The organism is Campylobacter sp. IFREMER_LSEM_CL2151, from assembly GCF_025771725.1.
Lineage (GTDB): Bacteria > Campylobacterota > Campylobacteria > Campylobacterales > Campylobacteraceae > Campylobacter_D > Campylobacter_D lari_C.
Genome location: NZ_JAKMQT010000007.1, coordinates 1 through 113,993 on the forward strand (window position 1 = coordinate 1; position 113,993 = coordinate 113,993).

The following is a 113,993-nucleotide window of genomic DNA, read 5'->3' on the forward strand; positions in this document are numbered from 1 at the left end:
GTTAGCTTCATAGGTGTTCATGAAAGACCTTTTTCGATGTTTTGAATTTGTAATTTTATATGAGGTATGATAAAATCAATCCAGTTTATATGAATTTCTATATATTCTTTTCTTTTTGCATATTCCTCTTCTATATTTGTGGGATTTTTTATGTAATTTTGTGCAATTTTGTATTCAAAATGAAAAAATATTGAACGAATAAGATCTAAGAAATAATTTTTAAATTCTTCATCCTCAAACTTAGCTTTCATTTGATAAATTCTTTGACTTAGAGGGTTAAAGTCTTGATTTTCAAAATTTAAATTTTCTAAGCATCGAGCAAGATCTGATTTTAAAATTTCACATTCATTGATGTAACTTCTTCCTAAAATAACAACCCCCCTCAAACATTCATCAATTTTATCTTTTTTATCTTGAATTTCTTTTTCGCTTAAAGTTTGTAGTTTTTCAAACAAAGGCTTATTTTCTCTCAATAAATTTTCACATAATTCTTTAAAAGGTTTTTCTATACTTCCTTCTATCCTAGCTCCACCTTCTGTGGCATTGTAAGTTGTAACGCTATTAGTGTCTATAGAATACTCTAAGCTTTCTTTAAATAAAATCCACCATTGATTCGTCTCAACCTTACCATTACCACCATAAGCAGTAATAAACAATCCTTCTTTTCTATCATTTTCACTTTCTTGGGTATGTAGGTATTCTTTAGGATGAGAATTACCATTCTCATCATAAGCTAAATCTTGACCTATTAAGATAATATTCTTATGTCCTAGCTTTATGGCTAAATCATAAGCCATATTTGCTACACTTAAACCACTTCCTAAATAACCATAATCATCCATATGTAATGCTTTAGAAAAAGGTAGTGGTCTATGTACTAATATGTATGGTTTCTTTGTTTTTTCTAAAGTATCTATAACACTTTTATGTGCCACACTAGCTATAATAAATAATATATCTTTATCAAATTCTTGATTGTCTTGTTCAAAACATTGATAAACAAGATCATGTCTTTCTAAAGCTAATACATAATCAGGCTTTATATTATGTTTTGCTAATATAGGATAAGCACTATCAGCACATATAATACTAGCTTTATTAGCATATTCTTTTAATAAAGGTAATTGTTTCATCAAAGATGGACCAGTAGAAACTATAATAGCATTTTCTATTTTACCTTTTCTTTGTTTTAGTAAGTCTTTTAAGCTAGGATTAGCTAATTGATAAGGTAGATTGTGTAAAAGTTGGGTGATGCCTTCGAAGGAGTCTTCTGATGAGTTTCCTTGTCTAATGACCAAAGATTTTATACTCTCTATACATAAAGAGTTGGTTGTGGTTATAGCATTTTCATAGTTTTCATAGAAATTTGATATCAAGAGTAAATCATAGGTTTTAACAAAAAAGTGAATTTTTTCTTGTTCAAAAAAACGATAAAAAGTTAAAAAATTAATATCTTCATATAAATAAATACAAAGTCTTTTATCTTGTAAATCTTGACTAAAATCATTTAAATGCAAAGCAATATATAAAAGTTCTATTTCAGGCTCTATAACGCAAATATAATCTTTGAGTGGATTTTTCAATAATTCAAAAATTAACATACCGTTGCCAATTCCAAAAAAGATCAAAAAAGGATGTCTTTTGTAATTTTGTTCATAAAAAGATAAATTATCTAAAGCATTTTGTATGCAAAATTGCTTTGTTTTATGATCATAAATATCATAGTTTTTTTCAAAAAGTTCAAATCTTTCGTTGGATTTTACTTGCAAGATTTTATCGGCTAAGCTTGCATTGATTTCTTTTAAAACTTGTAAATTTTTAGAAAAATTAAGTTCAAGTAGCATTATGGTTCCTTATTTATATTTCTTTAAGCAAAAGCATAAATCATTCCAAAAAATCTTCTTCTTTTAATGCTTGTCCAAATTCTATATCACAACTTGCTTTTTTGCCAAGTATGATAGGTAAAAATTTAGGATGTAAGCCTAGGCTTGGTCTTACACTTTTTACATTTTCTTGTGTAAAAACCTCACCTTTTTTGATGTCTTTACTAGCGTATAAGCTTCTTGCAAAATGGCGATTTTTTAAAGTTTTTTCATCTATTGTTAAGCTAGATTTGCCTAGCGCTTGCTCGCTTAAACGCACCATAGAACACATTTGCTTAAACTCGTCAAAATCAAGACTAAATTTAGCATCAGCACTATTTAAAGTTTTATCTAATATAAAATGCTTTTCTATCACTCTTGCGCCAAGAGCTACTGCTAAAGTAGGTGCTAAAAAGCCTTCACTATGATCGCTTAAGCCTACTATGGTTTTAAATTTTTCTTGTAAAGTTTTAATAGCATTTAGATTTAAATCACAAATTTGTGAAGGATAAGCCGAAGTGCATTTAAGCAAAATCAAATTCGAATTGTTTTCTTCTTGGAAAATTTTAACAACCATTTCAAGTTCTTCTTCATAAGCTATGCCCGTAGAAACCAAAGTAGGTTTATTTTCTTTTGCCATATAACGCACAAAATCATAATCATTTACTTCAAAAGAAGCGATTTTATAAGCTGGGGGATTAAATTGTCTTAAAAAATTTACATCTTCTTTAGAGAAAGGACTAGAAAAGCAAATTAAGCCTTCGTTTTTGGCACATTCAAAAAGTTTCTCATGCCACTCATAAGGCGTTTTAGCTTCTTCGTATAGTTCATATAATTTGCGTCCATGCCACAAACCACCTTCGATGATAAAGTCTTTTTTGTTTGAATTTAATGTTAAGCTATCTGGGGTGTAGGTTTGAATTTTTATGGCATCAGCCCCTGCTTTTTTAGCTGCTTGTATGGTTTTTAAAGCCACTTCAAGGCTGTTTGCGTGATTTGCTGAAAGCTCGGCAATGATGAAAACTTTTTCATTTAAATTGAAATTTTCTATAAACATTAAAAACCTTTTTTTAATTTAAATAAAAATTTACTATATTTTATATTTTAATTATTAATTATGATTAAAGGTTTATTTAGTAAAATAAATTTAATTAAGTTATCTAAGGAAAAAGCTATGACTAAAACACTTGAATATTCGATTTATCATTTTTGTGAACACATTTTAAAACTTAAAATTGCACCAACAAGTGTGATCAGAGGTGAGCTTTATGGAGCTTCTATACCTTTATATTTTAAAGATGAGGAATATAGTTTTTATTTATTTTTTCAAAAAAAAGCTTTAAATGAAATTGCGTTGTTTTTATTGCATGAAGAATTAAAAGAAGATGGTTTGGCAGATCTAGTTAAAGAAGTGGCTAATCAAATCATAGGTTATGCTAAAAAATTACTTAATGATACTAATGGAAAAGATGAATACCGTTTAGGGGTTCCTGAGTATTTAGGGCGCATTGATGGATTTTCAAAAATCAAGCTCAAAGAAAAATTTACCTATGAGATGAAAAATGCTCGTTTTAGAATAGGTTATAAAAAATTATGATAGAAGATCATTTAGGATTATTGCAATCTTATGAAGATATTTTAGATATTAGTGTTGATTTTGTTAGTGAGCTTGGCACAACTAATATGAGCGTGAGAGATCTTTTAAAATTAGAAGTTGGTTCTGTGATAGATCTTGAAAAGCCAGCAGGTGAGAGTGTGGAGCTTTACTTAAATAAAAGAATTTTTGGCAAAGGCGAGGTAATGGTGTATGAAAAAAACCTTGCCATAAGAATTAATGAGATTTTAGATTCAAAATCAGTATTGCAGTATTTTAAAAAAGAATTGCAATGAAATTTATTTGGATTTTACTACTTGCTTTGCCTCTTTTTGGGGCAAAAATTCTTGATTATAATATCTATCCAAGAGAAGATAGAGTGGATATTACTTTTTCATTTGATGTTCCTTATAAAGAAGGTATTAGTCAAAAGAGAAAAGATAATATTATCATTTTTACTTTAAATGCTCAAAGTGTTAAAGAAGAAGATAGGATAATAAATTCTAATATTGTTAAAAAAATAAAAATCTTTTCAGAAGGTAAAAAAACTTTTATAGCTTTAAGTACTGGCGATAAGATACAAATTAATGCAGATACAATTGGTGAGTATGGTTTAAGACTACGTGCGCAAAAAGAGGGTGTAAATTTAACTACAAAAAAAAGCTTAAATGAAAAAAATGAGGAGATAAAAATGCAAGAGTATGATTTTACAAATTATATTTTAGTTGTAAGTGTTTTGATACTTTTGCTTATTGGACTTTGGTTTTTAAAAATGTATTTAAGGCAAAAACATCCTTTAGATAGAAATTTTACTTTGATTTTTCAAAGACCGCTTGATAGACATAATCAACTTGTAGTTTTTGAATATGGTTTAAAACGTTATACTATGATTATAGGAAATTCTAATGTGGTATTAGAAACGAGTGAAGCTTTGACAAAAAACGAAGAGCAAAATAAAACACCCCAAAAACCAAAAGAAAAAGACTTTGATTCTTATTTTGAAGAAAATAAACAAAGATTGCAAAATTTACTTTTAAAACAAAATAATTAATTTTTTTGATTAAAAGCTAAAATGATAAGTTTTGGCTTTGAAATCTTTTTAATCTCTTCTTTTGAAAAATAAATTTGCTTTTTATCTGAGTAAATATATAAAGTGTGGTTTTTTAGCATAAAATCAAGATTTATATCAGTATCTTTTGCTAATTTTTTTGCTAATGCTAGAATGAAATTAAGCCAAGTTAATATATGATTGTTTGGCAATAGTTCTTTGATATGTTCAATGGCAAATGGATTGATTTTTTTACCATTGGCCTTTAAAAGGGTAGAGATAAGTAAAATTTCTTTGTGTGAAAAGCCAAAATGTAAACCATTTAAAGCCATATAAGCACTATGCTCATTAGCAAAATAAAAATTAATCCTTTCGCCTATGTGAGCTAATTTGGCAGCATTTAAAAGATCTTTTTTAAAGTTAATATCAACTTTATGAATAGGCAAAAGTGTATCAAATAATTTATTTGCAAAATACGCACTTTTATCACTATAGTCTATATTAAAACGATCTTGTAAAGATTTTAAACTTGGATTAAAATTAGGTGGAAATTTAGCGTTAAATTTTGAAAAATCAGTGGTGTCATTTTTTATCTTGGTGTATTTTTGAAAAAGATTGGATAAAAACACACCCTCTCTTACGCCCACTGCTGAGGTGATGATGTTTTTAGCTTTTAGATTTTTTGCTAAGGCTAAAAAGATTACACAACCTTCTTTTATGGTATCAAAACGATCTTTTTTGATATTAAAATCAACTAAATTTTTAGCATTTTGAATTTTTTCTATGTGGTTTTTTTCTTTCTCAAAACTATAGCTAAAATTGTGAATCATTTTTAATGGGTAAGAGTTTTTTTTCATTATAGAATTTGATAACGCTCTTAAACTCCCGCCTATGGCAATAATATTGTCATTTTGAAAGCGTTTTGGAACTTGCATTAGCGCTTCTTGTATAAACTGATCTAGAGCATTTAATCTTTTGGTATCATAAAAAATTTCTTTTAATCTTACGGTTCCTAGATCAAGTGAAATACAATCTATAATTTTACCTTCTTTAATCAAGCAAAGCTCAGTTGATCCTCCACCTATGTCTATGGTGGTGGCATTTTGAATATTTGATAACAAATTTAGCGCAGCAAGACCGCCTAAAAATGATTCGGTTTTTCCATTAATACATTTTATATTTAAACCTACATTTTTTGCTATTCTGGCAATAAAGTCTTTTGCATTTGGCGCATCTCTTAATGCAGAAGTTCCAACAGCAATAATTTTTCTACATTTTTCTTTTAAAGCTTTTTCTTTAAAGTAAGCCAAAGCTTTCTCAGCCTTAAGCATAGCTTCTTCTTGGAGGATTTTGTTATTGTTGTAGGCATTTTCTCCAAGTCTTACTTTCTTTTTGTGTTCGCTACAAATAAAAAAACCATATCTTGAGGTTCTTTCAAAAACCACCATGCGAACGGAATTAGAACCAAGGTCAATTACTGCTGTTTTTTTAGCCATTAAATATCTTTATTTTTATGTTTCAAGCGAAGCTCATCAATGCTTTCTACATTGTCAGGATCAGGTATGATACAATCTACCGGACAGGCTACTATACAGGCTGGCTCTGAAAATTCATTCACGCATTCAGTGCATAGATCAGGATCTATAACATAGATTGGATCATTATCATAAATAGCCTCATCTGGACATTCTTCCCTGCATGCATCACAGGATATACATTCTCTAGTGATTAAAAGTGACATACTTTTCCTTTTATGAGTAATAAAGCAAACTTATACTATATAAAAACTTATAGCTAATTTAAATGAAAGAAAAATTAAATTTAATTTTTAGAATGATTGAATCATTCTAAAAATTTTTTAGTTAGTTTTTTTAGGAAAACAAAAGCGATATCCTCTGCGACGTACAGTTTCTATAGTAGAGATATTAAGTGGTTTATCCATTTTTTGTCTTATTTGATTGATTGCAACTTCTATAACATTTGGAGTTACAAGTTCAGGTTCTTCCCAAATAGCATCTAAAAGTTGTTCTTTTGATACGATTTGATCAGAATGTCTAGCAAGGTGAGTTAAAACTTCAAAAGGCTTTCCTTTTAACTCTATATCTTTTCCTTGATAAGTGATTTTTTCTTCATCAGGATCAATCACTAAATCATCAATTTTAATCACATTAGTTCCACCAAATCTAAGTCTAGCTTCAATTCTTGCCATTAAAATTTCAAAATCCAAAGGTTTTTTTATATAATCATCTGCTCCAGCTTTTAAAGCTTTAATTTCATTTTCTTTGTCTGCTTTTGAGCATATTGTAACTATAGCAGTTCTTGGAGATTTTTGTTTGATAGCATTGATCAAATCGCTTGCATCGTTATTGCCTATAGTCCAATTTGATAATACTAAATCATAGTGTCTAATACCTATAAAATACTCAGCGTCTTTAAAATTTTCTGAAGTATCACTTTGGTAACCAAATTCGTTTAAGGTGTTTGATAAGGTTTTGTTAAGTGATGCTTCATCTTCTACAACTAAAATACGCATTTTATTCCTTTGAAGATAGTTTTAGTGCAAAAGTATAACACAAATTAAGCAAATATTCAAAATTCTTTAAAAAATTTTTAATATTTTTTGCTTAAACTAGCTCCAACACGTGCATTTTTAATAACATCAGGTTTATAACAAGTAATATGTAAAAATTGAAGTTTTTTATGGTGCTTTTTGATATCTTTGCATATATATTTTAAAGATTTTTCTATGGTTTTAAATTTTTTCTTTTTATAGATTTTTTCTATTCTGGTGCATAATTTTGCATAATCTAAAAATTTTTTACTTTTAGCTTCTAGTTCTATTAAGACTTTTTGCTCTTGAATTCTTTCAAAATCCAAAAGTCCTATAATGCATTTAAATTCTAAGCTAACTTTTATATGACTTTGCATTCTTGTTTTCCGATTAATCTTAAAATATTTGGTATATGCTTATAAATAACTATAAAAGCGATAATAAATATCGGTGCATGGGTATTAATCACAGGCATATCATAATGAAATATAAAAGAAGTTATGATTAAAACAGCCAAGGCTCCAAGTGAAGCTAAACTTGAAATTTTAAATACCTTACCTATGATAAACCAAGCCAAAACCGCAGATATAATTTCAAAAGGTAAAAATACTGCTAAAACTCCAGCTCCAGTAGCTACTCCTTTGCCACCTTCAAATTTTAAATAAGGAGAAAAACAATGGCCAAATACCGCTAAAACTGCCATAGTCCATAAGATATTTTCATCATAGCCTAAAATTTTTGCAACTAATATAGGTATAATCCCTTTAAGCGCATCTAAAACAATAGTCGCAACAGCAAGTGTTTTGGCAAGTTTAGGATCGCTTTCTTTTACTACTCTTAAAACATTAGTAGCACCTATGCTTTTACTACCTGCATTTTTGATATTTGTTTTGGCAAAAATTTGAGCTAGTAAAAGTCCAAATGGTATAGCACCTATAAGATAAGCTAAAAGATAGATTATTAAATTTTCCATTTACTTTTTATCCTGATTTTATAAAACTTTACAATAATGATAGCAAAAAACCCTGAAATAAATATTTAAGAGATAATTTATCTTATAATAATTTTTATTGTTAAATAGAATTTTTTTATTTTGTTTAAAGAAAATTATAGATATATTTTCAATAAGTTTATTTTAAATAGGCTTTATTTTATCTTATTTAGGAGTGGATAATGAAAAAAATTTCATTATTAGTTGCATCATCATTATTAGTTGCATCAACTGCTTTTGCTAATGATAGAGCTTTGCTAGATGAAGCAAAAGCTGCAGGTTTAGCACCTTTACCAAAGGATCAAGCAGGTGTTGAAAAACTATTAAAAGAAATGGGAGTTAAGGCTAGCAAATTCTCTAAAGAAAAAGCTAATCTTGGTAAAAAATTGTATTTTGAGCCAAGACTTTCTAAAAGTGGTTTGATTTCTTGTAATACCTGTCACAACTTAGGTATGGGTGGTGCTGATGGTATAGCAGCTGCTGTAGGACACAAATGGACAGCTAATCCTCATCATTTAAATTCGCCAACAGTTTATAACTCTGTTTTAAATTCAACTCAATTTTGGGATGGTAGGGCAGGTACTTTAGCAGATCAAGCAAAAGGGCCAATCGAAGCAGAACCTGAAATGGCAACTCCTGCTAAACTAGCAGTAGAAAAAATTTCTTCTATGCCAGAATATGTAAAAGAGTTTAAAAAAGTTTATGGAAGTAGCGGAGTGACTTTTGACAATATCGCAGATGCTATTGCTACATTCGAAAGAACACTTTTAACTCCATCTAAATTTGACAAATTCTTAGAAGGTGATACAAAAGCATTAAGTAAAAAAGAAAAAGAAGGCTTGAAAACTTTCATCGATAAAGGCTGTACAGCTTGTCATACAGGAGTAAATTTAGGTGGTAGTATGCAGGCTTTCCAAGTAGCAGCTAAATATAAATTTGCAAATGTAGGAGATTTTAAAGGCGATGCAAATGGCTTGGTTAAAACTCCAACCTTAAGAAATATTGCTGAAACAGCTCCATATTTCCATAATGGTGCTATTTGGTCTTTACAAGAAGCAATCAAAGAAATGGGTAGTGTGCAACTTGGTATAGAAATTTCTGATAAAGAAGCAGCTTCTATAGAAACTTTCTTACATGCTCTAACAGGTAAAAAACCAAGTATTACTTATCCTCAACTACCAAAAGCAACTGAAAAAACTCCAAAGCCAGAGCTTTAATTTAAATCTTAAGACGCTTTTTGCGTCTTAAGCTTACTTTATATAAAATCAAGATATAATTACCGCTTTTAACCACTAAAGCTTTTTAAATTTATGTTTTATGCATAATGCTTTATGGTACTACCAAAATATTTTAAGAAAGGATAGCTGTATGTATGCTATTATAAAACACAGCGGAAAACAATACAGAGTAAGCCAAGGTGATGAGCTTAAACTAGATCGTTTTGAAGCTGAAGCAAAATCAAGCGTAGAAGTAAGTGAAGTTCTTGCTGTATGCGATAAAGAATTAAAGGTAGGTGCACCGTTTGTTGCGGGTGCAAAAGTTGTTTTAGAAGTGATTGCTCATGGAAAAGACAAAAAAGTTGTGATTTATAAAAAAAGACGTAGAAAAGACTCAAAATTAAAACGCGGTTTTAGAAGACAATTTACTCGCGTTAGAGTAGTAGATATTAAAGCTTAAGGAGTAAAGAATGGCACACAAGAAAGGTCAAGGTTCAACTCAGAATAATCGTGATTCTATAGGTCGTCGTCTAGGTGTTAAAAAATTTGGTGGAGAATTTGTTCGCGCTGGTAACATCATCATTCGCCAAAGAGGAACAGCAACTCATGCAGGTAATAACGTAGGCATGGGAAAAGATCATACAATTTTTGCTTTAATTGATGGTTTTGTAAAATTTGAAAGAAAAGATAAAAATAGAAAAAAAGTTTCTGTTTATCCTGCATAATTTCAAGGCTACTTTGTAGCCTTTTTCTTCTTTTTAATCTTAATATATTAAAAAAAATATAATATCATTTTAAAAATTTATACTTTGGTGATTGTATGTTTATAGATAATGTAAAATTAGTTTTAAGTTCGGGTAATGGTGGTAAAGGTGCTGTAAGTTTTCGCCGTGAAAAACATGTTCCACTTGGTGGACCCGATGGTGGTGATGGCGGAAATGGTGGTGATGTGTATTTTATATGTGATAATAACACCCATACCTTAGCACACTTTAAAGGTAAAAAAGAGCTTAAAGCACAAAATGGCCAACCAGGCCTAGGTCGTAACAAAAATGGTAAAAGAGGGGAGAGTTTAGAGTTGATTGTCCCTCAAGGTACTCAAGTAATTGACGCACAAAGTGGGGAAGTTTTGCTTGATATGTTAGTGGAAGGCCAAAAAGAACTTTTTTTAAAAGGTGGTAAAGGTGGCCTTGGTAATACTCACTTTAAAAACTCTACTAATCAGCGCCCAGATTATGCTCAACCAGGTGTAGCAGGAAAAACCTTAAGTGTGCGCTTAGAATTAAAACTCATAGCAGATGTTGGACTTGTGGGCTTTCCAAATGTAGGAAAATCCACTCTTATAAGCGTAGTGTCTAATGCAAGACCTGAAATAGCTAATTATGAATTTACTACTTTAACTCCAAAACTTGGTATGGTTGAAGTAGATGATTATAATTCTTTTGTAATGGCAGATATCCCAGGTATTATAGAAGGCGCAAGTGATGGTAGGGGTTTGGGGCTTGAGTTTTTAAGACATATAGAAAGAACTTCTTTTTTGCTTTTTGTGCTTGATCCATTAAGAGATATGAGTTTAAAAGAGCAATTTTGTATTTTAAGAAAAGAATTAGAAAAATTTTCAAGCAAACTTTATGCAAGAAATTTTGGCTTAATGCTTTCAAAAAGTGATAGTGTAAATTTAGGTGAGGAATTTGCACAAAAAATAGAAGATGATTATAATGAGTTAAAAGCTTATTTACAAAGTCAAAATAATCCACAAAGTTTTTTTATTAAAGTATCAAGTCTTGAAAAAACAGGTTTAAAAGAGCTTAAATTTATGCTTTTAGAAGAAGTTAAAAAAATTAGAAATCAAAATAATCTTTGATGAGTGAAAATTTAACTATAGATTTTATCCAAGAATATATCAAATCTAATTTTAAAGGCTTGGTGTATAAATTTACCTATAAAGAGCATAGCTTTTTTTATAATCCCGATAAGGTTTTAAAAAACGGAGTTTATTTTTGTACTATTAAAGAAAATGATGGCATAAATGATAAAGCTTCGAATTTAAATAGAGAAGGTGTGTTTCGTCTAAGTTGCTCTCTTTGTGATCAAGATTACCAAAATCTTTTTGGTCAAAAACCTAAAAAAGCTTTAAAGGGTGAGATTGTTGGTTTAAATTATGATTTTTCTATGCTTGATCTTATCATGCCTCATCCAATTTATGCTTATATGGGATATATTTGTATTAACAATCCTTCAAGAAAAAATTTTGAAATTTTTAAAGATTATCTTGAGCTTTCATATCAAAAAGCTATAAAAACTTATCAAAAAAGGATAGTGGCATTATGAAAAATATCATTTTTATGGGAACTCCCTCTTATGCAACATGTATTTTAAAAGAGCTTGTCGATAAAGGGTTTAATATCCAAGCTTTATTTACCCAGCCTGATAAACCTGTGGGAAGAAAGCAAATTTTAACTCCAAGTGATACTAAAAAATTTGTTTTAGAAAATAATTTAAATATAGAAATTTTCACTCCAAAAAGCTTAAAAGATGAAAATATAATCAATGAGATAAAAAGTTTAAAACCTGATTTTATAGTTGTTGCTGCTTATGGGAAGATTTTACCAAAAGAAATTTTAGATATTGCTCCTTGCGTCAATTTGCACGCTTCCTTGCTTCCTAAATATCGTGGTGCTTCGCCTATACAAAGCGCTATTTTAAATGGGGATAAAATAAGCGGGGTTTGCACTATGCTTATGGAAGAAGGGCTTGATAGTGGTGCAATCTTAGAAAGTATAGAATGTGATATAGAAGGTAAAAATTCAGCTGAAGTTTTTATTATGCTTTCAAATTTAGCAGCTAAACTTACTATTTCTACGCTTTTGAATTTTGAAAAAATTATCCCAAAAAAGCAAGATGAAAATTTAGTTACACATTGTAAAAAAATCAAAAAAGAAGATGGTTTGATTGCTTTAGATAATGCAAGTGAAATTTATCAAAAATTTCTAGCTTTTACACCTTGGCCTGGAATTTTTTTAGAAAATGGTATGAAATTTTTAGACATAGAGCTAATTGATAGTGAAAAAACTCAAAAACCAGGTGTGATTTTACAAATAGAGAAGGAAAGCTTTTTGCTTTCATGTAAAAAAGGTGTTTTGAGGATTAAAACTTTACAAGAAAGTGGAAAAAAAGTTTTAGATGCTAAGACTTATTTAAATGGAAAAAGGTTAAAACTTGGAGATAGTTTATTTTGATGAACTTGAATCAACTCAAGTTTATTTAAGTGATAAAATTCGCAGTGGAGAAATTATAGAAAATACAGCCATTTGTGCTTTTATCCAAAGTGCTGGTATAGGTAGTAGAGATAATACTTGGCAAAGCAAGCAAGGAAATTTACATGTATCTTTTTGTATAAAAACTCAAGAATTAGCGCAAGATCTTCCTTTGGCTTCTGCTAGTATATATTTTGCATTTTTAATGAAAGAAGTATTGCAAAGACAAAATTCAAAAGTATGGATTAAATGGCCTAATGATTTTTATATAGAAGATAAAAAAATAGGCGGATTGATGAGTTCTAAAATCAATGATTTTTTGGTTGTAGGAATGGGGATTAATCTTAAATATGCTCCATTTAATGCTGAAATTTTAGACATAGAAGTAGATATAGCAAAACTTTTAAATGAGTATTTTTCTTATGTAGATGAGAAAATTTTATGGAAGAATATTTTTAGCAAGTATATGCTAGAATTTGAAAAATCAAGAAATTTTTTTATACATAATGAAGGTAAGATTTTATCTTTAAAAGATGCTTTGTTGTATAAAGATGGTTCTATATTGTTAGATAATAAAAGGATATATAGTTTAAGATGAGTGAGATAATAACTATTGCAAATCAAAAAGGCGGAGTGGGTAAAACTACTACCGCTATTAATCTAGCGGCTTCTTTGGCGGTAGCTGAAAAAAAGGTTCTTTTGATAGATATTGATCCACAAGCTAATGCTACAACAGGACTTGGTTTTAATAGAAGTAATTATGAATATAATATTTATCATGTTTTTATAGGCAGGAAAAAACTTTCTGAAATCATTTTAAAAACTGAACTTCCGCAATTATATTTAGCTCCATCAAATATTTCTTTGGTTGGAATTGAGCAAGAAGTAGTAAAAGAAAGCGGAGAATATAGAACAATTTTAAGAGAAAAAATCAAAGAAATTGCCAAAGATTATGATTTTATTATCATTGACTCACCTCCTGCGCTTGGAAGTATTACAGTGAATGCTTTTGCAGCAAGTGATAGTGTTATTATCCCTATACAATGTGAGTTTTATGCGCTTGAGGGTGTTGCGATGGTTTTAAACACTATTAAATTTGTGAAAAAAACTATCAACCCAAAGTTAAAAATAAAAGGTTTTTTACCGACTATGTATAGCTCACAAAATAATCTTTCAAAAGATACTGTGGAAGATTTAAAGCAAAATTTCAAACAAAAGCTATTTAGAACAGGTGATAATGAAGATGATTTCATCATCATACCAAGAAATGTAAAACTTGCTGAAAGTCCAAGTTATGGAAAACCTATTATACTTTATGATATAAAATCCCCAGGTTCGGTGGCATATCAAAATTTAGCACATTCTATATTAGGATAAAAAATGGCAAAAAAAAGTGCATTAGGAAGAGGTTTAAGTAGTATTTTGGCTGATATTGATGAGGTTTATGAAAAAGAATTAGGTTCTAATGAAGGTAGAATAGAAGAAATTGATATAGATTTAATTAGTCCAAACCCTTATCAGCCAAGAAAAAATTTTGACACCCAAGCCTTAGAAGAACTTGCAGGTTCTATTAAAGAATATGGTTTGATTCAACCTGTTGTGGTCTTTAAAAAAGATGAATTTGATTATATTTTAATAGCAGGCGAGAGAAGATTTAGAGCATGTAAGCTTTTAGAAAAAGAACAGATTAAAGCTGTAGTTTTAAATGTAGATGATATAAAATTACGCGAGCTTGCTTTGATAGAAAATATTCAAAGAGAAAATTTAAACCCTATAGAGCTAGCACATTCTTACAAAGAGTTATTAGAAATTCATGATATCACCCAAGAAAAATTAGCAGATCTTATCCATAAATCAAGACCTCAAATTGCTAATACCTTAAGACTTTTAAATTTAAACGAGCAAACGCAAAATTTCATTGTAGAGGGTAAAATTTCGCAAGGTCATGCAAAGGTTTTAGTGGGACTTGAAAAAGAAGAAGAAAAAATGATAGTTGATACTATCATAGGACAAAAACTTAATGTAAGAGATACTGAAAAATTAATTAAAAATTTTAAAAATACAAATCAATTAGAAAAAAACACAATTTCAAATAAACAATATCAATCTATAATAAATTTAAAAGAAAAAATTGAATCTTTAGGTTTAAAAGTAAATGCAAAGGATTTAAAAATTACTATAAATTTTGAAAATGAAGATGAGGTTAGGGAATTTCTAAAGACATTAAATTAAATATGTTTTTAGGTATGTTTTGCTATAATTTCGCGTTTTATTTAGATTTATTTAGGAGTATTAATGTTTAATGATGTACACTTTTCCATCATGATAGCCACTGGTGTCATTTTTTTGCTTATGATAGCGATTTTAAATTCTATGCTCTATAAACCTTTGATTAAATTTATGGATTCTAGGGATTTAACTATAAAAAATGATGAAGAAAAAATGAAAAAAAATTCTGATGATGTTTCAAATGTAGAAAGTGAATTAGAAAAAATTCATATTCAAACAAGAGATGAAATTAATCAAATTAAGTCAAAAGCAATAGAAGAAGCTAAATTAAAACAAGAAAAAGAATTATCAACAAGAAAAAGAGAATTAGAAGATCAAATGCTTGTTTTTCTTAAAAGCCTAAGAGAAAAAGAAAAAGAGTTAAAAGAAGAAATGCGTTTAAAAATGCCAGAATTTAAACAAAGCTTTAAAGATAGCTTGAGTAAAATTTAAGGAAGATAAATGTTGAAAAAAATTACATTATTATCGGTACTTCCTTTTTATGCTTTTGCAGCAGGTAATGGAAGTGGTGAATACGATATCATTCCAAGAGCGGTTAATTTTGTTTTATTTGCTGCTATTTTATATTATTTTATTGCAACTCCTTTGAAAAATTTTTACAACGGAAGAATTGCAAAAATTGCTTCTAGAATGAATGAAATTCAAGAAAAGCTTATCGCGAGTAAAAATCATAAATTAGAAATGATGAAAAAACTAGACTTAGCTAAACAAGAAGCGATCAATGCAGTAGCTCTTGCAAAAAAAGAGGCAGAGATTATCACAGATAAAATAGAAGCTGAAACAAAAATGGAAATTAAGGCTTTAGAAAAAACTTATGAAGAACATAAAGAATACGAAATAAGAAGAATGGAAAAAGAAGTTGTGCAAGCGGTTTTAGAAGAGATTTTTGAAGATCAAAATTTACAACTTCAGCAAAAAGAAATTCTAAATATCATGATGAAAAAGGTGTCTTGATGGAAAGTGTGATTGCAAAAACTTATGCAAAGGCGATATTAGAAAGAAATGATTTTGAAGATTTTTATTCTAATTTATTAGAGTTAAGTTCAGCTTTTGCATCTAATAAATTTATAGATGTTTTAAATTCTTATGAGATAAAACAAGGAAAAAAACTAGAGTTTATACTTTCTTTATTAGATAGTCCAAGTGATGCTTTTAAAAATTTTATAAATTTAATCGTAGATAATAAAAGGGAAATGTTGATCCCAGAAATTACTAAAGAATTGAGTGAGCAAAAAGCATTAAAGGAAAATACATTCTTAGGACAAGTTTATTCAAAAGAACAATTAAGTGCAGAAGAAATTAAAAATTTAGAAGAAAAACTTAGTACTAAGTTTAATGCAAACATTAGATTAGATAGTAAAATAAGTGATAATGACAGTGTGAAGATTAGCTTAGATGGTCTTGGTTATGAAATTTCATTTTCAATGCAAAGCTTAAAAGCTAAAATGAATGAATATATATTAAAAGCAATTTAAGGAGATTTGATGAAATTTAAAGCAGATGAAATTAGTTCTATTATAAAAGAAAGAATTGAAAAATTTGACTTTAATCTTGAAATAGAAGAAACAGGTAAAATTATTTCAGTTGCTGATGGTGTTGCTAAGGTTTATGGTCTTAAGAATGCCATGGCCGGAGAGATGGTTGAATTTGAAAATGGCGAAAAAGGAATGGTGCTTAACCTTGAAGAATCAAGCGTTGGTATTGTTATCTTAGGTAAAGGTCTTGGTCTTAAAGAAGGAAGTTCTGTAAAAAGACTAAAAAAACTTCTAAAAGTTCCGGTGGGCGATGCATTGATAGGACGTGTTGTAAATGCTTTGGGTGAGCCAATTGATGCTAAAGGCGTGATTGAGGCAAGTGAATATCGCTTTGTGGAAGAAAAAGCAAAAGGTATTATGGCTAGAAAAAGCGTTCATGAGCCACTACACACAGGTATTAAAGCAATTGATGCTTTAGTTCCAATTGGTAGAGGACAAAGAGAGTTAATTATCGGTGATAGACAAACAGGTAAAACAACTGTAGCAATTGATACTATCATTAGTCAAAAAGGTAAAGATGTTATTTGTATTTATGTTGCAATTGGTCAAAAACAAAGCACTGTAGCTCAAGTAGTTAAAAAACTTGAAGAATACGGTGCAATGGATTATAGTATAGTAGTAAATGCAGGTGCTTCTGATCCTGCTGCATTGCAATACCTTGCTCCATATACAGGTGTAACTATGGGTGAGTATTTTAGAGATAATTCAAGACATGCATTGATTGTTTATGATGATTTAAGTAAGCATGCTGTTGCATATCGTGAGATGTCTTTGATCTTACGTCGTCCCCCAGGTCGTGAAGCTTATCCAGGGGATGTATTTTATTTACATTCAAGATTGCTTGAAAGAGCAAGTAAGTTAAGTGATGAGCTTGGCGCGGGAAGCTTGACTGCACTACCTATTATCGAAACTCAAGCGGGCGATGTTTCAGCTTATATTCCAACTAACGTTATTTCAATTACTGATGGGCAAATTTTCTTGGAAACAGATTTATTCAACTCAGGTATTCGTCCTGCGATTAATGTTGGTCTATCTGTATCTCGTGTTGGTGGTGCTGCGCAAATTAAAGCAACAAAACAAGTTTCAGGTACATTAAGACTTGATTTAGCTCAATATAGAGAGTTGCAAGCTTTTGCACAATTTGCAAGTGATTTGGATGAAGCAAGTAGAAAACAGCTTGAGCGTGGGCAAAGAATGGTTGAAGTTTTAAAACAACCACCATATTCTCCGCTTTCAGCTGAAAATCAAGTAGTGATGATTTATGCAGGAACTAAAGGATATTTAGATGATATAGCAGTTTCTAAAATTGGAGAATTTGAAGCAGCTTTATATCCATTTATTGAAGCTAAATATCCAGAAATTTTTGAGCAAATTAGAACTAAGAAAGCTTTAGATAAAGATTTAGAAGAAAAATTAGCTAAAGCATTGAGTGAGTTTAAAGCAAACCATATATAAGGTTTTTAAATGTCTAATTTAAAAGAAATTAAAAGAAAAATAAAAAGTGTTCATAATACACAAAAGACAACTAATGCTATGAAGCTTGTCTCTACTGCCAAATTAAGAAAGGCAGAAGAGGCAGCTAAAAAGTCAAAAGTTTTTGCTCAAAAAATTGATGAAGTTTTATCTGAAATTGCATTCAAGATTAATCAATACGAAGGACTTGATGATAAGCTTCCGTTTTTTAGAAAAAAAGACAATATTGAGAAAATGGATATTATTTTCATTACTGCCGATAAAGGTTTATGCGGTGGTTTTAACATCAAAACCATTAAAACAGTAAATGAAATGCTTGAAGATTGTAAAGCAAAAAAAATCAAAGTAAGATTAAGAGCTATTGGTAAAACAGGTATAGAGTATTTTAATTTTCAAAATATTGAAATTTTAGAAAAGTATTTAGATACAAGCTCTAGTCCTGACTATGAAAAAGCATGTGCTATTATACAAAGTGCAGTAGATGATTTTGTAAATGAAGTAACTGATAAGGTTGTGATTGTGCATAATGGCTATAAAAATATGATTTCTCAAGAAATTCGTATTAATGATTTATTGCCAGTGCAAGCTATTGCAAGTAAGGAAGAACAAGAATCACAGTCTTTAATGGACTTAGAGCCAGAAGATGAAGAAATCTTAAATGATTTATTAAAAACTTATTTTGAATATAATATGTATTTTTCTTTGGTTGATTCTTTGGCGGCTGAACATAGTGCAAGAATGCAGGCTATGGATAATGCAACCAATAATGCAAAAGCAAGAGTTAAGCAGCTTAACTTAGCTTATAACAAAGCAAGACAAGAATCTATTACCACCGAATTGATAGAGATTATCAGCGGTGTTGAGTCAATGAAATAAATTTAGGAGTGATGATGCAAGGTTTTATTTCTCAAGTTTTAGGACCAGTGGTTGATGTTGAATTTAAAGAATATCTTCCACAAATTAATGAAGCTATTATTGTTAATTATGAATTAGAAGGAAAAGAATGTAAGCTAGTTCTTGAAGTAGCTGCACATTTAGGTGATAATAAAGTAAGAACTATTGCTATGGATATGACTGATGGTCTTGTTAGAGGTTTAACCGTAGAGGCAACTGGGAACCCAATCAGTGTTCCAGTGGGCGAAAAAGTTCTTGGAAGAATTTTTAATGTAACGGGTGATTTAATTGATGAGGGCGAAGAGATTAATTTTGATAAACATTGGTCAATTCACAGAGATCCTCCTCCATTTGAAGAGCAAAGCACAAAAAGCGAAATTTTTGAAACAGGTATTAAGGTAGTTGATTTGCTAGCTCCTTATGCTAAAGGTGGTAAAGTTGGTCTTTTTGGTGGTGCTGGTGTTGGTAAAACCGTTATTATTATGGAATTAATTCACAATGTTGCATTTAAACATAGTGGATATTCAGTTTTTGCAGGTGTTGGTGAAAGAACACGTGAGGGTAATGACCTTTATAATGAAATGAAAGAAAGTAACGTATTAGATAAAGTTGCACTGTGCTATGGTCAAATGAATGAACCACCAGGGGCAAGAAATCGTATTGCTTTAACAGGTCTTACTATGGCTGAGTATTTTAGAGATGAAATGGGACTTGATGTATTGATGTTTATTGATAATATCTTTAGATTTTCTCAATCAGGTTCAGAAATGTCAGCACTTTTAGGAAGAATTCCTTCAGCTGTTGGTTATCAACCAACCCTAGCTAGTGAAATGGGTAAATTTCAAGAAAGAATTACATCAACCAAAAAAGGCTCTATTACTTCAGTTCAAGCAGTTTATGTACCAGCAGATGACTTAACAGACCCTGCACCAGCAACAGTTTTTGCGCACTTAGATGCAACTACGGTTTTAAATAGATCGATTGCTGAAAAAGGTATTTATCCAGCTGTTGATCCACTTGATTCTACTTCAAGAATGCTTGATCCGCAAATTATAGGTGAAGAGCATTATAAAGTAGCACGTGGCGTACAATCAGTGCTTCAAAAATATAAAGATTTGCAAGATATTATTGCTATTTTAGGTATGGATGAGTTAAGTGAAGAAGATAAATTAATTGTTGAAAGAGCGAGAAAAATTGAAAAATTCCTATCTCAGCCATTCTTCGTTGCAGAAGTATTTACAGGAAGTCCTGGTAAATACATTAGTTTAGAAGATACGATAGCAGGCTTTAAAGGTATTTTAGAAGGAAAATATGACCATTTACCAGAAAATGCTTTCTATATGGTAGGTGGAATTGATGAAGTTATTGAAAAAGCAGAAAAACTTAAGGCTTAATAATGGATAATTTAATACATATAGAGGTGGTAACACCTCTTGGTATGATTTACAATGATAATGTAAAATCTATTGTTCTTCCTGGAAGTGAAGGTGAATTTGGTGTTTTAAAAGGACATGCATCTTTAATCTCTTCTTTAAAGGCAGGAATTATAGATATAGAAAAATCAGATTCAACTCATGAATTAGTTGCTATTGATTCAGGTCATGCAAAAGTATCTGAAACTAAAGTAAGTGTTTTAGCAAAAGGTGCTGTATGGGTTGGTGGAAATAGCGATAGTGAAATAGCAAAAAGATTAGAAGAAGCAAAAGATTTGATTAAATCTATGAGTAGTGATAGCGTTGCTTTGGCTTCTACTTTTGCTAAGATGGATAATAATGTAAGGCAAAAATAGTGGATTTTCAAGCAATTTTTCATTTCTTTGAAAATACAAGCTTAATCACTTATATTGTATTAGCTTGGCTTTCGGTGTATTTTATACTTAGTTTTAGTATTTTATTTTCAAGATTAATGCTTATTAATAAATGGACTCAAAATGAAAGTCAAGCTTTAGAAGCTTTAATGAGAGGGGAAAAAGATTTAAGTCAAAGTGCGTCAATTTTAAAAAAATGTGTGGAAATTGATGAAACTAAAATGAATATTTATAAAAATTCTGTAGAAAAAAAAGCTACGATAGGATTAACTTGGCTTAGTATCATAGCTTCAACCTCTCCTTTTATAGGGCTTTTTGGTACAGTGATTTCTATACTTGAAACCTTTGGTGGTTTAGAAATGCAAAATTCTTTAAGCATTATTGCTCCTAAAATTAGTGAAGCTTTGGTGGCTACAGGTTGTGGGATTTTAGTGGCAATCCCTGCATATAGCTTTCATTTGATTATCAAACGCAAGGCTTATGAGTTGATTAATATCTTAGATAGCGAAATTAAGGTGCTGGTAAGTTCTATAAAGGCTTAATTTATGTTTTTAGAAGAAAAACCCGAATTAAATATTACACCTTTAGTTGATATTATGCTTGTGTTGCTTGCTATTTTGATGGTAACTGCACCAAGTATCACATATGAGGAAAAAGTGCAACTTCCTCAAGGCTCACAAAAAACTTCAAGTGCGCCAAATATTAAAAGTTTAATTGTAACAATTAATGCAAAAAAAGAAATTTTTATAGGAAAAGATAAATTTAATTTTGTAAGTTTTGCAGACAATATGAATGCTTTAAAAGTTCAATATAATACCCAAGAGACAGTTTTTATAAGAGCAGATAAGAATTTAAAATATGATGATGTAATGAGTGTTTTAAGAACAATGAAACATTTAGGTTTCCAAAAAGTTGCTTTGCAAACTGAGTAGAAAATGGAAGAAAATTCTATACACAATTTTAAATCCTTTATTTATGCAATTTTAGTTTATTTTTTTGTTGTTTTCTTAGTTTTTTTTAAATTAATTGAATATAAGCCAAAAGCTATTGAGTATACTGATGATCCTAATAGTTTTATTAATATAGAACTTGGCGATAGTATAAATCAAAATCAAGTAAATATGATACAAGAATTGCAAAAAGAAAATTTGCAAAGCTTATTTGAAGAAAATCTTTTACAAAAATACACCACTAACAAAAGTGTCAATACGCAAAATATAGAACAACAAGCAAGTGTTTTTAATGAGTTGTTTGGTAAAATAGAAGACTATCAAGAAGAAAAAACGACTAAAGTGCAATCTTCTATGCCTTCAAAGAAACCTACTTTTGCCCAAAGAGAAAAAATCAATGATTTTTCTAAGCAACTTAATGAAAATTTGCAAATTAATCAAGAATTAGGACAATCTGTTATAGAGCAAAAAGTAGGGGTTTATGATCAATTTTTAGGTGCTGTGAGAAAATACCTTGAGGATAGATGGAGAATTTACAATCCTAGCGGTAATTTAAGTATAGAGGTTGAATTTGTAATTGATAATAATGGTTATTTTTATTTACTAAGTGCTACTAGTGCACATAGTGATAATTTTGATAAAAAAGCAAAAGAATTTTTACAAAATTTAGAAGGAAAATACATAACTTTACCTCCAAATGGTAAAATAAGAAAAATCAAAATGCAACTTAGTGATATAATTGAGTTTAAAACGGAGAAACAATGAAAAAAATACTAGTATTTTTATTTTTTTGTTCAGTATTATTTGGACAAGATGCGACAATATCTGTTGTTAATAAAGGTATGCAATTGCCAAAAATTTATATTAAAGATCAGTCTAAATTGAATGATTTAGATCTTAAAAAAAGTTTTTACAATATGCTTGTTAATGATATAAAAGTAAGTTCAAATTTTGAGATAACTCAAGATGAAAAACAAGGCGATTATATTTTTTCTTATATATTAAATAAAAATGGCAAACTTTTAGATATCGATGTTGAAATTTTAGCCGCAAATGAAACTAAAACAAGATTTTATGAACAAATTCTATCTGTTGAAGAGTATCCATTTTTGTCACATAGAAGTGTCGCTGAAATGAATAGAAAATTAGGTTTTGCACCGGTTGATTGGATGGATCATAAAATTTTAATAGCTAGAACACAAGGTAATAAGCAAAGTGATATTTTATTAGCAGATTATACTTTAACTTACCAAAAAGTATTGATTTCAAAAGGTTTAAATTTGTTTCCTAAATGGGCAAATAAAGAACAAAATGCATTTTATTTTACTGCTTATGAAGATGAGATTCCAACTCTTTATAAATATAACATGAAAAATAAAAATATAACAAAAATTATCGCTAGTAAAGGTATGATGGTTGCTTCTGATGTGAGTGATGATGGTAAAAAAATTTTACTTACCATGGCTCCAAAAGATCAACCTGATGTGTATTTGTATGATGTAGATTCAAAAAATCTGACACAAATTACAAACTACATGGGTATTGATGTAAATGGCAATTTTGTTGATGATGATAAAAAAATTGTATTCGTATCTGATCGTTTGGGTTACCCAAATATTTTTATGCAAAATTTAGATTCAAATTTAACAGAACAAGTTGTTTTTCATGGTAAAAACAATTCTTCGGTTTCTACTTATAAACACTATATGGTTTATTCTAGTAGAGAAGTAAATCAAAGCGGAGTTTTTAATCTTTATTTAATGTCTACTCAAAGTGATTATATAAGACAGCTTACTGCAAATGGCAAAAATCTTTTTCCAAGATTTTCTAGTGATGGAGAAAGTGTTGTGTTTATTAAATATTTAGGTTCACAAAGTGCATTAGGAGTTATTAGAATTAATGCAAATAAAGCCTTTCATTATGGTTTAAAAGTAGGTAAAATTCAATCAATTGATTGGTAAAATATCAAAATAGCATTTTTTTTGTTATAATTAAATTATGATTTTTAAATAAATAAAAGGGGAAAAGCAATGAAAAAAATCATTTTTGCTTCAATTACTGCATTTGCTGTTATTGTAAGTGGTTGTGCTACAAAAAATACTAGTGTAAGTAGCTCAAGTAGTGTAGATGGCTCAAAAGGTAGCGGTGGTTCTGATAGATTTGAAAATCTTGAATCTTTAAATTCTGTAGCAAATGTATATTTTGACTTTGATAAATTTAATGTTAGAAAAGATATGCAAAAAGTTATTGCAAATAATGCTGAAATTTTCAACAAAGAAGCTGCTAATGCTGCAATTGTAGTTGAAGGAAACTGCGATGAGTGGGGAACTGATGAGTATAATCAAGCTTTAGGTTTAAAAAGAGCTAAAGCAGTAAAAGAATCTTTAGTAGCTCAAGGTGTTAGCGCAGATAGAATTAGCGTAAAAAGCTATGGAGAAACTAATCCTGTATGTACTGAAAGAACAAAAGCTTGCGATGCTCAAAATCGTCGTGCAGAATTTAAATTATCAAAATAAGTTTTAAATAAATGAAATTAAAATTATTATCAGTAGCTCTTTTAGGAGCTACTTTTTTACACGCTGAAATTTCAGCATTTGATGCAGGAAAAGTAGATACAAAAACACCTTATGGTTTAACTCAAAATGAAAAATTACAATATGAAAATCAAGAACGCTTAAAAGCTTTAAATGAATATTATACAAATTTAACAAGTAAAATAAATACAGCCATAGAAAACATAGAAGGCTTGCAAAGTGTAACTGAAGGCTTAAATGCTCAGTATTCAAAAGCTAATACAAAATTGCTTTCATTGGAAGAAAACTATCAAAATTTTGATGCAAATATTACTCAAGAAATTCAAAATTTAAGAGCTTATGTTGAAGAGAATAGACAAATTCAAGAAAAAAATCATCAAGAGATTCAAAAAGTTTTAAGCGAAATTACAACTTTGATCAATAAGATTAATGATGATTATATTTCCAAAGAAGATATGAATCAAACTATAACTTTTTTTCAATCTGAAATAGCTAGAGTGCAAAATCAGACAAAAGTAACCCCTGTCGTTCCTATTGTAAGTGATGATAATAAAACCGAAGAAATCATTCAAGATGAAAATGAAACTCAAGAAGAAGTGATTGAAGTAAAAGATGATAGTTGGAAAAAATTACAATCTAGTGAAATTTTGAAAAAAGCAATTGATGAAACTAATAAAAATCAATTTGAAGATGCAAAAGAAAAATTTGAACATCTAATAAGTATTCACTATAAACCTGCTAGATCTACTTTTTGGCTTGGAGAGATAAGATATAAACAGCAAGATTACGCAGGTGCTTTGGGATTTTATAAGAAAAGTTCTGCTATAAGCACTAAAGGCGATTATGTGCCAAAATTGCTTTATCATACAGCTATTAGTTTAGATAAGGTTGGAGATCCAAAAAGTGCTAATAAATTTTATAAAGCTTTAAAGACAGCTTATCCTGATAGTCCTGAAGCAAAAGTTTCACCAGATAGAAAATAACAAAGGAGATAAAATGGCTATAGAAAAAAATAGTGTAGTTTCAATGTTTTATGAGTTAAAAGATGCAAATACTAATGAAGTTTTAGAATCAAATATTTATGCTGAACCTATTTCTTTTATTTTGGGTAAAGGTCAAATTTTAGAAGGATTAGAAGAGGAAATTCAAAAGCTTAATGCCCCGTGTAATGCTGATATTGTGATAAAAAAAGAAAATGCTTTAGGTGAATATGATGCAAATGCTTTGCAAACTTTACCAAAAGAGCAATTTGCGGGGATTGATTTACAAGTTGGTATGGAGCTTTTTGGCGAAGGTGAAGATGGCAATACAGTAAGAGTAATTGTTAGAGAAATTACTGAAAATGAAGTTACTATTGATTACAATCATGCTTATGCGGGAAAAGACTTGTTGTTTTCATTAAATATTGTAGATGTTAGAGCTGCAAGTGAAGATGAAATTTTAACAGGAATTATTGCAGGTAGTAGAAGTTGTGGATGTGGTGGTGGAGGACATCACCATGATCATCATCACGGATATGGCGGTGGCGGATGTTGTGGAGGCCATGGGCATGGTGGCGGTGGCTGCTGCGGTGGTCATTAATGAATAGTGTATTTATTTTCCCAGGTCAAGGCTCTCAGAGTGTTGGCATGGGTTTGAGTTTTTATGATAATTCTAAAAAAGCAAAAGAATTGTTAGACAATGCTAGTGATTTTTGTAAAATTGATTTTAAAAATTTGCTTTTTAAAGAAAATGAAAATTTAAACAAAAGCGAATTTACGCAAATGGCTATAGTACTAAACTCACTAATGGCCTATGAAGCTTTAAAAGAGCAAGTTGATATAGAAGCTAAGTATAGCCTGGGTCATTCATTAGGAGAATTTAGTGCTTTAGCAACTCAAGGTGCATTTGATTTTTTAGATGTAATAGCGCTTGTTAATAAACGCGGTCAATTCATGCAAGAAGATTGTTCTAAAATCGAAGCTGGTATGATGGTGGTTTTAGGGCTTGAAGATAAAGTGGTAGAAGAACTTTGTCAAAATGCATTAAGTAAAGAAAAAAGCATTTTTGCTGCTAATTATAATTGTGATGGGCAAATTGTAGTAGCAGGTTTAAAGCCCGATTTGGCCTCGTATGAGAGTGAGTTTAAAAATGCAGGAGCTAAAAGAGCTATGCTTTTAAATATGAGCGTTGCAAGCCATTGTCCATTATTAAAAAATGCGTCTTTGAAACTTACAAAAGAATTAGAACCTATTTTAAAAGAGAGTTTTAAAAGCGTAGTATCAAATGTTAATGCAAAAGTGTATAATGATAAAAATCAAGCTCTAACGCTTTTAAGCGAGCAACTCATCAAGCCTGTTCTTTATAAACAAAGCATTAAGGCAATAGATGAAGAAGTAGATTTTTATATAGAATTTGGTGCGAGCGTGTTAAAGGGCTTAAATAAAAAAATCACTCAAAAAGAAACTTATGCCTTAAGTAAAATAGAAGATATTGATGAAATTTTAAAGGTAATTAAATGAAAATAGCTATTTTAGGAGCTATGCCTGAAGAGGTTACTCCTTTACTAGAAACATTAAAAGAATATCAAACAATAGAATATGCAAATAATACTTATTATCTTGCAAAATATAAAAATCATGAATTAATCATCGCTTATTCTAAGATAGGGAAAGTCAATTCCACTCTTAGTGCGGCTATTATGATAGAAAAATTTAAAGCCGAGCTTTTGCTCTTTACAGGTGTAGCTGGTGCTTTTAATCCTAGTTTAGAAATAGGGGATTTAATCTATGCTACAAAGTTAGCTCAATATGATTTAGATATTACAGCTTTTGGTCATCCACTTGGTTATGTTCCAGGCAATGAAATTTTTATAAAAACAGATGATAAGCTAAATAATCTTGCTATAGAGGTTGCTAAAGAGCTTGGTGTTAAATTACAATCAGGTGTTATCGCTACGGGCGATGAGTTTATTTGTGATGAGAATAAAAAAGCAAAAATTAGAGAGATTTTCAATGCAGATGCTTGTGAAATGGAAGGAGCCAGTGTAGCTTTGGTGTGCGATGCTTTAAAAATTCCATGTTTGATTTTAAGATCAATGAGTGATAAAGCAGGTGAAAAGGCTGAATTTGACTTTGATGAGTTTGTAGAAAAATCTGCTAAAATTTCGGCTAATTTTGTCTTAAAAATTTGTGAGAAATTATGATAAATCTTAGCAAAAGACTAATCAGAGAAGTAGCTAAAGCAAATGCTAAATTTTCTTTAATAGGAGATAATGACAAAGTTTTATTAGGACTTAGTGGTGGGAAAGATTCTCTAGCTTTAGCACATCTTTTAAAGCGTATGCAAGCACACGCGCCTTTTAAATTTGAACTTAAAGCAGTAACTTTAAGCTATGGTATGGGTGAAGATTATACCAAACTTCACAATCACTGCAAAGAACATAGTATTGACCATGAAGTGATTGATTCTAATATTTATGAAATTTCAGGTGATACGATTAGAAAAAATTCAAGTTTTTGTAGCTATTTTTCAAGAATGAGACGTGGAGCTTTATATACTTATGCTTTGGAAAATGGTTTTAATAAACTAGCTATAGCTCATCATTTAGATGATGCAGTGGAAAGTTTTTTTATGAATTTTATTTATAATGGTGCTCTTAGAAGTTTAGCTCCAAAATATAAAAGTAAAAGAGGTATAGAGGTTATTCGACCTTTGATTTTTGTAAGAGAAAGACAATTAAGAGAAAATGCTATTAATAATGAATTAGAAGTTATTGGTAATGAATTTTGTCCTGGTATGAAATTAAGTGAAAAAAATGTAAAATTTCCTCATGCTAGAGAAGAAGCTAAACAGCTTTTAGCAAATTTAGAAAAAGAAAATCCAAAATTATTTACAAGCTTAAAAACTGCATTTGAAAATATCCACACGGATAGTTTTTTCATGGTTAAGGATAATGACTAAACTTTTAGTTGTTGTTGATTATCAAAATGATTTTATCGATGGTAGCTTAGGTTTTGAAAAAGCTACCAAGATAAAAGAAAATATTCTTGCTCTTTTAAAAAATCATCAAGGTGATATTGTTTTTACTTTTGATACGCATGATGAAAATTATTTAAAAACTCAAGAAGGAAAAAAAATACCTATTTATCATTGCATTAGAGATACTTTAGGTTGGCAAATGCCAAGTGATTTTGATATGTATTTAAAAAATGCAAAAAAAATCTTTTATAAGAATGCTTTTGGTAGCTTAGAATTGGCTAATTTTTTAAAACAAAATTATTATGAAAGTATAGAATTTTGTGGTTTGGTTTCACATATTTGTGTATTTAGTAATATTATTTTAGCTCAAAGCGCTAGTATCAACTCAAAAATTATATTGCATAAAAATGCAACAGCGAGTTTTAGTAAGTCTTTAGAAAATAGTGCTTATGAAATTTTGCAAGCTTATGGCGTAGAACTTTTATAAAATGCAAGGTTTTATCTTACATATTCAGAGTGTAAAAGATGAGGATTTAATCGTTTATCTTTTAAGTGCTAAAAAAGTTATTAAAAGTTATAGATTTTATGGAATGAGACATTCTAATATTTTAAGTGGATATAAGATTGATTTTGAGCTTGAGGAAAGTTCGAGGTTTTTACCACGTTTAAAAGATGTTTTGCATATTGGTTTTTCTTGGATTTTAGATAGAGAGAGAATGTTTTTTTGGCAAGAGTTTATTAGGCTTTTTTATCAGCATTTAAAAGATGTTGAGGAAATTGATAGTTTTTATTTTGAGCTTTTAGAAGATTGTGCTAAGCGTTTTGAAAAGCAAGATTGCAAGCGTGTTATAGTAGATGCTTATTTAAAAATTTTAAATTTTGAAGGACGTTTACATAAAAGCTTTGTATGTTTTTATTGCGATGAGTATATACAAAAAAACGTTGTATTGGTAAGAGCTTTTTTACCTGCACACAAAAAATGTGCTTTTGGTTATGAGTTTAAAGCTGAAGATCTTGCAAAGTTTTATGAAAATTTTAATTCATCGCATTTTAGCGATGAATATATTGATAATTTATATAAAATCATTAAAGAGGGTTTTTAAGAGTAATATCATACATCATAATAGCCTCTTGTCTTAATTTTGCGATGATATTTGCACTATCAATATGTGTATTTTTTATAATAGCTTCCTTGCTATTTTTAATATCTTCAAGCAAATTTCCAAGTTGTTTTTGAGAACTTTGTAGGCAAGTGCTTATACATTTTGGTTGTGTTTGTTGTAAAACTTGCTCGAAATTTAAACTTTGATTGTTAAGCTTTGAAGCATGTGCTGCTAAATTGTTTGCACTTGTTCTAATGCCACCTAGTGCTTTGTAAATCCCTTTTGAATTGATATGAGCTGCCATGAACCTTCCTTGTTTTATGGTATCTCTTCATTCATATTGCTTAGAAATTTATAAGCAAAAATCATTCCTTATTGAAAAATTCTTGAATATATTTTCGCATAATATCTGCATCATTAATACGATTAACACAATCTCTAAAATTAGATGCATCTTCATAACCTTTAGAATATTCATGCAAGTGTTTTCTAAATATGCTTATGCCTTGTTCTTTATGGTGTTTTAGCATTTCTTCAAAATGCGCGAAAATGATTTTATTTTTCATAGCTTTTTCGATTTTTTTGCCAGTTTTTATCTCATAAAATATCCAAGGTTTTCCTATGCTTGCACGCCCTATCATCAAAGCATCACAATTTGTAATTTTAAATACTTCTTTAGCATTTTCTGCGCTAATATCACCATTTGCTACTAAAGGAATTTTGATATTTTCTTTGGCTAAAGCTATGGCTTCATAATCAGCATTTCCACTATACATTTGTTTTCTAGTGCGACCATGTATACTGATAAAATCTACTCCAGCATTTTCACACGCTTTAGCAATAGCAATGGGATCTTTTTTATCAAATCCTAATCTTACTTTGACACTAGTTAATTTTTTATTACTTGTTTTTTTGATAAGTTCTAAAATTCTTTGTAATTTATCAAGATCTTGCAAAAGAGCACTACCTGCACATTGTTTTATAACTTTATTTACAGGACAACCGCAATTAAAATCAATTCCATCTATAAAATCAAAACGATTTAGTATTTCTACTGCTTTTTGAATTATATTTTCATCTGAGCCTGCAATTTGAACTATATAAGGATTTTCAAGCTCAGCTTTTTCTAGCATTTTAAGAGTTTTTGAGCTCTCATACACTAAAGCATTAGAACTTATCATTTCACTAATAGTTACATCAGCCCCAAATTGTTTAACTAAATTTCTTAAAGGCAAGTCTGAAAAACCTGCCATAGGGGCTAAAAATAAAGGCTTTTTACTAAATTCTATCATTGTATTAATTTTTCAAGTTCTATTTTTTTATTATGTTCTCTTAAAAAGAGCAAGAGTCTAAAGTCTTTATGCTCATTTTGATCATTTCCTAATTCATTAAGCAATTCATCATACATACCAAATTCTGCCAAAGTATAAAGATAAGCTCTTAAAGCTTGAGAATGATTATCTTTTAACTTTTTAAATAAAGCAATTAATACTTGAGGTTCCATTTTTTTACAAAGTATTTTAACGCATTGCAAATATGACTTATCATCTAAGGTATTCATACTAAGTAAAACTTCGATTTCAGCATGATTTAATTCTAAGTTTTCTTTTTCAAATCTATTCAAAAGTAATAAAATATCATCTTGGTTTTTTTGAGCTTTTAGCGTTTTAATTTGACTATAGGACGCATTTTCTAACACCATTTTATAAGCAAAAATTTCTAGCTCACCTACTAAGGTATCTTTGTTTTTGATAAAAGAAAAAGCATAATTGCTATCATTTTGAAAGTGATTTTTTTCATTTAAAATAAAAATTTCATTATTTGGACCTAATTTGTATTTTTTTAATTCTACAAATTCTTTTTTATCTAAGTTCTCAAAAATATCAATAATTTCATCTATTTTAGGATTTTGAATTTTTTCTTTAAAACAAAGAGCTTGAGTGTTTTTGGCTATATTTTGAAATTCTTGAGTTTTAAATTTAACCTTACTTGCTTTTTTTAAAAAAATATCAATAATAAAATTTTCATAATTTTTACTATCTTTAATTAGATTTTTATATTGTAAATGTTTTAAAAAACCATAAAAACTCATATGTGCTAATGCTAATATCATCAAAAATAAAGCAGGCAAAACAACCCATAAGCTAATAGGCAAATTTAATTCAAAAGTAGAAATTGTGAAAGTATAATTTCCTAAGTTTAGATTATAAACTAAGGCTGCAACAATTAAAAGATAAACTAAACTTGCAAAGAAAAATAATCTTATCTTCATAGCTCTTTCCTTTTTTCTAGGGTTTCACGGCAATTGATACAGTATTTTGCGTGAGGTTTTACCTTAAGTCTTTCAGGATGAATATCATCTTCACAATACTCACAAATACCATAAGTATTGTTATCTATTTTACTTAATGAATGTTTAATTTCTTCTAGCTCGGCTTTTAAATTTTCGTTGATTTTAAAGTCAATATGAGAGCTATTGTCAATTTGTTGCAAATCAACCTCATCTCTAGGTTCGCTATCTTGTAGATTATGGATATTGTTTATATTACCCTGAAGTTCTTGTAAAATTTCTTTTTGTCTTTGAAGTAATATGTTTTTAAATTCTTCAAGATTTAATTCTTGCATAAACGCTCCTATTTGTGATATGGGTGATTTGTATTAATGCAAAATGCACGATAAATTTGCTCTAAAAGCATGGTTTTAGCAAATTTATGCACTAAAGTCATTTTACTAAGAGCTATACTTGCATGCATTTGTGTAATAAATTCTTGTTCAAATCCATAAGCACCGCCTATAAAAAATGAAATTTCATTTTTATCTTGTAATAATCTTGCAAATTCTACACTTGTAAGCTCTTTACCTTTTTCATCTAAGGCTATACAAAAACCTTTTTTATAAGGACTTAGTGCATTTGTATAAGATTTTTTTGCTTCTATGGTATTAGTGTTTTGTGCTTGATTGATTTTATTATTAAAAATACATATATCATTAAAACTGCAAAATTTTTTGATGAGCTTGATATAATGCTCATCTATCTTGCTAAATTCATCATTATTGTTTTTTTGAATGCTTAAAAGATTGATTTGCATTTTTAGTTTTTAGAAAAAAATCTTAAAAAGTCTGCTATAAATTTTTTATGATTACTTCTTTCTACAATCGCATCAATCAATCCATGCTCGAGTAAAAATTCAGCCTTTTGAAAGCCTTCTGGCAAATCAGCCCCTATGGTTTGTTTGATTACTCTAGCTCCTGCAAAGCCTACTAGGGCACCAGGTTCAGCCATGATGATATCTCCAAGCCAAGCAAAAGATGCACTCACTCCACCCATGGTCGGATCGGTTAATACTGAAATATAAGGAAGTTTTTCTTCTGCTAGCAGTTTTAATGCTGCACTTGTTTTGCTCATTTGCATTAAAGAATAAGTGCTTTCTTGCATCCTAGCTCCACCGCTTGCGCTCACTATAACAACAGGAGTTTTTTTCTCAATCGCTCTTTCAATCGCTCTAAGAATTTTTTCACCTTCTACTGAGCCTAAACTTCCACCCATGAAAGAAAAATCAAAAACAACAAGTTGAGTTTTTATCCCATCTATATTACATTCGCCACTTATTATGGCGCTTTTTCTTCCTGTTTTTTCTTCATTTTCTGCTAATCTTTTTTTATATGATTTACTATCTACAAATTTAAGCGGATCGATTGCATGTAAGTCTTTATCCATTTCTACAAATGTACCTTCATCACTAAGTAACTCGATGCGTTTTAAAGGATTTAATCTCATATGAAAATTACATTTAGGGCAAACATTATAACAAGTTTCTATTTCTTTATAATACATTAACGCATGACAAGAATTACATTTTACCCAGTGATTTGGAGCCTCACTTGGAGTGGCTTGTTTGCGTCTTATACTAGAAAAAATATCTAAAAAATTCATTATCTCTACCTAAAATAAAATTTCAAAATTATAGCAAGATTTTAGTATTTTTAAAATCTTGCACCCAACATAAACTCAAATTTACTTAAATCATCTTTTGAATTAGTGTTAAATGGTTTAGCAAAAACTAAATTTAAAGCACCTAGTGGAGTTAGCCACTCAAAACCAACACCTGTACTCCATCTTTGAATTTGACTTAAAGAACTCTCACCTATGGCACCATAGTCAAAAAATACACTTCCTCTTAGTTTGATTCTATCAAAGATTGGAAAGCTAAGCTCAACAGAGTTAGCAAAAGCCACTGTACCACCTGTTTCATCACCCCACGCATTTTTAGGGCTTACACTTCTTCTATCAAAACCTCTAATAGTTCCTATACCTCCAAGATATAATTTTTCATTGATAGGTAAATAACCTTGATCCCATACCTTATAAAAACTTGCTTTATAACGATAAATCAAATCCCAGCCTATAAATTCTTCCAAGCCTTGGTAATAATTAAATTTAGTAGTAGAGCTTATAAATTCTTGATCTCCACCTAAGCCTGCATATTCAAGTGAGGTTGAAGCGATAAAACCTGATCTTGGTAGATAATAATCATCTGTATTGTTAAATACTATTGAAGGTGTAATGGAGCTTTTATAAGTTTTTCCAAGTTTATATCCTTGAGCAATTAAGCGATCGCTTAAATGATAAATATCACTTTGCTCAAGATTGTAAGTTAAATCAACACTTGTGTATCTTCCTAAAGTTTTACCAACGCTTATATCAAAACCATAGTTTCTCTCATCATAGCTATCCCATTCTAAACGATCTGAATATAATGACCCTCCAAGAGAATAATCACTATCATTTACTCTAGGGTTTCTTAAAGATACTCTACCTGAAAGTGTATCATCGCCTTTGTCTATACTTACACTTCCTTTCATACCAGAACCTAAGATATTTGCATCAGATAATGAAGCACTAAGTAAAATTCCATCACTAGTTCCATAACCAATACCACCTGAGATAGCCCCAGTTGAAGCTTCTTTGACTTCTACTATCAAATCAATATGCGTATCATCTACTCTTTGCTCTTTAATATCTACATTTTCAAAATACGCAGTTCTTCTTAGAGCATTTCTTGAGTCCATTAAATCAGTTCTATTATAAAGATTACCTTCGGTTAGATAAAGCTCTCTACGAACAACCCTATCAACTGTTTTGGTGTTACCTGAGATGATGACATCTCTTATATATACTTTTTCATTTGGTATGACTTTAAAAATAATCATAGCTTCATGATTTTCTTTATCTTTTTGTATATCAGGTATAACTTGTACAAAAGCATAGCCTAAATCTGCTGTTTTAGTTTCTATGGTTTTTATATCTTCTCTTAGTTTTTCTATATTAACTATTTTTCCAACACTTAATTTTAAATCATTTACTAAAGCTTCATTTTCTTCATCACTAAAAATAGGATTAAAAATTTTAATCCCTTTAACTTTATAAACCTCACCCTCGTTGATAAAATAAGTTAAATCAGCTTGATAAGTATCTGTATAAGTATTTAAAAAAGCAGGAGATACGCTCACATCAAGATAACCTTCTTTTAAATATACATCTGAAATTCTTGAGCTATCATTTGCAAGATCAAAGATTTTAAGCTTACCATCATTAAAGCCCCACATCCAGCCTAGAGCTTCTCTTTGTTTATTTGCTACCGCAGGTTCAATATCTGAATAACTTAAATTTTTTGCACCACTTAAATGTACTTTTTCTATGATGATATTTTCCCCACGATTTACAACAAAAGTAAGTTTTAATGAGCTTGAATTACTTAATTTTTCATCTTTGATTTCTACAACAGTATCATAAAAACCTTTGGCTTGATAAAAAAGTTTGATTTTTTCAGCTGCGTCTTTAGCTGAATTTTCATCATATAAAATTCCAGGTTTTAAACCAACAAGGCTTTCTATTTGTTTTCTATCGTTACTTGCTATACCTTGAATATCTATTTTTCCAATGGAAGGTTTTTCTATTACTTTAAAAGTTAGCACCCCATTTTTTTCTTCTACTACTATATCATTAAAATAATTTCTATCAAAAAGGTTTTTAATTGCTGTATCTATACTAGCAGGATCAATTTTTTGTCCTATTTTTAATTTAGAAATCGCAATAGCACTTTCTTTAGAAAGTTGCGATAAGCCTTCAAATTTGATATCTTTAATTGTAGCTGCACATAAGGAACTTGAGAGTGCAAAGAAAACAAACCATTTTTTCATCATTTTACCTAAATTTTTATATACAAAATCGTTATAATACCAAAATATTTTTAACTAATGCTTTTTAAGGAAAATTTATGAAAGTAGGTATAGTCGGACTTGGCTTAATAGGCGGATCTTTGGGCCTTAGCTTAAGAGAGAATAAATTAATAGATTTAGTTTGTGGGTATGATATAAACAAAGAATTTGAGCAAATTGCACTAGATAGAAAGTTAATAGATAAAATTGTTTCTTTTGAAGAGTTGAAAAAATGTGATGTGATTTTTTTAGCTATCCCTGTAAGAGCTATTGTAAAAATCTTAAAAGAATTTCAAGGTATTTCTAAAGATTGTACTATCATTGAACTTGGAAGTACAAAAGAAGAAATTATTAAAAATTTACCTTCTTATTTGAAAAGTCAATTTATCGCAGCTCATCCTATGGCAGGAACTGAAAATAGTGGTCCAAATGCAGCTATAAAAGATTTATATAAAAATGCAGTTTGTGTTTTGTGCGATGTGCAAAATGCTGATCATATTCATCAAAAAAGGGCTATAGAAATTTTTTCAGATTTAGGAATGAAGCTTGTATTTATGGATAGTATCGCGCATGATCATCATGCTTCTATCATTTCACACTTACCGCATGTGATTAGTTTTTCTTTGGCAAATTTTGTGATGAAAGAAGAAAATAAAAAAAATATAGCTCACCTAGGAGGCCCTTCTTTTAAAGATATGTGCAGGATTGCTAAGTCAAACCCTCAAATGTGGAGCGGTATTTTTGAACAAAACAAACAAAATTTATTAAATTCTATTGATTTATTTCAAAAAGAATTACAAGAATGTAAAAAAATGATAGAAAAATGTGATATAAATGAGCTTGAGACTTGGATTAAAAGTGCAAATAAATTAAGAGAAATTCTATAAAATTTTTTATAATTTACTCTTAATTTGCTAAAGAATAATATATTTTTAAAAAAATAGATTGAAAGTGAAAATATGGTTTTTGCGCGTAAAAGATCAAATAAAAAATGGATTTTTGTAGTTTTTTTAATACTTTTAGCCTTTGTGGTATTTGTTTTAAATACAAAGTTGTTTGAAAAAAATCCTCCATTGATTCAAACAAAATCAGATGTAATTTATAGTAATCTAACAGATCCTATATCTATAGAAATAAGCGATGAAAGTGCTTTAAAAGATGTTAAAGTCACACTATTTAAGGCAAATGAGCTAAATGGCGAAATGCTTGTTAATGAGCATGTTAAAGGCAATAAAAAAAGCATTCATTTTGATTTAAAATTACCAAAACCAGCTTATAAAGAAAAAGTTGATTCTTATAAACTTGTAATAGAAGCAAGTGATAGTAGTTTTTGGAATTTCTTTTTAGGAAATCAAGCGCTTAAAGAAGTGAAAGTTATCATTGATACCAAAAAACCACTTGTAGAAATTTTAGATAATTCTTATCAAATCGAACAAGGCGGAGTAGGTAGTGTAGTATTTAAAGCAAGTGATGAGAATTTACAAGAAGTTTATATCACAACTGATAAAGATAAAATTTTTAAAGCAACTCCTTATGTGAAAGAAGGATATTATGCTGCTTTGATTCCTTGGGAGGCTACTGATGAGCACTTTAGAGCTTATGTGGTGGCAGTAGATAAAGCAGGCAATGTAAACAAACAAAGAATTAGGTATTATTTTACTAATAAAAAATACCGTGTATCAAATATAAAAGTAAGTGATAGATTTTTAGATGGTAAGATCGAATTTTTAGCACAAAAATATGCTCCAAAAGATAGAGAATTAAGCAGACTTGAAAAATTTAAATTTGTGAATGAAGATTTAAGAGCTTCTAATGAAGTTATTATTCATGATATTACAAGTAAAGTTCCTGATACTATGATTAATAATTTTAAAGTTAATCTTTTCAAACCTTTAAAAAATGGCCAAAAAGTAGCTGATTATGCTGATCATAGGTTTTATTCTTATAATAATCAAGCATTTAGTAGCTCTTATCATATGGGGCTTGATTTAGCAAGTGTAAAAGAAGCGCCTATCATTAGTAATAACGATGGCGAAGTGGTATTTGTGCAAGAAAATGGAATTTATGGATTAAATATTATTATCTATCATGGCTTTGGTATTTATACTCTTTATGGACACTGCACTAATGTGGATGTAAATGTAGGCGATAGAGTTAGAGCAGGTGATGTTATAGGTACTACAGGTACCACAGGTTTAGCACTTGGAGATCATGTACATTTTGGTGTTTTAGTACAAGGAGTTGAAGTGCGTCCTGAGCAATGGCAAGATGCAAAATGGATAAAAGAAAATATCTATAATGTATTAGAGTCAAGCAAAAAAAGAATTTTGAGTGAATAAAAATGAATCAAACAACAATAGCAAAAGAAGTTAAAGGTGTTGGCATAGGTTTGCACAAGGGCGAGCCTATTAGTATAAAATTAGAGCCATTAGAAGCTAGCAGTGGTATAGTATTTTATAGAAGTGATTTGGGAATTTCTTATGAAGCAAAGCCTGAAAATGTCATCGATACGCAAATGGCTACTGTAATAGGCGATCATAGAGGTTATGTTTCTACTATAGAGCATTTAATGAGTGCGATTAATGCTTATGGTATTGACAATGTGCGCATAGTTTTAGATGCTAATGAAGCTCCTGTAATGGATGGTAGTAGCATAGGCTTTTGTATGATGCTTGAAGAAGCAGGTATAAAAGAGCTTGACGCGGTTAAAAAAATTTTAGTGATTAAAAAAAGTGTGGAAGTAAAAGAAGGTAATAAATTTGTACGTTTAAGTCCTACGGATATGCCTATTATAAACTATACAATCGAATTTGATAATCCTATTATAGGTAAGCAAAATTATTGTTTTGAATTTAGTAAACAAAACTACATAGAGCAAATAGCAAGAGCAAGAACCTTTGGGTTTTTAAAGGATGTTCAAGCTTTAAGAGCTATGAATTTAGGTCTTGGTGGAAGTTTAGAAAATGCTGTTGTGATTGATGATAATCGTATTTTAAACCCTGAAGGTTTACGTTTTAAAGATGAATTTGTGCGCCATAAAATTTTAGATGCTATCGGGGATTTAACCTTGCTTGGATGTAGGGTTTTTGGAGATTATACTTCTTATGCAGGTTCGCACAAACTTAATCATCTTTTAACCAAAGAACTTTTAAAAGATCCTAGCGCCTATGAAGTGGTAAGTTTAGAAAAAAGTGCATATAAAGTTTATGAAAAGGTTTTTGCATAAAAAAGGTTACTTTACTTTTAAATGCCATAGCAAAACCTTTGATGCTTGGTATTTATGAAAATGATGTATTGCTAAATACTATTGAAAGTGATTTAAAAGTTAGTGAAGTTTTGCCAAAAATATTGCAAGATTTACTTTCACAATATGAGTTTGAAAAGCTTATTTATGTGCATGGACCAGGCTCTTACATGGGTATAAAGATTTCTTATGTTTCTTTTAAAACCCTAGCTATAGTTAAAAATATACCTTTAAAAGCTATTAGCGCTTTTGAGCTAAATAATAACGCTCCTATAGCCGCTAATAAGCATTTGTGTTTTGTAAAAAAAGATGATGAAATTATTTTAGAAAAGACACAAGCGGGAAGTTTTTTTATGCCCCAAAGTTTAAAAGGTTTAAATTTCAGTAAAGAAAATACACCTTTTTATGTTTTAGATGCGATTAATTAAGGTAAAAAATGAAGATTTTAGTTCCTGCTACAAGTGCAAATTTAGGTCCTGGTTTTGATTGTTTGGGTTTGAGTTTAAAATATTTTAATCAAACTATAGTTGAAAAATCTAAATTTTTTAGCATTAGCATACACGGAGAAGGTGAAAATAATATCTATCTTAAAAAAAATAATACCTTTGTTAATATTTTTTATGAAATTTATCAAAGACTTAGTGGTAAAAAAGATAATTTCCGCTTTATTTTTCAAAATAATATCCCTTTAGCTAGAGGTATGGGAAGTTCTTCTGCTGTGATAGTTGGGGCTATTGCTTGTGCTTATGAATTAAGTGGGTTTAAAGCGGATAAAAATATCATTTTAAATGAAGCTTTAAAATATGAAAACCATCCAGATAACATAGCTCCAGCAGCACTTGGAGGTTTTGTATGTGCATTAACTCATAATGAAAAAGTTTTAGCTATAAAAAAAGAAGTGGATAAAGACTTACAAGCTGTTATAACCATACCAAATGTAGCGATGAATACTCAAAAATCAAGAGCAGTTTTAGCTAAAAAAATCAACCTAGAAGATGGTGTTTTTAATCTTTGTCATGCTTCATTTTTAACCGCTTGTTTTTTAGAGAAAAAATATGATTTATTAAAATATGCAAGTTTGGATAAACTTCATCAAAATCAAAGAATGAAACTTTTGCCAGAACTTTTTGAGGTGCAAAAACTAGCTTTAGATAATAATGCTCTCATGAGTACGCTTTCAGGATCAGGTTCGAGTTTTTTTACTCTAGCTTATAAAGATGATGCTAAAAAAATCAAAGAAAAAATCAAAAATAAATTTGCTAAATTTAGAGTTGAACTTTTAGAATTTGATGATGAGGGCTTTAAAATTTGCTAAAAATTCCAAAAAAAAGATATAATTTTGAAAAATCATATACCCATTAGAATGTGCATTGTTTGCAAAGGCCGTTATGAAAAGCAAAGTTTGCATCAATTCCAAATAAAAAATTCTCAAATTATCACTAAAGTGGAATTTGGCAGGAGTTTATATATTTGTAATTCATGTTTTGATAAAGATGAAAAAACGTTGCAAAGGGCTTTTATGAGAGCTTGCAAAGGCAATTTTCATGGTAATATAAATCAGCAGGATTTAAAGGAGATATTTTTTAATGGCAGATGTAAAGATTAGCGAGATCGCTCAAGAGTTAGGATATACAAGTAAAGAAATTATAGAAAAAGCTAATGAAATGGGCTTAGAAGATATCAAATCCCCTAACAAAAAAGTATCTTCTGAAATCGCAGAAGCGATTTATCAATACGTTCAATCTGGTGAAATACTAGATGTGGTAAAAAAAGTAGCCAAACCTAAAAAAGAAAGTACGGCAAAAAAAACTACTAAAAAAGAAGAAAGTAAAAAAGAAGAGAAAAAAACTACTACCAAAAAAGAAAGTAAAAGCCCTACTAAAGCAGTAAGTGAAAAAAAAGAAGAAATCAAAAAAGAAGAAAAACAACCTGAAAATCCTATAAAAAATGAAGTATTAGAAGAGAAAAAAGAAGAAATTAAACTCGATGAAAAGCTAGGTTCTAATTTAAATTTAGCCAAAAGAAGAGGTTTGGTCATCGTTAAAAAGAAAAAAGAAGAAAGCAAAGAAACTCAAATAAACAAAGAAGAAAAAGCTAGTACACAAACTACTCAAGGTTTAAGTCTTAGTATGATTTTTTCAAATTCAGATGAGAATTTAAAAAGAAAGAAAAAAGAAAAGAAAAATCATCCTGTAGCAAGCAAAAAAGAAAGTACTACTAAAATGGATCTTTTAGGAGATAAAGACTTTGCTGATATTTCTTTAGAAGATGATGATATGGTGGTTTTACCTGATTTTAGCGTAAAAGAAAACAAACCAGCACAACCAGCAAACAAAAAACAACCAAATATCTTAAAGCAATCTTTAAATAATTCTATCAATCCATTTGGCGAGGGTGGTATACAAAGAAGAAGTCGTAAAAAACCACCTAAAAAGGTAGAAAAAAAAGAAAGCGAAGCGATCACAAGTGTAAGTATACCTAAAGAAATTCGTGTGTATGAATTTGCTGAAAAACTTGGTAAAAACACCGGAGAAGTTATCTCTAAACTTTTCATGCTTGGCATGATGACGACTAAAAATGACTTTTTAGATGAGGATGCTATAGAAATTCTTGCAGCTGAATTTGGAGTGGAGATTAATATCATTGATGAGGCTGATGAGTTTGATTATGTAAAAGATTATGATGAAAATCAAACAGAAGAAAATTTAAGTCAAAGAGCTCCAGTTATCACTATCATGGGGCATGTGGATCATGGTAAGACTTCTTTGCTTGATTATATAAGAAAATCACGTATTGCAAGTGGCGAGGCAGGCGGGATCACTCAGCATGTTGGTGCTTACATGGTGGAAAAAAATGGTAGAAAAATCACTTTTATCGATACTCCAGGCCATGAGGCATTTACTGCTATGCGTGCAAGGGGAGCTAGTATAACGGATATTGTTATTATCGTAGTAGCTGCAGATGATGGGGTAAAACCACAAACTAAAGAAGCGATTAATCATGCAAAAGCAGCTAATGTGCCTATCATCATTGCTATTAATAAAATGGATAAAGAAAACGCAAATCCTGACATGGTAAAAACTCAGCTAGCAGAAATGGATATCATGCCAGTAGAATGGGGCGGAAGCCATGAATTTGTGCCAGTTTCAGCTAAAAAGGGTGATGGTATAGAGGATTTACTTGAAATTGTATTATTGCAAGCTGATATTTTAGAGCTTAAAGCAAATCCAAAAGCCCATGCTAAAGCAAGTATTATAGAATCTTCAGTGCAAAAAGGTAGAGGCCCTGTGGCTACTATCATCGTACAAAATGGTACTTTAAGAGTGGGAAATACTGTTGTAGCAGGGGAAGCTTATGGTAAGGTGCGTGCTATGAGCGATGATCAAGGCAAAGCTTTAAAAGAAATAGGTCCAGGTGAGTGTGGGGTGATCATAGGTCTTAGTGAAGTAGCTGATGCAGGAGAAACTCTAATAGCTGTAGATAGTGATAAACAAGCAAGAGAATACGCTAATAAACGCCATGAATACAATCGTCAAAAAGAACTAAGCAAATCCACTAAAGTAAGTATAGATGAGCTTGGTGCAAAAATCAAAGAAGGCAATTTAAAAGCCCTTCCTGTGATTTTAAAAGCAGATGTGCAAGGTTCACTTGAAGCGATTAAGGCTAGTTTAGAAAAACTTAAAAACGATGAGATTAAGGTTAATATCATCCATAGTGGGGTAGGTGGTATTACTCAAAGCGATATAGAGCTTGCAAGTGCTAGTGAAAACTCTATCGTTTTAGGCTTTAATATACGCCCAACTGGTGAGATCAAAGAGCGCGCTAAAGATAAAGGTGTAGAGATAAAAACTTATAATGTTATTTATAACTTGCTTGATGATGTAAAAGCCTTGCTAGGTGGTATGATGAGTCCTATCATCTCTGAAGAACAACTTGGTCAAGCTGAAATTCGCCAAGTGATCAATGTACCAAAACTAGGACAAATCGCAGGTTGTATGGTAACAGAAGGCACGATCAATCGTGGTGCGAAAATCAGGCTCATTAGAGATGGGGTTGTGGTATTTGAAGGTAATGTAAGCTCGCTCAAACGCTTTAAAGATGATGTAAGAGAAGTTGCAAAAGGCTATGAATGCGGTGTAGGCATAGAAGGTTGTAATGATATGAGAGTGGGGGATTATATAGAAAGTTACAAAGAAGTTGAGGAACAAGTAAGCCTATGAATCCAGCTGAAATCAAAAAGCTACGCGCAGAAAGCATTTTAAAAGAGCTTATACCAGAAGCTTTAGCAAATTTAGACAACGAAGCTTTAAAAAACTTGTGTGTGGTGGATGTGGAGTGTAAAAAAGGCAGATATGATGCTTTTGTGTATTTAGATAAAATGTTTTTTAATACCCAAGAGCAAGAAATCATACTCAATCAGCTTAAAAAAGCCGCCCGTGCTTTGCAAAATTATTGTATGAGTGAGCAAGGGTGGTATAGATGTCCGAATTTTCACTTTAAATTTGATGATAGATTAGAGTATCAAAACCACATGGATGCTTTATTTGAGAAAATCAAAAAGGAACAAAATGAATCTTGAAGCACTTTGTAAAGAAGCAGGACTTAGCTTTTATGATGATGAGCTAACAAGTGAAAATGGTAGAAAGATTTATAGAATTTATGTGCAAAAAGAAGGTGGGGTAAATCTTGATGATTGTGCTAGACTTAGCGAAATTTTATCGCCTATTTTTGATGTAGAGCCACCTGTGAGTGGGGAGTATTTTTTAGAAGTATCAAGCTGTGGACTTGAAAGAAAACTTAGCAAAATCGAGCATTTTGCAAAAAGTATTAACGAACTTGTAAAAATCACAACTAGTGAAAAAGAAAAAATCGAAGCAAAAATCATCGCCGTAGATGATGAAAATATCACTTTAGAAAATTTAGAAACTCAAGAAAAAACTACTATAAATTTTAGCGACATAAGAAAAGCTAAAACCTTCATACAATGGTAAAAATTTAGAATTCTAAATTTTTACCAAATTAATATATTATAATTTATTGTATAAACTACATTTTTTCAATTGTCTATAAATAGACATGATGTTTAGTTTTTAATTAAGGAGTGATAATGACCACGGAAGAACTAGGCTTAAAATTAAAGGATATGTATGAAAATGCACCCAAAGGAAATAAAGTTACTTATATTCATTATTTTGGCATTAAATTTGCAGAACAAATTAGAAAAAATAGTCTCAACGAAATTGTTAAATATGCAAATATATCTAAAAGCTATGTAGCTGAAATAGCAAAGGCTATTTCTTTAGCTGATGTGTTAAATCAAAATAATATAATTCAATATAATCACAATAGTTATAAAAATAAAGAAAATCAAAATCCACCTTTAAATCAAATTCTTTATGGGCCTCCAGGGACAGGAAAAACTTATCATACTATAGATAAGGCTTTAGAAATTTTAGGTGAAAATTTAGCAAGTAGAGATGAGAAAAAAGAAAAATTTGATGAGTATGTAAAAAATGGGCAAATAGTTTTTACCACTTTTCATCAAAGCTATGGATATGAAGAATTTGTAGAAGGTATAAAACCTATAATAAATAACGATGAAAATTCTCAAGAATTAAAATATGAGATAAAAAATGGTGTTTTTAAAGAATTGTGTGATAAATCTTTGAAAAACTATATTTCATCAATACAAAATGAGAATGAAACTGACTTAGATAAATTAATTTTTGAATTTGCTAATTATATTAATCAAAATTTTCTAGACAAAGGAAATGAATTTCCTTTAGAAAATAAAGTTAATGTTAAAAAAATCCTTTTAAATTCCAAAGATGAATATCGTTCTTTTTTGTTGGGTGGCTCAATTAAAAGTCCTCAAAGATTGACTATTGATGTTATAAAAAGAGATTATTTAGATTTTATAAATGGAAGAATTTTATCTTTTAAAGATATTAAGCCAAAATATGACAGCCAAAGTGATTACCATGGTAATGCGACTTATTATTTTATGTTTTATAAAAAATTAAAAGAATTTGAAAGTTTGCAAAATGAAAAATTTAAAATAAAAAAAGATAACTTAAAACCTTATATAATAATCATAGATGAGATTAATCGTGGTAATGTAAGTAAGATTTTTGGTGAGCTTATCACTTTAATAGAACCTAGCAAAAGAATAGATGAAAGCGAGGGATTAAAAGTTACTTTACCTTATAGCGGTGAAAAATTTGGAGTGCCTAAAAATGTTTATATCATAGGCACTATGAATACAGCTGATAGAAGTATAACTTCACTTGATACAGCTTTGCGAAGACGTTTTGAATTTGTCGAGATGATGCCTAAACCTAGTGAACTATCTAAAATTGAAGATATAGATTTGCAAGAATTATTAAAAGCTATCAATACTCGTATAGAATACTTGCTAGATAGAGAAAAGACTATAGGACACGCATTTTTTATAGGTATTGATAATTTAGATGACTTAAAAAAAGTTTTTCAAAATAAAATCATCCCATTATTGCAAGAGTATTTTTATAATGATTATGCATTGATTGACGCGGTTTTAAACAAAAATGGTATGTTAGAAAAACAAGATATAAATAGTGATTATTTGAAAAATATGACAGATTTTATAGAAAGTGATAAGGTTATTTATAAATTTAGCGATAGTCAAAAATGGGATGAAACTACTTTTAAAAAAATATATGAATAATGAAAACAATTAACACTTTTTCCATCATCGAACACCAATTCTTTTCTAAAGAAGATTTAAAAGAAATTTTCAAAGAAAAAGCTGAAAGATTTTATAAAGAATTAGAAGACTTTGCAAAAAATAATGAAAGTCTTCTAGGTTTTAAAAATAAAAACGCCTTAAAAGCTAAAAATTATGTCGGTGTTATACAGACTAAAAGCGGTGTTTTAGAGATCTTACCAAAATGCACAAATTTGGATAGCTATAAAGAAAAAAAAGATAAATCTTTGAAAGTTTCAAAGAGTAAGTTAAATTACGCCTATACAATAAGCAATGGTAATAAATTATATACTAATTTTAGTTATTTCCAAGAATATAAAATTGTGAAAAATATTAAAGTAAAGAAGTGGTATAGTATAAAAGAAATAAATTTCAACCCCAAAAATCTTTTAATCAACATGCTAAAAACCTTAAAAAATTCCCCCTTTAAAAAATCTCAAATTTCATCTTTACAAATTGCTAAAATGCCTTTGTTTGAAGTATTTATCGCGATGTTTTTAGATGAATTTGATAGTGTGTATAAAAAAGGTTTGATGAGATCTTATGTAAGTAGCGAAGAAAACAGAACTTTTTTAAAAGGAAAATTACTTTTTAATGAGCATATAAAATCAAATTTAATACACAAAGAAAGATTTTTCACAAGTAGCGATGAGTTTGTTTTAGATATAGCTCCAAATCGCTTGATAAAATCAACGCTAAATTTTTTAAAATCCAAAACAAGCTTGAATAAATTTAAAATCATCAAAGCTATGCAAATGCTTGATGAGGTAGAGTTTTCTACAAATTACGAAAAAGATTTTAGTTTTAAAATTTCAAGACATTTTGATTATTATGAAAATATACTTTCTTGGTGTAAGATATTTTTGCAAAATCAAAGCTTTGCTCCATATAAAGGCAAAAACGAAGCCTTTGCTTTGCTTTTTCCTATGGAAAAACTTTTTGAAAACTATGTAGCTTATATGTTTAAACTTGCGAATCCTAGCAAAAATATAAAAGCCCAAAGTCATGGAAAGTATCTAATTTCAAAAAATGATGAAAAATGTTTTATGTTAAAGCCTGATTTATATATAGAAAATAAAATGATCTTAGATACCAAATGGAAAATTCCAGATGATAACGAAGATGAGAAAAAGCATGGCATATTGCAAAGCGATTTATACCAAATGTTTGCTTATGCAAATAAATATGAGATAAAGGAAATTTATCTTATTTATCCTCTATGTGAGAGAACTTTTAACTTAAGAGAGAAATTAAAAACTAAAGATATTAAGTTTTTAGCACAAGGTTTTTTAAAAGCTTACGATGAACATGTAAAGCTTAAGGTTTTTTTTGCACCTTTACCTTTTTAAAACAAGTAATCTTGATCTAGTTTCCATTTTTGTGCAATGCTTTTGTCAAGTTTATGGCAGTTTCTAAACATTTTATGCATATAATCAACTTTACTTGTATCCCAATTAGATAAGTCTTGGTTAAAATTAACACAATTTTCAAACATAAAATCCATATTTTTTACTTTAGAAATATTCCAACTCGATAAATCCTGATTAAAATTTTCACAACCTTCAAACATTGAAGTCATGTTTTTTACATTTGAAACATCCCAATATTTTAATCCTTTAAAATCACTTCTTGTAGAATTTTTAAATAATTCGCTCATATCTGTGATAAAGCGGGTGTCTATATCTTTTAAATTAATTTCATCTTCGATCAATTCTTTTAATTCATCTTTTGTTTTTGGGTGATAATTTTTTAAAGATAAAATTTTCGTGTAAATATAATATAAAAATACTATACCTACAAGAATTGCTCCGATTATTAATATAGCACCAATTATGAAAGAGAAGACAAGCATAACAACATCGATATTATAGTATATTAAAAGCCCTATTCCTACGATTGCTCCAATTATGAGTGTTGGGATTAATATAAATAAAGCTAAACCTAGCCATAATTCCCAAAAAGCTAAGAGTAAAAGTATAAATATCATTATTCCTACGATAGTCCAAATCATATTATTCCTAATTAATTATATTAATTTTATTATATTGATTATTTATTGATAAGTGATTAATATATTTTGCTATATTTTTAAAAATAAAATTATAGAAGGCAATATGAATCACGAATTTTATATGAATTTAGCCATAGATGAAGCTTGGAAATATCAGCTTTTAACCTACCCAAATCCAGCCGTAGGTTGTGCGATTTTAGATAAAAATGGCAAAATTTTAAGCATAGAAGCGCACAAAGAAGCAGGTAAAGCTCATGCAGAGCTTGAAGCAGTGAGTAAAGCCTTAAAAGTGCTTAATCCAAATTTAGATTTACCACAAAATGCAAACGATTTGCATGAGTTTATTTGTCAAAATCATCAGGGGTTATTAAAAGGCGCTAGTGCTTATGTGAGCTTAGAACCTTGCAATCATCAGGGCAAAACCCCACCTTGTGCGAAACTTTTTAGCGCACTTGGTTTTAGTGAAGTTTTTATCGCTACTAAAGATGAGCACAAGCTCGCAAGTGGTGGAGCAGAGTTTTTAAAAGATCAAGGCATAAAAGTTCACATGGGAATTTGCGAGCAAAGAGCCAAAGAGCTTTTAAAGCCTTTTTTAAAATGGCAAAAATCAAGCTTTAAATTTTTTAAACTAGCCCTTTCTTTAAACGGCTCTGCTTATGGTAAAATCGTAAGTTCTAAAGCAAGTAGAACCTATGCTCATGCATTACGCTCAAAGCTTGATTTGCTTGTAGTGGGCGGAGAAACTATAAGACATGATAGGCCTATTTTAGATGCAAGGTTAGTTCAGGCTAAAGCACCAAATTTATGCATACTAAGCCGTCAAAATTTAGAAAGTTTTGATCCAAACATTCCTTTATTTAGCGTAGCTGAAAGAGAAATTTTTACAAACATTCCTAGTGAAGCAAAGCTCATCATGTATGAGGGCGGGGAGAATTTTTTAAAAGCTTTTAAAGATGAGTTAGATATGCTTTTGATTTTTTCAAGCTCGAATTTAAATACCTTTGAAAATGTTAAGTTAGATTTAAAGCTAAAGCCTTTATACAAAGGCTTTTTAGAAAATGATACTTATGGATTTTATGAGATTATTAAATCTTAGTAGATTTTTTGTGAGCTTACTTGTGTGAAAAATTGTGCTAAAGTGTTAGCAAAAAAGCTAGCACTTTGCTCTTCTAATCGTTTTAAAAACTTATCTATAGCATCTTCTTTTTGCCAGATAGGGTTTTGCACTTTGGCTAGTTTTTCTACTTCTTTTTTGGCTTGCTCGTAATTGCCTATTTTATCAATGAGTTTTAATTTTAAAGCCTCATTTGCTAAAAATACTTTCGCATCAGCCCATGAGCTTGTTTGGTTTAAGTCTAGCTTGCGATTTTTAGCTACAAATTGTGTGAAAAGCTCATAACTTTGATTGGCTAAATTTTGTAAAAAGTCTTTTTCTTCTGCATTCCATTTACGCATGAAAGTTCCTGCTTCTTTATAGCTTCCTGCTTTGATAGTTTGCTCATTTATGCCAAGTTTTTGTGCAAGCTCACTTACTTCAAAGCCTTGCATGATTACCCCAATAGATCCTACAAAGCTAGCGGGATTAGCGATGATCATATCAGCTCCCACCGCACTTAAGTAACTCCCACTTGCTATAGTTCCACCTGCATAGACTACCACAGGTTTTTTAGCTTTAAGATCTTGTATAGCTAAGGCTATTTCCATGCTTGGCGCAAAAGCTCCACCAGGGCTATCTATAAAAAGCAAAACCCCTTTGATAGCTTTATCATCTTTGGCTTTGTAAATTTGTTCTAAAAGATTACTCGCATCGCTAATTTCACCTTTAAGATTAATTTGAGCTAAGTTTGCATTGGAAAGTTTGGTATTATCCCCGCTTGGAGCAAGGATTAAAAACACGATAAATAAAAACACAAAGGTTTTAAAATAAGTGTTGATATAAGAAATGATTTTTCCAATTCCTTTAAAAAATGATTTTATAATTTGCATTCTTTCCCTTCTATAAAAAGTTTTAACACTTCTTTGCTTTGTAAGATAAATTGCAAAGGAAGTTGTTTTAAATTTGTACTATTTGGTAAAGCAAAAAGACTAAAATCAGCGATTTTGCCTTTTTGAATTTGGCCTAGGTTTAAATTTAAAGCTTTTGCGGCTTTGTTTGTTGCCATTAAAAGCAATATTTTAGCAAAATTTTCTAACTCAAAATCATCATGTATAAGTAAATTTGCTCTCATTTCATCAAGCATACTTAGAGAAGTGTTTGAGCTTAAACCATCGGTTCCTAGGTGGATATTAACACCATTTTTTAAAGCAGATTTTAATTTAAAAGTGTTTTTACTCAAAAGTCTGTTTGAAAAAGCACAATGTGTTATTGAGTGTAAATTTTTATCTAGCAAATCCCATTCTTTAAAATACACACAATGTGTAAATAAAGTCCTTTGGCCTTTAAAAAGCTCTAAAAAGCTTTGTGGAGTGTAAAATGGCATAGGATTTTTACTAAATTTAGCCAAGCTCTTTTTAAAACCACCTTTTTTAAACCTTAGCCAGTTGTTTTCATGATTACTTTCAAGAAAATGAGTGCTTAGCAAATGATCGTTTTCTCTAGCAAGTTTTATGGCAAATTTGGTAAGTTCTGGGTGGGTTGAGTAGGGTGCATGCACTGAAATAGCAGGGATAAATTTAGAAGTTTTAAAACTCATACTTTTTTCATAACGAGTTAAAAATTCTTCTTTTTTAGCTTGGATAAAATTTTCACTTGAACCTAAAATTTCATTAAAAAATACCACTCTAGCTTGTGAATTGACACAAGGGTTTAAATCACTCCCAAAGCTTGAAATTTCTCCTATGGTAGCAGTGCCACTTTTTAGCATTTTATGGATATTTTGTGAGATTAATTTTTCTTTGGCTTTTTCGTTTAATTGCTCGCGGTTATTAAAAACGCTATCAAGCCATTTTAAAAAGTCCCCAAAGACTAAATTTCCATTATTTGCACTAAATTCTAAATGTGTGTGCGGGTTGATAAAAGCAGGTAAAAGTAAGGTATCTTTTGGAGTTGGTATAAGCTTAGCTTGCGGGTAGGATTTTTGTAAATTTTCTAAGCTATCAATTTCTAAAATATTATCATCAAAAAGAACTGCTTTGTTTTCTAAAATATTAAAATCATCATCGCAAGTTAAGATGATTTTAGGTGCTATTATAAACATTTTACCTCCTTTAAAAAGGGAAATTGTAGCTAAAATTTAGCTTTAAAATGCTATAATATAGTAAATTTTACTAAATAAAGGTTAGATTATGAAAGTTATGGTGATACAAGGACCAAACATCAATATGCTTGGTGTGAGAGAAACTCATATTTATGGCAATATGAAAATGGAAGATATCCATGAGCAAATGAAACAAGCTGCAAAACAAGCTAATGTAGAGATTGAGTTTTTTCAAAGTAATTTTGAAGGTGAGTTAGTTGATAAAATTCAAGAATGCTTAGGCAGTGTAGATGGAGTGATTATTAATGCAGCTGCTTATGCACACACTTCTGTAGCAATCCGCGATGCGATTGCAGCGATTAATATGCCTGTGATTGAAGTGCATATTAGTAATACTTATAGAAGAGAAGAATTCAGACAAAAAAGCATGATAGCACCAGTTTGCGCAGGTAGTGTGGTAGGTTTTGGTCCTTTTGGTTATCATATGGCTTTAATGGGACTTTTCCAAATTTTTGATCAAATCAATGCATATAAAGCAGCTCAAGCAAAAGCACAACAAGCAAATCAATGAATTTTATCTTAAAAAACGAAAATGCACTTTTTTATGAGTGTGGCTATTCTTGCGATAATGCTTTGTTTTTAAAACTTGAAGATGAAGCTTTTTTCATCACTGATGCAAGATATAGCTTTGAAGCTAGCGAAATGATAAAAAATGCTAAGGTAGTTTTAGCACAAGATCTTTTTGCTAGTGCTAGAGAGCTTTTAGAAAAAGCAGAAATTGATAAGGTGTGTTTTGACCCAAAAGACTTTAGCTATTTTGAATTTAAAGAACTTAGTAAAAGTGCAAATATCGTTTTTGAAGAAAAATTAGACTTGAGTAAAAACAAACGCATTATAAAAAATGCTAAGGAATTACAACTTTTGCAAAAGGCTGTAAATTTTGGCAAAGAATGCTTTGAAGAATTTGCTAAATTTATCAGCCAAGAAGGCCATGGAAAAAGTGAAAAAGAATTGCATTTTAAAGCATGTGAAATTTTTCAAAAAAAAGGTGCTTTAAGACTTTCTTTTTCACCTATTGTAGCTATTAATGAAAATGCGGCTAAAGCACACGCTTTACCTAGTGATAAATGTTTAGAATATGGAGATTTGTTATTAGTTGATGCGGGTGTAGTTTATCAAAGGTATTGTTCTGATCGTACAAGAACGGCTTGTTTTGATGAGAGTGGTATAGTATTTGATAAAAATAAGCCAAATTTTAAAGATAAAGAAATTATGCAAATTTATGAAGTGGTCAAGCAAGCTCAGCTTCAAGCTATTGAAAAAGCACGCGTTGGTATGATGGCAAGGGAGCTTGATTTTATCGCAAGAGAAGTGATTAAAAACGCAGGTTTTGAAAAAGAATTTATTCATAGTTTAGGACATGGAGTGGGACTTGACATACATGAGTTACCAAACATTAGCCCAAGAAGTGATTATGAGTTAAAAGAGGGTATGGTATTTACCATTGAACCTGGAATTTATATCAAAGATAAACTTGGCATTAGGATAGAAGACATGGTCTATCTTGATAAAGAAAAGGCAGTGGTGTTATAATTTGCTGGTTAAAGGAGCTAGAAGGTTAGAAAAAATTCGTTTTTTTCCTTTTTATTCAAAGGCAGATAAAAAAGGAAAATACATAGCCATTATAGGACTTGGAAGCAATATAGAAGATGAAAAAAAACGCTTTCGGGGTTTATTTAGGCTTTTAATGCAAGATAAACGCTTGCAAGTATTGCAAACATCGCCATTTTTGATTAATAAAGCTTTTGGCTTTGAAGAGCAAAAAGACTTTACTAATGCAGTGATGGTTGTAAGTACAAGTTTGCATGCAAGAGCACTTTTAAAAGTTTTGTTTTTTTATGAGTTTAAATTCAAAAGAAAAAGAACTTTTAAAAATGCTCCTAGAACGCTTGATTTGGATTTGTTATATTTTTCAAAAAAAGCGCGTAAAGATGAGTATTGCACAGTGCCTCATGCGGGGGTAAATGACAGAATTAGCGTAACTTTGCCTTTGGGCTTGTTAAGATAAGGAAAAATATGGGACAATTGATTCATACTTTTACAGTTGAAAGCACAGATGAGATTATACCTAAGGTTAAGCAAGATTATGGCGATAAGGCTTTGATAGTAACTAATAAGCAAATTCGTCCAAAAACTATCAATCAAAAGCCTTTGTATGAGGTTATAGTAGCGATTGAAGAAGCTGATTATGAAGAGCATTTAAAACAAAATAATTTACCTATGCCACCAAAGAAAAAACCAAATACAGCAAGTTTTCCTGAGGCTAAAATTCAAGCTCCAAAACTTGAAGATGAAAAAAAAGAAGAAGATGTAGTGCTTGATTTTTCTTCAAAAGCCAAGCAAAAACCTATTAATCCTTATTTAAATACAAGCAAAAAAGATGATAATTTTTTAAATTTAAAAAACAAACTTTCTCAAGTTAGTTCAGAAATTAGCAAGGTTTCAAACTATCAAGATTTTTCTATGCCAAATCCAAATTATGATAAAAAAATTGAAGCCTTTGAAAAACAAATGAATAAGCTTAATGATAAAATGAATTTACTTGTGGATATGATGTGGGATGATAAGGCAGATTTACGTAAAGAACTAGCTATACCACCTGAGTTTGCAAGTATTTATAAGCAAGCTAAGGCAAGTGGTATGCAAGAAGCGCATTTAGAAGCGATTATGAAAGCAACTATCGAAAATATGCCAAGCACTATGAAAGCAAATCAAGAAGCAGTGCAAAGGTATTTTTACTCACTTTTGCGTAATATGCTTCCATGTCGTTTAGAAAGTGAAATTAAAAAGCAAAAAATCATGATGTTAGTAGGCCCAACAGGAGTGGGTAAAACTACTACTTTAGCTAAACTTGCTTTTCGTTATGCTTATGGAGATAGACGCTATAAAACCGGTATTATCACGCTTGATACTTATAGAATAGGTGCAGTAGAACAACTTTTCCAATATGCTAAGATGATGAAGCTTCCTATTATTGATAGTATAGAGCCAAATGACTTAGATGATGCGATTAGAAGTTTAAATACTTGTGAGGTTATTTTAGTAGATACAACCGGAAATTCACAGTATGATAAGGCAAAACTTGAAAAAACAAAAGAATTTTTATCGCATTCTAATGCACAAATTGATGTGAATTTAGTGCTTTCAGCAAATACAAAATATGAAGATTTATTAGAAACTTACAATAATTTTTCATTTTTAAATATAGACACTTTAATCATTACAAAATTTGATGAAACAAAAGTATTTGGAAATGTGTTTTCTTTACTTTATGAAACTAGCACTCCGATGAGCTTTTTTTCCATAGGTCAAGAAGTACCTGATGATATAGAAGTGGCTAATAGTGACTTTTTAGTGCGTTGTGTGTTAGAAGGTTTTAGAAGGGATGAAAATGAGTAATCAAGCAGAAAAATTAAAAGATCTAGTAAAAAATGAAAACTCAAATGTAAAACATACTCATTTTATCGCAGTTACTAGCGGTAAAGGTGGGGTTGGAAAAAGTACTTTTAGTGCAAATTTGGGCAACATCCTAGCTAAAAATGGTTATAAAGTAGGGCTTTTTGATGCAGATATTGGGCTTGCAAATTTAGATGTGATTTTAAATGTGCGTGTAGAAAAAAACCTTTTACATGTTTTAAAAGGTGAATGCTCACTAGAAGATATTTTAATAGAAGTAAAGCCAAATTTATGGCTTATCCCAGGTGAAAGTGGCGATGAAATTTTAAAATACAATGATAAAAATATTTATGAGAGATTTTTGAATCAAACAAGTATTTTAGATGATTTAGACTTTTTAATTATTGATACAGGAGCAGGTATAGGTGGCAATATAGGAAATTTCTTAGAAATGTCTGATGAGGTTATTGTCATAACTGTGCCTGATCCTGCTGCGATTACCGATGCTTATGCTACTATAAAAACCACTTCAAAGACTAAAGAGAATTTATTAATGGTGTTTAATGTGGTTAGAAATGAAAATGAGGCTTTGAGAATTTTTGATAATATTAAAAAAGTAGCAGATATTAACATTAAGCATAATTTAAAATTAGAATTTTTAGGATTTTTAGGTCAAAGTAAAGATATTAGTTCTAGCATTAAAAAAAGAACTTTATTTAGTGATGATGATACTAATGCAAGTGATGAGCTAAAAACCATAGCTTCTAAGCTTTTATATAGGTTGGAACAAAAAGTGCTTAATAATGTGGGAGATAAAAGCATTATGAGTTTTTTCAAAAAGCTTTTGGATCGTTTTTAGATTGAGGGAAAAAGATGAGACCAGAGAATTTTGTTGCTTTTTTTACTGTTTGTGGTTTTTTTATAGGATTAATGTTTACCATAGTTAATATAGAAGATGCAGTAGAGATAGTTGTATATACTTGTTTGATTACTTTTGTATTTTATGTGTTAATCCATATAGTAATTATGATTTTTGTAGATGTTAATAAAATTAGCGGTAGAAGCTTTAATAAAGAAAAATACGAAAATGAAAATAATAGTTTTATAGCAGAATTAGCCGCAAGAGAAAAGAAAATGGATTACTTACTTGAAAAACTTCAAGAAGAGCGTGAAGATCTTAAAAAGCTTGAAAGCTCTTCAAAAAGAAAAGTAAAACATGCAGCCGCATAATGCCTATGCTTCTACGCTAAAAAAAGAACAAGATGACTTAGTCATCTCTTATATGCCAGCATTAAGAGCTATGGCTTTTAGACTTAAAGAGCGTTTGCCTGCAAGTATTGATGTAAATGATTTAATTAGTATTGGCGTAGAAGAGATGATCAAACTCTCACGCCGTTATGATAAAGAACAAAATGATAATTTTTGGGGTTTTGCAAGAAAAAGAGTCAATGGGGCTATGCTTGATTATCTAAGAAGCCTTGATGTGATGAGCAGAAGCAATAGAAAAATTATCAAAGATATTGATGCTATTATAGATGAGTTTTATCAAGAAAATGAAAAAGAACCTGATGATGAGTATTTAGCACAAAGACTTAATTTAGAAGTAGAAAAGGTAAAAGAAGCAAGAGCAGCTCATGCCATATCGCTTGTTATGCCTTTGGATGAACAGCTAAATTGCTTTAATGATAGCAATATCATAGAACAAATAGAAAAAGAAGAATTAATAGAAAAAATCAACGCAGTTTTGGAAGAATTTAAAGAAAGGGAAAAGCTTGTAATACAGCTTTATTATTATGAAGAATTAAATTTAAAAGAAATCGCAGAGATTTTAGAGATTAGTGAGTCAAGAATTTCACAAATTCATAAGCGTTTGCTTAAGAAGATTCGAGAAAGGCTAGTTTAATGGCTGAGATACTTTCCCAAGAAGAAATTGATGCTCTTTTAGAAGTTGTTGATGATGATAGCGATGAGAGTACAGCTACATCAAAACTAGAAGAAATAGAAGATAAAAGAGATATAGTAGTATATGATTTTAAGCGACCAAATAGGGTTTCTAAAGAACAGCTTCGTTCTATTAAAGGGATTCATGATAAATTAGCAAGAAATCTTGCTTCTCAAATTTCATCTATGATGAGAAGTATAGTTGAGATTAAACTACATTCAGTTGATCAAATGACTTATGGTGAGTTTTTGATGTCTTTACCTTCGCCAACAAGTTTTAACGTTTTTTCGATTAAGCCTTTAGATGGAAACTGTGTTTTAGAGATTAATCCAAGTATTGCTTTCCCTATGATAGATAGGCTTTTAGGTGGTCAAGGGGAAAGTTTTGACACCTTAAGAGAGCTTACAGAAATCGAGCTTAATTTGCTCGATTCTATTTTGCGTATTATTATGCAAAGACTTAAAGAAAGCTGGATGAATGTTACAGAAATTTATCCAAGTGTTGAAGCAAAAGAATCAAGTCCAAATGTTGTGCAAATTGTTTCTCAAAATGAGATTGTTATCATGGTGGTAATGGAGATTATCATCGGAAATTCAAGCGGTATGGTAAATATTTGTTATCCTGTTGTGCATTTGGAAAGTATTTTGAGCCGTTTGGCAAATCGTGATATTATGATGGGTGAAACTTCAGCTAAAAAGTCAAGAAATAAAGAACTTAAAACCTTGATTGGTCGTGCTGAGGTAATTTATGAAGCTATGCTTGGTAAAACTTTTATCAATGTGAATGAATTTTTAGATTTAAAACAAGGAGATATTTTAAAGCTTGATAGAAGTGCAGACGATAAAGCTATAGTGGCTATTGATAAAAAAGAAGTATTTTTAGCTCAAGTGGGGCTTCATAGATTTAGAAAGTCAATTAAAATCTTAGAACTTATCAAAACTGATAAAGATGAGATTAAAGAAATGCTTGAAAAATATGAAGATGAAAGAAGAGCAAAAGCAAATTCGTATGATGATAATGAAGAACTAGAAGAGGAAGACGATGATCAATGATTTTTTAGGCATATTCGTCAATGAATGTGTAAGTACAATAGAAGGTTTAACAGGAAAAAGTGCTGAATTTAGCGAATATTATGAGTATGATGTAAATTCTCAAGATTCTATGACTCCACCATTAGTTAGCGCTACTTTTAGCATTAATAATGAAATGAAAATCAAAATCTTAGCCAGTGCAGTTTTAATGAGTGCAATTGGTGAGTGGATGATGGGAGAAGAAGAAATCTCCAAAAACAGTGAGCTTAATGAAGATGAAATGGACGCTGCTAAAGAAGCTATACAAAATATCATCTCAGCATTTTCTACAACCTTAGGCGCGCAAAAAGAAATTCCAAAAATGGAGTTTAGTCTAGAAAATTGTGAATTTGTTGCAGATAGCTTAGAACTTGGTGGTTTTCATAAACTATATTTATACAATGTAAAAATAGCTGATTTAGAAGAAAAAATTTCTTTGGTTTTTGATGAAAAAATTTATAAGATTTTAACCAAAACTGATTTAGAAGAAATTGTAGCAACAAATGAAGAACATACACAAGATCATAAAGCCTTGGCTAATGTAGAAGAGCTAAGAAATATCGGTTTGATCATGGATGTACGCTTACCTATAAGAGTGCGTATAGGTAGTAAAAAAATGCTTTTAAAAGATGTTTTAACCATGGATATAGGTTCGGTTATCGAGCTTGATCAATTAGCAAACGATCCTTTAGAAATTTTAATAGGTGATAAAAAAATTGCTTATGGGGAAGTAGTTATTGTAGATGGAAACTTTGGAGTGCAAATTACTGAGATAGGCTCTAAAAAAGAAAGATTAGAACAGCTAAGATGAAAGAATATATCATTGAAGATATTGCCTATCTTAAAGAATTAGAAAAAATTCAAAAAGGCATAACTTTTTTTGGTTCTGCACGCTTAAAAGAAGATAATGAGTATTGTATTTTGGCTTCAAAATTAGCTCAAAAGTTAGCTGATGAGGGTTATAGCATCATCAGTGGTGGTGGCGGTGGCATTATGCAAGCTGCTAATTATGGGGCTATGCAAAGTCAAGCTTCGCACTTGAAATCTTTTGGATTTAATATACATTTACCATTTGAGCAAAAAGCAAATGACTTTTTAGAGTATAATATCACTTTTAAGAGCTTAGCCATTCGCAAAATGGCTCTTATCCAAAAGAGTCTAGCTTTTGTGATTTTCCCAGGCGGCTTTGGAACATTAGATGAATTTTTTGAAATTCTTACTCTTAAGCAACTTAGTTTTAAAAAAGATGTTCCTATTATTTTAGTTGGGCAAAAATTTTGGCAACCTCTTGATGAATTTATCAAAACTTCTTTACTAGAACTTGGAACTATATCTAAAAATGATGAGTTAAAGTATAGTATAAGTGATGATTTAGATGAAATTATAAGAATGATAAAGGAAAAAGATGAAAATTCTTGTTGCAATGAGTGGGGGTGTAGATAGCACTGTAACTGCTTATAAGTTAAAGCAAGCAGGACATGAGATTATAGGTTGTTATATGAAGCTTCATGGAAAAGCTAATTATCATGAAGAAAATATACAAAAAGTTGAAAAAGTTGCTAAATTTTTAGACATCAAATATCATATTTTAGACTTACAAGAAGATTTTAAAAATCAAGTTTATATGCCTTTTGTTAATACCTACAAAGAAGGAAAGACGCCAAATCCTTGTGCTTTGTGTAATCGCTTTATTAAGCTTGGCAAGCTTTTAGAATTTGCTAAGAGTTTGGGTTGTGAGAAATTAGCTACAGGTCATTATGCAAGGATAGAAAATGGTTTGATTAAAATTGCAGTTGATGAGAGTAAGGATCAAAGCTATTTTTTAGCAAATGCAGAGAAAGAGGCTTTGGAATATTTGATTTTCCCTCTTGGAGAGATGAGAAAAGAAGATGTGAAAAAATTTGCTTCTACAATTGATGTTTTAAAATCTTTTGCAACACAAAAGGAAAGTTCTGAAATTTGTTTTGTGGAAGATACTTATGTGCAAGTTTTAGATCAATTTATGGATACTAAAATTCCAGGTATTGTAAGAGATAGTAGTGGTAAAGAAGTAGGAAAACACGAAGGTTATATGCACTATACCATAGGTAAAAGAAGAGGTTTTGAGGTACGCGGGGCTCATGAGCCACATTTTGTGTTAAAAATTGATCCTAAAAAAAATGAAATCATAGTAGGTAAAAAAGAAGAACTTAAGATAAGTGAATTTAATCTTGATAATATTAATTTATTTATCGATGCTAAAGAATTAGATTGTGAAGTAAAAATACGCTATAGATCAAGATCGACCCCATGTAAAGTTTTGATTAATGAAGATAAAAGTGCAAAAATCATCTTACAAGAGCCTGTTTATGGGCTTGCCAGCGGGCAAATGGCAGTATTTTACGATAAAGATTTGGTTCTTGCAAGCGGATTTATTAAATAAAAAAGCTAAAGGGTTGCACCCCTTTGGCGTTGTAGTGTTTATTCTAATAAATCTTTTAGTGGAATTTCTAAACTTTTAGAAATTTTATATAAGTGCTCTAAATTAAAATGTTTACCATATCGATTACACTCACAATTTGAATAAAATGCAACGGATTTTATACCTATATCTAAGGCTAACTCAAGCTGAGAAATTCCTTTTTTCTCTCTAAAATTTCTTATATTTGATGATACTTTTTTATAAAAATTTAAAATTTCTTCTTCGCTAGAATTGCTAAAGTCCTCTTCCATTTTTTATCCTATAGGATTAATATGAAATTAAACTTTACAAAGATATAATTTTTTTAAATATATCCTATAGGATAAATTAAAGAGGTAATAATATGATAAAGAAAATTATCAGTAATGGTAGAAAGAGAATTTTTGACACGATCAATACAAAAGAAGTGAAGATAAAATATCTTGAAAATAATGAAATTTGTATTACGCTAATAAATATAGAAGATAAGAAATTTAATAATTTTAGATTTAATTGTTTGGAAAATTTTAAAGATGATATTTATAAATTTCTTACAGAAGAAACACAAGAAAACTTAATGGAAATAAAAAATTCTATTGCTCAATTTAGTTATCAAGAAAATTTAATGTTAGGAGTTGGTCAATGAAAAAAATTATAATATTATGCATTTTAATAAGTGTTGTTTTTAGTTCTAATAATTATGATGCTAAAGAACAGAGGTATCAAGAAAAGTATCAACAATCCATACAAGGCTATGATAATCTTATGAATAATATAATAGATAGAATGACTACCGATGAAAATATAGGAACCTATTCTATGGGATTTGATAGTGCTTTTATTTGTGGTGTTATAAATCTTATACAAAGTGTGGCTAATATATTTTATTTTGGTGATGATCCTGATGGTTACAACTTAGAAGCGATTATAGGAAGAGATGATTATAGACCTTCTTATTATCTCGAATATGGATTTGGAACCGATTGGGATAGATTTTCTTTTGTGGGAGCATTAGAATACTTTGTATATCTGTTGCCAAAGATATTAGCTTATTTATTTGTGGCATATTTGATATACAGATTACTATTGAAATTACAGGTTAAAGATAATGTTTAATATCTAAATTCTAAAATTTTTATAAGAAATATATCTTTTAATAAAAGATATATTTCAATTGTATTTTATTAGTTTAAAAATATCTCCATAATGCTTATATCAAACCATAAAAGATCAAATTTAAGTAAAATTCCATAAATTACTGCACTAAATAATCCTGCGAAAATTCCTGCTAAAACATCATCTAGCATTACACCCAAACCACCTTTTGTTTTTTTGTCAATTTTACCTATGATAGAAGGTTTTGTGATATCAAAAAATCTAAATAAAACAAAGGAAAGCAAAAAAGTAAAAACACTCTGTCCGCAAATTGCCAAAGCTAAAAACACCCCAACAACTTCATCTATTACAATATGTTTATCATCATGTATGCCTGTTTGTTTTTCATACTGATCGATGATTTTTATAGAAACCAAGAAAAGCAAAATTGCAAGCAAGATTAAAGTTCCTATACCCAAATACCTTAAAATAAAAAACGCAGGGATTAGCGCTGCTATCGTACCAAAAGTTCCTGGAGCTTTATTAACACTGCCTGAATAAAAAAAAGTTAAAAATAGTTTTTGCATGATTACACCATATATGACATTTGATGAAGTTTTATAAGTTGCTCATAAAATTCTTTATCGCTTCGATATTCTAAAATACCATGCGTAGGGAAAAGATTGCTATAGATATTTTGTTTATTATGAAAGCGATTTGGAAAAAGCTCAGATAAAATCAAAGCTGAAATTTCTCTTCTTATAAAAACTGCTGGTGGAATGATACCAAGTCTGAGTAAATTTTTTAAAGAATCGCCATGATATTTCATATGATGATGAGCTCCATGCGGGCATGATTTAGTGCTTACTATCATTTTGCACTCATCACAAAATACAAATTCAGGAAGTATGGTTACTTCTATATTATAATCTTTTGCAAAATCATCAAGCACAGTAAAGGCTCTGTTTTGGTTAAAATACATTCCAAGCCCTGCGTGATTTTGTCCTACAAAAAGTTTATTACAGTCAAAACTTTTAGCCAAAGCACACTCAAGCACCGGATTTAAATGCGAGGCAAAAATTTTGATATTATGTAAAGGTATGAGTAAAACCCTAGAAGATGGTAAGTAATTTTGTGCAAAAACATCAAAACAACGCTTTTTAAGTTTTAAGCTCAAACCGTTGCTTTCATAAGATTCTATAAGGAAAATAATCACTAGATCAGATTGCTCTATAGCCCATCTTAAAATTCTCTCATGTGCTCTGTGAAAAGGATCAAAACTTGAAACAATGGCAGTAATATTGGAAGGATTGAGTCTTTTTTTGATTTTTTCAAAATCTTCTTTAATAGCTTTGATATGGTTATGATAAATTTCAAATTCACCACTAATGCAAGTTTTCCCAAAATCATCAATTAAACAAGCATTGGGTCTAAAAATATCATTGCTGTTTTTATCATTTTCAAATTTACTTTCTAAGATGATATGTCCTATGGTTTTATCATTGCAGATAAAATCTAATTTATCGCCAACTTTTGCATTTTCTAAGATTGTATTATTTTCTTTTGTGCTAGCGGGTGCAAAGGTTAGAGTGTAAGGAATTTTTTGATTATGGATCATTCCAGTAGCTAGAACTTCATCTCTTTCTTTTTGGTTCATCAACTTAGTAAAAGAACCAAAAATTCCTTCTTTGATAAAGCATAAAACCTCGTATTCTTCTTCTGAGATTATAATGCTATTTTTTCTTTGTAATGCCATATTTTTTCCTTTTTTCCCATAAGGACTTTCTTGAAATTCCTAACTTTTTAGATAAATCTGTATCAGGAAAGACATTTTGATAACTAATGATAATATGCTTAACATAATCATCAATAGTTAAAATCCCATTGCTTTCAAAGCTTTTTTCATCTTCATTTAGTTCTAAAATTTGAAATTCACTATGTTCAATATTCGTACTTGTATGTATAATAACAGCTTTTTTTAAAGCAAGATTTAACACTTTCTCTTTTTCTAAAGGTTTTAAGGTTTGAAAATTGACTAAATAATATAAAGAATTATCCTTAAAAATCTTATCTAAATTTTGTTGGTGTGAAAGATCTATATAAATATTTGCGATATTATGCTCATTAGTATAATTAAACACAAAATGATCGGCAAAAATTTGATTGTTGGTTTTTAAAATCAAAGGTAGTTTGAATTTTTTATAATCAAAAGTTGGTAATTTTGCTGTCTCAAATTTATGTTTTAAGTAAGATTGATAAGTATGATTTAAAATACTTATTTTTTTAAATTCTTGAAAATGCTTTATTTTACGCATTAATTCTTCTATCATGAAAGGCTTTTGTATATAATCACTCGCGCCAGCTTTTAATGGTGCTAAAACAGTATCTGAGCTTATGTAAGATATAAGTAAAATAATGATTTTATGCTTAAAAATTTCTATAATATGTTCAAAATTAGCCATACTAGTAGAAAGTAAAATGATTTCATAATCATGATGAGCAAGTTCATTAACATTTGCGATAATATCACAATCATAACCTATAGAATTAAGCTTTGAGCCTATACTTTGAGCTAAATAGAATTCATTTTCTACTATTAAAACTTTCATAATTTCATCCAATCAAAATATTTTAAATTTACACTTGCTAAAACCGCAATGCCTTCTTTTCTTCCTACAAATCCTAGATGTTCTGTGGTGGTAGCTTTGATATTGATTTTATTAGGCGTAGTTTTTAATGTTTTAGCGATATTAAAAGCAATAGCTTCTTTAAAATCTTTCATCTTAGGTGTTTGGGCTATGATAGTAATATCAGCATTTACAAGCTCAAAACCATAGTTTTGCACCAAAGTATAAGCATTTTGCAATAAAAGCATAGAATCGGCGTTTTTATACTGCATATCATTATCTGGGAAAAGTTCGCCAATATCTCCAAGCCCTGCTGCACCCAAAAGCGCATCAATTAGCGCATGAGCTAGCACGTCTCCATCAGAATGAGCTTTTAAACCCATATTTTCATGCACTTTTACTCCACCCAAAAGCAAGGCTCTTTGCTCTCCAAATTCATGCACATCAAAGCCATTTCCATTAAAAATATCCCAAGATGGTTTTGGTAAATTTAAGCTTTTTAAATCTTCTTTAAAGGTAATTTTTTTAGCTAACTCATCACCTTGCACATACCAAATTTTACCACCAATAGCTTGTATAGCTGTACTATCATCAGTGAAATTTGAGCTTTGCTCTAAAGCTTTTTTTAGCATACTCGTGCGTGAAAGTTGAGGGGTTTGTATGAGTTTGATTTTATCTCTATCGATAGCTTTTTGAGCATAAATTGTAGTATCACTTACTTTTAAAACAGGTGTAATACAATCAGCTTTGTCATGGTTTTCTATGATATTATTAAAAAGGTTTTTAGAAATCAAAACCCTTGCAACATCACTGACTAAAACATATTCACTCTCAACCATACTTAAAGCATTGAGTAAAGATTGTGCTCTAGTTGTACCACCTTGGATAAATTTATATTCAGGGGCAAATTTTTTCATATAAGAAATATTACCAGAAGTAACAACTATTTGTTTAAAAGGATAAAAAGAACTTAAATTTTTAGTAGCATAAAGCCATAAAGGTTGTTCGCCTAGTCGTAAAAACTGCTTTTTTACCGGAGCATTAAATCTTGATGATTCTCCCGCAGATAGCATAATCAAGGAAATATCTAACATTTGTTACACCTTAATTTCTTATTAATGTTACGATATTATACACCATAAAAGCCAAAATTTATATTTATGTTAGTAGAATTAATCATTTTAAATAACAAGGAGAAAAATTGAAGGAAAAAATCGAAGAAAGACTAAAACAAGTTATATATCCAGGCTTTAAAAAAGATATAGTTAGTTTTGGTTTTGTAAAAAAAATTGAAGCAAATGAAAATCAAGCTCATATAGTGGTTGAAATCGTTTCAGCTAATGCTCAAATTGCACAAGAGCTTAGACTAAATATTGCAAACGCTTTAAAAGATTTGAATTTAGAGCTTAATTTAGAAATCATTCAACCAAAAATTCCTGAAGAAAAAAGCAATTCAAGAAGTGGTAAAAATATCGCTCCACAAATTAAAAATTTCCTTATGATTTCAAGTGGTAAAGGTGGAGTAGGTAAAAGTACTACAACTTTAAATTTAGCGATTTCTTTAGCTAAAATGGGCAAAAGAGTAGGGCTTTTAGACGCTGATATTTATGGACCAAATATACCAAGAATGCTTGGCGAGAGTAAAAGCAAACCCGAAATTGTAGGTCAAAAAATTCGTCCTATTTTATCTCATGGGGTTTATATGATGAGTATGGGTGTGCTAATAGAAGAAGGAAAAGGTTTGATGTGGCGTGGCTCTATGATCATGAAGGCAATTGAGCAACTTTTAGCTGATGTGCTTTGGCCTGAACTTGATGTATTATTGCTTGATATGCCTCCAGGAACGGGTGATGCACAAATTACCCTAGCTCAAAGCGTACCAGTGAGTGCAGGTGTGTGTGTAAGTACTCCTCAAGTAGTATCTTTAGATGATAGCAAAAGAGCGCTAGATATGTTTGAAAAATTACACATTCCTGTTGCGGGTATTATAGAAAATATGAGTGGCTTTTTATGCCCTGATAATGGTAAAGAATATGATATCTTTGGTAAAGGCACTACAGAAGAAATGGCAAAAGCTTATAAATGCGAAGTTTTAGCTCAAATTCCTATCGAAATGAGTGTAAGAGAAGGTGGAGATAGCGGTAAGCCTGTAAGTTTTTATATGCCTGAGAGTGTAAGTTCAAAAAGATATTTGCAAGCTGCTGAAAAAATTTGGGAATTTATAGAAAAAGTTAATCAAGAAGGTAAAGTAGATAATTCAGCTATTCAACCTATAATGAATGGCAAAAGCGCGTGCTCGCAATAAGGAGGAAAATATGCCAATAGAAAGTAAAGAAGAATTTTTAAATTTAATCAAGCAAATCGAACAAAGGATTAATTATAAAAAGCCTAAAGCTTTTGCTATAGCAAGACTTGATCTAAGTCAAGTTGATCCTAATAAAAAACTTCAAGCTAATTTTGGTGTGATTAATTTTGAGCAAAATTATGCCGCTGCAGCTGTTATGTTTGAAGCTTTTTTTAGAAGAGGGGTTGATGTTGATTTTAATGAAAGTGAGTTTGTGGCTACTTTAATTAAAGAAGATTTGGATTTTGCACTTGAATGCTTTGCGCCATTTTTGCAAGAGCAAGGTCATAAAAATATAGAAGCAATCAAAGCAGCAAAGGAAAATTTTAGAGAAAATACTTTTTCTTTTGTTTGTATTTTTGAAGATGAAGCGCCAAAAAGTTTAGAAAGTGTATATTTAAAACTTTACTTGCTTTCCAATAAAAAAGTACCTTTAAGAAGCTTAAATTTAACAGGTGCTTTTGGTATTTTACCAAATGTTGCATGGAGTGATAATAAGCCTATTGATTTAGACTTTTTAAGAGAAAATGAGATTGATTTAAAAATGAGTGGAAGATATCCAAGGATTGATTATGTAGATAAATTTCCAAGATTTTTAGCCCATATCATTCCTGAGGATAATACTAGAATTTTAGAAAGTTCTAAAGTAAGAATGGGGGCGGTTTTAGCTGCAGGTACTACTATAATGCCAGGGGCTGCTTATGTGAATTTTAATGCAGGTACAACTGGAGCTTGTATGGTAGAAGGACGCATTAGTTCTTCAGCCGTTGTGGGCGAAGGTAGCGATGTAGGAGGCGGTGCTTCTATACTTGGTGTTTTAAGTGGTACAAGTGGTAATGCTATTAGCATTGGTAAAGCTTGTCTTTTGGGCGCAAATTCAGTTACGGGGATTCCTTTAGGAGATAATTGTATCGTTGATGCAGGCATTGCTGTTTTAGAAGGGACTAAATTTGCTTTAAAAAATAAAGAAGAACTTCAAAAAATCAACCCTGATTTTAAATTTGATAAAGATATATATAAAGGTTTAGAATTAGCAGGATTAAATGGCTTACATTTTAGACAAGATTCTCAAAGTGGAGTGATGATAGCAGCTTTTAATAAAAAGGCTGTAAAACTTAATGAAGATTTACATTAATTCTTAGCCCTTATGGGTTAAGAATTTTAAATAATTCATGTAGCTTATAAATACACACGCTAGGGTGATGTTTAATGCTTCCTGTGTGTAGTAAAATCTCCTTGCTATCTTTCTTATAAAGCTTTTGCACAAAATTAAAATTCCACCATTTGTAAGTTTTGAAATTTAAATTATGGGTGGTATTTATATGAAAATTTATATAAGAATGATTTTGAAAGTTTTGGTTTAAACCAGGTGCTTGAAAGGCATAGACTTCTTTTGCTGCGCTAGAAAAGGTTCTTGCAAAAGCTTGAGCTAGATATCCTCCTAAAGAATGCCCTATGATGATGAGCTTTTTATCAATGGTGTATTTTTGTTTGAGTTGATTGTAAAAATACTGCATGGATTGAATTTGGCCTTTTGGAGTTTTGTTAAGTAAAATCAAAAAATCACTATAAAGATCTTTAAAATCAAAACACAAAGGATTTAAATCACTTCCTGCAAAGGCTAAAATATAGTTTTTTCTTTTTTTATCATAAATAAAACTAGCTCTAAAACCCATTTTAGATTGAGGGTGTGTTTCATTGACGTGCTCAAGTATTTCATAATTTTTTATAAATTTTAAAGCTAAAAATGCATTGTTTAAACCACCTACGGGGATTTTTTCTTTTTTATAAAAAGGATTAGTTAAAGCTTTTATAATGGCTTTGTGTTTTTGCAAACCTTCTTTTTTCAAGCTTTGATTTAAATATACATTAGCACAATAAGCTACCAAACTATAATCATATAATTTTTGCAATAAATCGATATTTTTTTTAAAATGAGCATAGAGTTTTAATAAGAGTAGTTTTTCTTGGGAAGTTAAATTTGTTTTTTGACTTAAAGCAATAAAGCTTTGCAAGTCAAAAAACATTATAAATTCTTACATAGAGCAAGTATTTTGGATAGTTGAATTAAGCATCCAAAGAACTTTTTCATACTTTGCAATATTTTCTTGAGCAAATGCTGCTGTTGTAGTATCGCTTGCTTTTTCAGCTTCTTCATTTAGCTTTTTAAATTCACCCAAAAGATATTTATAATCTTCTCTAATAAGCTCTAAAACTTCTACTGGAGTAAAGCAATCTTTTTGAGCTTTAGGTGCTTTTGCATTTTCTAGTAATGTTTTTGAGCAAACGATAGCTTTTTCTCCTAGTTGTAAAGCTCTCTCAGCGCAATCATCAAAAAGTTCTGCCATTTCTTCGTAAGCTTTTTCTGTATATTCATGAATTGAGAAAAACTGTAAACCTTTTACATTCCAATGATAATTATGAAATTTAATCCATAAACTATGAGCATCCGCTTGTAATTGTAATAATTGTTTTGTTACTGACATGTTATCTCCTTTTTTATTTTTAAAATTATAACATAAAATTCTTAAATAATAATTATTATTATCTAATAAATTTTAATATTAGTAATTATTATATTTTCATTATACTCTTTTTTTACAATAAAGCAAATTTATTTACTTAACATATTTTTGAGTATTAATTTTCCTACCTCTACGCCAGGTTGATCATAAGTATTAATTCCAAGCATAATGCCACATGCAGAAGTAAATAACTCATAATAATACATCAAATACCCACAATGATAAGCGTCTAATTTTTCAAGCTCTATGACATCAACACTTAAATTTTCAGCAATCAAAGCATGCATGGTTGCATCACATTGCGCGTTTAGAAGATCATGCAAATTAACCTCATTAGTAAAATCACAATTTTGCAAATGATTAAAGCTTATATTTGGGATACTAGGAGATTTTTGACTATCTTTGATTTTTAAAAAAGTAACAGTTTTATCTTTGGGTCCATCCATGATAAGTTGCAAAAAGCTATGCTGATCTCTAGCGCCAATTAAAGCAATAGGGGTTAAACCTATGCGTTTAAAGCCTTGTTTTTTACCTAGACTTTCGGCAATTAGTTGAATATACCATTCATTAAAGCCCTTAAAAGCATCTCCATAAGAAAAAAGCACATTAATATGCGCACTTTTATGCGTGCAATAATGATAAGCCTTTTGCAAAATTTGATCACATTTTTTCTCAAAAAAATCCACATAACAAGCTTTTGCACCTTCTAATAAGGCTTTAGTATCATAGCCACAAAAGCTCAAAGGAACAATACCAATAGCAGATAAAACACTAAATCTACCACCGACATTTTTAGGTATAAAAAAGCATTTTATGTTTAATTCTTCACCTAGTTTGTGAAGTTTTGATTCAAAATCTGTAATAAATACAAAATTTTCATGCAAATTTTCATTTTTAAAATCAAAATGAGCAATGATGAGTTTAAATAAAGAAATCACCTCTATAGTTGTACCTGATTTACTTGCTATAATGAAAAGTGTTTTTTGGGGATTTATTTTTTGCATAGTTTGGGTAAAAGTATGTGAGGAGGTATTGTCAATAATAAAAAGTTTTTTTTCTTCTACTTGATCAAATAAAAGCTCTTTTAAAGCTTTAACCCCACAACTTGATCCACCCATACCTACTAAAACGATATTTTCTATATGTGTTTTAGTAGCGATAAATTCTTTACTTTCTTTAATTAAATCAAAGCTCGTATCTACTAAGTGATAATACCCTATATCGCCACTTTCTAGCTCATCATTCATTCTATTTGCATAAGCGGTGATTTTTTTAAAATCTTGGGTTTTAAAAAATAAAGTATTATTTAGCATTTTTACTTTTCTCATAAAAATAATTTGTCGCTTCCACAAAGCCTTCTACGCTTCCACAATCAAATCTTTTTCCTTTAAATTTATAAGCTAAAACCATATTATTGGTTGCTTGTGAAAGTAAAGCATCGGTTAGTTGAATTTCTCCATTTTTACCTGCTTTGGTATTTTCTAAAATGCCAAAAATATCAGGCGTTAAAATGTATCTTCCTATGATAGCTAAGTTACTTGGAGCATCTTTTGGATCAGGTTTTTCTATCATAGAATTTACCATGATTAAATCCTCCTCCACAGCATTTCCAGCTATAACCCCATAGTTTGAGACTTGATCAGCTTCAACCTCCATCACGGCTATAACAGAGCAGCGGTATTTTTCATAAATTTTTACCATTTGAGCTAGGACATTTACCCCATCTTCATTTACGCATAAATCATCTGCTAAAATTACCCCAAAAGCTTCATCTTGCACTAAAGGCTTTGCTTTTAAAACCGCATCTCCTAAGCCTCTCATTTCATTTTGTCTTGTAAAAGTAAAAGTACAACGATCTATGAGTGTTCTTATTTCACTTAAAAGATATTCTTTTTTAGTGCCTGCGATTTGGTGTTCAAGTTCATAAGAAATATCAAAATAATCCTCCAAAGCTCTTTTTCCACGCCCTGTAACAAAACCCATAGTTTCCATACCAGCTTCTAAAGCTTCATCCACACCATAGTGAATTAAAGGTTTTGTCAAAATTGGTAGCATTTCTTTAGGTAGGGTTTTTGTAGCAGGTAAAAATCTAGTACCATAACCTGCTGCAGGAAAAATACAAGTTTGAAGCATAGTTTATCCTTAAATTTTTATAAGTTGTTTTGATTATAATTTTATTTAAATATTATAACTAATTTAAGGAAAAAATGAAAACCATTGATCAAATTTATCAAGCAAAAATAGAAATCAAAAAATCAACTTTTTTGTCTTTTTTATGTCCTTTTGAAGATTTTCAAACTTTAATGCAAAAGCTAAGAAATGAGCATTTAAAAGCCGTGCATTTTGTATATGCTTATCGGTATTTAAATGAATTTGATCAAATCATAGAAGATAAAAGCGATGATGGTGAGCCAAAAGGAACTTCTGCAATGCCTTGTTTGAATGTCTTAAGAGGGGCTTTGCTTGTTAATTGTGCGGTGATTGTGGTGCGTTATTTTGGAGGGATTAAACTTGGCACAGGCGGTCTTGTAAGAGCTTATAGTGAAGCTACAAATGAAGCTATTTTAAACGCAACGCTTTTAGAATTTGAAGCTAAAAATATTTTAAGTTTAAACATTCCTTTTCATCTTTATGCAAGATTTGAGCATTTTTTGAATAAAAATAACATTTCTTATGAAAAAAAATTTCAAGAAAATGTTGAATTGATTTTAAGCGTTAATGCAAAAGAAGAAGAGGAATTTAAAAAATTTGCAAAAGAGTTCGAATTTAGCGGCCTTGTTTGGAAGTAAGCGTTTGCTTACTTCATTTTTATAAAGAACTTAAAAGATCTTTTACCATATCTTTTTGTGGCTCTTGTTTTTCTTCTATATTAGCTTGCATAGGAGTTTCGTTTTGTCCTCTAAAACGATAATTATAAATATTTGACATATTTGAGCTAAAAATTCCTGTGCTAAATTGATCTTGACTCATAGCTTTTGAAAAAAGCTCATCAAGTTTTATACTTTGCTCGTTTAAATTTTCACTATTATTTTGACTAAGTAAAGACATAAAGTCTTCATTAGCTCCTTGAGTGCTTTTATAGGCACTACTTTGACCATATCCATACTCTTTAACCGATAAATTATCATGGTTAACTTGCATGTTTTCTCCTTTCAAAATATTACAAGGAAAAAACAAGCAAAAATTATTCCTTAATCACCATGAGTTGGGTAGTATTCAGCTTCTATTTCATTGTTTTTGATAAATTCTTCTCTAGCTTTATTACAGCGTTCATCTCTTAGTTTTCTATAGGCATTTCTACTTTCTAATTCTTGAGAAGTTAAAGGGCGATCTTCTAAAAATGAAATGTGAAAATAAGTATCATCTTCTTTGCTGAATTTTTCATAAAATTCAACATAGTCAAAATAATCTTTTTCGCTTTGAAAATCAATACTTTCTTCTACATAAATAGTTGGGCCAAAGCCTCTGTGATTTTGAGTAAAATGTCCAAAACCAGCTGCATATTTTATCTTAAACGAATTCATTCTAAACCTCCTAAAAATTCGTCATAACTTCCTTTAAAGTCTGTTAGTTTTCCATCTTCTAAAAACCATATACGATTAGCAAAAGCGCTAATTAGCTCTCTATCGTGGCTTATGCATATCACACAACCTTTGAAATTATACAAGGCTTCACCTAATGCAATGATACTTTCAAGATCTAAATGATTATCCGGTTCATCTAAAAGTAAGAAATTTCCACGCTCTAACATTAATTTTGAAAGCATTAAGCGGTGTTTTTCACCTCCACTTAAACTAGAAGCCATTTTTTCTTGATCGCTTCCGCTAAAGAGCATTCTACCAAGACATTTGCGAATTTCATCCAAATCTTTGAATTTTTCACTCATTAGCCATTCATAAAGTTTCAAATCTTCATTAATTAAATTGGTTGTATCTTGTGAAAAATATCCCATTTCTATGGTAGCACCAAGGTGGATGTGGCCACTATCAGGTTCTAATTTTGATGCGATGATTTTAGCCAAAGTGCTTTTCCCAACACCATTTGCGCCAATTAAGGCTATTTTATCACCTTTTTCTAATTTTAATTCTAAATTTTCAAATAAAGTTTTATCATAAGCTTTGCTAATACCTTTTAATTCTAAAACTTCATTTCCTATTTCTCTATTTGTTCTAAAAACTATGCTAGGATCACGCCTGCTTGAAGTTTTAATCTCTTCAAGTTCAAGTTTTTCTAAAGCTTTAGCCCTACTTGTAGCTTGCTTAGCTTTTGAAGCATTAGCGCTAAAACGACGTATGAAATTTTCTAATTCTTCTCTTTCTTTTAAGGTTTTATCACGTTTGAGTTCAGCTTGTTTAGCAAGTAAGGTTGAAGCCATGTACCAATCATCATAATTTCCAGCAAAATCGCGTATTTGTTTAAAATCCACATCTAAAATTCTTGTACAAACTTTATTTAGAAAATGTCTATCATGGCTAATTACTACTAAAGTTCCCTCATGTCTTAAAAGCTCATTTTCAAGCCAAGAAATAGCTTCTAAATCAAGGTTATTTGTAGGCTCATCTAAAAATAACACATCAGCACCTAAAAATAACACTTGTGCTAATAAAACTTTAAATTTATCCGCACTTTGTAAAGTACTCATGAGAGCATTAAAATCTTTAATATTTAAAGAACTAAGAATTTTTTCACATCTAAGCTCACAATCATAGTTTGGATCTTCTTCTGCTGTTATGATTTCAAGCTCGCTTAATCTATCGTTGATTTCATCGGTAAATTCTTCACTCATATAAAGTTTTTCTTTTTCTTTTAGTGCATCGTATAATCTTTTATTTGCACACATTACCGCATCTTTGATAGTGTAGTTTTCAAAAGCAAATTGATCTTGTCCTAATACAGCGATTTTTAAATTTGGATCTATACAAATTTCTCCACTGCTTGATTCTATTTCGCCTGAGAGAATTTTTAAAAAGGTTGATTTTCCTGCGCCATTTGCGCCTATAAGTCCATATCTTTCACCACGGTTTAATTTTAAATTTACATCTTCAAATAAAAGTTGATTTGCAAAACGCATAGTGAGATTTTTTACTTCTACCATTAATATCCTTAAAATATTTTTGCTATAATTTTAACAAAAAAAGGTTTATTATTTTGGATTTTTCGTATTTATTGTTAAAAACATTGCCTAGTATGACTTTGGTTTTTAATATCTTAGCTTTATTTTTAGCTTATTTTTTTAAGCAAAATAAGATTTTTTTCTTACTTTTGTTGATTTTATGTGCTAGAGCTTTATCTTTAGTAGCAAGTGAATATCAAGCGCATTTATTTATTTCGGTATTTTTACCTTTTTCTTTTGTGCTTTTTGTGTTTTTGCAAGATAGCAAGCTTGTGTTTGAAAGAATTAATCTCATTAAATTTGCGTATTTAGCCTTTATGGGTTTTGTAGCGTTAATACTTAGCACAAGTACTAATTTTAACGCAAGCATTACAAGTGAAATTTTTGGTCTTTCAACGCAATTTTTTAAGCCTATTAGTGAGTTAAGCTTTTGTGTGTTTTGGGTGGGAATGATATTTTTATTATTTTCATATTTTAAAAATAATGATTTTCATTTTTTGCTAGCTTATATGGGCTTGAGCGTGCAATTTTTATTTTATAATAATGTTGATTTGGGTTATTATGAATTTGCTTCTTTGGTATTGATAGGATTTTTAGCCTATAAAGCTTATAAAATAGCCTTTTTTGATACTTTAACCAATTTGCCAAATTTAAAAGCCTTAAGAAGATATGCCCAAGGGCTTGAAAATTTTCATTTAGCCTTGATTGAAGTAAAAAATATCAATGAAATTTATCATCAAAAAGGCTCAAAAATGGGCGAGTTTATAATGCATGAGTTTGCTAGGATTTTAAAAAAAGCCTTACATACTAGGGTTTTTAAAGATGATAAGGATTATTTTATCATTGTATTTGAAAATGAAAGTATGGCTTTTGTGCAAAGCAAACTTCAAATGCTTGAAAATTTTATGCAAAAATATAGTTTTGAATTTAAAGATCAAAATGCAAAATTAGAAATTAAACTTTGTTTATCAAGCAAAAATGAAAACATAGAAGAAAGTTTAAAACAAGCAAAATTAGAACTTAGAAGACAAAAGGATTAAAATGTTAGATTTGATTTTTAGAGAGTATGATATAAGAGGGCTTTACCCAAGTGAGTTAAATGAAAAAAGTGTAAAAGCCATAGGCTATGCTTTGGGTTTAGAAATGAAAGCAAGGGGTTGTGAGAAGGTAAGCGTAGGTTATGATGCAAGATATAGTGCAAATGAACTTTTTAATTATTTAATCAGTGGTTTAAATAAAGCTAATATGCAAGTTTTCAATATAGGCTTAGCACCAACTCCTATGGGGTATTTTAGTTTGTTTTTTGATGATATTTTTGATGCAAATATCATGATAACAGGCTCACATAATCCAAAAGAATACAATGGCTTTAAAATCACGATTAATAAAGAAAGTTTTTTTGGTGCTGATTTGAAAAAGCTTTCTTTAACAGTGCAAGAGTATTTAGAACTTGAAATCAATGATGATTTAAGATATGAAAATTATGATGTTAAAAGCTTATATATAGACTTTTTAGCTAAACATTTTTCACATCTTAAGGACTATAAAGAAAAAATCATCATTGATTGCGCAAATGGAGCTACTGGAGTGATTATAAAGCCTTTGGTGGAAAAATTAAATCTTAATGCGCAAATTTTATTTGAAAATCCTGATGGAAATTTCCCAAATCATGCGCCCGATCCAACAGAGCTTGAAAATTTACACGCATTGCAAGCTGCATTAAAAGAAAATGAAAATGCAAAAATGGGCTTTGCTTTTGACGGAGATGGAGATCGTTTAGTAGTCGCAAGTAAAGATTATGTATTTAAGGGTGATGAGCTTTGCTATTTATTTGCTAAAAATATAAAAAATCCTAGAGTTTTAGGTGAAGTAAAATGTTCTAAAAATCTTTTCGATGAGGTGGCTAAATTTGGTTTTATCATGATGGGTAAGACTGGGCATTCTAATATTAAAAAAATGATGAAAGAGCAAAATATCGACATAGCAGCAGAACTTAGTGGGCATATTTTCTTTAAAGATAGATATTTTGGTTATGATGATGGAATTTATGCATTTTTAAGAACCTTAGAGCTTTTAGTGAATGGTTTTGATATAGAAAAATTAGTTAAAGAATTGCCAAAACTTTATGCAAGTGAAGAGATTAAGCTTAAGGTTAGTGAAGAAAATAAATTTCAAATCATAGAAAAATTTAAAGAAAAAGTAAAAGCAAACGCTTTTGAAAATGTGCTTGATTGCAATGAAATTGACGGAGTTAGAATCACCTTTAAAGAAGGTTGGGCGCTTTTGCGTGCTTCTAATACAAGTCCATATCTTATCATGCGCACTGAAGCTACAAGTGCTGAATTTAAAGACTTTTTAGAAGCAAGAGTAAAAGAACTTTTCGAAGAAATCATAAAAGAGCTTGTATAAGCTCTTTTATATCAATATTTTTTGTGTATAAATACGCTCTTAAGAGTTTAGGGATTTTTGCTTTTCTATAAATTTCTTTAAATTCTTTTGGCATTTTCTCACAACTTACAAAAGGAAAAATCAATACTTTTTCTTGTATATAAACAATGCCTATTTTATGTGAAATCACTCCATCGCCTTTTAAAGCTTCTTGTCTTTGTTTGGCACTTAAAAGTACTCCAAGTTTTTTAAAACATTTTGCGATTAAACTTTCATCTTTATGAGTAATGTAAATATTTTTAAATTCACAAATATTTTCTTCTTTTAAGTCTTTTTCTAGGTATTTAAAGCTCTTTTTTACTCCATTTGGATAAAGCTTTAAAAACTCATTAGCAAAGTTTTTGCGTATGAAATTTCTAAAATATTTTTCATCATCATTACTCTCATCATGAAAATAAGTGATATTGTTTTCTTTTAGATAGTTTGAAATTTCTTCTTTTGGAATTTCAAGCAAGGGTCTTATGATGGTAAAATATTTTCTTTTTTCAATATCTTTAAAACCAAGTAATTCTCTAAGCCCTGCACCTTTGGAAAATTGCATTAAAAACCATTCTAGTTTATCATTTAAATGATGAGCTAGTAAAAGATTATCATAAGAGTGATTTTTGCAAAGTTCTTCAAAAAACTCATAACGCAAAGCTCTTGCGCAAGCTTCGAAATTTTTTGTTATCTTGGGTGCAGTTTTGATGTAAATTTTTTTATGAAAACGCTTGGCTAATTCTTTGGCACTTTGTTCTTCTTTATCGCTATTTTTGCGAGTTTTGTAGTTTATAAAAGCAAGGTCAAAATCTATATTTTTTTCTAAAAGCATGTAAAATAAAGCACTAGAATCACTCCCATGAGAAAATGCTAAAAGATTTTTCCCTTGCTTTAAATGATTTAAATATTTGCTATCAATCATCAAGCTTTCTTAAGGCTTTTGCAATGAGTTTTTTATCTAAGCTCTGCGTGATTTCACACTCATAAAGCTCACCCATCTCTAAATCGCCACAATCACTTTCATTGATGAGAATTTCTCCATCTATATTTCTATCCCAACGCAAATCTTTTGCACCGATGAAAAATTCTCCTTCAGAGCTTTGACCTTCACAAAATGCTAAAATCTTTTTACCAACTTGTTGATTAAAGCTTTTTTCTATGCAATCATCAACAATTTTTTCTATCACTTTTAATCTTGCATTGATGATTTTACTAGGAATTTGTTCCATGTCAAAAGCTGCAGTATCTTCTTCTTTAGAATAAGCAAAAACACTAATTCTATCAAAACCAAATTCTTTTATAAAAGCGCATAATTCTTCAAAGTCTTCATCACTCTCTCCAGGGTGTCCTACTATAAAACCTGTGCGTAAAAATGAATTTGGAGCTTGTTTCATTAAATTTAAAAGCTCGATTAATTTAGCTTTATTAGCCCCGCGTTTCATGATTTTAAGCATATTATCACTGATGTGTTGTAAAGGCATATCAAAATAATTTACAAAAACTTTTGATTGAATGATTTTTTCTATCACTTCTTTGCTAATACTTGTTGGATATAGATATAAAATTCTAGCAGCCTTTACACCTTGGATATTTTCTATAGCTTCAATAAGCTTTAAAAGTCCATCTTTTTGACCTTGATCAAACAAATACGAACTTGTATCTTGAGCGATAAAAGAAAAGTCTTTATAGCCTTTTTTAACAAGTTCTTTTACTTCATTTATAATACTTTCTAAGCTTCTTGATTTAAGTTTGCCTTTAAAACTTGGTATAGCGCAAAATGAACATTTTTGATTACATCCTTCAGCTATTTTGATAAAAGCATGATAGTTTGATCCTGTGATTACACGATTGGTATTTTTATCTTGCAAGTAAGTAGAATTTGAAAAAAGATTAGTTTTTTTAAGTATCATTTCATCAATTTTTTCATAATCTCCTACGCCGGTAAAAAGATCAACTTCAGGTAGTTCTTTCATTAATTCTTCGCGGTAGCGCTGCATTAAACATCCTGTTACAACTAACAATGAATCTTTTTTTCTTTGCTCGTGTAAATCTAAAATCGCATTTATGCTTTCTTTTTTAGCGCTATCTATAAAACCACAGGTATTTACAATCAAAACATCAGCTAAGCTTGGCTCATCACAAATTTCATAATCACTTAATCTTCCAAGCATGATTTCACTATCAACTAAATTTTTATTACAACCTAAAGACATTAAAAAAAGTTTTGGCATATTTCTCACTTTAAATATTTTATTTTTTTGCTAAAATTATAAGATTAAATTATATCAAAATTAGAAAGAAAATTTTTATGGATAATTACGAATACAGCGAACTTTTAAAAAAATTAAAAAACAAAGTTGGAAATATCGCTTCTATTATTAAGCCTGAAGAGATAAAAGCAAGATTAAAAGAAATAGAAAATTTAGAAAATTCCCCTTCTTTTTGGAGTGATGTAAAACAAGCAGGAGTGATAGGTAAAGAAAAAACTAAAATTTCAAATTTATTAAAAAACTACGAGAACGCTTTCAATGCTTTAAATGATGCAAGCGAGCTTTTTGATCTAGCAAATAGTGAAAATGACTTAGATACCATAGAAGCTTTATTTGAAGATGCAAACAAGCTAGAAGAACTTATTGTAAATCTTGAAATTTCTATGCTTTTAAGTGGGGAAAATGATGGCAAAAATGCCATAGTTTCCATTCACCCAGGAGCAGGCGGAACGGAGAGTAATGACTGGGCTAGCATGCTTTATAGGATGTATTTGAGATTTTGTGAAAGAGAAGGTTTTAAAGTGGAAACACTTGACTTTCAAGAAGGCGAAGAAGCAGGGCTTAAAGATGTTAGCTTTTTAGTAAAAGGTGAAAATGCTTATGGATATTTAAAAGCTGAAAATGGCATTCATCGTTTAGTAAGAACTTCTCCATTTGATAGTGCAGGGCGTCGCCATACGAGTTTTTCTAGTGTGATGGTTTCACCTGAACTTGATGATGATATAGAAATAGAAATTGAAGAAAAAGATATAAGGATTGATTATTATAGAGCAAGCGGAGCGGGTGGACAGCATGTTAATAAAACTGAATCAGCAGTGCGCATAACTCATATGCCAAGTGGTATAGTAGTGCAATGTCAAAATGATAGAAGCCAACATAAAAACAAAGCAACTGCTTTTAAAATGTTAAAATCACGCCTTTATGAGCTTGAGCTTATGAAACAACAAGATGAAGCAAATTCAAGCGAAAAAAGTGAGATAGGTTGGGGGCATCAAATCCGCTCTTATGTGCTTTTTCCTTATCAACAAGTCAAGGATACACGCTCAAATGAAGCTTTTTCGCAGGTTGATAATATCTTAGATGGAGATATTAAAAAAATCATAGAAGGTGTTTTAATAGCACAAAAAGCACAAGATTAATACTACAAAAGGATATTAAATGGAAAAAATTCTAGTTTGTGTGGATGTTTTAGAGCCTTGTAGGGAAAGTCTGTATTATGGGGTGTATTTAGCTAAAAAGCTAGATTTACCTTTAATGTTTTTATACACTATAGAACCAAATTTTACTAATGCTGAATTAGCTTGTAGTTTTGGCATAGGCGCTAGCGGATGTGTGATTGAAGATTTGGTAGAAGAGCAAAGTCAAAAAAATGAAAATCTTTGCAAAAAAGGGCAAAGAATTTTAGAAGAATTTTGTGCTTATGCAAAAGAACAAGGCGTAAAAGAATGCTTTAGTGTGCAAAGAGATGGAGATTTGGAAGAGGTTTTAAAAGAATACAATGATCAAATAAGATTAGCCATAGCAGGTTTAAAAGGCGGAGGTAAGAAAAACAAAATAGGTATTCATACAGAAGAATTAGTAAGAGCTTTAAATGTGCCTATTTTGCTTGTAAATTCTGCTTTTAAAGAGATTAAAAGTGTGATGATGGCTTATGATGGGAGTAATTTAGCTAAAAAGGCCATAGAGCAAGCCATTAAAAGACCTATTTTTAAAGAAGCAAAACGTTATGTAGTAAATGTATCTAAAGATGAAAAAGCTTCTTGTGAATTATTAGCTCAAGTAAGTCAAATTTTTAAAGAAGTAAATTTAAATGTACAAACTCAGCATTTAAGTGGAGAGATTACTCAAGCTTTATTTGATTTTGGTGAGCAAAATGATATAGATTTATTGATTATGGGGGCTTATTCACATCACTGGTTAAAAAGTATTTTATTTGGTAGTTTGACAAATGATATTTTAACTAAGGCTAAAAAACCTTTATTGCTGATTCGCTGATGTTGCACCATAGACTTTTAAATCATTATATTAACATTTATCATAAAAGCACTAAACAATTTCTTTTTGTTTGGACTTTGCTTGCTATGGTGCCTTTGTTTTGTAGTTTTTTATTTGATGAACTTGCTATTTATGCAACAGGTAAAATTACTTCTGAAATTTTATTTTTAATTTTAAATATTATTCCTATTATGGTGGCTATAGCATTGATGATGTTTTTGCTTATTAGTATTTGGGCTGCTTTTAGTAGTAAGATTAATATTAAAGAAAAATTTTTTATTATTTTATATGCTTATGTTTTGATATGGTTTGCGTATGGGAATTTGTATTATTTTTCTTGCGATGTAGATAATTATAATAGAATGTTAATAGCTACTCAAAAAAATGAAAATTTAGATATTGTGGATTTGCAAGAAAAAATCATAGAAGTGCAGTTTCAAACCCCTATAAGAGGAATTCATAATTTTTGGTCTTTAAATGATGACTTAAAACCTCAAATTCAAAATAGAATAAAAGGTTTGGTTGATTGTTATTATTTTAGCGGAGTTACTATGCTGACGATAGGTTTTGGCGATGTAACACCTGTTAGTTCTTTGTTAAGATTATTTAGCGTATTTCAAGGATTTTTAGGGCAGGTTATTGTTGTTATTGCTATGGGGCTTTGGATTAACCAAGCAGGTAAGCAATAGCTTACCTTGCGATTAATGTTTTATAGCATATTTATTTTGTATTTCTTCATGTCCTAGTATTTTTTGAACATTGCAGTTTTTGTCAATATCTAATTTTTTAACATCATGATGAAAATTAGTACAATTGTGCAATAAAAACGCCATTGTTTTAGCATTGTGTACATCCCATCTTGATAAATCTTGATCAAATTGTTTGCAGTTTTCAAACATATGTGCCATTGTAATGGCATTATGCACATCCCAATTTTCTACTTTATGATTAAATTTAAGACAATTGCAAAACATATACTTAGTATCTTTAACATTTGACATATTCCAAGAAGATAAGTCTTGATCAAAAGATTCACAATCAAAAAACATTCCTTCCATGTTTTCAACATTTCTAACATTCCATTTAGAAATATCATGATTAAAGCTTTTGCAACAATAAAACATATAAGACATATCTTTAACATTTGATACATTCCACTTTTCTATACCATCAAAGTTAGTCCTAGTAGAATAGTAGAATAAATAAGACATATCCGTGATTAAGCTTACATCGATTTCATCTAAGGCAATAAGCTCTTCTCTAACAAGAGCAACTAATTCACATTTTGTTTTAGGCGTAAACATGTTAGCTCCTTTTTTGGTATTTATTTTCTTTCAACGCAATTATAATACTATTTAAATATAAAGTAGTAAAAAATAAATATTAAATTAATAAAAAAATATAAAATACTATAATATGTTTCATTATGAAACATATTATAAATTTAATAGGAAAATTAAGCTAATTGGTATAAAGATTAACCATATAAAAAGAAAAAATGCCATCAAAAATGGTTTAAAACCTGCATTTTTTAAAATATTTTTATGGATATTTACTCCTAAAGCTACCATAGCCATAGAAAGCAAAAGTGTATCTATAGTTTGTATGCTTGGTTTTATATAATTAAGCGCAAAATTGGTATTTAATATTTCAAGTGAGCTAATACCACAAGCAAATAAAAACCACAAAGCAAAATAAGGAATATTTGCTTTAATGGAGATTTTTTCATTATTTTTGCTTAGAAATTTCAATGAAAAAAGACTTAAAAAAATCAAAAAAGGTACTAGCATTAAAACACGCATCATTTTTTCTATGACAGCGCCATCTCCTGCTTGCACAGCTTCACCTGCTGCAACAGCATGTGCAACTTCATGCAAGCTTGCTCCCATGAAATACCCCATTTGCTTTAAACTAAAAAAATCAAACCAACCTAAATTCCAAGCCAAAGGATATAAAAACATCCCCAAAGTTCCAAACACAACCACAGTGCAAACTGCTACGCCAACTTTAGCAGAGCCACCTTTAACAATGCTTTCACTTGCCATCACAGCAGCTGCTCCACAAATACTTGAGCCACTACTTATAAGTATGCTTTCTTTAAGATCAAGTTTAAATAATTTTCCTAGTAAAAGCCCTATAAAAAAGGTAGAAAACACTACTAAAAATGCTAATAAAATTCCATTTAATCCAACTTTTTCTAAATCATTAAAAGTAATTCTAAAACCATAAAGTATAATTCCAAGTCTTAAAATTTCTTTTGTTGCTATGCCTAAAACTCCTGATTTTTTGAGTAAATTTGCATTTTGATGTGCTAAATTTCCTATTAAAGCTCCTAAAATCACGGCTATGATTAAAGCTGAAATTCCAAGATTTTTAAAAAAATTAAGCTCAGAAATAGCAAAAGCACAAAAAGCAAGAGTAAAAAGCAGTAAAAAAGCTTCAAATTTTCTATGTTTATATATATTTTTATGCATGAATTTTTCCTTTTTTTGTTTTTGTAATCTTAATGATTTTTTTATGATAAGTAAAATTAATTTTATTTGATATAATGATTAAAAATATTTATCAAAAGAGTGCTTATGACTTTTAAACAAATAAAATATTTTCAAGCCTTGTGTAGAAATTTAAATTTAAGAGCTTGTGCTAAAGAATTAAATATAACTCAATCTGCTTTGTCTTTAGCTATATTTGAACTTGAAAAAAGTTTAAACACCAAGCTTTTTGATAGAAATGCTAAATTTTTAAGTTTAAATGAAAAAGGAAAAGTTTTTTTAAAACAAATCACTCCTTTAATTTTAGAATTTGAGCGCATAGAAAAAGCAATGCAAGATGATCAAAGCTATGAAATAAGTATGAAAGTGAGTCAAAATGTAGGCACTTATTTACTAGGATCTTTTTTAGATCAAAAGGCAGAAAATATCAAGTTAAATTTGTCTTTGGATAATAGTCAAAATATCATCAAAGATATTTTAGATAAAGAAATCGATATAGGTTTGATTGAAGGGATTTGCAAAGATAAGGATATAAAAAAGATTAAAATTTGTGATGATGAGCTTATTGTGGTGAGTAAAAATGACTTCAAAAAAGATTTTTTTATAGATGAGTTAAAGGATTTTAAATGGTTAAGTCGCGAGCAAGGTTCAGGTGCAAAAGAAGTGTTTTTAAATGCTTTACCTAAAGATATAAAGCTTAATTTAGTTTATGAGTTAAACTCAACTGCTATGATAAAAGAGTTGGTTAAAAAAGGTGATTTTTTAGCAGTTTTACCTAAATTTAGTGTTAAAGAAGAGCTTGAAGTTAAAAGCTTATTTGAAGTGAGATTAAAAAATTTTAAAATTTCAAGAGAGCTTTGCTTGATTTATCATAAAAATAAAGAACCAAGCAAGAAATTTATAAATTTATGTGAGTTTTTAAAACTTTGCGTTCAAAAAGATTTAGTTTAGCTCTTGAATACATTTTTTAAAAAGCTCCCCTCTTTCTTCATAAGATTTAAACTGATCTAAACTCGCACAAGCAGGGCTTAGCAGGGCTACTTCATCATTAGTTAAGTTTTGATTGATTTTTTCTACTGCTTTGGGTAAAAACTCACAAAAATGTGCTTTTAAATTAGCATTTTTAGCATATTCAAGCATTTTATTAGTGCTTTTTCCTACGGCATAAAGTTCTATATCAAGCTCTTTCATAAAAGTAAATAAAGCACTTAAATCCACTCCCTTATCATCCCCACCTATGATAAGATGAATTTTTTTATCCTTATAGCGTTTAAGAGCAGCTAAACTAGCATCAAGGTTAGTTGCTTTAGTATCATTTACCCAAAGTCTATTTTTATGATCAAATATTTCTTCAAGTTTATTTTTTTCTATTTTAAACTCATTTAAAAGCTCATAAGAGCAACGATCTAGTATGATTTTTTCTATACTTAAAGCAATAAGTGCATCAAGTAAAAATGGGGTTTTAAAATGAATTTTTTCTAAGTCAATTTGCATTTTTTTAGCTAAATCTTGCTCATCTTCATAGCTTATAACATAAGCATGAGTTGGATAAGCCTCATACTTTTTAGGTAAAATTACCACATCATTTTCATTCATTCTTTCAAGCACGCTAAGCTTTGCTTGCTCGTAGTTTTCAAAGCTTTTATGCCAAGAAAGATGATCAGGTGTAATAGGTAAAAGCGCATAAATTTCAGGTTTAGCTACTTTGGTGTAAAAAAGTGAAAAAGATGAGCTTTCTAAAATCCATAATTTAGCATTAGCGTCCATTTGTGCTAAAGGAGTTCCTATGTTTGCTCCCATTTGTGCATTGATGTGTTTTAAGAGATGATGTGTCATTTGAGTGGTGGTGGTTTTGCCATTTGTTCCGCTTATCCAAACACTTTTTGGCATACCATCATAAAAAAAATCATACTCGCTACTTAAATTTCTTGCTTGCTGTATGAGAAGATGATCACTTGGAAAGCCAGGGCTTGGAATTTCTAAGTCACTTTTTAAAGGATCAAATTCACAAGGTGGTAAAAGTGTATTGCCAAATTCATCTTTACTTATACTTGTAAAATGATCATCATAAATATCGCAATTTCCAAAACGCTGCGCAAAAGCTTTGGTTGTTTTTCCGTATCCAAAAAGTGAAATTTTCATTATCTTAACTTTATACTAATTAATGCAATGATATTTGCAAGTAAGGCTATCATCCAAAAACGCACGATGATTTTATTTTCTACCCAGCCTATTTTTTCAAAATGATGATGAATAGGTGCCATTTTAAATACTCTTTTGTTAAAGATTTTAAAACTTCCTACTTGCAAGATCACTGAAATAGTTTCTAAAACAAATACAAAACCTATAAGCAAAAGTAAAATTTCATTTTTACTTACTATACCAAGATAGCCTAAAAATGCCCCTATGCTTAAACTCCCGCTATCTCCCATAAAAACTTGCGCAGGATAGCAGTTATACCACAAAAATCCCATAAGAGCACCAACTAAAGCTGAGCTTAGCACCACAAGTTCTCCTAGACCTTGAATTTTAGGTAAAAATAAATAAGAACTATAAATAGCATTTCCACTCAAATATAAAAAAGCACCAAGGCTTAAAAGAGAAAATATAGAAGGCACAGTTGCAAGACCATCAAGTCCATCGGTTAAATTCACAGCATTAGAGCTTGAAACAATAACTAAAATCCATAAAAACAACATAAACATACCACCATCAAATAGAGCATGTTTATAAAAAGGTAAGTAAAATTCAGTATTTATATCAAATAAATATAATAATCCAACACAGATAAAAGCAGCGCTAAATTGCCCTAGAAGTTTCATTTTTGGACTTAGTCCCGCATGATTGTCTTTTTTTAAAATTTTCCCTAAATCATCCACTAAACCTATAGTGCAAAATAATACCAAACACAATAACCCAACAATTACAAAACTATTATTTAAATCAGCACTTAAAACACTTGCTATGATAGTAGCAAAGATAAAAACAAGTCCACCCATAGTAGGGGTATGAGATTTAGCTTGGTGTGATTGTGGAGCGTATTCATAAATAGGTTGATTTGCTTTTTTATTTTGAGCCCATTTAATAAATTTTGGCATTAAATATAAACTCAAAAACAAAGCGATAAAAAATGCAAAACCAGCACGCACGCTAATATAAGAAAAAAACATATAATTTGTATATTCTGTAAGATAAAGCAAAATTTTAACCTTGTATTTGTTTTTTAAAAGCATAATTTTAGTAAAATCACATAAATAAATTATAAAAAAGAGTAAAAAATGAGTCAAAAATGTATTTTGATAATCACAGATGGTATAGGACATAATACAAATTCAAACTATAATGCTTTTTTTCATGCTAAAAAGCCAACTTATGACAAGCTTTTTGAAAATACTCCTAATGTTTTGATAAAAACAAGCGGTTTAGCAGTTGGCCTACCTGAAGGTCAAATGGGTAATAGCGAAGTAGGGCATATGTGTATAGGTAGTGGACGCATTATCTATCAAAATTTAGTCAAGATAAATAAAGCCATAGAAAATGATACTTTAAAAGATAATAAGGCTTTAAAAGAATTATTGCAAAAATGCAAAAGAGTGCATATTATAGGGCTTTATAGTGATGGTGGGGTGCATTCTATGCATACACATTTTAATGCGCTTTTAAAAATTTGTAAGCAAGAAAATAAAGAAGTTTTTGCGCATGCAATTAGTGATGGTAGAGATTGTCCTCCAAATTCAGGTTTAGAATTTATAAAATCTTTACAGGAATTTTGCGAAAAAGAAGGGGTTAATTTTGCTTCTTTATCGGGAAGATTTTATGCTATGGATAGAGATAAGCGCTATGATAGGGTTAAGTCTTATTATGATGCTTTATTTGCTAAGGCACCAAAGTGTGATGATTTTGTGCAATTTATACAAAAAAGCTATGATGAAAATATCACAGATGAGTTTTTAATCCCAGTTATTAGTCAAAACTTTGATGGAATTAAGGCTGAAGATAGTGTGATTTTTATCAATTTTAGAAATGATAGAATGCGTCAATTAGTCGCTTCTTTAACCCAAGAAAGTTTTAATGAATTTCCAAAAGAAGTACTTGTAAAAAATGCTATTACTATGAGTTTGTATGATGAGAGTTTTAAACTACCTGTGATGTTTGAAAAAGAAGAATTAAATAATACCTTAGCTTCTGTAATAGCTAATGCAAATTTAAGCCAACTTCACACAGCTGAGACAGAAAAATACGCTCATGTAACCTTTTTCTTTAATGGGGGAAAAGAAGAATTAGAGTGTAATGAAACAAGAGTTTTAATCCCAAGTCCTAAGGTAAAAACATACGATGAAAAACCTCAAATGAGCGCAAAAGAAGTAGCAGATGAGGTGATTAAGGGTATAGAAAATGGTATGGATTTTATCGTAGTAAATTTTGCAAATGGTGATATGGTAGGACATACGGGTGATTTTGAAGCTGCAATTAGTGCGGTTGAATGTGTGGATGAGTGTTTGGGTAGGGTTATTGCTAAAGCAAGAGAGTATGATTATGCTTTTATTATTACTTCAGATCATGGAAACTGTGAAGCAATGAGGGATGAAAATGAAAATATGCTTACTAACCACACAACCTTTGATGTTTTTGCCTTTGTAGAAGCTAAAGGAGTAGAAAAGCTTAAAGAAGGTATGGGGCTTAGCAATATAGCACCAAGTGTGCTTAAAATTTTAAACTTACCTATTCCAAAAGAAATGGATGAGGCTTTATTTTAATTTAAAGGAGAACAATGAAATTTAGTGGAAAAAATGTTTTAATAACAGGTGCAAGTAAAGGTATAGGCGCAGCAATAGCTAAAGAATTAGCAAGTCATGGTTTAAAAGTTTGGATTAATTATAGAAGTAAGCCTGAACTTGCTGATGCGTTAAAAGAAGAGATAGAAAAAAGTGGTGGCGCTGCAGCTGTGATTAAATTTGATGCAAGTGTTGAAGAAGAGTTTATTAGTGCTATTGCAACTATAGTAGAAAGTGATGGTGAGCTTAGTTATTTAGTTAATAATGCAGGTATTACTAATGATAAATTAGCGCTCAGAATGAGTATGGATGATTTTTCTTCAGTGATTAATGCTAATTTAAATTCAAGCTTTTTAGGTTGTAGAGAGGCATTAAAAACTATGAGTAAAAAGCGTTTTGGCGCGGTTGTAAATATTGCTTCTATAGTTGGAGAAATGGGAAATGCAGGTCAAACTAATTATAGTGCTAGCAAAGGCGGTATGATAGCATTAACAAAATCTTTTGCTAAAGAAGGTGCAGCAAGAAATATAAGATATAACTGCATTACCCCAGGTTTTATAAAAAGTGATATGACTGAAGTTTTAAGTGATGAAATAAAACAAAATTATATCAATAATATCCCTTTAAAGCGTTTTGCAGATGCAAGCGAGGTAGCTCAAGCTGTGGCGTTTTTATTAAGTGATCATTCTTCTTATATTACAGGGGAAATTTTAAAAGTCAACGGTGGGCTTTATATGTAAAAGCAAGGTTTTAACCTTGCTTAGTTTCTATAGCCACTACTGCTATAGCAAAACCCCCATCATGTGCTACGCTTACACTTGCTGATTTGATTTTAAATTCTTGCATGACTTTTTGAGAAAAACTAATATGTGGAGCATTTTTATCATCTTTAGAGATGATGATGTCAAAAAAAGAACATTCTTTAGAAATTCCAACCCCCAAAGCCTTAGAAGCAGCCTCTTTGATAGCCCAAAATCCGGCTAGAGTGTTGGTATTTTTTATATAACTTTGCTCTTGCTTGGATAAAAATTTATCCAAGAAAAGCGTTTTATGTCTTTCGTAAATTTTTTCTATGCGAGAGCATACGACTATGTCACAGCCTATCATTAAGATACTACAAAGTCGGTAAAATAAATATTTTTGATAAAACCATCGGTTAAAACCTCATTGATTTTACCGGTTAATTCATCTTTTAATCTTTCTTTACCCTTTGTGGTGCTTACTTCTTCAAAGGTTTTTGAAGTTAAAGTTCTAATGATAATATCTCTAATAATAGCAACTTTTTTATCAAGTTCAGGGGTTAGGGTTTCAACATTTTGTTCAAGTTGAATGGTGCATTTTACATATCTTGATCCACCATCGCTTAATAAATTTAGTGTAAAAGGTGCTAAAGGATACATCACGCCAATATTTGCATAATCACTCCCTCTAGCTGCTACTGCATTTGTTTTTTTAGGAGCTTGTGCAACTTGTGCGCTTTCTTCAGCTTGCGGAGCAGGATTTTCTTCAGAACCACCACTAAACATTAAATAAGCAATCGCTCCTACAATTACAAGTAAAAATACAAATAAAAATACAACGATAATAATTACTAAAGTATTGCCACCTTTTTTCTTTGATTCGCCTTGTTCATCCATCATATCATCAGCCATATTTTTCCTTATTATAAAATTTAAAGTGTTATTGTATCAAAAATTATAATTTTTTTTAAATTATGATTATTTAATCTTTTGTAAATGTCTATAAACACTAGGCTCTGAAATACTCAAAAGCTCAGCAACCTTAGGAATAACACCTTTTACATTAAATACGCCTTTTTCATATAAACTAGCTATCATTTTTTGCTTTTCTTTTGGTTTTAAACTTTTATTTTTAAAACTTTCTATATCCATACCTGAAATATCTTCAATGATTTCTTCTAGATCAAGTTTTATATATTCTTTATTTTCTTGTTCAGGACTTTCATAAGAATTATCATAAATATTTCCAAGATTTAAAATTTCATCAGAGATTTTTTTAAATGCTGAAGTATCATGATTAATGCAAAGCAAACCCTCAAGTTTTTCATCTTTTTTGATAAAAAAAGTAGAGCCTGACATTACTTGTGAGCTTTTAGCCGAGGTTTTATAATGTGTTATATAATCACGCTCTAAATAGATTTTATTTTTAATCATTTCAATAGCAAAACCAGTTAGAGGTGAGTTTATAGTTCTTTTACTAATATGGTTATTAGCTATTTCTGCTATATTAGCTCCATCTTCGCTTACATCGTGCAAGACTATTTCATAATTTCTTCCTAAGGCTTCTGCAAGAAATTTAACTAATTTAATATAATAAGTTCTTGTTTCCTTATCCATAAGCTCTCCTTTTTTTATTAATTTTGTAGTAAAAATATTTAAAATAAGAATGCTTATTCTTATTTTTTAACAATTTTAATACAAAATAAAAATAATTATGCTTAAAAAAAGATTATTTTTTTAAAAATAAGAATTTTATAATTATTTTTTAAATAATGATAATTTTTATCGTTTAATTTTATTTTAATAATATAGGGATATAATTTATCAAATAATAAAAATTATTATTTAAAAAGGAGACACAATGAAAAAACTAACAAATGATTTTGGAAATATCATAGCTGATAATCAAAATTCACTAAGTGCAGGTGCTAAAGGTCCACTTTTAATGCAAGATTATATTTTGCTTGAAAAACTTGCTCATCAAAATAGGGAAAGAATTCCAGAAAGAACAGTACATGCAAAAGGAAGTGGTGCTTATGGAGAACTTAAAATTACTAAAGATATTTCTCAATACACTAAAGCAAAAGTTTTACAGCTTGGAGAAAATACGCCTTTATTTATAAGATTTTCAACCGTCGCAGGTGAAGCAGGTGCTGCTGATGCTGAAAGAGATGTAAGAGGTTTTGCTATTAAATTTTATACTAAAGAAGGAAATTGGGATTTAGTAGGTAATAATACTCCGACATTTTTTATAAGAGATGCATATAAATTTCCTGATTTTATCCATACTCAAAAAAGAGATCCAAGAACTCATCTAAGAAGCAATAATGCTGCATGGGATTTTTGGAGCCTTTGTCCTGAAAGCTTACACCAAGTTACTATTTTAATGAGTGATAGAGGAATTCCTGCAAGTTATCGTCATATGCATGGTTTTGGAAGTCACACTTATAGTTTAATTAATGATAAAAATGAAAGATTTTGGGTGAAATTTCATTTTAAAACCAAGCAAGGCATTAAAAATTTAACTAATGAGGAAGCGGCAAATTTAATAGCAAATGATAGAGAAAGTCATCAAAGAGATTTATATGAAGCTATTGAAAAAGGAGATTTTCCAAAATGGACTTTCCAAATTCAAGTTTTAAAAGAAGATGAAGCAGAAAAATTAGGTTTTAATCCTTTTGATTTAACTAAAGTTTGGCCACATAGTATTGTGCCTTTAATAGAAGTAGGTGAATTAGTACTTAATAAAAATGTACAAAATTACTTTAATGAAGTAGAACAAGCTGCATTTAGTCCAAGTAATATCGTTCCTGGTATTGGTTTTAGTCCTGATAAAATGTTACAAGCTAGAATCTTTTCTTATCCTGATGCACACAGATATCGCATAGGGACAAATTATCATTTATTGCCAGTTAATCGTGCAAAAAGTGAAGTAAATACTTATAATGTAGCAGGAGCTATGAATTTTGACACTTATAAAAATGGCCTTGCTTATTATGAACCAAATAGCTATGATGATAGCCCAAAAGAAGATAAAAGCTATCTTGAGCCTGACTTAGCACTTGAAGGTAGTGCGCAAAGATATGCTCCACTTGATGATGATTTTTACACCCAACCAAGAGCCTTGTTTGATATAATGAACCAAGATCAAAAAGAGCAATTATTTAAAAATATCGCTGCTTCTATGAGTGGAGTTGATGAAAAAATTATTGCTAGAGCATTAAGTCATTTTGAAAAAATTTCAAGTGAATATGCAAATGGCGTTAAAAAAGCTTTGAAAATGTAATTTTTACTTGCCACTTTAAAAGTGGCAAACTAAAGATTATAAAAGGAAAAATATGTTTAGCAACGAAGAAGAAAAAAGAATTCAAGAACTTTGCACTATGGCTTTTGATTACGCAAGAAAAAATGATTTGCAAAATTTAAAGATTATGATAGAAGCAGGTTTGAGTGTGAATTTAAAAAATCACAAAGGCGATAGTCTTTTAATGCTTGCAAGTTATCATAATGCTTATGAATGTGCTAAGTTTTTACTAGAAAATAATGCTAGGGTAGATGAGAAAAATGATAGAGGACAAACTCCATTGGCAGGGGTGTGTTTTAAAGGATATTTGCCTATGTGTAAGCTTTTGGTAGAACATGGGGCAAATATTGATGAAAATAATGGTCTTGGTATGACACCTTTTACTTTTGCACTAATGTTTGGGCATAGAGATATAGTAGAATTTTTAACAAAGCATTCTAAAAAAAGTTTTCTTAAAAAAATAGCTTTTGGTGTGTTGAAAATTTTTAAAAGAAAGAAAAGTTAAACTCTTTGAAAAAATAAAAATTATAAAATTATCCTTTTATTTGTAAATAGAAGGATAAATATGTCACAAAAAGCAGAGAAATTATGGGGTGGACGTTTTGATTTACCTACAAATAAATTAGTTGAAGAATACACTGCTTCATTATTAGTTGAGCCAAGACTTGCTCCTTTTGATATACAAGGAAGTATAATTCATTGTACTATGCTTGCAAAACAAGGTATTATAAAAGAAGATGAAGCAAAAACTATCATCAAGGGTTTAGAACAAGTTAGAGAAGAAATTCAAAATGGAACCTTTGTTTTTGATATAGCTGATGAGGATATTCATATGGCTGTAGAAAAAAGAATGACACAAATTGTAGGCCCAGTAGGCGGAAAGCTTCACACTGCAAGAAGTAGAAATGATCAAACTACGCTTGATTCAAAAATGCATATGAGAGCCGTTATAAAAGAAATTCTAAATCAAATTATTGCTTTGCAAGAAGAAATTATAAATCAAGCTCAAAAAAATATCAAAGCTATTATGCCAGGTTATACACATTTACAAACTGGTCAACCGGTGCTTTTTTCACATTGGATTATGGCATATTTTTGGATGTTAAGTAGGGATTATTCTCGTTTTGAAGATTTATATAAAAGAATGGATGAGTGTCCTTTAGGAGCAGCTGCACTTGGTGGAACCACATTTAATATAGACAGACATTTTTGTGCCAAAGAACTAGGTTTTGCAAAACCAACAGAAAATAGCATTGATAGCGTTAGCGATAGAGATCATATGGTTGAATTTACTTCTGTGGCTGCAATGTGCTTTATGCACCTTAGTCGTTTTTGTGAAGAGCTTATACTTTTTTCAAGTCAAGATTTTAAATTTATAGAATTAAGTGATGATTTTTGCACAGGCTCAAGCATAATGCCTCAAAAGAAAAATCCTGATGTGGCTGAAAAAATGCGTGGTAAGACAGGTAGAATGTATGGCAATGTTATGGCAATGCTAACTATTATGAAAGGTATTCCACTAGCTTATAATACTGACATGAGTGAAGATAAGGCTCAAGTTTATGATTCTATGGATACTTTAATGGCAAGTTTGAAAATCATAACTCCTATGATAGAAAAAATGCAAGTAAATGCTAATAATACACGAGCAGCTGCTGCAAAAGGCTTTTCAAATGCCACAGATATGGCTGATTATTTAGTAAGAAAAAATATACCATTTAGAGAAGCTCATAGCATAGTTGGTGGGGCTGTGAATTATTGTATAAAACATGGAAAAATGCTTGAAGAGCTTAGCATGGAGGAATTTCATCAATTTAATGAAAATATCCAAGAAGATATTTATGAAGCAATTGCTTTAGAAACTTGTATAGACGCAAGAGTATCTTATGGTGGTACAGGAACTAAAGTAGTATTAGAGCAAATTAAACACGCAAAAGAGCTTTTGGAGCAATATAAGGCACAAGATTAATGGATGTTATTTTTATATTAGAATTTTTCATCATTTTTTCTATGATAGCCATAGGTGGTAGATATGGCGGTATAGGACTTGGGGTTGCAGGTGGGCTTGGTATGTGTATTTTGGTTTTGGTCTTTGGTATGCAACCAGCTTCACTTCCTGTGAGTGTTGTGTTTATTATACTTGCTGTGATCACTTGTGTGAGTGTTTTGCAAAGTGCAGGTGGACTTGATTTGCTAGTAAAAATAGCAGAGAAAATTCTAAGGAAAAAACCTCAAGCTATTGTTTTTATGGGACCTTTGATTAGCTCTACTTTTACGATTTTTTGTGGTACTACCTATGTGGCTTTTTCTGTTTATCCAGTGATTGCAGAAGTGGCAGCTGATGCTAAAATTCGCCCCGAAAGAGCGCTTTCGGTTTCAGTTGTAGCAGCAGGTATTGGCGTGGTAGCTTCTCCTATGAGTGCAGCTACTGCTGCTATGGTAGCTGTTTTAGCCTTTAGTGGTACAACAATAGTGCAAATTTTAATGGTAAGTTTGCCAGCCTTTTTTATAGGTGTGTTTCTTGCTTGTTTGAGTGTTTTTAAAAGAGGAAAAGAGCTTGAGCAAGATGAGGAGTTTCAAAGAAGGGTAAAAGCAGGAGAATATCATTTCTTAAGTGAAGATTTGCAAAATAAAGATAGCGAACATAATCCTATGGCTAGAAGGTCTTTGTATATTTTTGCTTTAGGGATTTTAACTATTATTTTCTTTGGAACTTTTACGAATTTATTACCCCATTATGAGCTTGCAAATGGTAAAATAGAAAGACTTTCTACTCCAAATTTAATCCAAATGATTATGCTTGCAACAGCTTGTTTGATTATGCTTTTTGCTAAAGTTCCTGCTAATAAGCTTGGTGAAGCTTCGGTATTTAAATCAGGACTTATGGGAGTTGTAGGGGTTTTTGGTATAGCTTGGATGACAGGAACATTTTTTGAAGCTTATAAGCCTTTATTTAGTGATTCTTTATCGCATATTGTAGAGGATTATCCGTATTTATTTGGTGTGGCTTTATTTGCCTTTTCTATGGTGATTTTTTCTCCTTCAGCAACAGTAGCTGCTTTGATGCCTTTGGGTGTGAGTTTGGGAATTCCTCCTCAAATTCTTATTGTGCTTTATCCTTGTGTGAGCGGAGATTTTATAGTCCCAGGAGCCAATCAAATAGCATGTGTGGCTTTTGATAGAACAGGCACAACAAAAATAGGTAAATTTGTGATCAATCACTCTTACTTAAGACCAGGTTTTGTTTTGATTATTAGTGCGACTATTGCAGGTTATTTTATCTCTAAGCTTGTATTTTAGCTTAGAGATTGTTTTTAAGTTTTTGTAAATACCTATAGACGCTAGGTTCTGATATATTAAGCGACTTAGCAACTATAGGTATGCTTCCTTTAATGTTAAAAATTCCTTTCGAATGAAGCTTTTTAATAATCTCATCTTTTTGCTCAGTGCTTAAGCTATATCCTGAATTTAAATATTTTAAGTCTATGTTTTCAGCTAAAATATCTTCTATAGAATGGCTAAGTGTTTCTATATTACTCACATTGTGTAAATTTACATTGTTTTGATTATGAATATCTAATAAATCACTAAAATCATTGATTTTTTCAAGTTCTATGATTTTACTAATAGCATTTCTAAGCTCTGTGGTATCGTGATTTATACATAAAATTCCCACGATTTTATTTTGATTTTTAATGAAAAAAGTTGATCCAGTAACGATCTTAGACTTTCCAACCTTTGCTTTATAATCACATAAAAAATCTTTGTTTAAATACTCTTTTTCTTGTACAAGCTCACTTGCAAAAGAGGTTAGTGGAGAATTAATGGTTCTTCCGCTAATGTGGTTATTTGCAATGGCTGCTATATATGAACCCTCAGGTGCAATCACATGAAAAACGATTTCATATTGATCTCCAAGTACTTGCCCTAAAAATTGAGTGAGTTTGATAAATAATTCTTTTTGTTGCTCATCCATGATCTAGACCTTTTTGTTGTTTTTTGTTATTTTACAAAATATTTTCATCAAAGTTGTTAATATTTATAACAATAAAAAAAATTATTATTATGATAAAAAAATATTGACAATTTATTATTATGATGATAATATTATATTATGATTTCATTTAAACACAAGGAGTATACATGGCAAATTATCCAAAGGCTATAGGACCATATTCAGCTTATAGAGAAGCTAATGGTTTGTTATTTATTTCAGGACAACTTCCTATTAATCCAGAAAGTGGAAATATAGAAAGTGAAGATGTGAAAGAACAAACAAGACAATCATTGTTAAATATTAAGGCTATATTAGAAGAAAATAATCTTTATTTTAACAATGTGGTTAAAACAACTTGCTTTTTAGCAAATATCGATGATTTTGTGGCTTTCAATGAGGTTTATTCTGAATTTTTCGCAGCTCCATATCCTGCAAGAAGTGCTTTTGCGGTAAAAGATCTTCCTAAGGGTGCTAAAGTGGAGATAGAGGTTATTGCTCATAAAGGATAGAGCATGTTGGGTTTATTTTTTGCAGGATGTTCTGTATTTTTACTTGTATTTATGCTCTATAAAAAAATCAACGCTCATATGGCGTTGCTTTTAAGTGGTTTATTCTTGCTAGCTTTGGCAGGAATTTTTGGACTTTCTCCTATTATTAGTGAAAAGCAATCTTTGCATTTAGGTCTTTTTGATATTTTCCAAGTAGTAAATACCAAAATGTCAAGTACATTAGCAGGTCTTGGACTTACTTTGATGTGTATAGCAGGATTTTCTGCTTATATGGATCATGTGGGTGCAAGCTATGCTTTATTTAAAGTATTTGAAAGACCTTTAAAGGCAGTAAAATCACCTTATATTTTATTGCTAGTTTCATATTTTGTAATCCAGTTTTTAGTGCTTTTTATACCTTCACATGCAGGTTTAGCACTTTTGCTTATGGTTACAATGTATCCTATTTTGGTGCGCTCAGGCGTTTCTAAGCTTTCTGCACTTTCAATTATCGCTATTTGTCAATACATTGACCATGGTCCAGGTAGTGGTAATGTGATTTTGGCTGCAAAAACAGCTGAAATTGATCCTGCGGTATATTTTGTGCATTATCAGCTTCCTACAACTGTGCCTATTATCATAGCAGTAGGTATTGCGATTTATTTTTGCTCAAAATATTTTGATAAAAAAGAAAATTTCACATTTAACCGTGATGATGTTGAAAAAGAATTAGCAGAACATGATGGCAAAAGTGAAGAGCTTAAAAAACCACCTAGAATTTATGCAATTTTACCTATTATACCTTTAGTATTGATTTTGGGCTTTAGTAGTGTTTTAGATAGCATTATGGTGTTAATGGGGCTTACTACTATGGAAGAGGTTAAAGCAGCTTCATCTACTGCTATTAAAATGAATGTACCGGTTGCTATGATGATTTCAACCTTTATAGCGATTATTTTTGAAATCATTCGTTATAGAAGTTTGATTGATACTTTAAATTCTATTATGGTATTTTTCAAAGGTATGGGACATTTGTTTGTAATCACAGTTTCTTTGATCGTTTGTGGTCAAGTTTTTGCAAGCGGACTTTTATCAGTTGGCTTTGTGGATACTTTAATAGGTTTTGCAAAAGATGCAGGTTTTGGAGTGCTTGCTATTATTATAGCAGTTTCTATTTTGCTTGCTGTATGTGCATTTTTAATGGGTTCAGGAAATGCAGCATTTTTCTCTTTTGCGCCACTTATCCCAAATATAGCAAAATCTTTTGGTGTTGAAACCATAGCTATGATAGCACCTATTCAAATCATGACAGGTTTTGGTAGATGTGTTTCACCTATTGCACCTGCTATTTTGGCAATTTCAGCTATGGCTAAAGTAAATCCATTACAAGTTGTAAAAAGAACAGCTATTCCTATGCTTGTAGCTGCTATTGTTAATGTGATTATGACTTATATTTATCTATAAAAAGGAGTACAAAATGAACAACAAAACTAAATTAATCCACCTAGGAAGAGGCGATCAAAATGCTGAAGTAAGATCAGTTAATCCAACCTTAATGCGTGCATCAACTATACTTTTTAAAGATCATGCAACTTGGCAAAAATACCGCGAGCTAAGAAAAACAGATCGTGTTTTAAGCTATGGTGCTAGAGGAACAGCAACTAATTTTGAACTTGAAAAACTAATTTGTGCGCTTGAAGGAGGCCATAGAGCGCAACTTTTCCCAACAGGACTTGCAGCATTAGCTATGGTGCTTTTAAATTATGCTAGCAAAGATGCTCATTTTTTAATCACTGATGCTATTTATGGACCTGTTAGAACAATTTGTGATTTATTTTTAACTAAAATGGGTGTAGAAATTGACTTTTTAAAAGCTGATGCTTCTGATGTAGAAGAAAAAATCAAACCAAACACAAAATTAATCCTTTGTGAAAGCCCAGGTTCTATACTTTATGAAATCATAGATTTGCCAAAACTTTGTGAAATTGCGCATAAACATAACATACCAGTAGCGATTGATAATACTTATTCAAGTGGGTATTTTTTAAATCCGCTTGAGCTTGGCGTGGATATTTCAGTGATTGCAGCGACTAAGTACTTAAGTGGGCATTCAGATGTTACTATGGGTATAGTAGTAATTAATGAAAAAGAATGGAAAAATTTTGACAAATTACCAGAAGCTTTAGGATTTACTACAAGTCCTGATGATGCTTATTTAGTACTTCGTGGTATGAGAACTTTAGATGTAAGAATGAAAGCTCATGAAAAAAGTGCAGATGAGGTAGTAGAGTTTTTACAAAGTAGAAAAGAAATTAAAACAATTTTTTATCCAAAATTAAAAACTCATCCAAACCATGAAGTTTTTATGCGCGATCATAAAGGTGCTAATGGTATGGTAACGATTGAATTTGCAGATGGTATTTCAAAAGAACAAGCTATTGAGTTTGTAGATAATTTAGAATATTTTTCAATCGGTGCAAGCTGGGGTGGATATGAGAGTTTAGCTACTGTTACTACTCCGCCAAGAACAGCAACAGATTGGAGTGCTAGAGGGCCTTTTGTGAGATTTCATATAGGTCTTGAAGATAGTAAGGATTTGATTGCTGATTTAAAACAAGCATTTGAAAAAATAAATTTTAAAGGATAAAGCATGGGTGTGAGTGTATTTGATATGAGGTTGCTTCAAGATTCTTGGAGCACTCCTGCAATGAGAGCTATTTTTAGTGAAGAAAATAGAATTCAAAAATGGCTTGATGTAGAAGCTGCCCTAGCAAAAGCTCAAGCAAAACTTGGCATTATCCCTAATGAAGCAGCTATAGAAATAGCTAAAAAAGCGCATTATAAATTTATGGATATGGATTTTATTTTTGCTGAGTTTAAAAAGACCAAACACCCTTTAGTACCTACTGTGCGTGGTTTAGAAAAAGCTTGTGAAAATGGTCTTGGTGAATATGTACATTTTGGTGTAACAACGCAAGATATCATTGATACAGGCTTAGTTTTACAATTTAAAGAAGCTATGACTTTAATCAAGCAAGATTTAAAAGATATAGCTAAAAATTTAGCAAAAATCGCAAAAGAGCATAAAAACACTGCAATGATGGGAAGAACCTTAGCTTTACAAGCTTTACCTATAACTTTTGGACACAAAGTTGCAATTTGGCTTAGTGAGCTTAATCGCCACTATGAAAGAATTATCGAACTTGAAAAAAGATTATATGTAGGATTAATCGTAGGTGCAGTGGGGACTAAAGCAAGCTTAAGTGACAAAGCTAATGAAGTAGAAAAACTTACTTTAGAAAGTTTAGGTTTAGAAGTTCCTGATATCTCATGGCAACCAGCAAGAGATCGTTTTATCGAGCTTGGTTATGTTTTAGGTAATATCAATGCAACCTTTAACAAAATCGCACATCAACTTTTAATCTTAGCTCATAATGAAATCGATGAAATTGCTGAGCCTTTTGGAAAAGGTCAAGTAGGAAGCTCTACTATGCCTCATAAAAGAAATCCTGCAGTAAGTGAAAACGCAGTGACTGTGAGTAATGCCCTAAGAGCTAATATTGCAATTTTAAGCGATATAGAAAGACATGAGCATGAAAGAGATGGTCAAGTTTGGAAAATGGAATGGAAGCTTTTACCAGAAGCGTTTTTAATGCTTTCAGTGGTATTAGCAAATATGAAATTTGTTTTTGATGATTTAGAAGTTAAAAAAGACAAAATGTTAAAAAATCTTGATACGCTTAATGGCTTTGTATTAGCAGAGCGCGTGATGTTTGCTTTAAGCGATCATTATGGTAAGCAACATGCACATGAAATTGTTTATGAAAATGCTATGAGAGGCATAGAAAATCATAAAACTTTCAAAGAAGTTTTACTTGAAGATGAGCGTGTGAGTAAGGTTTTAAGTGAAAAAGATATCGATACTTTAATGGATGCTACAACTTATGTAGGTTATGCACCAAAATTAGTTGATGAGTTCTTAGAAAAAATCACTAATGCACCAATTCTAAAGTAGGAAAAAATGTATTTAAGTGAAAAACTAGCCGAATTTATCGTAAATTTAGACTATGAAGCTATCCCTAGTGAAGTAAAGCAAAGAGCAAAAGAGCTTATGCTTGATGCACTAGGAACAGCCCTAGCTGCTAAAAATGAAGCTTGTGTTTTAAATGCAACTAAGGCTTTTGAAGCTTTAAGCGTAAATCCTAGTGAAAAAATTTGGAGCGGGGATAAAAAGCTTGATGTAATTTATGCTGCGATGGTAAATGCTATTGCAGCGCATGCCCTTGATTTTGATGATACTCATACTGAAGCTATTTTGCACGCTAGTGCTATTTTAACTCCGCTTTGTTTAACTTATGGATTTAGCGTAAGTAAAGATGGAAAAAAAGTTTTAAAAGCTTTTATAGTTGGTTGGGAAATTGCTGCTAGAGTGGGTATAGCAAGCAAAGGAAGTTTCCATAAACGCGGCTTTCACACTACAGCTATAGCAGGAATTTTTGGTAGTGTGGCTGCAAGCTGTGTTTTGCTTGATTTAAACAAAGAACAAATCATCAATGCACTAGGTTTAGCAGGAAGTTTTGCAAGTGGGGTGAATGAGTTTTTATCTAATGGGTCTAATTCTAAAGTTTTACACATAGCTAATGCTTTGAAAAATGGAATTTTAGTAGCAAATTGCGCAAAAGCTAATATGAGCGGTCCTTTGAGTATATTTGAAGGAAGGGATAATATCTTTAGAACTTTTGGCTTAGAAGATGAGTGTGATAAAAATGAACTTTGTAAGGGTTTGAATGAAATTTGGCAAGTAATGCAAGTTTCACTAAAACCTTATCCAAGTTGTCATTTTGCACATGGGCTTATTGATTGTGCTATGAGTTTAAGGAATGATGGCTTAAAAGCACAAGATATCAAAAGTATACATTGTTTTGTAGATGAGGTGCCAATTTCATTTATCTGTGATCCAATAGAAGCAAAATACACTCCGCAAAGTGCTTATGCTGCTAAATTTTCCATGCCTTTTTTAATGGCTTTGGCATTTTTTGATGGCAAAATTACTTTAAAATCTTATGAAGATTTAAATAGAGCTGAACTAATAGAATTTGCTAAAAAAATTAGCTATGAAAAGAAAAAATCTAGCGGTTTCCCTAAATACTTTCCAGGACATTTAGAAGCTGTTTTAAATGATGGAAGAGTAATTAAAAAAGATGTACTGATTAACAAAGGAAATTTTGATAATCCTTTAAGTTTTGACGAATTAGAAGATAAATTTCTTTCCAATGCTAGCATAGCACTTTCTTTAGAAAAGGCTGAGGAATTAGTCAAAAAGCTTCAAAATTTAGAAAATCTAAATGATTTTGATTTCTAGCAATCTCATTTTTTTGAGATTGCTTATTATTTTAAAAAAGAAATAATTTAATTTTTTATATAATGTTTTATCTTAGTTTTTGTAAGGAAAAACATGACTTTAGATACATTAAAAGATAATGAAGAAGCTCTTATAGTAGGCTTTGAAGCAGATAAACAACTCCAAGCAAGACTTTTTAGTTTTGGTTTTGCAAAAAACAAAAAAGTTAAAAAAATTCGCTCTTCTATTGCAAATTCTACTATTATGGTAGAACTTGATACAACTTGCGTGATTTTACGCTCAAGTGAAGCAAAAATAATACAAATTTCAAAAGAGTTTTAATGAAAGAAATCATCGTTGCTTTAGTAGGTCAGCCAAATGTTGGTAAAAGTTTATTAATTAACGCACTTTGTAAAGCTAATATGAAAGTTGGAAATTTTAGTGGTGTTACGGTTGAAAAGGCTGAGGCTAGATTAGTTTATAAAAATTATGAGTTTAAATTTATAGATTTACCAGGAACTTATGCATTAGATGGTTATAGTGAAGAAGAAAAAATTACAAAAGATTTTTTAAAAAAGGGTAAATTTGATCTTGTAGTAAATGTGCTTGATTCTACAAATTTAGAGCGTAATTTGATTTTGAGTGCATCTTTAATAGAGGCTAAAACCAAAATGATTATGGCTTTAAATATGCAAGATGAAGCTAAAAATGAAGGTTTTAGTATAGATTTTAAAATTTTATCCCAACTTCTAAATACACCTTGTCTTGGCGTGTGTGCTAAAACTAAAGAAAATCTAAATGCACTTTTGGATTTAATCATTTCAACCCATGAAGCTAAATTTGAAGCTAAAGAGCGTGTTTATAGTGATATCATAGAAGAAGAACTTGCCAAAATAAGTGATTTTTTAAATCAAAATGAAATTACTTATTTAGATTTTTCTACAAAAGATTTAGCACTTGCTTTGCTTAAAAATGAAGCTAATATAGTCATTTCACATGCTTTGAGAAAAATACTTGATGAAACTTTAGAAAAAATTTATATGGCATATCATAGCAAAGATATGGAAAGTATTTTTAAAGAAGAACTAATTGCTTTTACAAATGGTATATGTGCTAAGGTTTTAAGTAAGGGTGTTAAGTATAAAAATCATACCAAAGAAATAGATTCTATTTTAATCAATAAATTTTTAGGAATTCCTATATTTTTGTTTTTTATGTGGGCTTTATTTCAACTAACCTTTACTTTAGGTCAAATCCCTATGGATTATATAGAAATGTTTTTTGCTAATTTAGGTGATATGGTAAAGAATAATATTAGCAATGAATTCATCGCTTCAGCCTTAGCTGATGGTGTTTTAGGTGGGGTTGGTGCGGTTATAACTTTTTTACCAAATATTATGATTTTATTTTTTGGTATAGCCTTACTTGAAACAACCGGATATATGGCTAGGGTTGCTTTTTTATTAGATGGAATTTTATATAAATTTGGCTTACATGGTAAAAGTTTTATTCCTTTAATCACGGGTTTTGGTTGTTCAGTACCTGCATTTATGGCTACAAGAACTTTAAAAAATAAAAAAGATAGATTATTAACTCTTTTTATTATTAATTTTATGAGTTGTGGTGCAAGACTTCCTGTATATGTGCTTTTTGTCGGAGTGTTTTTTCCTGCTGATGTGGCGGGAAATTATCTTTTTGGGATTTATCTTTTGGGTGTATTTTTGGGTTTGATTGCAGCTAAGATTTTAAGAATGAGTGCTTTTAGAGGACAAGATGAACCCTTTGTAATGGAAATGCCAAAATATAGAATGCCAAATTGGAATTTGGTATGGTTTATGGTGTTTAACAAAGCCAAAATGTATTTAAAAAAAGCAGGAACATTTATTTTAATAGCTTCTTTGCTTATTTGGTTTGCAAGTAATTTTCCTGCACAAGAAAATAATACTCAAAATGCTTTAACTCAAGAGCTTCAGATAGAAAATAGTTATCTTGGACAATTTGGTAAAGCAATAGAGCCTATTTTTGCACCACTTGGCTTTGATTGGAAACTTAGTGTATCTTTGGTAAGTGGTTTAGCTGCTAAAGAAGTGATGATTTCTACTATGGGTGTGCTTTATTCTTTAGGTGATGAGGTTGATGAAACAAGTTTAAATTTACAAGAAGCCATAAAAGAAAACATTCCTTTTAGCACAGCAGTAGCTTTTATACTTTTTGTTATGATTTATAATCCTTGTTTTGCAGCAACTATAGTTTTTGCTAAAGAAGCAGGAAATAAAAAATATGCATGGTATCTTTTTATATTTACATCTTTATGTGCGTATTTAGTTGCTTTTTTTGGGATTAATATTGCTAAATTGATAATTTAATCATCTTTATGATGATTAAATTTCCATTTTTTGCTCTAAAGAGTGTTGCCAAAAGGCTGTTTCAAGTCTTACAGTAGTATAAAAAATTTCGTTTAATTTTTTAAATTTTTCTTCACTAATGCTATTTGCATAAGAATTAAAAAAGTCTTTAAATTCTTTGATTTCATCTTGAAATTCTTTACCCGCATAGGTTAAAATCCACTCTTTGTAAGGGTGATTTTCTAAGCTTTTTTCATTAAGTCCTTTATAAATTTCTTCTCCTATGTATGCATAACCTATAGCACAAGCACTCAAAGCACACAACATATCCAAATAATCTCCATTTTGTCCCACGCTTAGTAAGTATCTTGTATAAGCAATATTAGTTAAACTTTCATCTTTATAATTTAGTTTTTCTACATCAATGCCTAGTTTTAAAATACTTCTATGAAGCTCTAATTCTCCTTCTAAAGTGTAGTTTTGATTTTTAATAGCAAATTGAATTTCTTTAGCATTATTTGCATTTAAAGCAAGCAAAGCATAGCATTTTGCATAATTATTTAAAAAGATATAATCTTGTTTAAGATAAAACAAAAATACATCTTTTTTTAAAGTGCCATTTTGAAGTTTTTTTACAAATTCATGATAGATGTATTGATCCCAAGTTTTTTTATTTTCTTTTATAAGTCTATCCAAAAGCATTAATTTCCTTTGTTAAAAATTAAGCTTTTATTTAAACACAGATAATTAAATTTTTCGTAATAATCTTTAATTTTTAACTTTTTAAACAAGAAATTTATTTTTTTATTGTAAAATGTGGTTTAATTTTTTAAACTAGGAGATAAAAATGGCAATTTTTGATGATGTAAAAAAAGTAGTTGTTGAGCAACTTAGTGTTGATGAAGATGCAGTTAAAATGGAATCTAAAATCATTGAAGATTTAGGTGCAGATTCTTTAGATGTTGTTGAATTAGTTATGGCTTTAGAAGAAAAATTTGATGTAGAAATTCCAGACAGTGATGCTGAAAAACTAGTAAAAATCGAAGATGTTGTTAATTATATAGAAAATCTTCAAAAATAATTTTAATTTTTAATAAGGAGTGCGGTTTGAAACGCGTTGTAGTAACAGGTATAGGAATGATCAATGCCCTTGGCTTAGACAAAGATAGCTCATTTAAAGCAATTTGTGATGGTAAAAGTGGCGTTGATAAAATCACTCTTTTTGATACCACTGATTTTCCAGTGCAAATTGCTGCTGAAGTAAAAAATTTTGATCCTTTAAGTGTCTGTGATGCTAAAGAGGTTAAAAAAATAGATCGTTTTATACAACTTGGTATTAAAGCAGCAAGAGAAGCTATGGAAGATGCTAAATTTGATGAAACTTTAAATAAAGAAGAATTTGGTGTAGTTTCAGCAGCTGGTATAGGTGGTTTACCAAATATAGAAAAAAATTCCGTTACTTGCGCACAGCGTGGACCACGTAAAATTACTCCTTTTTTCATACCATCAGCTTTAGTTAATATGCTTGGCGGGATTATTTCTATCGAGCATGGATTACAAGGACCAAATATCTCATGCGTAACTGCTTGTGCAGCAGGAACTCATGCTATAGGCGAAGCTTATAAAAGCATAGCTTTAGGCAATGCAGATAAAATGCTTGTAGTAGGTGCTGAAGCAGCCATTTGTGCTGTGGGTATAGGTGGCTTTGCTGCTATGAAAGCTCTTTCTACTAGAAATGATGATCCAGCTAAAGCTTCAAGACCATTTGATAAAGAAAGAGATGGTTTTGTAATGGGCGAGGGTGCAGGTGCTTTAGTGTTTGAAGAGTATGAGGCTGCTAAAAAGCGTGGAGCTAAAATTTATGCTGAGTTAGTAGGTTTTGGCGAAAGTGCGGATGCGCATCATATCACTTCGCCTACTTTAGAAGGACCGTTGCGTGCTATGAAAAAAGCTTTAAAAATGGCAGGAAATCCAAAAGTAGATTATATTAATGCGCACGGAACTTCTACTCCGGTAAATGATAAAAATGAAACGGCAGCTATTAAAGAGCTTTTTAAAGAACAAATTCCTTTAGTTAGTTCTACAAAAGGTCAAACAGGACATTGTTTAGGTGCTGCTGGAGCAATTGAAGCTGTTATTTCTTTAATGGCACTTGATCAAGGTATATTACCGCCAACTATTAATCAAATCGTAGCAGATGAAAACTGTGATCTTGACTATATACCAAATACTGCAAGAAAAAGCGAAGTTAATGTAGTAATGAGCAATTCTTTTGGTTTTGGTGGAACAAATGGTTGTGTGATTTTCAAAAAAGTAGATTAATATGGCTTCTTATTTAGATTTTGAAAAAAATATTCAGCAAATTGATGAGGATTTAGCAAATGCTAAAATCAAAGGCGATGATGAAGCAGTAAAAATTTTAGAAAAAAATCTTGAAAAAGAAACTCAAAAAGTTTATAAAAATTTAAGCGATTACCAACGCTTACAGCTTGCAAGACATCCTGATCGTCCTTATGCGCTTGATTATATCCAAGCTATATTAAGTGATGCTTATGAAATTCATGGCGATCGTGCTTTTAGAGATGATCCTGCTATTGTGTGTTATGCGGGCTATATAGGTGGTAAAAAAGTTATTGTTATAGGTGAGCAAAAAGGTAGAGGTACTAAAGATAAACTTCACAGAAATTTTGGTATGCCTCATCCTGAAGGTTATAGAAAAGCTCTAAGAGTAGCAAAAATGGCTGAAAAATTTGACATACCGGTGTTATTTTTGGTAGATACCCCGGGTGCTTACCCAGGAGTGGGTGCTGAAGAGCGTGGTCAAAGTGAAGCTATAGCTAGAAATTTATATGAATTAAGCGCTCTTAAAACAATCACTATAGCAGTAGTTATAGGCGAAGGTGGAAGCGGTGGCGCTTTAGCCATAGGAGTAGCTGATAAACTTGCTATGATGAAAAATTCAGTTTTTTCTGTGATTTCACCTGAGGGTTGTGCTGCTATTTTATGGAATGATCCATCAAAAAGTGAAGCTGCTACTAAAGCCATGAAAGTAACTGCTGATGATTTAAAAACTCAAGGTTTGATTGATGATGTTATCGAAGAGCCAATGAGTGGAGCTCATAGAGATAAAGAAAATGCGATTAAAAATTTAAGTGATTATGTCTTAAAAGCTATAGAAGAATTAGAACAATACGATAAACGCGAATTAGCTGCATTGAGAATGCAAAAAATCTTTAAATTTGGAGCTTTTTCTGAATAATTTGCATTTTTATGCAAATTTCAACTTTTTTTAAAAAAACTATTGTATAATTACAACTTCAATTCAGTGGTTGGATAGCTCAGTCGGTAGAGCAGCAGACTGAAAATCTGCGTGTCGGCAGTTCGATTCTGCCTCTAACCACCATTTCATTTTCTATTATAAAAATCATCTAATTCTTGAAGTTCATTTTCGTTAAATCCTGCTTGAATTCTAGCTGTTTTGTTATATACTTTTCCTAAAAGATTAAATTCTTTATATTTGGCGCAAAGATCAAGGTAACTATCATTTTCTTTTTTTGCATAATTCCACCAAAAATCCCCTTTATTTACATGTTTAATCTCATCATTTAGTATAATGGTAAAAATTTCACTAAATAAACTTTTTATAGGATGATTAGTTGTGTTTAATTTTTCTAAAACAAAAGGATTAGCATCAAGTCCTTTTGCTTCAAGTCCTCTATGCACTATGCCCATTCTGTGAGCAAGATTATCTTTGGTTAAAAACAAGGCTTTTTCAAGATTATCATGCGCATGGAAATCTCCATATTTAAAACCAAGTTCATTTAAAGTTTTTTCTAAAAGTAAAAAATGCTTAATTTCCTCATCAGCCACCTCAAGCCAATCTTGATAAAATTTCAATGGCAAGTTTTTAAATCTATAACTAGCATCTAATGCTAAATTTATAGCACTATATTCTATATGTGCAACTGAATGTAAGATTTTAGCTAAAGATAAAGTGCTATTTGCCTCTTTTGGGCGCCTTATTTTCATAGGATGAAGGATTTTAACTTGTGAGTTTTCACAAATGATCGCTTCATGTGAATGATTAAAATCATACAAATTAGATTTAAAATTTTCATAAAACTCATTAAATAATTCAATCTTTTTAAAAATATCTTTGTGATATAAAATTTTTTCTAATTCTTCAAAGAAATTTCTTTTCATTTTTAAACCTTGTTAAATATTATATAAGATAAAAAAGTATAATATAAAAATTTTGAAAATTTAAAAAGGTTTGCTAAAAATATGTTTAATGTCATACATGCTCTTTTTTTTAGAGAGTTAAAGACAAGATTCGGTATTAATAAATATTTGGGCTATTTTTGGGTGATCGGAGAGCCTATGATGGTGGTTTTGGTAATCACTTCCATTATAGCAGCTATTAGAGAATTTCATCATCAAATCATGCCTGAAGGTGTTTCTATCTTTTTATTTTTGGCAGTAGGAATTATACCTTTTTTTATGTTTAGAAGTATTATTACTCAGCTTTTAAATGGTATAGGTGCAAATCTAGCTCTTTTTTCTTATAAACCTATTCGTCCTATACATGTTTTTATTGCAAGAGCATTGCTTGAGTTTTGTATTTATTTTACTATTTTTATTTGTGTAATGTTTTTAGCAGGATGGTTTTTGCATATGCAAGTTATACCTAAGCATTTTTTAGAAGTGATGTTTTCGCTTTTTTTGCTTGTGATGTTTGGCTTTGCTATGGGAATGTGTTTTGCTATAGCAGGACATTTTGCAGAGCCTTTAAAAATGGCATTAAATTATTTAAATATAGTTTTATACTGGACAGCTTTGGTGGTATTTCCTATATGGATAGTTCCAAAACCTATTTTAGACATTTTATATTATAATCCGCTTTTGCATATTATGGAACTTTTAAAATATAATTTTTTTCAAAATTATCCATTGCTTGATGATTATAATTATTATTACCCTATTGCATGTTTAAGTGTGGTTTTGTTTTTGGGATTGTTTTTTTATTATTTTACTAGAGAAAAGTTGATAGCGGTGCGATGATAAAATTAGTTAATTTAACCAAATCTTTTCCTTTGCGTAATGGTGGAAGACATTATGTTTTTAAAAATTTAAGTTTTGAATTTCCTGAAAATTGCAGTATAGGTTTAATGGGGCGCAATGGTGCTGGAAAATCAACCTTAATGAAACTTTTAAGTGGTTCCTTGCTTCCTGATAGAGGTAAGATTATCACTAATAAAAAACTATCTTGGCCTTTAGGTTTGGCAGGTGCTTTTCAACACAGACTTTCAGCAAGGGACAATGCGCGCTTTGTGGCTAGAGTATATGGTTATAAAGGAAAGGCATTAGAAGAAAAGATTAAATTTGTTGAAGATTTTGCTGAGCTTGGTAAATTTTTTGATGAGCCTATGAACACTTACTCAGCAGGCATGAGTGCTAGGATATCTTTTGGCTTAAGTATGGCATTTGATTTTGATTATTATTTGATTGATGAAGCAGGTGCTGTGGGGGATCCTAAATTTAGAGAAAAAAGCTCTAGAATCTATAAAGAAAAATTAAGTAGATCAAAAGTTATCATGGTTTCACATAATGTAGCTGAAATTAAACAATGGTGTGATAAAATTATATTTATGCAAGATGGACAAGCTACTATATATGATGATGTAGATGAGGGTATAGCGGTGTATCAAGGAAAAATAAATGCAAAATGATTTATTAAAAAAGTTTAAAAATTTAAAGATACTTAATTCTTTTAAAATAGTATTGATTTTAACGGCATTTGTTGTATTTTATTATATTTTTATAGCAGCAAATCGCTATGTGAGTGAAAGTGTTTTAAGTGTGAAATCAACCACAGGAGATAGCGGAGCTATCACAGGCATTGCTGCACTTTTGACTAATAATTCTTTTTCGAGCGAGGATATAACTTTCTTAAAATCTTACATCCATTCTTTAGATATGCTAAATATCTTAGAAGAAAAAATTCAAATTCGTGAGTTATACCAAAAACAAAAACTTGATTTTTTTTATAGTATTTCTTCATCTGCTAATCAAGAAAAATTTTTAAAGTATTATCAAAACCGTGTTAAGATTACTCAAGAAAACTCAGCTAATGGGCTTTTACGTGTAGAAGTAGAAGGTTTTGACCCACAAAGTGCACATTTGATAGCTTCAACTATAGTTAAAGAAAGTGAAAAATTTATCAATGAAATTTCACATAAAGCCGCAAGAGATCAAATGCAATTTGCCGAAGAAGAGCTTTTGCAATTTAAAAAAAGATATCAAAAAGCTAAAGATGAACTTTTAGCTTTTCAAAACAAATACGGAGTATTTGATCCACTTAAACAAGCAGAAGGCACTCTAAAACTCATTGCTGAACTTGAATCAAAAATAGCAGCTAAAGAAGCTGAGCTTTTAATGATGCAAAGCTATATAAACGACAATGCACCGCAAATTGTCACTATAAAAAGTGAAATCACAGCTTTGAAAAAACAACTTCAAAAAGAAAAATCCAAAGTTTCATCTCCAAAATCCTCTCAAAAACTCAACGATCTTGCAGCTAAATTTCAAGATCTAACCATAGAAGCAGGTTTTGCAGAAAGTGCTTATACAGCTGCATTAAAAGCTTATGAGAGTGCCAGGATAGAGGCTTTAAGAAAGATAAAGCAGGTAGTTATAGTGCAAAGTCCAAGTTTACCTCAAAGTGCTAAATACCCAGAAGCTTTGTATAATATACTCACGGCTTTTATGATTTTATCTTTGATTTATGGAATTGTTAAATTTATTAAAATGATTATAGAGGAGCATAGATACTAATGAAAAAGATATTTTTATTTTTACTTTTACCTTTGTTTTTATTTTCAGCAGTAGATGTTTCTCAAATTGCAAAAATTCAAAATCAGCCATTGGCTCCATCTTTAGAGCCACAAATTATAAATTATGATAACAACCAAAGTGATTTTAATCAAACCCAAACTCCGATAACTAAAGTTTTTGGTGCACATTTATTTAATGGAAACTTTACTAAATTTACTCAACATGTTTACAATCCTGACTATAAACTAGCAGTAGGCGATAGGATTAATGTAAAAATTTGGGGTGCAGTAGAGTTTATACAAACTTTAACGGTAGATTCTCAAGGAAATATTTTCATACCAAAAGTAGGTGCTATTAATCTTTTGGGTGTGAAAAATAGTGCTTTGGTGCAAGTCATTACAAAAGCTATTAATAAAATTTATAAAAGCAATGTCTATGTATATGCGGATATGGATATTTATCAAAATGTATCGGTATTTGTTACAGGAAATGTAAATCAACCAGGCCTTTATCAAGGACTAAGTTCAGATTCTATTATACAGTATTTGGATAAAGCAAGCGGTATTAATTTAGAATATGGTAGTTTTAGAGATATTCAAATTTTAAGAGATAATAAAGTCATTAAAAAAGTAGATTTATATGACTTTTTACTTAAAGGTCAGCTTGATCTTTTTCCTTTTAGAATGGGTGATGTGATCTTAGTGGGTAGTGTGCAAAAGTATGTTTTTGTAGAAGGAGATGTGCAAAAACCTTTTAGATTTGAGTTAAGTAATGATATTTTAAATTTAGAAGATATAGCCAAAGTTGCAGGAGCTAAACCCATAGTAACTAATGCAGTGGTAAAAAGCTATAGAGATGATCATAAATTACACGTAGATGCGTATAGTAAAAAACAGTTTTTAGGTGTGAAATTATACAACGGCGATGAGATAGAGTTTAGACCTGATTATACTGCGCAAAATATTAGCATTAGTATAGAAGGTGAGCATAGTGGCTTGCACTCGGTGGTGATAAAAAAAGGCACAACTTTAGCTGAACTTGCTAAAATGATTACAGTTAATGATCAATCAAACATTAATGCCTTGCAGGTTTTTAGAAAAAGTGTAGCAGCTACTCAAAAACAACTTATTGAAGCCCAGCTTAAAGAGCTTGAAACACTAGCTCTAACAAGTTCTTCGGTAAATGCTGAGCAAGCTAGCATTAGAGCTACTCAAGCTAAGACGATTTTAGAATTTATTGCACGTGCAAAGCAAGCCCAACCAAAAGGACAAATCGTTATAGACAATGTCAAAGCGTATAATTCTATAGTATTAGAAGAAGGTGATGTAGTAAATGTACCTAGTAAAAATAATCTTGTTTTAGTTCAAGGTGAAGTTTCTATACCAGGTGCATTTGTATATATGGATAAAGAAAAATTAAGATATTATATCAATCTAGCAGGTGGTTTTAGCGATAGAGCTGATATATCAAGAGTTTTGGTAATCAATGCTAATGGTAAAGCAACTAAATACAGCGGTAGAAGCTCAGCAGATATCAAAGCAGGAGATTCTATTTTAGTTTTACCAAAAGTAGATAGTCAAAATTTACAAATCTTTAGCATGCTAACACAAATTTTATACCAAATAGCTATTGCAACTAATGTAGTGTTAAATATATAGGAATTTAGATGAGTCAAATCGATGCGATTAAAATAGCCAAAGAAGTTTTTGAGATAGAATCAAAAACGATTTTAGATTTATGTGATAACTTAGATGAAGATTTTAATAAAGCCATTGAGCTGATTTTATCTATCAAAGGTAGATGTGTAGTAAGTGGTATGGGTAAATCAGGCCATATAGGAGCTAAGATAGCTGCAACCTTAGCTAGCACAGGCACTCCAAGCTTTTTTATGCACCCAGGTGAAGCTTTACATGGAGATCTTGGTATGCTTACAAGCGAGGATGTACTTTTAGCTATTTCAAATTCAGGAGAAACTGAAGAGGTTTTAAAACTCATACCAGTGATTAAAAAAAGAAAAATTCCTTTAATTGTTATGGCGGGCAATCAAAACTCTACCCTAGCTAAACAAGCAGATATTTTTATAAATATAGCAGTAAAAAAAGAAGCTTGCCCGCTTCAATTAGCTCCAACTTCTTCTACCACGGCTACTTTAGCCATGGGTGATGCTATAGCGGTAGCTTTGATGAGAGCAAGGAACTTTAGACCTGATGATTTTGCTTTATTTCATCCAGGAGGAAGCTTAGGTAGAAAGCTTTTAACTAGAGTAGGTGATTTGATGGTATCAAATAATCTACCTATAGTAAGCCCTGAGAGTGAATTTAATGAGTTGGTTGATGTGATGACTAGTGGTAAGTTAGGACTTTGTATAGTGCTTGAGAATGAAAAACTAGTAGGGATTATCACGGATGGGGATTTAAGAAGGGCTTTAAGGGCAAACGATAAGCCAAGATTTGATTTTAAAGCTAAAGAAATCATGAGTGAGAGTCCAAAAACCATAGAAGCAAGTGCTATGGCAAGTGAAGCAGAAGATCTTATGTTAAAATATAAAATCAAAGAGATAGTTGTCACTCAAAATGAAAAAATAGTGGGTATCATACAACTTTATGCGATAGGAAATGTGTGAAACTTTCTATTATTATTCCTTTTGGTTTAAGTAAAGAAAGAATTTATATAAAAGATCGTGTTAGTCAAAAAGCATGCGAGTTTAAAAGTGATGATAGAGTTGAATATATTTTTGTTGAAGGATATTCTTCTTTAGAAAATGATTTAAAGCGTGTTATCGAAGAAAATGGACATATTTACCTTAAAGATGAAAGCCAAAAAGATTTTTTCTCGCAAGGAAAATGCCGTAATCTCGGTGCATCTTTTGCAAATTCAGACGTGGTGATGTTTTTAGATGTGGATTGTTATTTTTCTACAAGAACTCTTGAGTTAATTTTACAACTTATAGATATAAAAAATATTTCACAAAATATTAATGAGTTTTTAGTACTTCCTGTTATTTATCTTAGTAAAGAGGGTAGTGAATTTATTTACACGCAAGAAAAAGATTTATGGGATGGTTTGATTAAAAATGATTTAATCAGTGGAAAAAGAGAGTGGGTTAAATTTTATTCTTTAGTTTCAAGTAGTGTAATTTTAAATAGGTATAAATTTTTAAGTCTTGGCGGATATAGTGAGGCTTTTATAGGGCATAGTTATGAGGATTTTGATTTTTTAGCAAGACTTATTTACAGTGCGGTAGAATTTCAAAAAATTCCAAAAGCACTACCTTATGATGAGGCAAATTGGGAGTTGAGTTCATTTAAAGGTTTTAGAGCTTGGTTTTCTTTGCTTGGTGAAGAAATGAGTTTTCATGGAGTTTATATGCATCATTTTTATCATGAAGAACCAAATCAAAATGATTATATGAGTAACCGCCGAAAAAATCATAAACTTTTTTATAAAAACCTATTTAATGTAAAAAGCTATCATTTAAAGTCTTTGCTTGATAAAGATGTTACAGAATATGGTAGATTTAATTTCACAAAAAAATACATTCCTTTGAAATCTTTAGTTTATACTAGATATTTATATGAAATCAAGCATTTTAATGTATTAAATATTTTTAATTGTTTTTTGGTAAAAATATCTCATACTAAAATATACAGACTATTAAAAAAGAAGTTAAATGCAAACTAAAACCGTAGGCGTAGTAATCCCCATATATAATGTAGAAAAATATCTAAAAGAATGTTTAGATAGTGTAATCAATCAAACTTATACTAACTTAGAAATCATACTAGTAAATGATGGTAGCACAGATAAAAACTCACTCAATATTGCAAAAGAATACACTTTAAAAGATAAAAGAATCACTCTTTTTGATAAAAAAAATGGTGGACAAAGTACA

General features: G+C 30.3%; 128 protein-coding genes, 1 tRNA gene and 1 pseudogene. 89 read left to right on the forward strand and 41 right to left on the reverse strand.

Translation table 11 applies throughout. The features are described 5' to 3' along the window. Positions 1-17: 17 nt before the first annotated feature. Positions 18-1,844: a motility associated factor glycosyltransferase family protein gene (locus L8V82_RS05910; RefSeq protein WP_263724338.1), complete on the reverse strand. Its 1,827-nt coding sequence runs from the start codon at positions 1,842-1,844 to the stop codon at positions 18-20. Positions 1,845-1,884: 40 nt separating this feature from the next. Further along, the gene (gene pseI / locus L8V82_RS05915; protein ID WP_263724339.1) at positions 1,885-2,919 is read right to left on the reverse strand and encodes a pseudaminic acid synthase; all 1,035 of its coding nucleotides are present in this window, start codon (positions 2,917-2,919) and stop codon (positions 1,885-1,887) included. A 117-nt stretch (positions 2,920-3,036) separates the two neighbouring features. Between pseI and L8V82_RS05920 the strand changes: the two genes are divergently transcribed. From L8V82_RS05920 to L8V82_RS05930, 3 genes are read left to right on the forward strand one after another with little or no spacing between them, the layout of a single operon-like run. Then, the gene (locus tag L8V82_RS05920; protein WP_087699344.1) at positions 3,037-3,459 is read left to right on the forward strand and encodes a hypothetical protein; all 423 of its coding nucleotides are present in this window, start codon (positions 3,037-3,039) and stop codon (positions 3,457-3,459) included. Continuing rightward, positions 3,456-3,752 (forward strand): flagellar motor switch protein FliN, encoded by a 297-nt coding sequence (gene fliN / locus L8V82_RS05925; RefSeq protein ID WP_039617302.1) that lies wholly within the window; start codon positions 3,456-3,458, stop codon positions 3,750-3,752. The genes L8V82_RS05920 and fliN overlap by 4 nt, the downstream gene beginning before the upstream one ends. Continuing rightward, positions 3,749-4,507 (forward strand): hypothetical protein, encoded by a 759-nt coding sequence (locus L8V82_RS05930; protein ID WP_263724340.1) that lies wholly within the window; start codon positions 3,749-3,751, stop codon positions 4,505-4,507. The genes fliN and L8V82_RS05930 overlap by 4 nt, the downstream gene beginning before the upstream one ends. Here the strand turns inward: L8V82_RS05930 and L8V82_RS05935 are convergent. From L8V82_RS05935 to plsY, 5 genes are all read right to left on the reverse strand, one after another. Beyond that, entirely contained in the window at positions 4,504-6,000 is a 1,497-nt protein-coding gene (locus tag L8V82_RS05935; protein WP_263724341.1) for a Ppx/GppA phosphatase family protein, read from the reverse strand. The two genes, L8V82_RS05930 and L8V82_RS05935, sit on opposite strands and share 4 nt — an antisense overlap. Next, entirely contained in the window at positions 6,000-6,245 is a 246-nt protein-coding gene (locus L8V82_RS05940) for a YfhL family 4Fe-4S dicluster ferredoxin (protein WP_012660922.1), read from the reverse strand. Before L8V82_RS05940 ends, L8V82_RS05935 begins: the two co-directional genes overlap by 1 nt. Positions 6,246-6,362: 117 nt before the next feature. After that, positions 6,363-7,037 (reverse strand): homeostatic response regulator transcription factor HsrA, encoded by a 675-nt coding sequence (gene hsrA, locus L8V82_RS05945; protein ID WP_039617309.1) that lies wholly within the window; start codon positions 7,035-7,037, stop codon positions 6,363-6,365. Between the two features lie 77 nt (positions 7,038-7,114). Beyond that, on the reverse strand, positions 7,115-7,432 hold the full coding sequence (locus L8V82_RS05950) for a dihydroneopterin aldolase (RefSeq protein WP_263724342.1): 318 nt from the start codon (positions 7,430-7,432) through the stop codon (positions 7,115-7,117). Continuing rightward, on the reverse strand, positions 7,417-8,028 hold the full coding sequence (gene plsY, locus L8V82_RS05955; protein WP_263683788.1) for a glycerol-3-phosphate 1-O-acyltransferase PlsY: 612 nt from the start codon (positions 8,026-8,028) through the stop codon (positions 7,417-7,419). Before plsY ends, L8V82_RS05950 begins: the two co-directional genes overlap by 16 nt. A 200-nt stretch (positions 8,029-8,228) precedes the next feature. On the opposite strand from plsY, the gene L8V82_RS05960 reads away from it, so the two are divergent. From L8V82_RS05960 to recO, 28 genes are all read left to right on the forward strand, one after another. Next, the gene (locus L8V82_RS05960) at positions 8,229-9,263 is read left to right on the forward strand and encodes a cytochrome c551 peroxidase (protein WP_039617315.1); all 1,035 of its coding nucleotides are present in this window, start codon (positions 8,229-8,231) and stop codon (positions 9,261-9,263) included. A 151-nt stretch (positions 9,264-9,414) separates the two neighbouring features. Continuing rightward, entirely contained in the window at positions 9,415-9,723 is a 309-nt protein-coding gene (gene rplU, locus L8V82_RS05965) for a 50S ribosomal protein L21 (protein WP_039617324.1), read from the forward strand. Positions 9,724-9,733: 10 nt separating this feature from the next. Then, a complete protein-coding gene (gene rpmA / locus L8V82_RS05970; RefSeq protein WP_002862355.1) occupies positions 9,734-9,988 on the forward strand; it encodes a 50S ribosomal protein L27 in 255 nt (84 codons plus the stop codon). A 95-nt stretch (positions 9,989-10,083) separates the two neighbouring features. Continuing rightward, a complete protein-coding gene (obgE, locus tag L8V82_RS05975) occupies positions 10,084-11,127 on the forward strand; it encodes a GTPase ObgE (protein ID WP_263724343.1) in 1,044 nt (347 codons plus the stop codon). After that, positions 11,127-11,594 carry a DUF6194 family protein gene (locus L8V82_RS05980; protein ID WP_263724344.1) on the forward strand — a complete coding sequence of 156 codons (468 nt, stop codon included), beginning with the start codon at positions 11,127-11,129 and terminating at the stop codon, positions 11,592-11,594. The genes obgE and L8V82_RS05980 overlap by 1 nt, the downstream gene beginning before the upstream one ends. Next, positions 11,591-12,502 carry a methionyl-tRNA formyltransferase gene (gene fmt, locus L8V82_RS05985; RefSeq protein WP_263724345.1) on the forward strand — a complete coding sequence of 304 codons (912 nt, stop codon included), beginning with the start codon at positions 11,591-11,593 and terminating at the stop codon, positions 12,500-12,502. Before L8V82_RS05980 ends, fmt begins: the two co-directional genes overlap by 4 nt. Then, on the forward strand, positions 12,483-13,118 hold the full coding sequence (locus tag L8V82_RS05990) for a biotin--[acetyl-CoA-carboxylase] ligase (RefSeq protein WP_263667134.1): 636 nt from the start codon (positions 12,483-12,485) through the stop codon (positions 13,116-13,118). Before fmt ends, L8V82_RS05990 begins: the two co-directional genes overlap by 20 nt. Further along, complete coding sequence (locus L8V82_RS05995; protein ID WP_012660935.1) at positions 13,115-13,897, forward strand: ParA family protein; 783 nt, start codon at positions 13,115-13,117, stop codon at positions 13,895-13,897. Before L8V82_RS05990 ends, L8V82_RS05995 begins: the two co-directional genes overlap by 4 nt. 3 nt (positions 13,898-13,900) lie before the next feature. Then, positions 13,901-14,752: a ParB/RepB/Spo0J family partition protein gene (locus tag L8V82_RS06000; RefSeq protein ID WP_263724346.1), complete on the forward strand. Its 852-nt coding sequence runs from the start codon at positions 13,901-13,903 to the stop codon at positions 14,750-14,752. 63 nt (positions 14,753-14,815) lie between these two features. Beyond that, complete coding sequence (locus tag L8V82_RS06005) at positions 14,816-15,241, forward strand: FoF1 ATP synthase subunit B' (protein ID WP_263724347.1); 426 nt, start codon at positions 14,816-14,818, stop codon at positions 15,239-15,241. A gap of 9 nt (positions 15,242-15,250) precedes the next feature. After that, positions 15,251-15,763: a F0F1 ATP synthase subunit B gene (locus L8V82_RS06010; RefSeq protein ID WP_263677858.1), complete on the forward strand. Its 513-nt coding sequence runs from the start codon at positions 15,251-15,253 to the stop codon at positions 15,761-15,763. Continuing rightward, positions 15,763-16,284 carry a F0F1 ATP synthase subunit delta gene (locus L8V82_RS06015; protein ID WP_263724348.1) on the forward strand — a complete coding sequence of 174 codons (522 nt, stop codon included), beginning with the start codon at positions 15,763-15,765 and terminating at the stop codon, positions 16,282-16,284. Before L8V82_RS06010 ends, L8V82_RS06015 begins: the two co-directional genes overlap by 1 nt. A 9-nt stretch (positions 16,285-16,293) precedes the next feature. Continuing rightward, positions 16,294-17,799 (forward strand): F0F1 ATP synthase subunit alpha, encoded by a 1,506-nt coding sequence (gene atpA, locus L8V82_RS06020; RefSeq protein WP_039617356.1) that lies wholly within the window; start codon positions 16,294-16,296, stop codon positions 17,797-17,799. Between the two features lie 9 nt (positions 17,800-17,808). Further along, positions 17,809-18,693: an ATP synthase F1 subunit gamma gene (atpG, locus tag L8V82_RS06025; protein WP_263674843.1), complete on the forward strand. Its 885-nt coding sequence runs from the start codon at positions 17,809-17,811 to the stop codon at positions 18,691-18,693. 14 nt (positions 18,694-18,707) lie between these two features. Further along, positions 18,708-20,105, forward strand: a complete 1,398-nt coding sequence (atpD, locus tag L8V82_RS06030) for a F0F1 ATP synthase subunit beta (RefSeq protein ID WP_263677861.1) — start codon at positions 18,708-18,710, stop codon at positions 20,103-20,105. Positions 20,106-20,107: 2 nt separating this feature from the next. After that, the gene (atpC, locus tag L8V82_RS06035; RefSeq protein ID WP_039625212.1) at positions 20,108-20,500 is read left to right on the forward strand and encodes an ATP synthase F1 subunit epsilon; all 393 of its coding nucleotides are present in this window, start codon (positions 20,108-20,110) and stop codon (positions 20,498-20,500) included. Next, positions 20,500-21,060 carry a MotA/TolQ/ExbB proton channel family protein gene (locus L8V82_RS06040; protein ID WP_039617360.1) on the forward strand — a complete coding sequence of 187 codons (561 nt, stop codon included), beginning with the start codon at positions 20,500-20,502 and terminating at the stop codon, positions 21,058-21,060. Before atpC ends, L8V82_RS06040 begins: the two co-directional genes overlap by 1 nt. 3 nt (positions 21,061-21,063) lie before the next feature. Continuing rightward, positions 21,064-21,450 (forward strand): ExbD/TolR family protein, encoded by a 387-nt coding sequence (locus L8V82_RS06045; protein WP_263674844.1) that lies wholly within the window; start codon positions 21,064-21,066, stop codon positions 21,448-21,450. Between the two features lie 3 nt (positions 21,451-21,453). Continuing rightward, positions 21,454-22,233: a TonB C-terminal domain-containing protein gene (locus L8V82_RS06050; RefSeq protein WP_263724349.1), complete on the forward strand. Its 780-nt coding sequence runs from the start codon at positions 21,454-21,456 to the stop codon at positions 22,231-22,233. Next, positions 22,230-23,429, forward strand: a complete 1,200-nt coding sequence (gene tolB / locus L8V82_RS06055) for a Tol-Pal system protein TolB (RefSeq protein WP_263724350.1) — start codon at positions 22,230-22,232, stop codon at positions 23,427-23,429. The genes L8V82_RS06050 and tolB overlap by 4 nt, the downstream gene beginning before the upstream one ends. 69 nt (positions 23,430-23,498) lie before the next feature. Then, positions 23,499-23,984 (forward strand): peptidoglycan-associated lipoprotein Pal, encoded by a 486-nt coding sequence (gene pal / locus L8V82_RS06060; protein WP_214135612.1) that lies wholly within the window; start codon positions 23,499-23,501, stop codon positions 23,982-23,984. An 11-nt stretch (positions 23,985-23,995) separates the two neighbouring features. Continuing rightward, entirely contained in the window at positions 23,996-24,985 is a 990-nt protein-coding gene (locus L8V82_RS06065) for a tetratricopeptide repeat protein (RefSeq protein WP_263724351.1), read from the forward strand. A 13-nt stretch (positions 24,986-24,998) separates the two neighbouring features. Further along, positions 24,999-25,583: an FKBP-type peptidyl-prolyl cis-trans isomerase gene (locus L8V82_RS06070; protein WP_263724352.1), complete on the forward strand. Its 585-nt coding sequence runs from the start codon at positions 24,999-25,001 to the stop codon at positions 25,581-25,583. Next, positions 25,583-26,503, forward strand: a complete 921-nt coding sequence (gene fabD, locus L8V82_RS06075) for an ACP S-malonyltransferase (protein ID WP_263724353.1) — start codon at positions 25,583-25,585, stop codon at positions 26,501-26,503. Before L8V82_RS06070 ends, fabD begins: the two co-directional genes overlap by 1 nt. Continuing rightward, positions 26,500-27,186 (forward strand): 5'-methylthioadenosine/adenosylhomocysteine nucleosidase, encoded by a 687-nt coding sequence (locus tag L8V82_RS06080; protein ID WP_263724354.1) that lies wholly within the window; start codon positions 26,500-26,502, stop codon positions 27,184-27,186. The genes fabD and L8V82_RS06080 overlap by 4 nt, the downstream gene beginning before the upstream one ends. Next, positions 27,183-27,944, forward strand: coding sequence for an ATP-binding protein (locus tag L8V82_RS06085; protein WP_263724355.1), 762 nt, complete (start codon positions 27,183-27,185; stop codon positions 27,942-27,944). Before L8V82_RS06080 ends, L8V82_RS06085 begins: the two co-directional genes overlap by 4 nt. Then, positions 27,937-28,449: a cysteine hydrolase family protein gene (locus L8V82_RS06090; protein ID WP_263724356.1), complete on the forward strand. Its 513-nt coding sequence runs from the start codon at positions 27,937-27,939 to the stop codon at positions 28,447-28,449. Before L8V82_RS06085 ends, L8V82_RS06090 begins: the two co-directional genes overlap by 8 nt. A gap of 1 nt (position 28,450) precedes the next feature. Then, positions 28,451-29,065 (forward strand): recombination protein RecO, encoded by a 615-nt coding sequence (gene recO / locus L8V82_RS06095; protein WP_263724357.1) that lies wholly within the window; start codon positions 28,451-28,453, stop codon positions 29,063-29,065. Here recO and L8V82_RS06100 read toward each other — a convergent pair. From L8V82_RS06100 to bamA, 7 genes are all read right to left on the reverse strand, one after another. Then, on the reverse strand, positions 29,049-29,369 hold the full coding sequence (locus L8V82_RS06100) for a hypothetical protein (RefSeq protein WP_039617382.1): 321 nt from the start codon (positions 29,367-29,369) through the stop codon (positions 29,049-29,051). The two genes, recO and L8V82_RS06100, sit on opposite strands and share 17 nt — an antisense overlap. 61 nt (positions 29,370-29,430) lie before the next feature. Next, positions 29,431-30,357, reverse strand: a complete 927-nt coding sequence (locus L8V82_RS06105; protein ID WP_263724358.1) for a tRNA dihydrouridine synthase — start codon at positions 30,355-30,357, stop codon at positions 29,431-29,433. After that, positions 30,354-31,337, reverse strand: coding sequence for a hypothetical protein (locus L8V82_RS06110; protein ID WP_263724359.1), 984 nt, complete (start codon positions 31,335-31,337; stop codon positions 30,354-30,356). Before L8V82_RS06110 ends, L8V82_RS06105 begins: the two co-directional genes overlap by 4 nt. After that, positions 31,334-31,690 (reverse strand): RNA polymerase-binding protein DksA, encoded by a 357-nt coding sequence (dksA, locus tag L8V82_RS06115; protein WP_087699412.1) that lies wholly within the window; start codon positions 31,688-31,690, stop codon positions 31,334-31,336. Before dksA ends, L8V82_RS06110 begins: the two co-directional genes overlap by 4 nt. A gap of 8 nt (positions 31,691-31,698) precedes the next feature. Further along, positions 31,699-32,154, reverse strand: coding sequence for a 23S rRNA (pseudouridine(1915)-N(3))-methyltransferase RlmH (locus L8V82_RS06120; protein WP_263724360.1), 456 nt, complete (start codon positions 32,152-32,154; stop codon positions 31,699-31,701). A 2-nt stretch (positions 32,155-32,156) separates the two neighbouring features. Further along, positions 32,157-32,999, reverse strand: coding sequence for an acetyl-CoA carboxylase, carboxyltransferase subunit beta (gene accD / locus L8V82_RS06125; protein WP_263724361.1), 843 nt, complete (start codon positions 32,997-32,999; stop codon positions 32,157-32,159). A 50-nt stretch (positions 33,000-33,049) separates the two neighbouring features. Then, positions 33,050-35,266 carry an outer membrane protein assembly factor BamA gene (bamA, locus tag L8V82_RS06130; RefSeq protein ID WP_263724362.1) on the reverse strand — a complete coding sequence of 739 codons (2,217 nt, stop codon included), beginning with the start codon at positions 35,264-35,266 and terminating at the stop codon, positions 33,050-33,052. Positions 35,267-35,343: 77 nt separating this feature from the next. Here bamA and L8V82_RS06135 point away from each other — a divergent pair, with 77 nt between their 5' ends. From L8V82_RS06135 to L8V82_RS06180, 11 genes and pseudogenes are all read left to right on the forward strand, one after another. Continuing rightward, on the forward strand, positions 35,344-36,171 hold the full coding sequence (locus tag L8V82_RS06135; protein ID WP_263678038.1) for a prephenate dehydrogenase: 828 nt from the start codon (positions 35,344-35,346) through the stop codon (positions 36,169-36,171). A gap of 72 nt (positions 36,172-36,243) precedes the next feature. Next, positions 36,244-37,623, forward strand: a complete 1,380-nt coding sequence (locus L8V82_RS06140) for a M23 family metallopeptidase (RefSeq protein WP_263724363.1) — start codon at positions 36,244-36,246, stop codon at positions 37,621-37,623. Positions 37,624-37,625: 2 nt separating this feature from the next. Then, positions 37,626-38,510, forward strand: coding sequence for a UDP-3-O-acyl-N-acetylglucosamine deacetylase (lpxC, locus tag L8V82_RS06145; protein ID WP_263724364.1), 885 nt, complete (start codon positions 37,626-37,628; stop codon positions 38,508-38,510). 41 nt (positions 38,511-38,551) lie between these two features. Next, the gene (locus tag L8V82_RS06150; protein WP_263724418.1) at positions 38,552-38,956 is read left to right on the forward strand and encodes a tRNA threonylcarbamoyladenosine biosynthesis protein TsaB; all 405 of its coding nucleotides are present in this window, start codon (positions 38,552-38,554) and stop codon (positions 38,954-38,956) included. Between the two features lie 8 nt (positions 38,957-38,964). After that, complete coding sequence (gene thrB, locus L8V82_RS06155) at positions 38,965-39,843, forward strand: homoserine kinase (protein ID WP_039640692.1); 879 nt, start codon at positions 38,965-38,967, stop codon at positions 39,841-39,843. Positions 39,844-39,891: 48 nt separating this feature from the next. Beyond that, a complete protein-coding gene (locus L8V82_RS07800; protein ID WP_069099694.1) occupies positions 39,892-40,134 on the forward strand; it encodes a DUF448 domain-containing protein in 243 nt (80 codons plus the stop codon). Beyond that, positions 40,115-42,748, forward strand: coding sequence for a translation initiation factor IF-2 (gene infB, locus L8V82_RS06160; protein WP_263724365.1), 2,634 nt, complete (start codon positions 40,115-40,117; stop codon positions 42,746-42,748). The genes L8V82_RS07800 and infB overlap by 20 nt, the downstream gene beginning before the upstream one ends. Continuing rightward, entirely contained in the window at positions 42,745-43,107 is a 363-nt protein-coding gene (gene rbfA / locus L8V82_RS06165) for a 30S ribosome-binding factor RbfA (protein WP_263724366.1), read from the forward strand. The genes infB and rbfA overlap by 4 nt, the downstream gene beginning before the upstream one ends. Next, positions 43,097-43,519 (forward strand): ribosome maturation factor RimP, encoded by a 423-nt coding sequence (gene rimP, locus L8V82_RS06170; RefSeq protein WP_039625257.1) that lies wholly within the window; start codon positions 43,097-43,099, stop codon positions 43,517-43,519. The genes rbfA and rimP overlap by 11 nt, the downstream gene beginning before the upstream one ends. A 386-nt stretch (positions 43,520-43,905) precedes the next feature. Further along, a pseudogene (locus L8V82_RS06175) lies at positions 43,906-45,234 on the forward strand (McrB family protein); the annotation flags it as partial. A gap of 8 nt (positions 45,235-45,242) precedes the next feature. Continuing rightward, on the forward strand, positions 45,243-46,622 hold the full coding sequence (locus L8V82_RS06180) for an McrC family protein (RefSeq protein WP_412175315.1): 1,380 nt from the start codon (positions 45,243-45,245) through the stop codon (positions 46,620-46,622). Here the strand turns inward: L8V82_RS06180 and L8V82_RS06185 are convergent. Beyond that, on the reverse strand, positions 46,619-47,284 hold the full coding sequence (locus tag L8V82_RS06185) for a BspA family leucine-rich repeat surface protein (protein WP_263724368.1): 666 nt from the start codon (positions 47,282-47,284) through the stop codon (positions 46,619-46,621). The genes L8V82_RS06180 and L8V82_RS06185 overlap by 4 nt on opposite strands. A 103-nt stretch (positions 47,285-47,387) precedes the next feature. Between L8V82_RS06185 and ribD the strand changes: the two genes are divergently transcribed. Further along, positions 47,388-48,380 (forward strand): bifunctional diaminohydroxyphosphoribosylaminopyrimidine deaminase/5-amino-6-(5-phosphoribosylamino)uracil reductase RibD, encoded by a 993-nt coding sequence (gene ribD / locus L8V82_RS06190; RefSeq protein WP_263724369.1) that lies wholly within the window; start codon positions 47,388-47,390, stop codon positions 48,378-48,380. Here the strand turns inward: ribD and sppA are convergent. Together sppA and L8V82_RS06200 are read right to left on the reverse strand one after the other, a co-directional pair. Continuing rightward, positions 48,377-49,270 carry a signal peptide peptidase SppA gene (sppA, locus tag L8V82_RS06195; protein ID WP_263724370.1) on the reverse strand — a complete coding sequence of 298 codons (894 nt, stop codon included), beginning with the start codon at positions 49,268-49,270 and terminating at the stop codon, positions 48,377-48,379. The genes ribD and sppA overlap by 4 nt on opposite strands. Then, complete coding sequence (locus L8V82_RS06200) at positions 49,258-50,481, reverse strand: metal-dependent hydrolase (protein ID WP_263724371.1); 1,224 nt, start codon at positions 50,479-50,481, stop codon at positions 49,258-49,260. The genes sppA and L8V82_RS06200 overlap by 13 nt, the downstream gene beginning before the upstream one ends. 88 nt (positions 50,482-50,569) lie before the next feature. On the opposite strand from L8V82_RS06200, the gene aroQ reads away from it, so the two are divergent. The 11 genes from aroQ to mnmA are packed head-to-tail and all read left to right on the forward strand — an operon-like array spanning position 50,570 to position 59,371. Beyond that, the gene (aroQ, locus tag L8V82_RS06205; protein WP_263724372.1) at positions 50,570-51,052 is read left to right on the forward strand and encodes a type II 3-dehydroquinate dehydratase; all 483 of its coding nucleotides are present in this window, start codon (positions 50,570-50,572) and stop codon (positions 51,050-51,052) included. Beyond that, a complete protein-coding gene (locus L8V82_RS06210; RefSeq protein WP_263724373.1) occupies positions 51,049-52,074 on the forward strand; it encodes a M24 family metallopeptidase in 1,026 nt (341 codons plus the stop codon). Before aroQ ends, L8V82_RS06210 begins: the two co-directional genes overlap by 4 nt. A 1-nt stretch (position 52,075) precedes the next feature. Then, positions 52,076-52,549 (forward strand): 2-amino-4-hydroxy-6-hydroxymethyldihydropteridine diphosphokinase, encoded by a 474-nt coding sequence (gene folK, locus L8V82_RS06215; protein ID WP_263724374.1) that lies wholly within the window; start codon positions 52,076-52,078, stop codon positions 52,547-52,549. An 8-nt stretch (positions 52,550-52,557) separates the two neighbouring features. Continuing rightward, positions 52,558-53,940, forward strand: a complete 1,383-nt coding sequence (flhF, locus tag L8V82_RS06220) for a flagellar biosynthesis protein FlhF (RefSeq protein WP_039667960.1) — start codon at positions 52,558-52,560, stop codon at positions 53,938-53,940. Next, complete coding sequence (locus L8V82_RS06225) at positions 53,933-54,796, forward strand: P-loop NTPase (protein ID WP_263724375.1); 864 nt, start codon at positions 53,933-53,935, stop codon at positions 54,794-54,796. Before flhF ends, L8V82_RS06225 begins: the two co-directional genes overlap by 8 nt. 14 nt (positions 54,797-54,810) lie before the next feature. Then, positions 54,811-55,167, forward strand: a complete 357-nt coding sequence (locus tag L8V82_RS06230; RefSeq protein WP_039617428.1) for a hypothetical protein — start codon at positions 54,811-54,813, stop codon at positions 55,165-55,167. After that, the gene (locus L8V82_RS06235; RefSeq protein WP_039627867.1) at positions 55,154-55,840 is read left to right on the forward strand and encodes an RNA polymerase sigma factor FliA; all 687 of its coding nucleotides are present in this window, start codon (positions 55,154-55,156) and stop codon (positions 55,838-55,840) included. Before L8V82_RS06230 ends, L8V82_RS06235 begins: the two co-directional genes overlap by 14 nt. Further along, the gene (gene fliM, locus L8V82_RS06240; RefSeq protein ID WP_039617431.1) at positions 55,840-56,931 is read left to right on the forward strand and encodes a flagellar motor switch protein FliM; all 1,092 of its coding nucleotides are present in this window, start codon (positions 55,840-55,842) and stop codon (positions 56,929-56,931) included. Before L8V82_RS06235 ends, fliM begins: the two co-directional genes overlap by 1 nt. Then, positions 56,921-57,760, forward strand: coding sequence for a flagellar motor switch protein FliY (fliY, locus tag L8V82_RS06245; protein ID WP_263724376.1), 840 nt, complete (start codon positions 56,921-56,923; stop codon positions 57,758-57,760). Before fliM ends, fliY begins: the two co-directional genes overlap by 11 nt. After that, complete coding sequence (locus L8V82_RS06250) at positions 57,757-58,392, forward strand: TIGR00730 family Rossman fold protein (RefSeq protein ID WP_263724377.1); 636 nt, start codon at positions 57,757-57,759, stop codon at positions 58,390-58,392. The genes fliY and L8V82_RS06250 overlap by 4 nt, the downstream gene beginning before the upstream one ends. Further along, complete coding sequence (mnmA, locus tag L8V82_RS06255) at positions 58,355-59,371, forward strand: tRNA 2-thiouridine(34) synthase MnmA (RefSeq protein ID WP_263724378.1); 1,017 nt, start codon at positions 58,355-58,357, stop codon at positions 59,369-59,371. The genes L8V82_RS06250 and mnmA overlap by 38 nt, the downstream gene beginning before the upstream one ends. Before the next feature lie 38 nt (positions 59,372-59,409). Here the strand turns inward: mnmA and L8V82_RS06260 are convergent, their stop codons facing one another. Next, positions 59,410-59,661: a helix-turn-helix domain-containing protein gene (locus L8V82_RS06260; protein WP_039640720.1), complete on the reverse strand. Its 252-nt coding sequence runs from the start codon at positions 59,659-59,661 to the stop codon at positions 59,410-59,412. Between the two features lie 92 nt (positions 59,662-59,753). Here L8V82_RS06260 and L8V82_RS06265 point away from each other — a divergent pair, with 92 nt between their 5' ends. Then, on the forward strand, positions 59,754-60,035 hold the full coding sequence (locus L8V82_RS06265) for a hypothetical protein (RefSeq protein ID WP_263666332.1): 282 nt from the start codon (positions 59,754-59,756) through the stop codon (positions 60,033-60,035). Continuing rightward, positions 60,032-60,505, forward strand: a complete 474-nt coding sequence (locus L8V82_RS06270) for a hypothetical protein (RefSeq protein WP_263680198.1) — start codon at positions 60,032-60,034, stop codon at positions 60,503-60,505. Before L8V82_RS06265 ends, L8V82_RS06270 begins: the two co-directional genes overlap by 4 nt. A gap of 68 nt (positions 60,506-60,573) precedes the next feature. On the opposite strand, the gene L8V82_RS06275 is transcribed toward L8V82_RS06270, so the two are convergent. Genes L8V82_RS06275 through L8V82_RS06290 form a run of 4 tightly spaced genes read right to left on the reverse strand, consistent with a single transcriptional unit; the run spans position 60,574 to position 64,205 of the window. After that, entirely contained in the window at positions 60,574-61,071 is a 498-nt protein-coding gene (locus L8V82_RS06275; RefSeq protein ID WP_263724379.1) for a phosphatidylglycerophosphatase A, read from the reverse strand. Positions 61,072-61,073: 2 nt separating this feature from the next. Beyond that, entirely contained in the window at positions 61,074-62,240 is a 1,167-nt protein-coding gene (locus L8V82_RS06280) for a sulfate adenylyltransferase (protein WP_263724380.1), read from the reverse strand. Beyond that, positions 62,218-63,093, reverse strand: a complete 876-nt coding sequence (locus L8V82_RS06285) for a hypothetical protein (RefSeq protein WP_263724381.1) — start codon at positions 63,091-63,093, stop codon at positions 62,218-62,220. The genes L8V82_RS06280 and L8V82_RS06285 overlap by 23 nt, the downstream gene beginning before the upstream one ends. Next, a complete protein-coding gene (locus L8V82_RS06290; protein ID WP_263724382.1) occupies positions 63,090-64,205 on the reverse strand; it encodes a bifunctional 2-C-methyl-D-erythritol 4-phosphate cytidylyltransferase/2-C-methyl-D-erythritol 2,4-cyclodiphosphate synthase in 1,116 nt (371 codons plus the stop codon). The genes L8V82_RS06285 and L8V82_RS06290 overlap by 4 nt, the downstream gene beginning before the upstream one ends. Positions 64,206-64,312: 107 nt before the next feature. On the opposite strand from L8V82_RS06290, the gene L8V82_RS06295 reads away from it, so the two are divergent. Both L8V82_RS06295 and L8V82_RS06300 read left to right on the forward strand, forming a co-directional pair. Next, positions 64,313-65,416, forward strand: coding sequence for an Mrp/NBP35 family ATP-binding protein (locus L8V82_RS06295; RefSeq protein WP_263724383.1), 1,104 nt, complete (start codon positions 64,313-64,315; stop codon positions 65,414-65,416). 10 nt (positions 65,417-65,426) lie between these two features. After that, positions 65,427-66,590: a 2,3,4,5-tetrahydropyridine-2,6-carboxylate N-succinyltransferase gene (locus L8V82_RS06300; protein WP_263724384.1), complete on the forward strand. Its 1,164-nt coding sequence runs from the start codon at positions 65,427-65,429 to the stop codon at positions 66,588-66,590. Between the two features lie 10 nt (positions 66,591-66,600). On the opposite strand, the gene L8V82_RS06305 is transcribed toward L8V82_RS06300, so the two are convergent. The 4 genes from L8V82_RS06305 to galU all read right to left on the reverse strand — a co-directional run bounded on the left by L8V82_RS06305 (position 66,601) and on the right by galU (position 70,113). Further along, a complete protein-coding gene (locus tag L8V82_RS06305) occupies positions 66,601-67,482 on the reverse strand; it encodes an Mbeg1-like protein (protein WP_263724385.1) in 882 nt (293 codons plus the stop codon). A gap of 9 nt (positions 67,483-67,491) precedes the next feature. Continuing rightward, positions 67,492-67,941 carry a Dps family protein gene (locus L8V82_RS06310; RefSeq protein ID WP_039617455.1) on the reverse strand — a complete coding sequence of 150 codons (450 nt, stop codon included), beginning with the start codon at positions 67,939-67,941 and terminating at the stop codon, positions 67,492-67,494. 128 nt (positions 67,942-68,069) lie between these two features. Further along, on the reverse strand, positions 68,070-69,293 hold the full coding sequence (locus tag L8V82_RS06315; RefSeq protein WP_263692529.1) for a glucose-6-phosphate isomerase: 1,224 nt from the start codon (positions 69,291-69,293) through the stop codon (positions 68,070-68,072). Continuing rightward, positions 69,283-70,113, reverse strand: a complete 831-nt coding sequence (gene galU / locus L8V82_RS06320) for a UTP--glucose-1-phosphate uridylyltransferase GalU (RefSeq protein ID WP_039625295.1) — start codon at positions 70,111-70,113, stop codon at positions 69,283-69,285. Before galU ends, L8V82_RS06315 begins: the two co-directional genes overlap by 11 nt. A gap of 74 nt (positions 70,114-70,187) precedes the next feature. Here galU and L8V82_RS06325 point away from each other — a divergent pair, with 74 nt between their 5' ends. Beyond that, a complete protein-coding gene (locus L8V82_RS06325; protein ID WP_263724386.1) occupies positions 70,188-70,769 on the forward strand; it encodes an IMPACT family protein in 582 nt (193 codons plus the stop codon). Between the two features lie 19 nt (positions 70,770-70,788). On the opposite strand, the gene L8V82_RS06330 is transcribed toward L8V82_RS06325, so the two are convergent. The 3 genes from L8V82_RS06330 to L8V82_RS06340 are packed head-to-tail and all read right to left on the reverse strand — an operon-like array spanning position 70,789 to position 73,075. Beyond that, a complete protein-coding gene (locus L8V82_RS06330) occupies positions 70,789-71,121 on the reverse strand; it encodes a hypothetical protein (RefSeq protein WP_039617460.1) in 333 nt (110 codons plus the stop codon). Positions 71,122-71,171: 50 nt separating this feature from the next. Further along, on the reverse strand, positions 71,172-71,504 hold the full coding sequence (locus L8V82_RS06335) for a hypothetical protein (RefSeq protein ID WP_039617462.1): 333 nt from the start codon (positions 71,502-71,504) through the stop codon (positions 71,172-71,174). Then, positions 71,501-73,075, reverse strand: coding sequence for an ABC-F family ATP-binding cassette domain-containing protein (locus tag L8V82_RS06340; RefSeq protein ID WP_047207957.1), 1,575 nt, complete (start codon positions 73,073-73,075; stop codon positions 71,501-71,503). The genes L8V82_RS06335 and L8V82_RS06340 overlap by 4 nt, the downstream gene beginning before the upstream one ends. Before the next feature lie 53 nt (positions 73,076-73,128). Between L8V82_RS06340 and L8V82_RS06345 the strand changes: the two genes are divergently transcribed. Next, the gene (locus L8V82_RS06345) at positions 73,129-74,133 is read left to right on the forward strand and encodes a GGDEF domain-containing protein (protein WP_263724387.1); all 1,005 of its coding nucleotides are present in this window, start codon (positions 73,129-73,131) and stop codon (positions 74,131-74,133) included. A 1-nt stretch (position 74,134) separates the two neighbouring features. Beyond that, a complete protein-coding gene (locus L8V82_RS06350; RefSeq protein WP_263724388.1) occupies positions 74,135-75,502 on the forward strand; it encodes a phosphomannomutase/phosphoglucomutase in 1,368 nt (455 codons plus the stop codon). On the opposite strand, the gene tilS is transcribed toward L8V82_RS06350, so the two are convergent. Together tilS and rimO are read right to left on the reverse strand one after the other, a co-directional pair. Continuing rightward, positions 75,483-76,445 carry a tRNA lysidine(34) synthetase TilS gene (gene tilS, locus L8V82_RS06355; protein ID WP_263724389.1) on the reverse strand — a complete coding sequence of 321 codons (963 nt, stop codon included), beginning with the start codon at positions 76,443-76,445 and terminating at the stop codon, positions 75,483-75,485. The genes L8V82_RS06350 and tilS overlap by 20 nt on opposite strands. Beyond that, a complete protein-coding gene (gene rimO, locus L8V82_RS06360) occupies positions 76,435-77,751 on the reverse strand; it encodes a 30S ribosomal protein S12 methylthiotransferase RimO (protein ID WP_263724390.1) in 1,317 nt (438 codons plus the stop codon). The genes tilS and rimO overlap by 11 nt, the downstream gene beginning before the upstream one ends. 77 nt (positions 77,752-77,828) lie before the next feature. Here rimO and prfB point away from each other — a divergent pair, with 77 nt between their 5' ends. From prfB to L8V82_RS06375, 3 genes are read left to right on the forward strand one after another with little or no spacing between them, the layout of a single operon-like run. Continuing rightward, positions 77,829-78,929, forward strand: coding sequence for a peptide chain release factor 2 (gene prfB, locus L8V82_RS06365; RefSeq protein WP_263724391.1), 1,101 nt, complete (start codon positions 77,829-77,831; stop codon positions 78,927-78,929). A 19-nt stretch (positions 78,930-78,948) separates the two neighbouring features. Then, positions 78,949-79,785 carry a universal stress protein gene (locus tag L8V82_RS06370; RefSeq protein WP_263724392.1) on the forward strand — a complete coding sequence of 279 codons (837 nt, stop codon included), beginning with the start codon at positions 78,949-78,951 and terminating at the stop codon, positions 79,783-79,785. Next, positions 79,785-80,474 carry a potassium channel family protein gene (locus L8V82_RS06375; protein ID WP_263724393.1) on the forward strand — a complete coding sequence of 230 codons (690 nt, stop codon included), beginning with the start codon at positions 79,785-79,787 and terminating at the stop codon, positions 80,472-80,474. The genes L8V82_RS06370 and L8V82_RS06375 overlap by 1 nt, the downstream gene beginning before the upstream one ends. A gap of 12 nt (positions 80,475-80,486) precedes the next feature. On the opposite strand, the gene L8V82_RS06380 is transcribed toward L8V82_RS06375, so the two are convergent. Then, positions 80,487-81,089 (reverse strand): BspA family leucine-rich repeat surface protein, encoded by a 603-nt coding sequence (locus L8V82_RS06380; RefSeq protein ID WP_263724394.1) that lies wholly within the window; start codon positions 81,087-81,089, stop codon positions 80,487-80,489. A gap of 132 nt (positions 81,090-81,221) precedes the next feature. Then, positions 81,222-82,259 (reverse strand): YeiH family protein, encoded by a 1,038-nt coding sequence (locus L8V82_RS06385; protein WP_263724395.1) that lies wholly within the window; start codon positions 82,257-82,259, stop codon positions 81,222-81,224. A 105-nt stretch (positions 82,260-82,364) separates the two neighbouring features. Between L8V82_RS06385 and L8V82_RS06390 the strand changes: the two genes are divergently transcribed. After that, the gene (locus tag L8V82_RS06390; RefSeq protein WP_263724396.1) at positions 82,365-83,228 is read left to right on the forward strand and encodes a LysR family transcriptional regulator; all 864 of its coding nucleotides are present in this window, start codon (positions 82,365-82,367) and stop codon (positions 83,226-83,228) included. Here L8V82_RS06390 and murD read toward each other — a convergent pair. Further along, on the reverse strand, positions 83,220-84,419 hold the full coding sequence (gene murD, locus L8V82_RS06395; protein WP_263724397.1) for a UDP-N-acetylmuramoyl-L-alanine--D-glutamate ligase: 1,200 nt from the start codon (positions 84,417-84,419) through the stop codon (positions 83,220-83,222). The two genes, L8V82_RS06390 and murD, sit on opposite strands and share 9 nt — an antisense overlap. Next, entirely contained in the window at positions 84,419-85,477 is a 1,059-nt protein-coding gene (gene mraY / locus L8V82_RS06400; protein ID WP_263724398.1) for a phospho-N-acetylmuramoyl-pentapeptide-transferase, read from the reverse strand. The genes murD and mraY overlap by 1 nt, the downstream gene beginning before the upstream one ends. Positions 85,478-85,555: 78 nt before the next feature. On the opposite strand from mraY, the gene gpmI reads away from it, so the two are divergent. Both gpmI and fabG read left to right on the forward strand, forming a co-directional pair. Then, on the forward strand, positions 85,556-87,034 hold the full coding sequence (gene gpmI, locus L8V82_RS06405) for a 2,3-bisphosphoglycerate-independent phosphoglycerate mutase (protein ID WP_263724399.1): 1,479 nt from the start codon (positions 85,556-85,558) through the stop codon (positions 87,032-87,034). A 14-nt stretch (positions 87,035-87,048) separates the two neighbouring features. Next, the gene (gene fabG, locus L8V82_RS06410) at positions 87,049-87,792 is read left to right on the forward strand and encodes a 3-oxoacyl-ACP reductase FabG (protein WP_263724400.1); all 744 of its coding nucleotides are present in this window, start codon (positions 87,049-87,051) and stop codon (positions 87,790-87,792) included. 10 nt (positions 87,793-87,802) lie between these two features. On the opposite strand, the gene acpS is transcribed toward fabG, so the two are convergent. From acpS to L8V82_RS06425, 3 genes are all read right to left on the reverse strand, one after another. Continuing rightward, entirely contained in the window at positions 87,803-88,159 is a 357-nt protein-coding gene (acpS, locus tag L8V82_RS06415) for a holo-ACP synthase (protein WP_263688290.1), read from the reverse strand. Beyond that, positions 88,159-88,704, reverse strand: a complete 546-nt coding sequence (gene fliL / locus L8V82_RS06420) for a flagellar basal body-associated protein FliL (RefSeq protein WP_404842191.1) — start codon at positions 88,702-88,704, stop codon at positions 88,159-88,161. The genes acpS and fliL overlap by 1 nt, the downstream gene beginning before the upstream one ends. 66 nt (positions 88,705-88,770) lie before the next feature. Next, entirely contained in the window at positions 88,771-89,409 is a 639-nt protein-coding gene (locus L8V82_RS06425; protein WP_263724401.1) for a transcriptional regulator, read from the reverse strand. A gap of 244 nt (positions 89,410-89,653) precedes the next feature. On the opposite strand from L8V82_RS06425, the gene L8V82_RS06430 reads away from it, so the two are divergent. The 4 genes from L8V82_RS06430 to L8V82_RS06445 are packed head-to-tail and all read left to right on the forward strand — an operon-like array spanning position 89,654 to position 94,396. Then, on the forward strand, positions 89,654-91,078 hold the full coding sequence (locus tag L8V82_RS06430) for a catalase (RefSeq protein ID WP_263724402.1): 1,425 nt from the start codon (positions 89,654-89,656) through the stop codon (positions 91,076-91,078). Positions 91,079-91,130: 52 nt separating this feature from the next. Further along, positions 91,131-91,601, forward strand: a complete 471-nt coding sequence (locus L8V82_RS06435) for an ankyrin repeat domain-containing protein (RefSeq protein WP_039667995.1) — start codon at positions 91,131-91,133, stop codon at positions 91,599-91,601. 60 nt (positions 91,602-91,661) lie between these two features. Further along, on the forward strand, positions 91,662-93,065 hold the full coding sequence (gene argH / locus L8V82_RS06440) for an argininosuccinate lyase (RefSeq protein ID WP_263724403.1): 1,404 nt from the start codon (positions 91,662-91,664) through the stop codon (positions 93,063-93,065). Beyond that, positions 93,065-94,396, forward strand: a complete 1,332-nt coding sequence (locus L8V82_RS06445; protein WP_263724404.1) for an anaerobic C4-dicarboxylate transporter family protein — start codon at positions 93,065-93,067, stop codon at positions 94,394-94,396. Before argH ends, L8V82_RS06445 begins: the two co-directional genes overlap by 1 nt. Position 94,397: 1 nt before the next feature. Here L8V82_RS06445 and L8V82_RS06450 read toward each other — a convergent pair whose 3' ends face one another. After that, positions 94,398-95,072, reverse strand: a complete 675-nt coding sequence (locus L8V82_RS06450; RefSeq protein WP_039617503.1) for a YheO-like PAS sensor domain-containing protein — start codon at positions 95,070-95,072, stop codon at positions 94,398-94,400. A 167-nt stretch (positions 95,073-95,239) separates the two neighbouring features. Between L8V82_RS06450 and L8V82_RS06455 the strand changes: the two genes are divergently transcribed. The 7 genes from L8V82_RS06455 to feoB all read left to right on the forward strand — a co-directional run bounded on the left by L8V82_RS06455 (position 95,240) and on the right by feoB (position 103,288). Beyond that, complete coding sequence (locus L8V82_RS06455) at positions 95,240-95,602, forward strand: Rid family detoxifying hydrolase (RefSeq protein ID WP_012661024.1); 363 nt, start codon at positions 95,240-95,242, stop codon at positions 95,600-95,602. 3 nt (positions 95,603-95,605) lie between these two features. Further along, the gene (gene dcuC, locus L8V82_RS06460) at positions 95,606-97,045 is read left to right on the forward strand and encodes a C4-dicarboxylate transporter DcuC (protein ID WP_263724405.1); all 1,440 of its coding nucleotides are present in this window, start codon (positions 95,606-95,608) and stop codon (positions 97,043-97,045) included. Between the two features lie 13 nt (positions 97,046-97,058). Beyond that, positions 97,059-98,228 (forward strand): trans-sulfuration enzyme family protein, encoded by a 1,170-nt coding sequence (locus L8V82_RS06465; RefSeq protein WP_263724406.1) that lies wholly within the window; start codon positions 97,059-97,061, stop codon positions 98,226-98,228. A gap of 3 nt (positions 98,229-98,231) precedes the next feature. After that, positions 98,232-99,596, forward strand: a complete 1,365-nt coding sequence (purB, locus tag L8V82_RS06470) for an adenylosuccinate lyase (protein WP_263724407.1) — start codon at positions 98,232-98,234, stop codon at positions 99,594-99,596. A 6-nt stretch (positions 99,597-99,602) separates the two neighbouring features. Further along, positions 99,603-100,943, forward strand: a complete 1,341-nt coding sequence (locus tag L8V82_RS06475) for an MmgE/PrpD family protein (RefSeq protein ID WP_263724408.1) — start codon at positions 99,603-99,605, stop codon at positions 100,941-100,943. Positions 100,944-101,036: 93 nt separating this feature from the next. After that, positions 101,037-101,264: a FeoA family protein gene (locus L8V82_RS06480; protein WP_039617512.1), complete on the forward strand. Its 228-nt coding sequence runs from the start codon at positions 101,037-101,039 to the stop codon at positions 101,262-101,264. Further along, complete coding sequence (feoB, locus tag L8V82_RS06485) at positions 101,264-103,288, forward strand: ferrous iron transport protein B (RefSeq protein WP_263724409.1); 2,025 nt, start codon at positions 101,264-101,266, stop codon at positions 103,286-103,288. The genes L8V82_RS06480 and feoB overlap by 1 nt, the downstream gene beginning before the upstream one ends. A 15-nt stretch (positions 103,289-103,303) precedes the next feature. Here feoB and tenA read toward each other — a convergent pair whose 3' ends face one another. Further along, positions 103,304-103,969, reverse strand: a complete 666-nt coding sequence (tenA, locus tag L8V82_RS06490) for a thiaminase II (protein WP_263724410.1) — start codon at positions 103,967-103,969, stop codon at positions 103,304-103,306. Between the two features lie 145 nt (positions 103,970-104,114). Between tenA and acpP the strand changes: the two genes are divergently transcribed. The 4 genes from acpP (at position 104,115) to L8V82_RS06510 (ending at position 106,670) form a co-directional block, all read left to right on the forward strand. Next, positions 104,115-104,348 (forward strand): acyl carrier protein, encoded by a 234-nt coding sequence (gene acpP, locus L8V82_RS06495; protein ID WP_039617517.1) that lies wholly within the window; start codon positions 104,115-104,117, stop codon positions 104,346-104,348. Positions 104,349-104,374: 26 nt separating this feature from the next. After that, the gene (locus L8V82_RS06500) at positions 104,375-105,589 is read left to right on the forward strand and encodes a beta-ketoacyl-ACP synthase II (RefSeq protein ID WP_263724411.1); all 1,215 of its coding nucleotides are present in this window, start codon (positions 104,375-104,377) and stop codon (positions 105,587-105,589) included. 1 nt (position 105,590) lies between these two features. Next, on the forward strand, positions 105,591-106,526 hold the full coding sequence (locus L8V82_RS06505) for an acetyl-CoA carboxylase carboxyltransferase subunit alpha (RefSeq protein ID WP_039617520.1): 936 nt from the start codon (positions 105,591-105,593) through the stop codon (positions 106,524-106,526). Between the two features lie 68 nt (positions 106,527-106,594). Then, positions 106,595-106,670: transfer RNA gene (locus L8V82_RS06510), tRNA-Phe, on the forward strand. 2 nt (positions 106,671-106,672) lie between these two features. Here the strand turns inward: L8V82_RS06510 and L8V82_RS06515 are convergent. Continuing rightward, positions 106,673-107,470, reverse strand: coding sequence for a ferritin-like domain-containing protein (locus L8V82_RS06515; protein WP_263724412.1), 798 nt, complete (start codon positions 107,468-107,470; stop codon positions 106,673-106,675). 81 nt (positions 107,471-107,551) lie between these two features. Between L8V82_RS06515 and L8V82_RS06520 the strand changes: the two genes are divergently transcribed. The 7 genes from L8V82_RS06520 to L8V82_RS06550 all read left to right on the forward strand — a co-directional run. Beyond that, the gene (locus L8V82_RS06520) at positions 107,552-108,328 is read left to right on the forward strand and encodes an ABC transporter permease (protein WP_263724413.1); all 777 of its coding nucleotides are present in this window, start codon (positions 107,552-107,554) and stop codon (positions 108,326-108,328) included. Continuing rightward, positions 108,325-108,996, forward strand: a complete 672-nt coding sequence (locus tag L8V82_RS06525; protein ID WP_263681948.1) for an ABC transporter ATP-binding protein — start codon at positions 108,325-108,327, stop codon at positions 108,994-108,996. Before L8V82_RS06520 ends, L8V82_RS06525 begins: the two co-directional genes overlap by 4 nt. Further along, a complete protein-coding gene (locus tag L8V82_RS06530) occupies positions 108,986-110,101 on the forward strand; it encodes a capsule biosynthesis protein (protein ID WP_263724414.1) in 1,116 nt (371 codons plus the stop codon). Before L8V82_RS06525 ends, L8V82_RS06530 begins: the two co-directional genes overlap by 11 nt. After that, positions 110,101-111,759, forward strand: coding sequence for a polysaccharide biosynthesis/export family protein (locus tag L8V82_RS06535; RefSeq protein ID WP_263724415.1), 1,659 nt, complete (start codon positions 110,101-110,103; stop codon positions 111,757-111,759). The genes L8V82_RS06530 and L8V82_RS06535 overlap by 1 nt, the downstream gene beginning before the upstream one ends. 8 nt (positions 111,760-111,767) lie before the next feature. Next, the gene (locus tag L8V82_RS06540; RefSeq protein ID WP_412175314.1) at positions 111,768-112,724 is read left to right on the forward strand and encodes a KpsF/GutQ family sugar-phosphate isomerase; all 957 of its coding nucleotides are present in this window, start codon (positions 111,768-111,770) and stop codon (positions 112,722-112,724) included. Beyond that, positions 112,721-113,782 (forward strand): glycosyltransferase, encoded by a 1,062-nt coding sequence (locus tag L8V82_RS06545; RefSeq protein ID WP_263724416.1) that lies wholly within the window; start codon positions 112,721-112,723, stop codon positions 113,780-113,782. Before L8V82_RS06540 ends, L8V82_RS06545 begins: the two co-directional genes overlap by 4 nt. Next, the coding region (locus L8V82_RS06550) for a glycosyltransferase family 2 protein (protein WP_263724417.1) at positions 113,772-113,993 on the forward strand (222 nt) is incomplete at its 3' end. The genes L8V82_RS06545 and L8V82_RS06550, both read left to right, overlap by 11 nt.

Coding starts and splice junctions, on each gene's coding strand:
- L8V82_RS05910 (WP_263724338.1), bottom strand. CDS start 1,844: ATGCTACTTGAACTTAATTTTTCTAAAAATTTACAAGTTTTAAAAGAA.
- pseI (WP_263724339.1), bottom strand. CDS start 2,919: ATGTTTATAGAAAATTTCAATTTAAATGAAAAAGTTTTCATCATTGCC.
- L8V82_RS05920 (WP_087699344.1), top strand. CDS start 3,037: ATGACTAAAACACTTGAATATTCGATTTATCATTTTTGTGAACACATT.
- fliN (WP_039617302.1), top strand. CDS start 3,456: ATGATAGAAGATCATTTAGGATTATTGCAATCTTATGAAGATATTTTA.
- L8V82_RS05930 (WP_263724340.1), top strand. CDS start 3,749: ATGAAATTTATTTGGATTTTACTACTTGCTTTGCCTCTTTTTGGGGCA.
- L8V82_RS05935 (WP_263724341.1), bottom strand. CDS start 6,000: ATGGCTAAAAAAACAGCAGTAATTGACCTTGGTTCTAATTCCGTTCGC.
- L8V82_RS05940 (WP_012660922.1), bottom strand. CDS start 6,245: ATGTCACTTTTAATCACTAGAGAATGTATATCCTGTGATGCATGCAGG.
- hsrA (WP_039617309.1), bottom strand. CDS start 7,037: ATGCGTATTTTAGTTGTAGAAGATGAAGCATCACTTAACAAAACCTTA.
- L8V82_RS05950 (WP_263724342.1), bottom strand. CDS start 7,432: ATGCAAAGTCATATAAAAGTTAGCTTAGAATTTAAATGCATTATAGGA.
- plsY (WP_263683788.1), bottom strand. CDS start 8,028: ATGGAAAATTTAATAATCTATCTTTTAGCTTATCTTATAGGTGCTATA.
- L8V82_RS05960 (WP_039617315.1), top strand. CDS start 8,229: ATGAAAAAAATTTCATTATTAGTTGCATCATCATTATTAGTTGCATCA.
- rplU (WP_039617324.1), top strand. CDS start 9,415: ATGTATGCTATTATAAAACACAGCGGAAAACAATACAGAGTAAGCCAA.
- rpmA (WP_002862355.1), top strand. CDS start 9,734: ATGGCACACAAGAAAGGTCAAGGTTCAACTCAGAATAATCGTGATTCT.
- obgE (WP_263724343.1), top strand. CDS start 10,084: ATGTTTATAGATAATGTAAAATTAGTTTTAAGTTCGGGTAATGGTGGT.
- L8V82_RS05980 (WP_263724344.1), top strand. CDS start 11,127: ATGAGTGAAAATTTAACTATAGATTTTATCCAAGAATATATCAAATCT.
- fmt (WP_263724345.1), top strand. CDS start 11,591: ATGAAAAATATCATTTTTATGGGAACTCCCTCTTATGCAACATGTATT.
- L8V82_RS05995 (WP_012660935.1), top strand. CDS start 13,115: ATGAGTGAGATAATAACTATTGCAAATCAAAAAGGCGGAGTGGGTAAA.
- L8V82_RS06000 (WP_263724346.1), top strand. CDS start 13,901: ATGGCAAAAAAAAGTGCATTAGGAAGAGGTTTAAGTAGTATTTTGGCT.
- L8V82_RS06005 (WP_263724347.1), top strand. CDS start 14,816: ATGTTTAATGATGTACACTTTTCCATCATGATAGCCACTGGTGTCATT.
- L8V82_RS06010 (WP_263677858.1), top strand. CDS start 15,251: ATGTTGAAAAAAATTACATTATTATCGGTACTTCCTTTTTATGCTTTT.
- L8V82_RS06015 (WP_263724348.1), top strand. CDS start 15,763: ATGGAAAGTGTGATTGCAAAAACTTATGCAAAGGCGATATTAGAAAGA.
- atpA (WP_039617356.1), top strand. CDS start 16,294: ATGAAATTTAAAGCAGATGAAATTAGTTCTATTATAAAAGAAAGAATT.
- atpG (WP_263674843.1), top strand. CDS start 17,809: ATGTCTAATTTAAAAGAAATTAAAAGAAAAATAAAAAGTGTTCATAAT.
- atpD (WP_263677861.1), top strand. CDS start 18,708: ATGCAAGGTTTTATTTCTCAAGTTTTAGGACCAGTGGTTGATGTTGAA.
- atpC (WP_039625212.1), top strand. CDS start 20,108: ATGGATAATTTAATACATATAGAGGTGGTAACACCTCTTGGTATGATT.
- L8V82_RS06045 (WP_263674844.1), top strand. CDS start 21,064: ATGTTTTTAGAAGAAAAACCCGAATTAAATATTACACCTTTAGTTGAT.
- L8V82_RS06050 (WP_263724349.1), top strand. CDS start 21,454: ATGGAAGAAAATTCTATACACAATTTTAAATCCTTTATTTATGCAATT.
- tolB (WP_263724350.1), top strand. CDS start 22,230: ATGAAAAAAATACTAGTATTTTTATTTTTTTGTTCAGTATTATTTGGA.
- pal (WP_214135612.1), top strand. CDS start 23,499: ATGAAAAAAATCATTTTTGCTTCAATTACTGCATTTGCTGTTATTGTA.
- L8V82_RS06065 (WP_263724351.1), top strand. CDS start 23,996: ATGAAATTAAAATTATTATCAGTAGCTCTTTTAGGAGCTACTTTTTTA.
- L8V82_RS06070 (WP_263724352.1), top strand. CDS start 24,999: ATGGCTATAGAAAAAAATAGTGTAGTTTCAATGTTTTATGAGTTAAAA.
- fabD (WP_263724353.1), top strand. CDS start 25,583: ATGAATAGTGTATTTATTTTCCCAGGTCAAGGCTCTCAGAGTGTTGGC.
- L8V82_RS06080 (WP_263724354.1), top strand. CDS start 26,500: ATGAAAATAGCTATTTTAGGAGCTATGCCTGAAGAGGTTACTCCTTTA.
- L8V82_RS06085 (WP_263724355.1), top strand. CDS start 27,183: ATGATAAATCTTAGCAAAAGACTAATCAGAGAAGTAGCTAAAGCAAAT.
- L8V82_RS06090 (WP_263724356.1), top strand. CDS start 27,937: ATGACTAAACTTTTAGTTGTTGTTGATTATCAAAATGATTTTATCGAT.
- recO (WP_263724357.1), top strand. CDS start 28,451: ATGCAAGGTTTTATCTTACATATTCAGAGTGTAAAAGATGAGGATTTA.
- L8V82_RS06100 (WP_039617382.1), bottom strand. CDS start 29,369: ATGGCAGCTCATATCAATTCAAAAGGGATTTACAAAGCACTAGGTGGC.
- L8V82_RS06105 (WP_263724358.1), bottom strand. CDS start 30,357: ATGATAGAATTTAGTAAAAAGCCTTTATTTTTAGCCCCTATGGCAGGT.
- L8V82_RS06110 (WP_263724359.1), bottom strand. CDS start 31,337: ATGAAGATAAGATTATTTTTCTTTGCAAGTTTAGTTTATCTTTTAATT.
- dksA (WP_087699412.1), bottom strand. CDS start 31,690: ATGCAAGAATTAAATCTTGAAGAATTTAAAAACATATTACTTCAAAGA.
- L8V82_RS06120 (WP_263724360.1), bottom strand. CDS start 32,154: ATGCAAATCAATCTTTTAAGCATTCAAAAAAACAATAATGATGAATTT.
- accD (WP_263724361.1), bottom strand. CDS start 32,999: ATGAATTTTTTAGATATTTTTTCTAGTATAAGACGCAAACAAGCCACT.
- bamA (WP_263724362.1), bottom strand. CDS start 35,266: ATGAAAAAATGGTTTGTTTTCTTTGCACTCTCAAGTTCCTTATGTGCA.
- L8V82_RS06135 (WP_263678038.1), top strand. CDS start 35,344: ATGAAAGTAGGTATAGTCGGACTTGGCTTAATAGGCGGATCTTTGGGC.
- L8V82_RS06140 (WP_263724363.1), top strand. CDS start 36,244: ATGGTTTTTGCGCGTAAAAGATCAAATAAAAAATGGATTTTTGTAGTT.
- lpxC (WP_263724364.1), top strand. CDS start 37,626: ATGAATCAAACAACAATAGCAAAAGAAGTTAAAGGTGTTGGCATAGGT.
- L8V82_RS06150 (WP_263724418.1), top strand. CDS start 38,552: ATGCTTGGTATTTATGAAAATGATGTATTGCTAAATACTATTGAAAGT.
- thrB (WP_039640692.1), top strand. CDS start 38,965: ATGAAGATTTTAGTTCCTGCTACAAGTGCAAATTTAGGTCCTGGTTTT.
- L8V82_RS07800 (WP_069099694.1), top strand. CDS start 39,892: ATGTGCATTGTTTGCAAAGGCCGTTATGAAAAGCAAAGTTTGCATCAA.
- infB (WP_263724365.1), top strand. CDS start 40,115: ATGGCAGATGTAAAGATTAGCGAGATCGCTCAAGAGTTAGGATATACA.
- rbfA (WP_263724366.1), top strand. CDS start 42,745: ATGAATCCAGCTGAAATCAAAAAGCTACGCGCAGAAAGCATTTTAAAA.
- rimP (WP_039625257.1), top strand. CDS start 43,097: ATGAATCTTGAAGCACTTTGTAAAGAAGCAGGACTTAGCTTTTATGAT.
- L8V82_RS06185 (WP_263724368.1), bottom strand. CDS start 47,284: ATGATTTGGACTATCGTAGGAATAATGATATTTATACTTTTACTCTTA.
- ribD (WP_263724369.1), top strand. CDS start 47,388: ATGAATCACGAATTTTATATGAATTTAGCCATAGATGAAGCTTGGAAA.
- sppA (WP_263724370.1), bottom strand. CDS start 49,270: ATGCAAATTATAAAATCATTTTTTAAAGGAATTGGAAAAATCATTTCT.
- L8V82_RS06200 (WP_263724371.1), bottom strand. CDS start 50,481: ATGTTTATAATAGCACCTAAAATCATCTTAACTTGCGATGATGATTTT.
- aroQ (WP_263724372.1), top strand. CDS start 50,570: ATGAAAGTTATGGTGATACAAGGACCAAACATCAATATGCTTGGTGTG.
- L8V82_RS06210 (WP_263724373.1), top strand. CDS start 51,049: ATGAATTTTATCTTAAAAAACGAAAATGCACTTTTTTATGAGTGTGGC.
- flhF (WP_039667960.1), top strand. CDS start 52,558: ATGGGACAATTGATTCATACTTTTACAGTTGAAAGCACAGATGAGATT.
- L8V82_RS06225 (WP_263724375.1), top strand. CDS start 53,933: ATGAGTAATCAAGCAGAAAAATTAAAAGATCTAGTAAAAAATGAAAAC.
- L8V82_RS06230 (WP_039617428.1), top strand. CDS start 54,811: ATGAGACCAGAGAATTTTGTTGCTTTTTTTACTGTTTGTGGTTTTTTT.
- L8V82_RS06235 (WP_039627867.1), top strand. CDS start 55,154: ATGCAGCCGCATAATGCCTATGCTTCTACGCTAAAAAAAGAACAAGAT.
- fliM (WP_039617431.1), top strand. CDS start 55,840: ATGGCTGAGATACTTTCCCAAGAAGAAATTGATGCTCTTTTAGAAGTT.
- fliY (WP_263724376.1), top strand. CDS start 56,921: ATGATCAATGATTTTTTAGGCATATTCGTCAATGAATGTGTAAGTACA.
- L8V82_RS06250 (WP_263724377.1), top strand. CDS start 57,757: ATGAAAGAATATATCATTGAAGATATTGCCTATCTTAAAGAATTAGAA.
- mnmA (WP_263724378.1), top strand. CDS start 58,355: ATGAAAATTCTTGTTGCAATGAGTGGGGGTGTAGATAGCACTGTAACT.
- L8V82_RS06260 (WP_039640720.1), bottom strand. CDS start 59,661: ATGGAAGAGGACTTTAGCAATTCTAGCGAAGAAGAAATTTTAAATTTT.
- L8V82_RS06265 (WP_263666332.1), top strand. CDS start 59,754: ATGATAAAGAAAATTATCAGTAATGGTAGAAAGAGAATTTTTGACACG.
- L8V82_RS06270 (WP_263680198.1), top strand. CDS start 60,032: ATGAAAAAAATTATAATATTATGCATTTTAATAAGTGTTGTTTTTAGT.
- L8V82_RS06275 (WP_263724379.1), bottom strand. CDS start 61,071: ATGCAAAAACTATTTTTAACTTTTTTTTATTCAGGCAGTGTTAATAAA.
- L8V82_RS06280 (WP_263724380.1), bottom strand. CDS start 62,240: ATGGCATTACAAAGAAAAAATAGCATTATAATCTCAGAAGAAGAATAC.
- L8V82_RS06285 (WP_263724381.1), bottom strand. CDS start 63,093: ATGAAAGTTTTAATAGTAGAAAATGAATTCTATTTAGCTCAAAGTATA.
- L8V82_RS06290 (WP_263724382.1), bottom strand. CDS start 64,205: ATGTTAGATATTTCCTTGATTATGCTATCTGCGGGAGAATCATCAAGA.
- L8V82_RS06300 (WP_263724384.1), top strand. CDS start 65,427: ATGCCAATAGAAAGTAAAGAAGAATTTTTAAATTTAATCAAGCAAATC.
- L8V82_RS06305 (WP_263724385.1), bottom strand. CDS start 67,482: ATGTTTTTTGACTTGCAAAGCTTTATTGCTTTAAGTCAAAAAACAAAT.
- L8V82_RS06310 (WP_039617455.1), bottom strand. CDS start 67,941: ATGTCAGTAACAAAACAATTATTACAATTACAAGCGGATGCTCATAGT.
- L8V82_RS06315 (WP_263692529.1), bottom strand. CDS start 69,293: ATGCTAAATAATACTTTATTTTTTAAAACCCAAGATTTTAAAAAAATC.
- galU (WP_039625295.1), bottom strand. CDS start 70,113: ATGCTTCAAACTTGTATTTTTCCTGCAGCAGGTTATGGTACTAGATTT.
- L8V82_RS06325 (WP_263724386.1), top strand. CDS start 70,188: ATGAAAACCATTGATCAAATTTATCAAGCAAAAATAGAAATCAAAAAA.
- L8V82_RS06330 (WP_039617460.1), bottom strand. CDS start 71,121: ATGCAAGTTAACCATGATAATTTATCGGTTAAAGAGTATGGATATGGT.
- L8V82_RS06335 (WP_039617462.1), bottom strand. CDS start 71,504: ATGAATTCGTTTAAGATAAAATATGCAGCTGGTTTTGGACATTTTACT.
- L8V82_RS06340 (WP_047207957.1), bottom strand. CDS start 73,075: ATGGTAGAAGTAAAAAATCTCACTATGCGTTTTGCAAATCAACTTTTA.
- L8V82_RS06350 (WP_263724388.1), top strand. CDS start 74,135: ATGTTAGATTTGATTTTTAGAGAGTATGATATAAGAGGGCTTTACCCA.
- rimO (WP_263724390.1), bottom strand. CDS start 77,751: ATGCCAAAACTTTTTTTAATGTCTTTAGGTTGTAATAAAAATTTAGTT.
- prfB (WP_263724391.1), top strand. CDS start 77,829: ATGGATAATTACGAATACAGCGAACTTTTAAAAAAATTAAAAAACAAA.
- L8V82_RS06370 (WP_263724392.1), top strand. CDS start 78,949: ATGGAAAAAATTCTAGTTTGTGTGGATGTTTTAGAGCCTTGTAGGGAA.
- L8V82_RS06375 (WP_263724393.1), top strand. CDS start 79,785: ATGTTGCACCATAGACTTTTAAATCATTATATTAACATTTATCATAAA.
- L8V82_RS06380 (WP_263724394.1), bottom strand. CDS start 81,089: ATGTTTACGCCTAAAACAAAATGTGAATTAGTTGCTCTTGTTAGAGAA.
- L8V82_RS06385 (WP_263724395.1), bottom strand. CDS start 82,259: ATGCATAAAAATATATATAAACATAGAAAATTTGAAGCTTTTTTACTG.
- L8V82_RS06390 (WP_263724396.1), top strand. CDS start 82,365: ATGACTTTTAAACAAATAAAATATTTTCAAGCCTTGTGTAGAAATTTA.
- murD (WP_263724397.1), bottom strand. CDS start 84,419: ATGAAAATTTCACTTTTTGGATACGGAAAAACAACCAAAGCTTTTGCG.
- gpmI (WP_263724399.1), top strand. CDS start 85,556: ATGAGTCAAAAATGTATTTTGATAATCACAGATGGTATAGGACATAAT.
- fabG (WP_263724400.1), top strand. CDS start 87,049: ATGAAATTTAGTGGAAAAAATGTTTTAATAACAGGTGCAAGTAAAGGT.
- acpS (WP_263688290.1), bottom strand. CDS start 88,159: ATGATAGGCTGTGACATAGTCGTATGCTCTCGCATAGAAAAAATTTAC.
- fliL (WP_404842191.1), bottom strand. CDS start 88,704: ATGGCTGATGATATGATGGATGAACAAGGCGAATCAAAGAAAAAAGGT.
- L8V82_RS06425 (WP_263724401.1), bottom strand. CDS start 89,409: ATGGATAAGGAAACAAGAACTTATTATATTAAATTAGTTAAATTTCTT.
- L8V82_RS06430 (WP_263724402.1), top strand. CDS start 89,654: ATGAAAAAACTAACAAATGATTTTGGAAATATCATAGCTGATAATCAA.
- L8V82_RS06435 (WP_039667995.1), top strand. CDS start 91,131: ATGTTTAGCAACGAAGAAGAAAAAAGAATTCAAGAACTTTGCACTATG.
- argH (WP_263724403.1), top strand. CDS start 91,662: ATGTCACAAAAAGCAGAGAAATTATGGGGTGGACGTTTTGATTTACCT.
- L8V82_RS06445 (WP_263724404.1), top strand. CDS start 93,065: ATGGATGTTATTTTTATATTAGAATTTTTCATCATTTTTTCTATGATA.
- L8V82_RS06450 (WP_039617503.1), bottom strand. CDS start 95,072: ATGGATGAGCAACAAAAAGAATTATTTATCAAACTCACTCAATTTTTA.
- L8V82_RS06455 (WP_012661024.1), top strand. CDS start 95,240: ATGGCAAATTATCCAAAGGCTATAGGACCATATTCAGCTTATAGAGAA.
- dcuC (WP_263724405.1), top strand. CDS start 95,606: ATGTTGGGTTTATTTTTTGCAGGATGTTCTGTATTTTTACTTGTATTT.
- L8V82_RS06465 (WP_263724406.1), top strand. CDS start 97,059: ATGAACAACAAAACTAAATTAATCCACCTAGGAAGAGGCGATCAAAAT.
- purB (WP_263724407.1), top strand. CDS start 98,232: ATGGGTGTGAGTGTATTTGATATGAGGTTGCTTCAAGATTCTTGGAGC.
- L8V82_RS06475 (WP_263724408.1), top strand. CDS start 99,603: ATGTATTTAAGTGAAAAACTAGCCGAATTTATCGTAAATTTAGACTAT.
- L8V82_RS06480 (WP_039617512.1), top strand. CDS start 101,037: ATGACTTTAGATACATTAAAAGATAATGAAGAAGCTCTTATAGTAGGC.
- feoB (WP_263724409.1), top strand. CDS start 101,264: ATGAAAGAAATCATCGTTGCTTTAGTAGGTCAGCCAAATGTTGGTAAA.
- tenA (WP_263724410.1), bottom strand. CDS start 103,969: ATGCTTTTGGATAGACTTATAAAAGAAAATAAAAAAACTTGGGATCAA.
- acpP (WP_039617517.1), top strand. CDS start 104,115: ATGGCAATTTTTGATGATGTAAAAAAAGTAGTTGTTGAGCAACTTAGT.
- L8V82_RS06505 (WP_039617520.1), top strand. CDS start 105,591: ATGGCTTCTTATTTAGATTTTGAAAAAAATATTCAGCAAATTGATGAG.
- L8V82_RS06515 (WP_263724412.1), bottom strand. CDS start 107,470: ATGAAAAGAAATTTCTTTGAAGAATTAGAAAAAATTTTATATCACAAA.
- L8V82_RS06520 (WP_263724413.1), top strand. CDS start 107,552: ATGTTTAATGTCATACATGCTCTTTTTTTTAGAGAGTTAAAGACAAGA.
- L8V82_RS06525 (WP_263681948.1), top strand. CDS start 108,325: ATGATAAAATTAGTTAATTTAACCAAATCTTTTCCTTTGCGTAATGGT.
- L8V82_RS06530 (WP_263724414.1), top strand. CDS start 108,986: ATGCAAAATGATTTATTAAAAAAGTTTAAAAATTTAAAGATACTTAAT.
- L8V82_RS06535 (WP_263724415.1), top strand. CDS start 110,101: ATGAAAAAGATATTTTTATTTTTACTTTTACCTTTGTTTTTATTTTCA.
- L8V82_RS06540 (WP_412175314.1), top strand. CDS start 111,768: ATGAGTCAAATCGATGCGATTAAAATAGCCAAAGAAGTTTTTGAGATA.